The organism is Gottfriedia luciferensis (genome assembly GCF_001712755.1).
Classification (GTDB): domain Bacteria; phylum Bacillota; class Bacilli; order Bacillales; family Bacillaceae_G; genus Gottfriedia; species Gottfriedia luciferensis_B.
Genome location: NZ_MDKC01000007.1, coordinates 1 through 115343 on the forward strand (window position 1 = coordinate 1; position 115343 = coordinate 115343).

Annotated in this window: 104 protein-coding genes, 10 tRNA genes, 1 pseudogene and 1 riboswitch (1 of these 116 running past the window's edge); of the genes and pseudogenes, 84 read left to right on the top strand and 31 right to left on the bottom strand. The window is 32.6% G+C overall.

The window, feature by feature from the left end; all coding sequences use genetic code 11:
- Positions 1–59 precede the first annotated feature (59 nt).
- The 10 genes from BED47_RS07535 to BED47_RS07580 all read left to right on the top strand — a co-directional run bounded on the left by BED47_RS07535 (position 60) and on the right by BED47_RS07580 (position 1103).
- Positions 60–135, top strand: a tRNA-Phe gene (locus BED47_RS07535).
- A 45-nt stretch (positions 136–180) separates the two neighbouring features.
- Positions 181–253, top strand: a tRNA-Thr gene (locus BED47_RS07540).
- Between the two features lie 10 nt (positions 254–263).
- Positions 264–348 (top strand) — tRNA-Tyr (locus tag BED47_RS07545).
- A 6-nt stretch (positions 349–354) separates the two neighbouring features.
- Positions 355–428: transfer RNA gene (locus BED47_RS07550), tRNA-Trp, on the top strand.
- Between the two features lie 15 nt (positions 429–443).
- Positions 444–519 (top strand) — tRNA-His (locus tag BED47_RS07555).
- An 80-nt stretch (positions 520–599) separates the two neighbouring features.
- A tRNA-Gln gene (locus BED47_RS07560) sits at positions 600–674 on the top strand.
- 5 nt (positions 675–679) lie between these two features.
- Positions 680–754 (top strand) — tRNA-Gly (locus BED47_RS07565).
- Positions 755–759: 5 nt separating this feature from the next.
- Positions 760–830: transfer RNA gene (locus tag BED47_RS07570), tRNA-Cys, on the top strand.
- 14 nt (positions 831–844) lie between these two features.
- Positions 845–928, top strand: a tRNA-Leu gene (locus BED47_RS07575).
- Between the two features lie 92 nt (positions 929–1020).
- Positions 1021–1103, top strand: a tRNA-Leu gene (locus tag BED47_RS07580).
- Between the two features lie 186 nt (positions 1104–1289).
- Here BED47_RS07580 and BED47_RS07585 read toward each other — a convergent pair.
- Entirely contained in the window at positions 1290–1586 is a 297-nt protein-coding gene (locus BED47_RS07585; RefSeq protein WP_069033137.1) for a hypothetical protein, read from the bottom strand.
- Between the two features lie 513 nt (positions 1587–2099).
- On the opposite strand from BED47_RS07585, the gene queG reads away from it, so the two are divergent.
- The 12 genes from queG to BED47_RS07640 all read left to right on the top strand — a co-directional run bounded on the left by queG (position 2100) and on the right by BED47_RS07640 (position 14114).
- Positions 2100–3224 carry a tRNA epoxyqueuosine(34) reductase QueG gene (gene queG, locus BED47_RS07590; RefSeq protein ID WP_069033138.1) on the top strand — a complete coding sequence of 375 codons (1125 nt, stop codon included), beginning with the start codon at positions 2100–2102 and terminating at the stop codon, positions 3222–3224.
- A gap of 76 nt (positions 3225–3300) precedes the next feature.
- Positions 3301–4215: an amidase domain-containing protein gene (locus BED47_RS07595; protein ID WP_175403469.1), complete on the top strand. Its 915-nt coding sequence runs from the start codon at positions 3301–3303 to the stop codon at positions 4213–4215.
- Between the two features lie 62 nt (positions 4216–4277).
- A complete protein-coding gene (gene trmL, locus BED47_RS07600) occupies positions 4278–4772 on the top strand; it encodes a tRNA (uridine(34)/cytosine(34)/5-carboxymethylaminomethyluridine(34)-2'-O)-methyltransferase TrmL (RefSeq protein ID WP_056467857.1) in 495 nt (164 codons plus the stop codon).
- Between the two features lie 434 nt (positions 4773–5206).
- On the top strand, positions 5207–7102 hold the full coding sequence (locus BED47_RS07605; RefSeq protein WP_069033140.1) for a PrkA family serine protein kinase: 1896 nt from the start codon (positions 5207–5209) through the stop codon (positions 7100–7102).
- Positions 7103–7205: 103 nt separating this feature from the next.
- Complete coding sequence (locus BED47_RS07610; RefSeq protein ID WP_069033141.1) at positions 7206–8108, top strand: aldo/keto reductase; 903 nt, start codon at positions 7206–7208, stop codon at positions 8106–8108.
- 326 nt (positions 8109–8434) lie between these two features.
- Complete coding sequence (yhbH, locus tag BED47_RS07615) at positions 8435–9628, top strand: sporulation protein YhbH (RefSeq protein ID WP_025671718.1); 1194 nt, start codon at positions 8435–8437, stop codon at positions 9626–9628.
- A 234-nt stretch (positions 9629–9862) separates the two neighbouring features.
- On the top strand, positions 9863–10150 hold the full coding sequence (locus BED47_RS07620) for a hypothetical protein (RefSeq protein ID WP_069033142.1): 288 nt from the start codon (positions 9863–9865) through the stop codon (positions 10148–10150).
- The gene (locus BED47_RS24355; protein ID WP_286162545.1) at positions 10137–10262 is read left to right on the top strand and encodes a hypothetical protein; all 126 of its coding nucleotides are present in this window, start codon (positions 10137–10139) and stop codon (positions 10260–10262) included. Before BED47_RS07620 ends, BED47_RS24355 begins: the two co-directional genes overlap by 14 nt.
- A 494-nt stretch (positions 10263–10756) precedes the next feature.
- Positions 10757–11470: a response regulator transcription factor gene (locus BED47_RS07625; protein WP_069033143.1), complete on the top strand. Its 714-nt coding sequence runs from the start codon at positions 10757–10759 to the stop codon at positions 11468–11470.
- A gap of 1 nt (position 11471) precedes the next feature.
- Entirely contained in the window at positions 11472–12407 is a 936-nt protein-coding gene (locus tag BED47_RS07630) for a sensor histidine kinase (protein ID WP_069033144.1), read from the top strand.
- Between the two features lie 98 nt (positions 12408–12505).
- Positions 12506–13429, top strand: a complete 924-nt coding sequence (locus tag BED47_RS07635) for an ABC transporter ATP-binding protein (RefSeq protein ID WP_069033145.1) — start codon at positions 12506–12508, stop codon at positions 13427–13429.
- Positions 13422–14114 carry an ABC transporter permease gene (locus BED47_RS07640; RefSeq protein WP_069033146.1) on the top strand — a complete coding sequence of 231 codons (693 nt, stop codon included), beginning with the start codon at positions 13422–13424 and terminating at the stop codon, positions 14112–14114. Before BED47_RS07635 ends, BED47_RS07640 begins: the two co-directional genes overlap by 8 nt.
- Before the next feature lie 388 nt (positions 14115–14502).
- Here the strand turns inward: BED47_RS07640 and BED47_RS07645 are convergent, their stop codons facing one another.
- Positions 14503–14823 (bottom strand): hypothetical protein, encoded by a 321-nt coding sequence (locus BED47_RS07645; protein WP_069033147.1) that lies wholly within the window; start codon positions 14821–14823, stop codon positions 14503–14505.
- 641 nt (positions 14824–15464) lie between these two features.
- On the opposite strand from BED47_RS07645, the gene BED47_RS23665 reads away from it, so the two are divergent.
- Positions 15465–15638: a hypothetical protein gene (locus BED47_RS23665; RefSeq protein ID WP_158095150.1), complete on the top strand. Its 174-nt coding sequence runs from the start codon at positions 15465–15467 to the stop codon at positions 15636–15638.
- A 141-nt stretch (positions 15639–15779) separates the two neighbouring features.
- Here the strand turns inward: BED47_RS23665 and BED47_RS07655 are convergent, their stop codons facing one another.
- The gene (locus BED47_RS07655; RefSeq protein WP_069033149.1) at positions 15780–16706 is read right to left on the bottom strand and encodes a DMT family transporter; all 927 of its coding nucleotides are present in this window, start codon (positions 16704–16706) and stop codon (positions 15780–15782) included.
- 119 nt (positions 16707–16825) lie between these two features.
- Between BED47_RS07655 and BED47_RS07660 the strand changes: the two genes are divergently transcribed.
- Positions 16826–18223: a PLP-dependent aminotransferase family protein gene (locus BED47_RS07660; RefSeq protein WP_069033150.1), complete on the top strand. Its 1398-nt coding sequence runs from the start codon at positions 16826–16828 to the stop codon at positions 18221–18223.
- A 173-nt stretch (positions 18224–18396) separates the two neighbouring features.
- Here BED47_RS07660 and BED47_RS07665 read toward each other — a convergent pair whose 3' ends face one another.
- From BED47_RS07665 to BED47_RS07680, 4 genes are all read right to left on the bottom strand, one after another.
- Entirely contained in the window at positions 18397–19491 is a 1095-nt protein-coding gene (locus BED47_RS07665) for a Ger(x)C family spore germination protein (RefSeq protein WP_069033151.1), read from the bottom strand.
- The gene (locus BED47_RS07670) at positions 19488–20594 is read right to left on the bottom strand and encodes a GerAB/ArcD/ProY family transporter (protein ID WP_069033152.1); all 1107 of its coding nucleotides are present in this window, start codon (positions 20592–20594) and stop codon (positions 19488–19490) included. Before BED47_RS07670 ends, BED47_RS07665 begins: the two co-directional genes overlap by 4 nt.
- Positions 20591–22051, bottom strand: coding sequence for a spore germination protein (locus tag BED47_RS07675; protein WP_069033153.1), 1461 nt, complete (start codon positions 22049–22051; stop codon positions 20591–20593). The genes BED47_RS07670 and BED47_RS07675 overlap by 4 nt, the downstream gene beginning before the upstream one ends.
- A 143-nt stretch (positions 22052–22194) precedes the next feature.
- Positions 22195–23895 (bottom strand): M4 family metallopeptidase, encoded by a 1701-nt coding sequence (locus BED47_RS07680; RefSeq protein WP_069033154.1) that lies wholly within the window; start codon positions 23893–23895, stop codon positions 22195–22197.
- Between the two features lie 246 nt (positions 23896–24141).
- Here BED47_RS07680 and BED47_RS07685 point away from each other — a divergent pair, with 246 nt between their 5' ends.
- The 4 genes from BED47_RS07685 (at position 24142) to BED47_RS07700 (ending at position 27519) form a co-directional block, all read left to right on the top strand.
- On the top strand, positions 24142–24729 hold the full coding sequence (locus BED47_RS07685; protein ID WP_069033155.1) for a DUF4047 domain-containing protein: 588 nt from the start codon (positions 24142–24144) through the stop codon (positions 24727–24729).
- Positions 24730–24777: 48 nt separating this feature from the next.
- Positions 24778–25320, top strand: coding sequence for a signal peptidase I SipW (sipW, locus tag BED47_RS07690; protein ID WP_069033156.1), 543 nt, complete (start codon positions 24778–24780; stop codon positions 25318–25320).
- An 85-nt stretch (positions 25321–25405) separates the two neighbouring features.
- Positions 25406–26017: a TasA family protein gene (locus BED47_RS07695; RefSeq protein WP_069033157.1), complete on the top strand. Its 612-nt coding sequence runs from the start codon at positions 25406–25408 to the stop codon at positions 26015–26017.
- 254 nt (positions 26018–26271) lie between these two features.
- Positions 26272–27519: a helix-turn-helix domain-containing protein gene (locus BED47_RS07700; protein ID WP_069033158.1), complete on the top strand. Its 1248-nt coding sequence runs from the start codon at positions 26272–26274 to the stop codon at positions 27517–27519.
- Positions 27520–27659: 140 nt separating this feature from the next.
- Here BED47_RS07700 and BED47_RS07705 read toward each other — a convergent pair whose 3' ends face one another.
- Positions 27660–28373 (bottom strand): DUF421 domain-containing protein, encoded by a 714-nt coding sequence (locus tag BED47_RS07705; RefSeq protein ID WP_069033159.1) that lies wholly within the window; start codon positions 28371–28373, stop codon positions 27660–27662.
- A 381-nt stretch (positions 28374–28754) separates the two neighbouring features.
- Between BED47_RS07705 and BED47_RS07710 the strand changes: the two genes are divergently transcribed.
- Entirely contained in the window at positions 28755–29525 is a 771-nt protein-coding gene (locus BED47_RS07710) for a putative protein N(5)-glutamine methyltransferase (protein WP_139116350.1), read from the top strand.
- Between the two features lie 65 nt (positions 29526–29590).
- Here the strand turns inward: BED47_RS07710 and BED47_RS07715 are convergent, their stop codons facing one another.
- From BED47_RS07715 to BED47_RS07725, 3 genes are all read right to left on the bottom strand, one after another.
- Positions 29591–29725, bottom strand: a complete 135-nt coding sequence (locus tag BED47_RS07715) for a hypothetical protein (protein ID WP_056467807.1) — start codon at positions 29723–29725, stop codon at positions 29591–29593.
- Positions 29726–29792: 67 nt separating this feature from the next.
- On the bottom strand, positions 29793–30458 hold the full coding sequence (locus BED47_RS07720) for a YczE/YyaS/YitT family protein (RefSeq protein WP_069033160.1): 666 nt from the start codon (positions 30456–30458) through the stop codon (positions 29793–29795).
- Positions 30455–30892 carry a GNAT family N-acetyltransferase gene (locus BED47_RS07725; protein ID WP_069033161.1) on the bottom strand — a complete coding sequence of 146 codons (438 nt, stop codon included), beginning with the start codon at positions 30890–30892 and terminating at the stop codon, positions 30455–30457. Before BED47_RS07725 ends, BED47_RS07720 begins: the two co-directional genes overlap by 4 nt.
- 122 nt (positions 30893–31014) lie before the next feature.
- Between BED47_RS07725 and BED47_RS07730 the strand changes: the two genes are divergently transcribed.
- Positions 31015–31467 carry a MarR family winged helix-turn-helix transcriptional regulator gene (locus BED47_RS07730; protein ID WP_069033162.1) on the top strand — a complete coding sequence of 151 codons (453 nt, stop codon included), beginning with the start codon at positions 31015–31017 and terminating at the stop codon, positions 31465–31467.
- Positions 31468–31493: 26 nt separating this feature from the next.
- Positions 31494–32012, top strand: a complete 519-nt coding sequence (locus BED47_RS07735; RefSeq protein ID WP_069033163.1) for a GNAT family N-acetyltransferase — start codon at positions 31494–31496, stop codon at positions 32010–32012.
- A 606-nt stretch (positions 32013–32618) separates the two neighbouring features.
- On the opposite strand, the gene BED47_RS07745 is transcribed toward BED47_RS07735, so the two are convergent.
- Positions 32619–34859, bottom strand: a complete 2241-nt coding sequence (locus BED47_RS07745) for an MMPL family transporter (RefSeq protein ID WP_069033165.1) — start codon at positions 34857–34859, stop codon at positions 32619–32621.
- Between the two features lie 118 nt (positions 34860–34977).
- Here BED47_RS07745 and BED47_RS07750 point away from each other — a divergent pair, with 118 nt between their 5' ends.
- Positions 34978–35601 carry a TetR/AcrR family transcriptional regulator gene (locus tag BED47_RS07750; RefSeq protein WP_069033166.1) on the top strand — a complete coding sequence of 208 codons (624 nt, stop codon included), beginning with the start codon at positions 34978–34980 and terminating at the stop codon, positions 35599–35601.
- Between the two features lie 335 nt (positions 35602–35936).
- Entirely contained in the window at positions 35937–36476 is a 540-nt protein-coding gene (locus BED47_RS07755) for a DUF2179 domain-containing protein (protein WP_069033167.1), read from the top strand.
- 120 nt (positions 36477–36596) lie between these two features.
- Here the strand turns inward: BED47_RS07755 and BED47_RS07760 are convergent, their stop codons facing one another.
- Together BED47_RS07760 and BED47_RS07765 are read right to left on the bottom strand one after the other, a co-directional pair.
- Positions 36597–37646 (bottom strand): YeiH family protein, encoded by a 1050-nt coding sequence (locus tag BED47_RS07760; protein ID WP_069033168.1) that lies wholly within the window; start codon positions 37644–37646, stop codon positions 36597–36599.
- Between the two features lie 293 nt (positions 37647–37939).
- Complete coding sequence (locus tag BED47_RS07765; RefSeq protein ID WP_069033169.1) at positions 37940–38707, bottom strand: TSUP family transporter; 768 nt, start codon at positions 38705–38707, stop codon at positions 37940–37942.
- A gap of 232 nt (positions 38708–38939) precedes the next feature.
- On the opposite strand from BED47_RS07765, the gene BED47_RS07770 reads away from it, so the two are divergent.
- Complete coding sequence (locus BED47_RS07770) at positions 38940–39269, top strand: hypothetical protein (protein WP_069033170.1); 330 nt, start codon at positions 38940–38942, stop codon at positions 39267–39269.
- A 330-nt stretch (positions 39270–39599) separates the two neighbouring features.
- On the opposite strand, the gene BED47_RS07775 is transcribed toward BED47_RS07770, so the two are convergent.
- Complete coding sequence (locus BED47_RS07775; RefSeq protein ID WP_069033171.1) at positions 39600–42716, bottom strand: efflux RND transporter permease subunit; 3117 nt, start codon at positions 42714–42716, stop codon at positions 39600–39602.
- A 246-nt stretch (positions 42717–42962) separates the two neighbouring features.
- Here BED47_RS07775 and BED47_RS07780 point away from each other — a divergent pair, with 246 nt between their 5' ends.
- The 3 genes from BED47_RS07780 to BED47_RS07790 are packed head-to-tail and all read left to right on the top strand — an operon-like array spanning position 42963 to position 46366.
- Positions 42963–43661, top strand: coding sequence for a response regulator transcription factor (locus BED47_RS07780; RefSeq protein WP_069033172.1), 699 nt, complete (start codon positions 42963–42965; stop codon positions 43659–43661).
- A gap of 1 nt (position 43662) precedes the next feature.
- A complete protein-coding gene (locus BED47_RS07785) occupies positions 43663–45027 on the top strand; it encodes a sensor histidine kinase (RefSeq protein WP_069033173.1) in 1365 nt (454 codons plus the stop codon).
- A 34-nt stretch (positions 45028–45061) separates the two neighbouring features.
- Positions 45062–46366, top strand: a complete 1305-nt coding sequence (locus BED47_RS07790) for a VTT domain-containing protein (RefSeq protein WP_069033174.1) — start codon at positions 45062–45064, stop codon at positions 46364–46366.
- A gap of 106 nt (positions 46367–46472) precedes the next feature.
- Here BED47_RS07790 and BED47_RS07795 read toward each other — a convergent pair whose 3' ends face one another.
- Positions 46473–47384: a LysR family transcriptional regulator gene (locus tag BED47_RS07795; RefSeq protein WP_069033175.1), complete on the bottom strand. Its 912-nt coding sequence runs from the start codon at positions 47382–47384 to the stop codon at positions 46473–46475.
- A 273-nt stretch (positions 47385–47657) separates the two neighbouring features.
- Between BED47_RS07795 and BED47_RS07800 the strand changes: the two genes are divergently transcribed.
- Entirely contained in the window at positions 47658–48893 is a 1236-nt protein-coding gene (locus BED47_RS07800; RefSeq protein WP_069033176.1) for a helix-turn-helix domain-containing protein, read from the top strand.
- A gap of 91 nt (positions 48894–48984) precedes the next feature.
- Here the strand turns inward: BED47_RS07800 and bioA are convergent, their stop codons facing one another.
- Complete coding sequence (bioA, locus tag BED47_RS07805) at positions 48985–50343, bottom strand: adenosylmethionine--8-amino-7-oxononanoate transaminase (protein WP_069033177.1); 1359 nt, start codon at positions 50341–50343, stop codon at positions 48985–48987.
- Positions 50344–50482: 139 nt separating this feature from the next.
- Here bioA and BED47_RS07810 point away from each other — a divergent pair, with 139 nt between their 5' ends.
- The 3 genes from BED47_RS07810 to bioB are packed head-to-tail and all read left to right on the top strand — an operon-like array spanning position 50483 to position 52755.
- Positions 50483–51055 carry a biotin transporter BioY gene (locus BED47_RS07810; RefSeq protein WP_069033178.1) on the top strand — a complete coding sequence of 191 codons (573 nt, stop codon included), beginning with the start codon at positions 50483–50485 and terminating at the stop codon, positions 51053–51055.
- A 1-nt stretch (position 51056) separates the two neighbouring features.
- Positions 51057–51743 carry a dethiobiotin synthase gene (bioD, locus tag BED47_RS07815; RefSeq protein ID WP_069033179.1) on the top strand — a complete coding sequence of 229 codons (687 nt, stop codon included), beginning with the start codon at positions 51057–51059 and terminating at the stop codon, positions 51741–51743.
- A gap of 16 nt (positions 51744–51759) precedes the next feature.
- Positions 51760–52755 carry a biotin synthase BioB gene (gene bioB / locus BED47_RS07820; protein WP_069033180.1) on the top strand — a complete coding sequence of 332 codons (996 nt, stop codon included), beginning with the start codon at positions 51760–51762 and terminating at the stop codon, positions 52753–52755.
- A 74-nt stretch (positions 52756–52829) separates the two neighbouring features.
- On the opposite strand, the gene pgmB is transcribed toward bioB, so the two are convergent.
- Complete coding sequence (pgmB, locus tag BED47_RS07825) at positions 52830–53501, bottom strand: beta-phosphoglucomutase (protein WP_069033181.1); 672 nt, start codon at positions 53499–53501, stop codon at positions 52830–52832.
- Positions 53502–53523: 22 nt separating this feature from the next.
- Positions 53524–54543: a LacI family DNA-binding transcriptional regulator gene (locus tag BED47_RS07830; RefSeq protein ID WP_069033182.1), complete on the bottom strand. Its 1020-nt coding sequence runs from the start codon at positions 54541–54543 to the stop codon at positions 53524–53526.
- Positions 54544–55042: 499 nt separating this feature from the next.
- Between BED47_RS07830 and BED47_RS07835 the strand changes: the two genes are divergently transcribed.
- From BED47_RS07835 to BED47_RS07875, 9 genes are all read left to right on the top strand, one after another.
- Positions 55043–56725: an alpha-amylase family glycosyl hydrolase gene (locus BED47_RS07835; protein ID WP_069033183.1), complete on the top strand. Its 1683-nt coding sequence runs from the start codon at positions 55043–55045 to the stop codon at positions 56723–56725.
- An 11-nt stretch (positions 56726–56736) separates the two neighbouring features.
- Positions 56737–58023, top strand: coding sequence for an ABC transporter substrate-binding protein (locus BED47_RS07840; RefSeq protein WP_069033184.1), 1287 nt, complete (start codon positions 56737–56739; stop codon positions 58021–58023).
- Positions 58024–58181: 158 nt separating this feature from the next.
- Positions 58182–59066 (top strand): carbohydrate ABC transporter permease, encoded by an 885-nt coding sequence (locus tag BED47_RS07845; protein WP_069033185.1) that lies wholly within the window; start codon positions 58182–58184, stop codon positions 59064–59066.
- A complete protein-coding gene (locus BED47_RS07850) occupies positions 59050–59904 on the top strand; it encodes a carbohydrate ABC transporter permease (protein ID WP_069033186.1) in 855 nt (284 codons plus the stop codon). The genes BED47_RS07845 and BED47_RS07850 overlap by 17 nt, the downstream gene beginning before the upstream one ends.
- A gap of 35 nt (positions 59905–59939) precedes the next feature.
- Positions 59940–60998, top strand: a complete 1059-nt coding sequence (locus BED47_RS07855; RefSeq protein ID WP_069033187.1) for a zinc-dependent alcohol dehydrogenase — start codon at positions 59940–59942, stop codon at positions 60996–60998.
- 53 nt (positions 60999–61051) lie between these two features.
- Positions 61052–61846, top strand: coding sequence for a sugar phosphate isomerase/epimerase family protein (locus BED47_RS07860; RefSeq protein WP_069033188.1), 795 nt, complete (start codon positions 61052–61054; stop codon positions 61844–61846).
- A 16-nt stretch (positions 61847–61862) separates the two neighbouring features.
- Positions 61863–62897 carry a Gfo/Idh/MocA family protein gene (locus BED47_RS07865; protein ID WP_069033246.1) on the top strand — a complete coding sequence of 345 codons (1035 nt, stop codon included), beginning with the start codon at positions 61863–61865 and terminating at the stop codon, positions 62895–62897.
- The gene (locus BED47_RS07870; protein ID WP_069033189.1) at positions 62894–65116 is read left to right on the top strand and encodes a glycoside hydrolase family 65 protein; all 2223 of its coding nucleotides are present in this window, start codon (positions 62894–62896) and stop codon (positions 65114–65116) included. The genes BED47_RS07865 and BED47_RS07870 overlap by 4 nt, the downstream gene beginning before the upstream one ends.
- Before the next feature lie 9 nt (positions 65117–65125).
- Positions 65126–66247, top strand: coding sequence for a glycerate kinase (locus BED47_RS07875; protein WP_069033190.1), 1122 nt, complete (start codon positions 65126–65128; stop codon positions 66245–66247).
- Positions 66248–66375: 128 nt separating this feature from the next.
- Here the strand turns inward: BED47_RS07875 and BED47_RS07880 are convergent, their stop codons facing one another.
- Positions 66376–67569, bottom strand: a complete 1194-nt coding sequence (locus tag BED47_RS07880) for a chromate transporter (protein ID WP_069033191.1) — start codon at positions 67567–67569, stop codon at positions 66376–66378.
- Positions 67570–67730: 161 nt separating this feature from the next.
- Here BED47_RS07880 and BED47_RS07885 point away from each other — a divergent pair, with 161 nt between their 5' ends.
- The 17 genes from BED47_RS07885 (at position 67731) to BED47_RS07965 (ending at position 82577) form a co-directional block, all read left to right on the top strand.
- Entirely contained in the window at positions 67731–69068 is a 1338-nt protein-coding gene (locus BED47_RS07885; RefSeq protein WP_069033192.1) for a D-serine ammonia-lyase, read from the top strand.
- 309 nt (positions 69069–69377) lie between these two features.
- Positions 69378–70853, top strand: a complete 1476-nt coding sequence (locus tag BED47_RS07890; RefSeq protein ID WP_084006825.1) for an aminotransferase class V-fold PLP-dependent enzyme — start codon at positions 69378–69380, stop codon at positions 70851–70853.
- A gap of 672 nt (positions 70854–71525) precedes the next feature.
- On the top strand, positions 71526–71786 hold the full coding sequence (locus BED47_RS07895; RefSeq protein ID WP_069033194.1) for a metal-sensitive transcriptional regulator: 261 nt from the start codon (positions 71526–71528) through the stop codon (positions 71784–71786).
- A gap of 129 nt (positions 71787–71915) precedes the next feature.
- On the top strand, positions 71916–72398 hold the full coding sequence (locus BED47_RS07900) for a DsrE/DsrF/DrsH-like family protein (RefSeq protein ID WP_098947713.1): 483 nt from the start codon (positions 71916–71918) through the stop codon (positions 72396–72398).
- 20 nt (positions 72399–72418) lie between these two features.
- Entirely contained in the window at positions 72419–72715 is a 297-nt protein-coding gene (locus BED47_RS07905; protein WP_069033196.1) for a rhodanese-like domain-containing protein, read from the top strand.
- A gap of 54 nt (positions 72716–72769) precedes the next feature.
- The gene (locus BED47_RS07910; RefSeq protein WP_069033197.1) at positions 72770–73342 is read left to right on the top strand and encodes a sulfurtransferase TusA family protein; all 573 of its coding nucleotides are present in this window, start codon (positions 72770–72772) and stop codon (positions 73340–73342) included.
- A gap of 44 nt (positions 73343–73386) precedes the next feature.
- On the top strand, positions 73387–74514 hold the full coding sequence (locus BED47_RS07915; RefSeq protein ID WP_069033198.1) for an MBL fold metallo-hydrolase: 1128 nt from the start codon (positions 73387–73389) through the stop codon (positions 74512–74514).
- Between the two features lie 21 nt (positions 74515–74535).
- Positions 74536–74763 (top strand): sulfurtransferase TusA family protein, encoded by a 228-nt coding sequence (locus BED47_RS07920; protein ID WP_069033199.1) that lies wholly within the window; start codon positions 74536–74538, stop codon positions 74761–74763.
- Positions 74764–74831: 68 nt separating this feature from the next.
- Entirely contained in the window at positions 74832–75623 is a 792-nt protein-coding gene (locus BED47_RS07925) for a sulfite exporter TauE/SafE family protein (RefSeq protein ID WP_069033200.1), read from the top strand.
- A gap of 198 nt (positions 75624–75821) precedes the next feature.
- The gene (locus BED47_RS07930) at positions 75822–76172 is read left to right on the top strand and encodes an ASCH domain-containing protein (protein WP_069033201.1); all 351 of its coding nucleotides are present in this window, start codon (positions 75822–75824) and stop codon (positions 76170–76172) included.
- Between the two features lie 5 nt (positions 76173–76177).
- Positions 76178–76612 carry a hypothetical protein gene (locus tag BED47_RS24075; RefSeq protein ID WP_084006826.1) on the top strand — a complete coding sequence of 145 codons (435 nt, stop codon included), beginning with the start codon at positions 76178–76180 and terminating at the stop codon, positions 76610–76612.
- Between the two features lie 291 nt (positions 76613–76903).
- Positions 76904–77021: riboswitch (SAM riboswitch) on the top strand.
- Between the two features lie 176 nt (positions 77022–77197).
- Positions 77198–78214, top strand: a complete 1017-nt coding sequence (locus tag BED47_RS07940) for a methionine ABC transporter ATP-binding protein (RefSeq protein ID WP_069033203.1) — start codon at positions 77198–77200, stop codon at positions 78212–78214.
- Positions 78204–78872 (top strand): methionine ABC transporter permease, encoded by a 669-nt coding sequence (locus BED47_RS07945; RefSeq protein WP_069033204.1) that lies wholly within the window; start codon positions 78204–78206, stop codon positions 78870–78872. The genes BED47_RS07940 and BED47_RS07945 overlap by 11 nt, the downstream gene beginning before the upstream one ends.
- Positions 78869–79717 carry a MetQ/NlpA family ABC transporter substrate-binding protein gene (locus tag BED47_RS07950; protein WP_069033205.1) on the top strand — a complete coding sequence of 283 codons (849 nt, stop codon included), beginning with the start codon at positions 78869–78871 and terminating at the stop codon, positions 79715–79717. The genes BED47_RS07945 and BED47_RS07950 overlap by 4 nt, the downstream gene beginning before the upstream one ends.
- 46 nt (positions 79718–79763) lie before the next feature.
- Complete coding sequence (locus BED47_RS07955; RefSeq protein ID WP_069033206.1) at positions 79764–80954, top strand: M20 family metallopeptidase; 1191 nt, start codon at positions 79764–79766, stop codon at positions 80952–80954.
- A 273-nt stretch (positions 80955–81227) separates the two neighbouring features.
- On the top strand, positions 81228–81617 hold the full coding sequence (locus BED47_RS07960; protein WP_069033207.1) for a YidH family protein: 390 nt from the start codon (positions 81228–81230) through the stop codon (positions 81615–81617).
- Positions 81618–81701: 84 nt separating this feature from the next.
- A complete protein-coding gene (locus BED47_RS07965; protein WP_069033208.1) occupies positions 81702–82577 on the top strand; it encodes an alpha/beta fold hydrolase in 876 nt (291 codons plus the stop codon).
- Positions 82578–83079: 502 nt separating this feature from the next.
- Here BED47_RS07965 and BED47_RS07970 read toward each other — a convergent pair.
- From BED47_RS07970 to BED47_RS07990, 4 genes and pseudogenes are all read right to left on the bottom strand, one after another.
- A complete protein-coding gene (locus BED47_RS07970) occupies positions 83080–84201 on the bottom strand; it encodes a Ger(x)C family spore germination protein (protein WP_069033209.1) in 1122 nt (373 codons plus the stop codon).
- A complete protein-coding gene (locus BED47_RS07975; RefSeq protein WP_069033210.1) occupies positions 84198–85268 on the bottom strand; it encodes a GerAB/ArcD/ProY family transporter in 1071 nt (356 codons plus the stop codon). The genes BED47_RS07970 and BED47_RS07975 overlap by 4 nt, the downstream gene beginning before the upstream one ends.
- Positions 85261–86616 (bottom strand): annotated as a pseudogene (locus BED47_RS24080) (spore germination protein). The gene BED47_RS07975 and the pseudogene BED47_RS24080 overlap by 8 nt, the downstream one beginning before the upstream one ends.
- Before the next feature lie 133 nt (positions 86617–86749).
- Positions 86750–88102, bottom strand: a complete 1353-nt coding sequence (locus tag BED47_RS07990; protein ID WP_069033213.1) for an Nramp family divalent metal transporter — start codon at positions 88100–88102, stop codon at positions 86750–86752.
- A 313-nt stretch (positions 88103–88415) separates the two neighbouring features.
- Here BED47_RS07990 and BED47_RS07995 point away from each other — a divergent pair, with 313 nt between their 5' ends.
- Positions 88416–88976, top strand: a complete 561-nt coding sequence (locus tag BED47_RS07995; RefSeq protein ID WP_069033214.1) for an AAA family ATPase — start codon at positions 88416–88418, stop codon at positions 88974–88976.
- Positions 88977–89231: 255 nt separating this feature from the next.
- On the opposite strand, the gene BED47_RS08000 is transcribed toward BED47_RS07995, so the two are convergent.
- Positions 89232–89846, bottom strand: coding sequence for a TasA family protein (locus BED47_RS08000; RefSeq protein ID WP_069033215.1), 615 nt, complete (start codon positions 89844–89846; stop codon positions 89232–89234).
- A gap of 359 nt (positions 89847–90205) precedes the next feature.
- Between BED47_RS08000 and BED47_RS08005 the strand changes: the two genes are divergently transcribed.
- The gene (locus BED47_RS08005; protein WP_069033247.1) at positions 90206–91936 is read left to right on the top strand and encodes a M4 family metallopeptidase; all 1731 of its coding nucleotides are present in this window, start codon (positions 90206–90208) and stop codon (positions 91934–91936) included.
- 117 nt (positions 91937–92053) lie between these two features.
- Positions 92054–92434, top strand: coding sequence for a hypothetical protein (locus tag BED47_RS08010; RefSeq protein ID WP_069033216.1), 381 nt, complete (start codon positions 92054–92056; stop codon positions 92432–92434).
- A 63-nt stretch (positions 92435–92497) separates the two neighbouring features.
- Here BED47_RS08010 and BED47_RS08015 read toward each other — a convergent pair whose 3' ends face one another.
- The 3 genes from BED47_RS08015 to BED47_RS08025 all read right to left on the bottom strand — a co-directional run bounded on the left by BED47_RS08015 (position 92498) and on the right by BED47_RS08025 (position 94577).
- A complete protein-coding gene (locus tag BED47_RS08015; RefSeq protein ID WP_069033217.1) occupies positions 92498–93112 on the bottom strand; it encodes a TasA family protein in 615 nt (204 codons plus the stop codon).
- A gap of 72 nt (positions 93113–93184) precedes the next feature.
- Entirely contained in the window at positions 93185–93730 is a 546-nt protein-coding gene (gene sipW / locus BED47_RS08020; RefSeq protein ID WP_439097773.1) for a signal peptidase I SipW, read from the bottom strand.
- A gap of 52 nt (positions 93731–93782) precedes the next feature.
- The gene (locus tag BED47_RS08025; RefSeq protein ID WP_069033219.1) at positions 93783–94577 is read right to left on the bottom strand and encodes a DUF4047 domain-containing protein; all 795 of its coding nucleotides are present in this window, start codon (positions 94575–94577) and stop codon (positions 93783–93785) included.
- Positions 94578–94840: 263 nt separating this feature from the next.
- Between BED47_RS08025 and BED47_RS08030 the strand changes: the two genes are divergently transcribed.
- The 6 genes from BED47_RS08030 to BED47_RS08055 all read left to right on the top strand — a co-directional run bounded on the left by BED47_RS08030 (position 94841) and on the right by BED47_RS08055 (position 102678).
- Complete coding sequence (locus tag BED47_RS08030; RefSeq protein ID WP_069033248.1) at positions 94841–96544, top strand: M4 family metallopeptidase; 1704 nt, start codon at positions 94841–94843, stop codon at positions 96542–96544.
- Between the two features lie 216 nt (positions 96545–96760).
- Entirely contained in the window at positions 96761–98023 is a 1263-nt protein-coding gene (locus BED47_RS08035) for a helix-turn-helix domain-containing protein (RefSeq protein ID WP_069033220.1), read from the top strand.
- 700 nt (positions 98024–98723) lie between these two features.
- A complete protein-coding gene (locus BED47_RS08040) occupies positions 98724–99401 on the top strand; it encodes a response regulator transcription factor (RefSeq protein ID WP_069033221.1) in 678 nt (225 codons plus the stop codon).
- Entirely contained in the window at positions 99398–100786 is a 1389-nt protein-coding gene (locus BED47_RS08045; protein WP_069033222.1) for a sensor histidine kinase, read from the top strand. Before BED47_RS08040 ends, BED47_RS08045 begins: the two co-directional genes overlap by 4 nt.
- Before the next feature lie 123 nt (positions 100787–100909).
- Positions 100910–101995 (top strand): ABC transporter permease, encoded by a 1086-nt coding sequence (locus BED47_RS08050; protein WP_069033223.1) that lies wholly within the window; start codon positions 100910–100912, stop codon positions 101993–101995.
- Positions 101995–102678: an ABC transporter ATP-binding protein gene (locus tag BED47_RS08055; protein WP_069033224.1), complete on the top strand. Its 684-nt coding sequence runs from the start codon at positions 101995–101997 to the stop codon at positions 102676–102678. The genes BED47_RS08050 and BED47_RS08055 overlap by 1 nt, the downstream gene beginning before the upstream one ends.
- 142 nt (positions 102679–102820) lie before the next feature.
- Here BED47_RS08055 and poxB read toward each other — a convergent pair whose 3' ends face one another.
- Positions 102821–104557, bottom strand: coding sequence for a ubiquinone-dependent pyruvate dehydrogenase (gene poxB / locus BED47_RS08060; RefSeq protein WP_069033225.1), 1737 nt, complete (start codon positions 104555–104557; stop codon positions 102821–102823).
- A gap of 247 nt (positions 104558–104804) precedes the next feature.
- Here poxB and BED47_RS08065 point away from each other — a divergent pair, with 247 nt between their 5' ends.
- Both BED47_RS08065 and BED47_RS08070 read left to right on the top strand, forming a co-directional pair.
- Positions 104805–105182, top strand: a complete 378-nt coding sequence (locus BED47_RS08065) for a MerR family transcriptional regulator (RefSeq protein WP_069033226.1) — start codon at positions 104805–104807, stop codon at positions 105180–105182.
- Between the two features lie 31 nt (positions 105183–105213).
- Positions 105214–106878 (top strand): acyl-CoA dehydrogenase family protein, encoded by a 1665-nt coding sequence (locus BED47_RS08070; protein ID WP_069033227.1) that lies wholly within the window; start codon positions 105214–105216, stop codon positions 106876–106878.
- Between the two features lie 219 nt (positions 106879–107097).
- On the opposite strand, the gene BED47_RS08075 is transcribed toward BED47_RS08070, so the two are convergent.
- Positions 107098–107829, bottom strand: a complete 732-nt coding sequence (locus tag BED47_RS08075; protein WP_254664566.1) for an IclR family transcriptional regulator — start codon at positions 107827–107829, stop codon at positions 107098–107100.
- A gap of 456 nt (positions 107830–108285) precedes the next feature.
- On the opposite strand from BED47_RS08075, the gene BED47_RS08080 reads away from it, so the two are divergent.
- Positions 108286–109500: an MFS transporter gene (locus BED47_RS08080; RefSeq protein WP_091023882.1), complete on the top strand. Its 1215-nt coding sequence runs from the start codon at positions 108286–108288 to the stop codon at positions 109498–109500.
- 169 nt (positions 109501–109669) lie between these two features.
- Entirely contained in the window at positions 109670–110881 is a 1212-nt protein-coding gene (locus BED47_RS08085; RefSeq protein ID WP_069033249.1) for an acyl-CoA dehydrogenase family protein, read from the top strand.
- A gap of 131 nt (positions 110882–111012) precedes the next feature.
- Here the strand turns inward: BED47_RS08085 and BED47_RS08090 are convergent, their stop codons facing one another.
- Positions 111013–111570, bottom strand: coding sequence for a hypothetical protein (locus BED47_RS08090; RefSeq protein WP_069033230.1), 558 nt, complete (start codon positions 111568–111570; stop codon positions 111013–111015).
- 118 nt (positions 111571–111688) lie between these two features.
- On the opposite strand from BED47_RS08090, the gene BED47_RS08095 reads away from it, so the two are divergent.
- The 4 genes from BED47_RS08095 to BED47_RS08110 form a co-directional block, all read left to right on the top strand.
- The gene (locus BED47_RS08095) at positions 111689–111988 is read left to right on the top strand and encodes a metal-sensing transcriptional repressor (RefSeq protein ID WP_025671826.1); all 300 of its coding nucleotides are present in this window, start codon (positions 111689–111691) and stop codon (positions 111986–111988) included.
- A 15-nt stretch (positions 111989–112003) separates the two neighbouring features.
- Entirely contained in the window at positions 112004–114397 is a 2394-nt protein-coding gene (locus BED47_RS08100; RefSeq protein ID WP_069033231.1) for a heavy metal translocating P-type ATPase, read from the top strand.
- 13 nt (positions 114398–114410) lie between these two features.
- Positions 114411–114611 (top strand): cation transporter, encoded by a 201-nt coding sequence (locus BED47_RS08105; RefSeq protein ID WP_069033232.1) that lies wholly within the window; start codon positions 114411–114413, stop codon positions 114609–114611.
- Between the two features lie 80 nt (positions 114612–114691).
- A protein-coding gene (locus BED47_RS08110; RefSeq protein WP_069033233.1) for a hypothetical protein crosses the window boundary here: on the top strand, positions 114692–115343 show its 5' portion. The gene runs 155 nt beyond the window's last position; 652 of the gene's 807 nt are visible here — the first part of the coding sequence; its start codon is at positions 114692–114694; its stop codon lies off the right edge, out of view.

A 115343-nucleotide genomic window follows, 5' to 3' on the forward strand; every position in this document is an offset into this window, starting at 1 on the left:
GCCTGCCTGTCACGCAGGAGATCGCCGGTTCGATCCCGGTCGGGACCGCCATTTAAGATGGCTCGGTAGCTCAGTCGGTAGAGCAGAGGACTGAAAATCCTCGTGTCGGCGGTTCGATTCCGTCCCGAGCCACCATCTTAAATAAATAGTAAAAAAACAAAGTGATTTAGATAATAAAATGCCGACTTAGCTCAATTGGTAGAGCAACTGACTTGTAATCAGTAGGTTGGGGGTTCAAGTCCTCTAGTCGGCACTCTTTAACCGGAGGGGTAGCGAAGTGGCTAAACGCGGCGGACTGTAAATCCGCTCCCTGTGGGTTCGGCGGTTCGAATCCGTCCCCCTCCACCATTTTATAGGGGCATAGTTTAACGGTAGAATAGAGGTCTCCAAAACCTTTGGTGTGGGTTCGATTCCTACTGCCCCTGCCAAATAATACAATAATGGCGGTCGTGGCGAAGTGGTTAACGCATCGGATTGTGGTTCCGACACTCGTGGGTTCGATTCCCATCGGTCGCCCCATTTAAATTGTTGTAACGATTACTCAAGTAAGTAATATAATTTATAGTAAATTGAATATAGTATATAAAGTTCTTAATTAATGGGCTATAGCCAAGCGGTAAGGCAACGGATTTTGATTCCGTCATGCCCTGGTTCGAATCCAGGTAGCCCAGCCATTTATGCGGAAGTAGTTCAGTGGTAGAATACAACCTTGCCAAGGTTGGGGTCGCGGGTTCGAACCCCGTCTTCCGCTCCAAATATGGCGGTATAGCCAAGTGGTAAGGCAGAGGTCTGCAAAACCTTTATCATCGGTTCAAATCCGGTTACCGCCTTTTAATTTACTTCTGCCGGGGTGGTGGAATGGCAGACACACAGGACTTAAAATCCTGCGGGGGTTGACCCCGTGCCGGTTCGAGTCCGGCCCTCGGTATCATTAAACCTCTTACTTTTGTAAGAGGTTTTTAATTACAGATTTGATGGACAATTTGTCTTTCATATATTATAATTATTTTATAACTTTTTGGCGGTGTGGTGGAATGGCAGACACGCCTGACTCAAAATCAGGTATCTTCACGGATGTGCAGGTTCAAGTCCTGTCACCGCTATATTGTAATCAGAGAAGAGGATTTTGCAGAGATGCAGAATCCTTTTTTTGTAGGTTAATTCTTCTTCATTAGGCATTATCTAATTGTCTTCTTATTGTTTTAAGGAACATCATAAAGAAAGGCAGCGACTATAACAATGGTCGCTGCCTTCTTTATGTGACTATGATTCATTTAGAAGTGCGTATTTTACATTTTTACATACTTACGTTTTTGCTTAGACGCAAGCCAATCAAATTGTTTAGGTTTTCTTTTATTTGCTAAAGTAACTACTAAACCAGTTGTTGCTATTAGTAGGCTTGCAGCAGCTACTTTAATCGTAAATTGTTTTGCATCTTTTAATTTCTCATTATTGTATCGATCAAGTTCCTTAATTGTATCCTGTGTGAAATCAATCCTGTCGTTTGTTTCTTCAATCAAACTACATACACCTTCGAAACTTTCGACCAAAGGATTTTTATCTTCATTTACTAAAGGATCTGACATAGTTACTCTCCTCCTATATTTAAACACCTATAAAGAAGAATTCTATGGGAAAATACATTATACCTTCATTCAAATTTCTACAAATCTTTCATATTCTCTGCTAATAGATAATGAATAAAAGTACTGTTGAATATTGATCTTTTACTTACTCACGTGATCCGCTATTTTTTACCTCTATAAACATTTTCTACTCTAGACGGTTTTATAAATCAAGCTTGAACTCTTTCGACAAAAAATGATTTTATTCTTGAATTTGTGACATATATATGATAAATTTAATAACAAGTTCATTAAAACCTACTAAATACATATTACATTTGTATTAGTAGTTTAGCACTTATAACTTGATAACAACGCAGTGTATTGATTCATTCGAAGAACGATACATTGCGTTTTTTTATATTAAAAAGTCTATTATTAAAGACTTTTGTGACATAATTAGATAAAGAAATAATTTTCTGACTAGAATAGTAATTATAATTTGTAAATTAACAGGCAGTTAGGTGATTCCTTGTGAATATAAAAGAATTTCAAAAAAAATTGATTTCATATAGTAAAGAAATTGGAATAGATAAGATAGGATTTACGACGGTTGATCCATTTTTAACATTAAAAAATCGGTTATATAGGCAGCAGGAATTAAATTATCAATCGGGTTTTGAAACAAAGGATATTGAACGAAGAGTAGATGCAAGAAAAATTATGACAGAAGCTAATTCAATTATTGCAATTGCTTTAGCGTATCCATCTAAATTAAAAAATCCTCCTAAAAGTAAAAAAGGATCTACAAGAGGAATTTTTTGTAGGGCTTCGTGGGGGGAAGATTACCATGTAGTTGTAAAAAAGAAATTACTTCAGCTTGAGTCATTTATATTATTACATTATCCAAATGCAAATGTTCAGTCGATGGTTGATACTGGTGAGCTAGTAGATCGAGCTGTGGCTGAGCGAGCTGGTATAGGTTGGAGTGCTAAAAATTGTTCAATTATTACACCAGAATTCGGTTCATATGTGTATTTAGGGGAAATGATTACATCACTGCCTTTTGAACCAGATTCGCCTATTGAGGAACAGTGTGGAGAGTGTACAAAATGCATTGATGTTTGTCCAACAAGTGCGATTGTTTCTCCAGGTCAATTAAATGCTAAAAATTGTATTGCTTTTTTAACACAATCAAAAGAGATGATTCCTGTTGAATTTCGAAAAGAGCTGGGAAATCGTATATATGGATGCGATACATGTCAGACAGTTTGTCCTAAAAATAAAGGTATTAATTTTACTCATCATACTGAGATGGAACCTGATCCGGAAACTGTAAAACCATTATTACGCTCTGTATTAAAGGTAAGTAACCGAGAGTTTAAAAGTCAGTTTGGCCAAATGTCTGGGTCTTGGAGAGGAAAGAATCCTATTCAGCGAAATGCCATCATTGCTTTAGCACATTTTAAAGATGAATCGGCATTAGATGATTTAAAGGAATTAGCGAAAAAAGATGCAAGACCAGTAATTAGAGGTACAGCTATTTGGGCTATTTTTGAGATTGAGGGAAAGAATAGTACACCATTTATTGAAAGTTGTTTGCAAAAAGAGCAAGACGAGATTGTATTAAAGGAAATTAATGCTGTTCTGTCAAGGTAATCAATATTGAGTGGTATAATCTCTTATTTTTCAACATCGTATAGAATAAGAATATATGTTGAAAAGGGGGATTATCTTGTTTAATCGTGAACTTTTAGAGTGTTATTTAAAAGAACGATTACAACTTTATTTTGGTGAAGGACATCGAAGTCATCCTATTCAAGAAAAAGAATATCAGGCAATCCGGCGTAAAGTTGAATTATATAATAAGCGTAATATTTCTTTAGTGAAAGTATATGGAAATCTTGATGTAAACAATATTTGGACTGATCAGGACGTAACGTATATAAATTATACATTCCATACGCGATATTTTTTAAAGCAAACTGATTTATATTTTGAAGAGGATCAACATGAAAGACAGATCGCGATTGAAAATAATGAAATCTTATATGACATACCATTCCCAATTGATAATCAAGTTGAAAATTTTGAACTCGAAGAAGACGATTTAAGTGAAAATGAATCATTAGATCGAAATAACAGATATAACCGATTTAATGCTGTTAAATATGCTGAAACCTGGTGGGATGGCCATAATAAAGAATATCCATTGTATGCAAATGATTGTACTAATTTTATATCCCAATGTTTAAGGGCTGGAGGCATTCGAATGGTTGGAATGCCAAAACCAGGGACAGGGTGGTGGTATAAAAATCATTCTAATAGTAGTTATAGCTGGAGAGTTGCTCACGCATTAAGAAGATTTTTACCTTCACCTAAAACTGGAATTAAAGCAGAAGAGGTGCCTTCTCCAAAAGATCTTACATTGGGGGATATTATCGTATATGATTTCGAAGGTGATGGTGTATGGAATCATTGTACAATCGTTGTTGCTAAGGATGAAAATGGTGAACCGTTAGTGAATGCACATACAGTAAATAGCCGTAAAAGATATTGGTCATACTATGATTCTTCTGCTTTTACGGAGAATATTAAGTATAAGTTTTTTCACTTCGTTGATGATTTTTCTAACCCTCCAATGGAATAATACCTTATTAATTACGAATTTGGTATAATATAAAACATTGAAACAATATAGAGGTGAAAAAGATGGGAATACACGTTGTATTATATCAACCACAAATTCCAGCAAATACAGGAAATATTGCACGTACTTGTGCAGGAACAGATACAAGTTTGCATTTAATCCGTCCGTTAGGTTTTTCAACTGATGATAAAATGTTAAAAAGAGCTGGTCTTGATTATTGGGAGCATGTAGATATCCATTATCATGATTCTTTGGACGATTTATTTGATAAATATAAAGACGGAAAATTTTACTTTATAACTAAATTTGGGGAAAAAACATATTCAAACTTTGATTATACAAATTTAGATGAAGAGATTTTCTTTGTATTTGGTAGAGAAACAACAGGACTTCCGAAAGAGTTAATTGAAAAAAACATGGAAACTTGTTTACGCATACCAATGACAGATCATATTAGATCTCTAAATTTATCAAATACAGCTGCAATTTTAATTTACGAAGCTTTGCGTCAGCAAGATTTCCGTGAATTGTTAAAGGTAAAGGATTATTCTAAGTAATAAAAGTCACCATTTAGGTGATTTTTTTTATTAAATTAAGATCCGATCAAAGAGTACACAAATAAAAAAGATGCTTCCGTTAAAACGGTCTAAATAAAATTAAGATCCGCGTTTAGAAGCATCCTTTAAAAAATATTATCTGTTTTTCAGTCCAGGTTTGTCATTATAGCCGCCTGTGAAAATTGCTGCTAAGAATGATGCTGTTACTAATAAAATTAATACTAGTCTCATCAGTATGTATCCTCCCAATTGAAAAATTCCCAACACCCTAAACCTTATTATACAGAAAAAACATAGAAATATGAAAGTAAATTTATGAGAATTGGATTTCGATAAAATATATTTTCCTACTCAAAGATATAGCATGAGTACGGACATCCTTGCATATCCTTTAATAATCTCTCTTACAGATGAGAAGAAGGAGGTACTTGTCCATGGATATTTTAAAGAAACTTGAGCAGCACCGGGACATGGAACAAAGATTGAAATGGGAAGGCACTTTTGCTGAGTATCTTGAAATGCTAAAAGAGGAGCCCTTGGTTGCACAAACTGCACATTCTAGAATTTATAATATGATTAAAGACGCAGGTATTGAAGAAGTGAATGGTAAAAAAACCTACAGTTTCTTCAATAACAACCTATATGGATTAGAAGAAGCGTTAGAGAGACTCGTGGAAGAATATTTCCATCCTGCTGCCAAGAGATTAGATGTAAAAAAACGTATTTTATTGTTAATGGGTCCTGTAAGTGGTGGTAAATCTACTTTAGTTACGATGTTAAAGAGAGGCTTAGAAAATTATTCAAGGTCTGACCAAGGAGCAATCTATGCTATTAAGGGTTGCCCAATGCATGAAGATCCATTGCATTTAATTCCTAACCATTTAAGAGATGATTTTTTCCAAGAATATGGAGTTCGAATTGAAGGAAATCTTTCACCTTTAAATTTAATGAGGCTTGAACAAGAGTTTGGTGGAAGAATAGAAGATGTTATGGTAGAAAGAGTATTTTTATCAGAGGATCGTCGAGTTGGTATTGGTACCTTTAGCCCGTCTGATCCCAAATCTCAAGATATTGCAGATTTAACAGGAAGTATTGATTTTTCAACAATTGCTCAATTTGGATCAGAGTCAGATCCTCGTGCCTACCGGTTTGATGGTGAGTTGAATAAAGCAAACCGTGGAATGATGGAATTCCAAGAGATGTTAAAATGTGATGAAAAGTTTTTATGGCACTTATTATCCCTGACGCAGGAAGGAAACTTTAAGGCAGGGCGTTTTGCATTGATTTCTGCGGATGAGTTAATCATTGCTCATACGAATGAAACAGAGTACAGATCCTTTATTAATAATAAGAAGAATGAAGCACTTCATTCTCGAATAATCGTAATGCCAATTCCTTATAACTTAAGAGTTAGCGAAGAAGAGAGAATTTATCAAAAAATGATCTCTGAAAGTGATGTTTCAAATGTCCATATTGCTCCACATACTTTACGTGTCGCAGCAATGTTTACAATTCTTACTCGTTTAAAAGAACCAAAACGAGGAGATATTGATTTAGTTAAGAAGATGCGTCTATATGATGGTGAAATGGTAGAAGGCTATAACACTGTTGATTTAGAAGAGCTGAAGAAAGAATATTTAGATGAAGGTATGCATGGTATCGATCCACGATATGTCATTAACCGTATTTCATCTACAATTATTCGAAAAGAGATTCCTTCAATTAATGCTCTGGATGTATTACGCTCATTAAAAGATGGTTTAGATCAACATCCATCTATTTCTAATGAAGATCGTGAGCGTTATATGAATTTTATCTCAATCGCAAGAAAAGAATACGATGATATTGCAAAACAAGAAGTTCAAAAAGCTTTTGTATATTCATATGAAGAGTCTGCAAAAACACTTATGGATAATTATCTTGATAATGTAGAAGCATATTGCAATAAGAATAAGCTTCGTGATCCTTTAACAGGTGAAGAGATGAATCCAGATGAGAAGTTGATGCGTTCAATTGAAGAACAAATTGGTATCTCTGAGAATGCAAAGAAAGCATTCCGTGAAGAAATACTAATTAGAATCTCTGCATATGCAAGAAAAGGTAAACGTTTTGATTACAATTCACACGAAAGATTAAAAGAAGCAATCCAAAAGAAACTTTTTTCGGATCTGAAGGATGTTGTGAAGATTACGACGTCCACAAAAACTCCTGACGAGCGTCAATTAAAGAAAATTAATGACGTTGTCAGCAGATTAGTTGATGAATATGGTTATAACTCAACATCAGCAAACGAATTATTACGCTACGTAGGTTCATTACTTAACCGTTAAATTGTTTAAGCGGCTATCGATTAGATAGCCGTTTTCTTTTGTAATTAATAACGTTTATCCTATAATGAGGATAATGATTAAAAAGAAGGGTGAGATAGTGTAAATGAAAAGAATTCAAATAGCTGAAAATCTTGAGTTTTCTCAAATTATTCACGGTTTATGGCGCTTATCTGAATGGAAAATGACATCAGAACAATTAGTCACTTTTATAGAAGAATGTATTGATTTAGGAATTACAACATTTGATCATGCCGATATTTACGGTGGGTATACTTGTGAAGAAATTTTTGGAAAGGCTCTAGCATTAAAACCGGAGCTTCGTGAAAAAATTCAAATCGTTACAAAATGTGGTATAAAGTTAAAGTCATCAAAGTTCCCTGAACTTAAAATGAATCATTATGATACTAGTAAAGAGCATATCCTTATGAGTGTTAATAATTCTCTGGAAAATCTACAAACAGATTATATCGATTTACTTTTAGTACATAGACCAAATCCGTTTATGAATCCAAAGGAAATTGCAGAGGCGTTTAATCAACTTCATTCGGAAGGAAAAGTACGCTACTTTGGAGTATCAAACTTTTTACCATCTCAATTTAATGCATTACAAGCATATCTAAACATGCCTTTAGTAACAAATCAAATCGAAGTTTCGCCAATGCAATTAGAGCATTTTGAAAAGGGAACGATTGATTTATTACTTGAAAAAGATATTGCTCCAATGATCTGGTCCCCATTAGCAGGTGGACAAATTTTTACTAGTCAGTCTGAATCAGCTGTACGAGTTCGAGCAATGCTTGAAGAGATTTCTAGTGAAATTGGCGCAAATTCAATCGACGAAGTAATGTATGCATGGTTATTAGCTCATCCTGCTAAAATGATGCCAATCGTAGGGTCTGGTAAAATTGAACGTGTTAAAACAGCAGTTGAGTCTACAAAGTTAAGAATGTCAGCGGAACAATGGTTACGAATTTACGTAGCTGGAATGGGTCATAATTTACCTTAAATAAAAATAAGTGGAGAACTTTTACTAGTTTTCCACTTATTTTTTTGTTCTTTTTTAAGTAATTTTACATATAGTTAAAGGCAAAAGTTTATTGGAATTTTTATATAAATATATCTATTTTTAAGGACTCGTCCAATTTTCTGAAAAAATGGGTGTAAAATTTAGAAGAAACATTGTCAATTATTGTGTCCTTCTGCATATGATAGAGTAATCCATAAAAAAGGGTAGAAAATCACCTACCGATTTAGTTTATGCAATTTAGCATTACTGTGTGACGATTTTTTTATTTTTAAAATAAATCATAACAAGTAAGGGAGGGAAAGAAAATGAGTAATGAAAATAATGAACATGAACAAAAGCATAATTTTACCATTTCACAGGAAGACTGGACCCTCCATCGTAAAGGACACGACGACCAACAGCGCCACCAAGAGAAGGTACAAGAGGCGATTAAAAAAAATTTAGCAGATTTGATCACAGAAGAAAGCATCATCATGTCAAACGGGCGCGATGTAGTAAAAATTCCAATTCGGTCACTAGATGAGTATAAGATTAGATACAACTACGATAAAAATAAACACGTTGGTCAGGGTACTGGAGACAGTAAAGTTGGCGATGTAGTGGCAAGAGATGGTTCACAAGGTGGCCAGCCGCAAAAAGGTGCTGGCAAAGGGCAAGGAGCAGGTAAGGAATCAGGCGAAGATTATTATGAGGCAGAGGTTTCACTAATGGAATTAGAGGAAGCTCTTTTTAGTCAGTTAGAATTACCGGATCTAAAACGCAAAGAACAAGACTTAAATACAGTAGAAAATATTGAATTTAATGACATTAGAAAAACTGGATTAATGGGTAACATTGATAAAAAACGTACAATGATGTCTGCGTTTAAACGTAACGCAATGAGTGGCACGCCATCATTCTATCCTATATCTCCAGAAGACTTAAAGTTCCGTACATGGAATGAAATTAGAAAACCAGAATCTAAAGCCGTCGTACTCGCAATGATGGATACGAGCGGAAGTATGGGCTTATGGGAAAAGTATATGGCACGAAGCTTCTTCTTTTGGATGACAAGATTTTTACGAACAAAATATGAATCAGTTGATATCGAATTTATTGCACACCATACAGAAGCAAAAGTAGTTACAGAAGAAGAGTTCTTCACAAAAGGAGAAAGCGGAGGAACAATCTGTTCATCTGCTTATCGAAAAGCTTTAGAAGTGATTGAATACAAATATTCTCCTGAAAGATATAATATCTATCCATTCCACTTCTCTGATGGAGATAATTTAACATCTGATAATGCTCGCTGCGTAAAATTAGTTCAAGAATTAATGAAAGTGAGCAATATGTTCGGATACGGAGAAGTAAACCAATACAATCGACACAGTACGCTAATGTCCGCGTATAAAAACATAAATGACGAGAAATTTCGCTATTATATTTTAAAGCAAAAGTCAGATGTGTTCCATTCTATGAAGAGCTTTTTCAAGCAGGAGTATGAGAAGGCAGCGAAATAATCGCTGGATAATTGATCTAAGATGAAGTTGGTTTACATTAGCAAGTGAAACCAGAAGAGCCCCGGTAGAGGGTTTTTCTGGTTTTTTTGTTGTGAAGCGAATTTGGATTCTTATTCAACATAATGGCAGTTTAATTGAACAATATTAGACAAGTTATTTATGTTAATTGTGTTATTCTATTTATAAAAACAAATTGTAATTATTTTCCAGTAAAATATATTAGGAGGTTTATTTATGAAAAGAAAATTAGTATTATCCATTGGTTTAGCAGGTGCTTTAGCATTATCAATCGGATTTACAAAAGACTTCCAACATACAAAGGTATATGCACAGACTAATGGAGACCAATACAAACATGTGACAAGAGAGGAACAAGATTATAGAGAAGGTAATGCAGCTGAAGGAAAAGATATTACCACAACTATAACAGTAGAAGAACAAAATATGGTGGAAAAAAGTTCATCCAAACAAGGGTTTGTATCGCAAGAAAATGGGACAGGTTTCTTTTTTGAAAAGAAATAAAGATAAAAACGCTATTCAGCTAACGCATGCGGTAGTTGAAGATGACGAGGGGCTATTAAGTAGCCCTTTTAGTATGCAGAATAGTTCGGAAACAATTGGTTATTTATGGTAAAATATTTAAAATGGAACATTAGATAAAATGAGTAATGGGAGCTGAGGAATGAAAATTAATAAAAAAGTATCAGAAATTATAGATTCTGTAGAAAACATTGAAAATGAATTCAAAGATCTTTTTGGAATTATCGATTAGATGTAAGTTTTCCAACTGTACTCACGATAAAAATTATAAACGAAAATATTTGATAGAAATTGTGTAAACAACGAAATTTTATATAAAATTGAACCTGAAAATTAATAAGCCAACAGTCGAGTCTTTTTATACTATTTGTTCAATAAGAGGGTTGCCACTATTTTTAATAGTCACATACAAAATGTGTAATGTAGAAAATATCAAAAAAAATAAAAATTACTGGATTTCAAAAAGTGGAGAAATTTACATGTAAAATATTGTATTCTAGTACTCCTTAGATACTTTTATCTTGGGAGTATTTTAGTGTATTAATATAGTTTTTATGAAAAACCAGAATAAAAGTTGAGGATGGGATTATGATCAATCGAATCTTAATTGTAGAAGATGATCACTACATTAGTGAGATGATAAAGGATACTTTGGTGAAACATGGATATGCAGTTTCCACCGTCTTTGATGGTGAAGAGGCATTACAGATAGTAGAAGTACAAAATTTTGACTTAATTTTACTTGATATTATGATTCCCAAAATTGATGGGATGGAATGCTTAAAGATTATTAGAACCAAAAGTATGATCCCAATTTTAATTATGTCTGCAAAAGGAGAAGACGTTGATAAAGCGTTAGGTCTAGGGTTCGGTGCAGATGATTACATTGCAAAGCCTTTTTCAATGATTGAACTTGTCGCTAGAGTAAAAGCCATTCTTAGAAGAGAAAAACATTATATGGACTTAACCAATCAAGTGGTTAAGCCGACTTACCAAGAAGAAACTATTCAACTAGGTGATTTGATCATTGATATGAAAAATTATTCTGTAAAAAAATGTGGTCATGACGTAAAGCTCACGTTAAAAGAGTTTAATATCTTAAAACTCTTTATTACAAGACCAAATCAAGTATTTACAAAAGCACAAGTTTACAGCCTTGTTTGGCAAGAAGAATACTATGGTGATGAAAATGTTATTAATGTGCATATTCGACGTCTCAGAGAAAAAATAGAAGATAATCCTTCAAACCCTAAATATTTAAAGACTTTATGGGGGATTGGCTATAAATTGGGGGAATTTTAACATGATTTATCTTCTTGTATTATTTCTAGCAGCTTCCTTAATTTTTAATATTTATTTAGTTCAACATCAAAGAGTTTCGAATCAAGAAATTTCCTATGTCAAAAAGAAGCTTCAATCCATCATTGAACAAAAAACTGATGAAAATGTTCTACTTTACACTAGCAACTCTCAAATGAAATCATTATTAATTCAAATCAATCGCCTCTTAGAACACAACCAGAAAACAGTGGCCAATTTTCATTCTGTTGAACGCTCAATGAGAAAAATGCTCTCGAATATCTCGCATGATTTAAAAACGCCACTTACTGTCATTCTAGGTTATATTGAAATCATTTTACACGATGAAATTATTAATCAAGAAAAAGAAAAATCCTTATTACAAACTGTTCATTTAAAAGCAGAAGAAGTTTTAGATTTAATCAATCGCTTTTTTGATCTTGTTAAACTTGAATCCAATGATGTTCATCTTGAAATGTCCAAAATCGAATTAGGAGAGATTTGCAAAAAAACAATTCTGGATTATTATGAGATACTAACAAAAAAAGAATTTGACGTATCTATTAATATTCCGAATGAACAGAAATTTATTTGGGGAAATAAAGGAGCGGTTGAGCGGATTTTAAATAATTTAATTTCTAATGCTCTTCAATATGGTTCAGATGGAAAGGTAATTGGGTTACACCTAAGAAGTACAGAGGATAAGGTTTATATAGACGTCTTCGATCGGGGAAAGGGCATTCTGGAAGATGGTAAAGATCGAGTCTTTGAACGATTATACACAATGGAAGATTCAAGAAATAAACTTTATCAAGGTAGCGGATTAGGTTTAACTATAACGAAAAGATTAGTCGAACAACTGGGCGGAAAGATTTCATTAGAAAGCATCCCAAATCACAAGACCACTTTCACTATTGAATTGAAGCGTATGACGTATTAATCGAAATTGTAATAACTTAAGAATTTTGTAAGAAATGGTTAAGAGAAAAGAAAACATTCATCGATAGAATGAGATTAATAGATGAAGGAGGGAAAAACATGACCTATATAATTCAAACAAATCATCTTACTAAAAATTATAAAGGTACCACGGTCGTTTCCAATGTGAATATGCATGTCAAAAAAGGCGAAATATATGGCTTCTTAGGTCCGAACGGTGCAGGAAAAACAACCGTTATGAAAATGATTATGAACTTAATCAAACCAACGAGTGGAGAAATTATTATTTCTGGCGAAACAGTAACCCCAAAATCTTATGAAATATTGAAGCGCATGGGGAGCATAATTGAATATCCCGTTTTTTATGACAAGTTAACAGCACGGGAAAACTTAGAGCTACACTCCGATTATATGGGTTACTACAACAAAAGTGCGATCGACACGGCTCTTGACATGGTACAACTAAAAAATTTTGAAGGAAAGGCTGTCAAAGATTTCTCTTTAGGGATGAAGCAGAGGCTTGGCTTAGCTAGAGCAATTATTACAAAGCCTGAAATCCTTATTTTAGATGAGCCAACAAATGGTTTAGACCCTGTAGGAATTAAGGAATTTCGAAATCTATTTCAAATGTTAAGTAAGGATTATGGAATGACACTATTAATCTCTAGTCATATTCTTGGAGAAATCGAACAAATTGCCGATACCATCGGAGTAATCAAGGACGGAAAGTTAGTAGAGGAAGTATTAATGGAGACAATTCGTCTTCAAAATACAGAGTATATAGAGTTAAAAACGGATGATGTGAAAAAAGCGTCATACATCATAAAAGAATCAATGTACATAACGAATTTTAAAATACTCGATGATGTTACCATTCGTATCTATGACATGAACACGGCTCAAGGGAAGATATCTAAAGCCCTTGTGTTAAATGGTGTATTAGTGGAGTCAATCAATAAAAAAGATAATACATTAGAAGATTATTTCTTAAAGAAGATCAATGGGGGCGTGATCCATGCTTAAACTTATTAATCTTGAAATAAAAAAATTTAAATTATGGCACTACTGGAAAGCTGTTTCTATATGCAATATCGCATTTATTGCACTTCTTAGTATGATGTTTTTTACAGAGATAGATGGTAAGAAAATACCTATTGAAAGTTTTGATATGGCGGCCAGCATAATAGGTGCAATGGTACGGACAACGTTTACAATTTTTGCATCAGTATTTATTGTGAAATTAATAATAGACGAATTTAGAAATAAATCAATAGATGTATTATTCACTTATCCCATTAAACGTAAAAAAATTATTTCCGCAAAGTTAACAATCGTTTTTATTTTTACTTTTGTCAACGTTTTGTTTTCGACATTATTTCTAGAAGGCCTCGTTAATTTAGCGGAAGTGAATTTTAATATTCTTCCAGGATCGATCGAATTAGAAGATATATCAAGACATTTATTGACTGCTTTTATGAATGCTATTGCGACAGCAGGTATCAGTCTTATTCCTCTGTTCTTTGGCATGCATCGTAAATCGTCGCCTGCAACCATTGTATCTTCAATTCTTATCGCTACAATTTTGAATTCAACAAGTGAGGATTTTACCTTATTTTCAATTATAGGAGTTCCTTTATCACTAGGATTGTTCGGTTTGTATATCGGGTACTATTCAATTCGAAACATAGAAAAGAAAGATTTAGTCTAATTCATTGATGAAACATTTCAAATAATAGCATGGGAGTTACAACTAGTTGGAAACAATTCTTTATTACAATAGTAATTGTTGTGATAATAATATATATTATTTTTCAGACCATGTTACTAACATATGGGATTTTGTTATTCAACTAACGCAATGCGTTAGTTGAATAAGAATTTCTTCTCAACCTCGCTAAAGTCTTCCAACAAAAGATCAAAATGCGTTATCGTTTAAATATGGTTTGTCTAGAGTAGAAACATGAGGAAGATGTGCAGAAGTGTGAACAAAAGAATATTTTTGGTTTTATTTACTGCGATTTTACTATATGTATTTGTTTATCCGGAAATTAGGGACTATGAAAAAATCCCTAGTTTTACTAAGGATTAAAATAATTTTAATTATGATAAACGCTTGATTTAGAATATACAAGTTCATAGTATGCAGACATTTCTGCTTCTGTTATATCGTATTTTCTTTGAATTTCATTGTGTTCTTCCAATAAATTTTTTGACCATTCCATTGATTGTCTATCTGTTATCTTACCAATCTTTAGTAACATTTTATTTTTTGCAAATTCTGACCTGAATTTAAGTTCGAATTCTGCAATTTCTACGATTTCTTCAGGAGAATGTTTGTCTTCGTTATTGCTAGAAGTGCTATTCATTTTAAGTATTATACCAATTATTACTATTACAATTACAATAAACCATACCACAATATCACCACCTTTCATTTTCATAATATCATGTATAAATAACTAATAGTTAAACTATTACAAAATTTATAAGGCTAAAATTTTTGTGTTTTCCCCAATCTGTGGATTGTGGAAAAATCACTGAACAGACTTCGTCAAAAAAAGTGCAGACCCCTACCAGCACGGCTTCTAAGATTGTTCAAACCAAGAAGAGTTCATCTTATGGTGACACAGAAAAACCGGCGAGCAATGAACCAAACAAAAGTGTTTCTGCATCTAGCACTTCAAAGGTAACAGGTCCTGTAAACAAAACAGAAAATTGTAATAAAGATGTTAGGAAAGTGGATACCAATCATAAGGGAAGCGTTACGATAGCTGGAGAATTGAATAAAATGGAGTACGAATAGATAGGAAGTGAAAAACAGAAAAGCCCCTTAAGGGTTTTTCTGTTTTTTTGTTGTAAATAAAAGGTTTCTTCAAAATAATAAAAACCTCTGCTGATCATGTAATATTAACTGGTAGAGCATCTTTAATATTGTGGGGTGTTTTAAAATTTTCAGATTTTTTGTTTTTGTAAAATAATTTATTTTTTGTGATATAATTTTAGAGTGAGATTGTAATATATGCATCTTAGAATTTCTAAAAGGAGCAAAATTTTTAAAATGAAATGGTTAATTGTATTTGGACCTGTAATAGAATTAGCATTATATGCAATAGTTTCTAAGTTTTGGGTAAGTGATTTTAAAGAAATAAAACCAATAATTATTTTACAAATAGTACTTTACACTTTTCTTATTACACCATTATTACTTTGGGGATATATGTTAAAGCACTAATAAATATAATTTTATAATGAAGTAAGCATACCAACGAAAATTCGGGAAGTATGCTTTTTTTTGCTTATTTTTCTTGGCCTTCATCTTTTTTACAATTTACAAAAAACAGATGTTTTCCATTCAATGAAGTTACATTTGGCATTATATTTGTTCAGTTGTGAATGTTGATTTTGTTACTTTTTCTGGCATAGTTAAAAAAATAACTGCTATGACGATACATATACCACCTAGTAATTGGTATACTCCGAAAGATTCCTTTAGCCAAGTAATAGAAACAATAGTTGCTACAAGCGGTTCGATACTAGATAAAATACTAGTCTCTGTTGCTGATAAATATTTTAGGCTACCGATGTAGAGAAGAAAAGAAAGAGTACCTATTATAATAATTAAAATTAGCAAAGAGAATGTTGACAATGTAAAGGTTTGTGAAAATTGCTTCCATTCAAAAGAATGATTGTAAATAAATAATGCAATACCTCCAATTAGCATACCCCAGCCAATAATAAGAGTCGTCCCCCATTGTTGAATAAGGGAAGTAGGGTGTAGTGTATAGAAGGTAAAACCAATAGCTGTTAACAGTCCGAATAAAATAGTTTCCTTTGACATGACAATATTATGGGCTGATCCATTTGTAATAATAAAGTATGTGCCGATCAGTGCGGAGAAAATTGCTAATACCTGCAAGGTAGAAGGCAGTTTTTTATTCTGTATTGCAACATAAATAGTAATCAGCACTGGCCCTAAAAATTGGAAAAGAGTAGCAGTCACAGCGTTACTAATATGCACAGTTTCGATAAAAGCATATTGTGCGCCAAGCATCCCGAGAATAGAGAAAATGATAAGATGTAATAGATGAACTGGTTGTTGCCAAATACGAAATATATTTTGTTTTTTTGTAAGTAAGAAACATAAAATAAAGACCCCAGCAAGTAAGAGGCGAATGACTAAATAGTCGATAGATGATATTGTCGTACGTTGAAAAAACCACTGAATTAATGGACCTGATAATCCCCATAGAGTAGCTCCTGTAAGAATCATAAATAGTCCAAGACGTCTGCTGTTTTGCATGATCATGATGCTCCTTTCAAAAATTGCTTTTATTCAATTTACATGATAAAAAGTATTATATATAACCTCTGGTACTATACAAAGTATCAATAATACATTTTATGAAGGGGTCAGATTACATGTTAGAGTTAACACCAAATTTAAATATTGAGTCAAAAATGCCGTTGTATGTACAGTTATATGGGTATATAAAAGAAGAAATAAGACGTGGAAAAATACCTCCTATGACGAAGCTACCAGCAAAAAGAAAGTTAGCAATGTATTTAGAAGTAAGTAAAAATACAGTTGAATCGGCATATGAACAACTTCTGGCAGAAGGATATATTGAATCCGTTTCACGTAAGGGCTATTTTGTATGTGAAATTGAGCAAATAATGCTTACTGATAAAAATAGAGAATTTGTTAAAGAAGTATCATACGGAGAACAGATTTATAAATACGATTTTATACAAACGGGTGTAGATCCTAAGTCATTTCCATTCGCTGTCTATCGGAAAATCTCAAATGAGGTATGGCAGCAAGAAAATAAGGATCTTCTATTTCTTGGTCATCCTCAAGGTGAATCGAACTTGCGTGAAGAGATTGCGAAATATTTATATGAATCAAGAGGTGTTAGATGTTCATCGAGTCAAATTGTAATAGGAGCTGGAACCCAATTTTTAATAAGAATATTGTTTCAATTACTAAAGGGAAAGCATTTTGCAGTTGAAAATCCAGGGTATCATCGAAAATTGGTTGTTTTTGAGAAGGGAGAAGAAAATGTTCAAATGATTCCACTTGATGAGGATGGGATCTCTATTGCAGCTTTAGAAGCTAGCAATGCGGAAGTTATTTTCGTTACACCGTCTCACCAATTTCCTTGTGGAATGATTATGCCAATTAAAAGAAGAGGACAACTATTACAATGGGCACAAGAGGAGTATGGACGTTATATTATTGAAGATGATTATGACAGTGAATTTCGTTATTCTGGAAAGCCGATTCCAGCATTACAGGGGCTTGACATAGAGGGAAACGTAATTTACATGGGAACATTTTCAAAAGCTTTACTCCCATCATTACGAATGAGTTATATGGTGTTGCCAAAACAGCTAATTAAATTGTATCAATCACAATATTTATTTTATACACAAAGTGTTTCGAGAATTGATCAAGAAATCATTAGAAGATTTTTAAACGAAGGACATTGGGAAAAACATATTCATAAAATGCGAGTTGTATACAGAAAAAAGAGAGATGTTCTTGTTTCGGCGATAGAAAGGTACTTTTCTAATAAAGTGGAAGTGATAGGAGAAGATTCTGGCTTACATATTTTATTAAAGGTTCATAATGGAATGTTAGAAGAAGAGTTAATTACAAGGGCGGCTGAAAATAGTATTAAAGTATATCCAGTTTCAATGTATTATAGCGAAGGGAATCATCCAAAAAATACAGTTTTACTTGGATTTGCTATTTTATCAGAGGCAGAGATTGAAAAGGCTATTCGATTGCTATATAATTCATGGTTCAAAATATAACATGATCGAAAAAAATAGTTCTCAAGAGCATGAGAGTCAGTGAAATAATCGCTGAACATGAGAATAAAATGAAGTACCAATAGAACAAGCAAAACAAAAAAAGCCCGTTAATGGGCTTTCCTGATTATGCCATATAAATAAAATGATTGCTAAACTTTACTTGTTTTAACCGATCATAAAATAATCCCACTTGTATACATAATTACCTTTGTACTGATCTCAAAGGGAACTTTTGAATAATCTTTTTCCCAATTTAATTTATTCCATGTATTTGTATGGTAGGCCATTAAATATCTGCCAATCCCTAATGCATCACAATTAGCGTCTTGAAGAATGCTAACTACTTCTTTTAACTCCTTTTCGATATTTTCAGCAATTTTGTTTTCTATTTCCTTTTTTTTAATATTACTAGCTAAATCTTCGCCAGTAAATTCGGTTAAATCAATCTTTATTTTTAAGTCGATCTTTACTTTAGGTTGCTTTTCATTTTTGATTTGTAGGTTTCTTTTTATACTTTTTACTTTAAAAGAGATAACTTCATTGTTACTACCCAATTGTTCAGACAAACTCATTGTATGATTTTTTTTGTCTTCCATTAGTAACAATAATTTTGATTGTTTATTATTTAATATTTTTCCAGTAAATTGATTGTTTTCTAAAAGTGCTACACCTTTAATTTTTATTGTTTCATCATCAGTTTTTTCTAAAAAAGGGAGGACTATATCAGTGCCTGGATCATCCATTTTTTTATAAATGGTCTCTTGTGTCTCTTTTGGAATAACAGATATATTTTCACCAGCTTCTAGCATTTCTGAAAGGGACTCACTAATAAAAATATCTTTGTAAGTTTTCATTTCAATAATACTAGAAGCTTGTCCTTTTACGATTGCTACTCGTGAAGTTAGAGGACTTCTAATAAATCGGAAAAAGTTATCAAAATAAGGATACAAATTATTTTTTGCAATATTTTCCCCTAAAAGCATCACTAGTAATTTGTTGGCAGAAAAACTACCAGGAATTTGGTAATCAATATTGTTTCGTACATCTCTTACAGAAGCACCTTGATCATTAATAATATAATTAGTGGCTTCGGTTTGGTCACCCTTTGAAATATTTGTTCTTACGCTTGCAGTTGCCTTAATACTGTCGTTAGTAAGTTGGTCAAATGCAATACTTAGTACAAGTGCAGAGTCTTTCAAGGAGTGCTGATCCCAGCAACCCGTTAAAAAGAAGATTAATAAAAAAGTAATGTAATGATTTTTTTTCATGACACGTTAACTTCCTTACTTTTAAGCTTAAAGAGAAGGGAAATACATAAAATCAACAATGGAATCAAAACGATAAAAATAAAGCTAGAAATAGATAAAATTTTTAATAATATATCTATAAATCCTTTTGAAGTTGGTACGAAATTACCTACTAAAAAGATAAGAAAGCAAATTGTAAGAGTAGAATAGATTCTATTTTTTCTAATTAAATTCGAGATTCCGATATTAGCCAAACTTAAATAAGATACATAGGAAGAGGCAATTATGACAAACCAAACTGAAAGAAATAGTAAATCTAGTCGCTCTAGTTCTTTAAAAAATGTTAAGGTTTTAAATAAATAAATTGTCGGTTCTGGAATTAAACGCATTTCCTTTTTACTAAAGAATATGAAGCATAAAACGACAGTAAATAGATTGATCATTGTAATAAATAATGTAGAAAAAACAGTACTTTTTATTGTTTTCCTATGAGCGCTATTTACAAATGGGTAGAGAACTAAAAGGCCCTCAAAACCATGTAAGAAAACATAAGACTTATAGCTTCCTTTTACTATTTGAGAAAAATTAGCTTGAGTAACCGGGAGTAAAAATTTCCATTCTACTTGTTGAAATGCTTCAACACTAAAAATAAAAATGATTAAAATTGTCCAAAAAGATAACTGGAAAAATCGAGTCGTAGTTCGAATATTTTCTTTCCCTAGATAGATTCCAATTATAAATAAAAGAAGTAAAATACTCCAAGATGGTGAGTTTGGAAAAACCCATTTACTAAATATAAATAGATAAAATTGGTTAATTAAATAAGCTATAAAAATAAAATATAAAATATAACTAATTTTCAATATTCCACCAAGCCATTTTCCAAAAAAATACGAACAAATTTCAAAAATTGTTAAATTCGGAAACCGCTTAAGTAAAAATGAATATAGAAATACAGTACAGATCGAATATAGGCAAGAAAGTAATAACGAAATCCATCCATCATAAGCACTTACTCGATATAAATGCATTGGTAACGTTAGAATTGCAACGTTTAATTGGGAGATTACCAAATAAAAAAATAATTGAAAGGATGAAATAGTCTCATTTTGCTTAATTATCATTTTTTCCACCCTTTCGTATCTTTTGATTGAATAGTATCAATAGGCTGTGCATTTGTCGGTCGAGTTTTCATTTTCCAATTAGGTACCCTTATTAAAGCATCCTTTAAATCTTTTAATCGAATCGGTGCAAGAGGTGAAAAATATGGAGTGCCAAAGGACTCGAGTTTAATTATATGTATAAAAATAAGAGTTAAACCGAATATAATACCTACAAATCCATAAATTGATGCCAAAATAATCATTGGAAAACTTAATAACCGAAGTGAAAAACTCATTTCATGAACAGGAACAATAAATGACGCAACTGCTGTAATGGCGAGGACGACTATCATTGTATTCGATACTAAATTTGCCTCTACGATAGCTGTTCCAATCACAAGTCCTCCGACAATTCCGATTGTTTGAGCAATTGGACTTGGAAGTCGAATAGATGCTTCTCTTAATAATTCCAATATTAATTGCATAATGATGGCTTCGACAAACGGAGAAAATGGTACAAATTCGATACTGTTTTGAATAGTAGTAACTAATTCATATGGGAGAATTTCATAGCTAAATGAAACAATAGATATGTATACTGCAGGTAACGTTATACATAGAAAAAAACTAAATAGCCTAATAATCCTTAAAAAAGTCCCTATTAAAACTCTTCCATTATAGTCATCAGGAGTTTGGAAAAAAGTAAAAAAAGAAGCTGGCATAATTGAAACCGTTGGACTTCCTTCAACTATTACGCAAATTTTCCCGTCAAATAAATTAGAAATAACTCGGTCAGGACGCTCCGTTTCTAGAATTTGTGGAAATGGTGAAAGTGAACTATCCTCAATAAATTCTTCTAACTTACCAGTTGTTAAGTTATTTTCAAGTTGAATCGAGTTAATACGGAATTTAACAATTTCTAGAATATCTTTATTTACGATATTATCTAAATATAAAATTCCAACATTTGTACTAGGACTACCAATTGGTAAAACTTCTATTTTAAAATCTGAGCTTCTAATTCTACTTCTTAGAAAATTTATATTTTTGTTAAGGCTCTCAACAAAACCGTCATGAGAACCTGAAACAACTTTTTCATTTGTGGGCTCACTTGTCGATCTTACTTCGAATAAAACAGTATCTATGATAAAAGCTTCATTTGAACTATCCACTAACAATACTGTATTTCCATTCGTAAGAGCCTCTTGTATTTCGTTCAAACAATTAGTTGTCGAAATAGTTGAAACAGGTAGATCGGTCATGATATTGCCTTGCTTAATATTTAAAAGTACTTTAATAATTTTTTCGTTAATAATATCTTTGTTCGAGATTGTATCAATAAAAGCAATACATAGTGGTTTATTATTGAATGTGATTTTTCTAGTTTTGAAATCAAAAACATTTGAAAACTCATCTTTTAATTTTTCTAAATTACTAGTAATGTCCTTAGAAATTGTAATTGTTGGTTGGGTTTTCAATAATATTCCACCTCCTGTTGGATATTATTTGTAAAATTGATAAACATATTCACTGATCAATTTATGTAACTATGTACAATTAATAAATGAACGATAATAACAAAAAGAAAACCATGAACAACAGTTCATGGTTTTTCCGACTATTAGTTTACACCTACAGAAGTATATGCATCCATAACCGCTTGGGTTTCTGCTGAAGGCAAGCCATTTTTATCTGGATATAAGTCGCGAGCAGACTGAATTGCAGCTTCCCTCATTTCTTTAAATCCAGAAGAAGGAGTTAGGTAAAGAGTTATTGCACGGTAGTAAATTTTTTCTGCTTTCGTTCTACCCATCCCTTTAATTGTAATACCATTATTTGTGCCACCTTGAGTTAATAAGTAAGCTGCTTTATTATTGATACCACTGTTTATGTGTACTCCTCCATTATCCTCAGTACCTAAATAGCGATCCTGGTATGTATCAGGATAGTGACCTGAAGCCATATATCTTGTAGCTTTTGAAGCTGGATCGCTCATTGAACGAAGCCCACCGTCACCAGGAATGTTCGGTGTTGTGATATCTTCTCCAAGTTCCCATTCAGTAACTCCTGTAGTATACATTTGAGCAAAGTTACCCATGACATCTGCTAGGGATTCATTAATAGCTCCAGATTCGTTCTTATAAATTAAGTCGGCTGAGTGTTCAATTACGCCGTGAGTCATTTCATGGCCAGCTACATCTAAACCACCAGCCAGTGAACTAAATTTTATACCATCTCCATCACCATATACCATTTGTCTCCCATTCCATGCAGCGTTATTCCATTTTACTCCAACATGGACTGTGTTAATTAATGTCATTCCGTTATTATCTAAACTATTACGTTTATGAATATATTGATAGTATTTGTTCACTTTATCTGAATTGTATACAGCAGATACTGCAGCAGGATTAGTGAATGTATTAGTTGGACTATTCGTCGATATTTCATAACCTGTAAATCCAAAAATGCCACCAAGTTGGAAAACGACTTCATCCATACGACGAGCGTCGAAAGTAGTAATTGGTACAATTTTAGAATTGTAAACTGAAGCACCATATAAATAGCTTGTTCCGGTTGAAGGATCTTTAACGGCAGTAAAAGATTGCATGTTTCCATGTAGGTCTAACCCTCTGCCAGTTACTGGAGTAAGAGTTGTTGCATCAATTTCATCTAGTGCATCGTACTGATCAATTACTTCTCCACTAATCGCATCTATAAAGTAGTGGAAGTAACCTGGTGCAGGTACTGAAGTAGATGCTTTTACTAAATAAGTTAAATAATATTTCCCTTTATAAGGGTAAATCATTAATTGAGAGTCAATTCCATCATAATTTTTAACTTCACCAATTTGTGATTGAATGTCTTCTTTAGCGGTTGAAATTGCATCCTCTTCAGAAATAGATGCCTCAGTAGGAATAAGAGTTCGAGATAGATTCTGAGTTACTTTACCGATCGAGGCGTACACATTATTATCTGCATCTAAAGCAACTGTTTGACCAGAACCATAAATGGGAATTCCTTTGTATTGCTCGACCGTACGTACATGATAAGTGCCAGTTGAAGGATCAGTTTGTTCACTTACAATTTTAAATTGCTCTCCAATATTAGCTAACTTTGTGAGCTGATTTTCTACTTTTGAATTAAGGTAGTTTTTTACAATTTCATCCTTATTCACTACTTCAGAAACAGTTGCTGCGCTAGCGGCGCTACCCCCAAATGTTGTTACAGTTGGTAATACTCCTCCTAACACAACTGACAATGATAACACCGCAGGAATAGCAATCTTTTTATTCCTAAACTTCAAATCTTTCTTTTTCAATTAACCCACCTCTTTGATAGAATTTTGTAACAATTACAATTATTGTGAAAAATCGAGGCGAAATCAATGCATTTTTCACAATTTCATTTCTGGATAATTTTTATGTGGTTTATTAATGTTTCTTCCGAAATCGACAAATTCTAACAAAATTCTTGGCGGTTTTTCGTCGAAATTATCCTAATTTTAATTTTCTGATAATTATGTATAATGAAAATCAATTACTGAAATTCACAAAGGGGAAAGTGCATGAGGAGTACAAGTCAAAAAAGCATTTTATTTTCGAGTCTAATTTGTATTTCTTTTTATACGGGAATTCAATTTGTAGGTGAAACTGATGCATCATTTTCTAGCCAAGCTTCATCAGCTCCAGTCAATCTATCAACAGCAATTGTTTTTCCCTCAAATGTAAAGAAATTAGAAGATGAGGCACAGAATATTGCAGATACGATAAATAAAGAATATAAAACAATTTTCCTTTCGCCTTCAAATGTTACATTACTGGAGTTACGTGAAAGACTTGGCAAAATTAAAGAAATTGAACGGGAGATAAATGTTCAATTAGGTGATTTAGAAAGTATAAAAAAGGAACTATCTACTACTAAATTAAAAATAAAAAATCAAAAAGGAGTAGACAAACAGACTTTTGCTTTTGTGGGGGAAGGGGATCAAAAGGTATCTAGTATTCTGAAAGAAGTGCATTCTATGATTGATTTTCAACAAATTGAAGCTGTTCGATCTTCAATTTCTAATCAGATAAACAACATAGAAGAAAAAGCTAAGCTAAATTATGTAGAAAATCATTCTAAGACAAACTCTGATGATAATAATGACTAGATATTTAGCATCTATGAATAATGAAATTTTAGTGAAGGGGAAAAAAATATGAAAAAATTAGTAATTATTTCGATTAATTTAATTAAACTAATTGGTTTAGTTATTTTATGTATTATGGCGTTTATCGTTCTTTCATCTAAAATAACCGGACAAGAGCCTACAATTAAGGGATATCAATTAAAAACAGTATTATCGGGTTCAATGGAACCTATTTTTCAAACAGGTTCGATCATACAAATAAAACTAGAGCCTAACAATTATGCCTATCAAAAGGGTGATATTATTACGTTTCATACAAAAGATAGATTAGTAACCCATAGAATTCTTGAAGTTAAAAACAAGAATGGGGAAATTACATATAAAACGAAGGGTGATAATAATAACGGCCCGGATTTATGGATAATTTCACAACGAGATGTCATTGGAAAATACACTGGTATTACGATTCCATACTTAGGCTATGTTATGAACTATGCCAATTCAAAAATCGGATCAGCGCTGTTATTAATAATTCCAGGTATATTACTTATTATTTCGGCTTTATACTCCATTATTGGTGCAAAAAAAGAGTTAGAAATTTTACAAGGTTAATCGTATTGGTTAGATCTCCTATGTATTAAATAGGACATACATAGGAGTTTAATATATTTTATTTTTATCCAAGGGGGAATTAAGAATGAGTTTTACGAAGAAGGTAAGTCAAGGAGTAATGAGTGCTGCGTTAGGTTTATCATTAGTTGGAGGAGGAACATTTGCTTATTTTAGTGATTCGGTAGAAACACAGAATACATTTGCTGCAGGTACATTAGATTTGGGGATGAATCCTAGTACGGTTGTTAATATTAGTAACATTAAACCAGGTGATGAGGTTTATCGCGAATTTACACTCGAGAACAATGGTACATTAGACATTAGTAAGGTACTACTAGAAACAAAATATACAGTGGAAGATGTTAATTCAAATAATCATGGTGATGATCTAGCAAAACACATTAAAGTCACAATAATGTACAATACAAGTAGTGCAACTAATCCAATTGTTGAAACAACCTTATATGATTTACAAACTCAACAACCTGATGTTACTCAAATTGATACACTATCAGGTCCTAAACCAGATGGTATTATTGCGGGGGACAAAGAAAAAATCTTTGTATTATTTGAATTTGTAGATAATGGACAAGATCAAAATCATTTTCAGGGGGATAGCCTAAAAGTAAGTTGGACTTTTAATGCACAACAAGGTAATTCAACGTATTATGATGATACAGATGAAAATAATAATTAATCTATATCTGATTATAAGTGACAATTAAATAGATATTAAAACACCTCTAAATAATTGCTGAAAAAGTGTAGTGAATTATTAGATGTGTTTTTTTATTTTATCTGAAAAAGTCTAATAGATTAGTTAAATATTTTCTATTGATATCCAATTTTTCTATTTGCAAATTAAAAAAGTTAATTTAAAATAATTGTTATTAATTATTGAAAATTCAATTAAATTAAAAAATGAATAGGAAAATTAAAGGGAGAAATAAAATGATAGAGGGTCAAATCATAAGATATTATCGACAAAAACTTGGGTTAACACTTGAACAACTAGGCAAGGGAATTTGTACTCTCGCATATCTCAGTAAAATTGAACTCGGTCAAACAATCTATTCCTCGGAAATCGTTGAATTACTGTCAAATCGTTTAAATATTGATATTAAAAATGAAGTGAATCTCTTTAAGAATACAAAAGATTCACTGAATCGATGGCAAAAGGCCATTTTTATGCAAAATATGAAAGAGGTTGAAGAGTTAAAAGAGGAATTGGAAAAAAATCCGTATTTACACTCCACCGAGTTTGCACCATTTTATCAGTTATTAAGGGCAAAGTATTACATTTTAAAGAAAGAATATGAAAAGTCTTATACAATTTTGAGAAGTGTTGAAAAGGAATATCCAGTTCTTCCTCAATATGAAAAGAATTTACAATTGCACGTATGGGGGATATACTATACCTCGATTTATGATACGTCAAATTCAAACAATAAAAATTTAGCTTTAAATATTTTGAAGAAAATTAATATGGATGAGTATAAAACTCCAGAATATTATTATAATTTGGCTGAAGCATATCATTTAGTTCAAAATAAAATGATGGCATATGTATATGCTGAAAAAGCTTTAGTACATTTCAAAGAAATGAATAATCTTGTCATGATGCTTGAAGCAGAGGCTCTAATGCTTGCACAAATTCAGAATGATCAACATGCCGATTTTGAAAAGATTGTAGAATCTTATAAAAGTCTTATTCACTTATGCGATTTACTACATGAACCAGATAAAAAGGTTAGTCTTCTAGGCAACTTATCAAATTTGTTCTATAGTAGAAAAGATTATATTCGCGCTCAGGAAATAGTGCAAGATGCATTGGAAATCGTTGATAAGAAGTCTATACGATACGTTAGGCAACTTCGTAATTATTTAGTAATCTGTTTGGAAGGTAATCTAATGAAGAAAACAGAAATGTTAAAAATAGCCCAACATGGGTTATTAACAGCAAAAAAGTTGGACAATCTTCTACTTCAAAAAGCATTTAAAATGCTTATCTATCGAATTGAAGAAAATATTGAACAATACTACAAATACATAGAACTGGATGCTCTACCATACTTTCAGTCGATGAAGTATTCAATGTGGATTAACAAGTATGCTAAAGAATTATATAGTCATTACATAGATACTGAACAATATGAGAAAGTGGCTAAAATGTCAAATATTTTAGTAGAAGTTAATTAGATAGATCGTTGTAGTAATTTAAATACTGAGTAATATTGATTAATATGTCTTAAATAAGGAATAGCATAAATTTCGTAAAATTACGGGTTTATGCTTTTTGTTAATCATGATTAAAATTTTCCAGATTGATAAAATGATATTTATGACTCAATATCAACAGGAGAATTAATCTGATCTTTGTACAAATCAAAATACAATTGACCATTTGTTCCACGAACACAATATGAAACATCGGATAAATTCAAACCTCGCTGTTCAATTTCAGTAACGATACCTTCTTTTGTTAGGTGATTTTGAGTGAGGTTTTTATAAATAAATTGGCCATCCATAATGATTTCAATAGGGAAATCAGATTGGGAAGGACTTGAAATCCCCAAATCTTCTCTAGTTACAAAACGATATATGGGTTTCTTTAATATTGATAAGTGTCCATCAGGTTCAAAAATAGCGAATTCCACTTCATCAATATCAAATATATCTCTCCTTCTTAGTGCTTGATTGAAAGAATCCATTGTAACTTTTAATTTTTCGATGTTTTTTTCAAGTATTTTTCCATCTTGTATGACAACAGTAGGTTCTCCGTTGAATATTGCTCTGGCTTTTTTATTTTTTAATGAAACTAAAGTAGCAAGAAATAAAAACAGACTGAAGATTATCAGGGCAGTAATATAGTTTCTGAAGTGTATAGAAGTATTAAACGTCAAGTTGCCTGCAATAGAACCTAATGTAATTGAAGTAATATAATCATGATATGTCATTTTTGATATAGTTTGTTTTCCAAGTAAATGGGTAATACAAATAAGTAAAACAAATGCTGTAAGAGTTCGAATTATGACTTCAACGGTTCCAATCATTACTTTCACCTTTAAGTTTTTAACTATATTTTTACATAAAAGCTATAGATAATACGTAAAAGATTTTTCAATAAAATATTAAACAAGTTTTATTAATGATTATATAGGTCCTGAATTCATGAGATTTTGAGCTTTTTAATTAAATAGATATTCTATTTCTTCAACATAATCAACATAATCTATATAATGCCCAACTGGGGGTTTTTCAACATCTCCTTTAAGGGGTGCAGTCTAGTTAGTCTGATTTTTGTTTAGTTCTCCGTATTAGCAGTTAAATTGAAGAAGGTATTTTTTTACTTTTAACGAACTCCCAATTATAAACAGTATAAAGATTGGGTGATATATATATTAAAGCAAAATGATACTTATTGTAGTGATCAAATTAAGAATAGTATAATCAAGCAACTCCGGAAAGCTGGTTGCGTTTTTGCTGAAGAAGAGGCTCAGCTTCTCATTTCTGGAGCTGGTACTTTGGAAGAGCTTTTAACAATGGTAAATCATCGAGTAACTGGCTCACCGTTAGAATACATCCTTGGTTGGGCGGAGTTTTATGGCAATAGGATTGCAGTAGTCCCAGGTGTGTTCGTTCCTCGCCGTCGGACAGAATTTCTTGCTCAAAAGGCGATTGACTTATCTGTGCCCGGTATCAAAGTGGTTGATCTTTGTTGTGGTTCTGGTGCAGTAAGTGTAGCGATTTCCAAGGCAGTGGATTTGATTTCGTTATATGCGGTCGATATTGATCCTATTGCAGTCCAGTGTGCCAAATGCAATGTTTCTAAACTTGGTGGTCTTGTATATGAAGGCGATCTTTATAATCCATTGCCACCTCAATTAATCGGCAATGTTGATATTATTGTGGCGAATGCACCATATGTTCCAACTGAGGCAATAAAGTCTCTCCCTCAGGAGGCACGGCTTTATGAGCCAAAAGTGGCACTTGATGGTGGTAAGGATGGAAATGATATTCATCGAAAAGTGGCAGAAAATGCGTCTTTCTGGTTAGCTTCAGGCGGGCATTTATTAATAGAGACGAGTAAAATTCAGGCTCCTCAAACAGTTGAAATTTTTACTCAAAGTGGACTAATAGCCGGGTTAGAATACAATAATGAATTGGACTCCACAGTCGTAGTTGGTACGAAACCTTCATTATAGATAAAATAAAAACAACCAGTGTAGCCCCCTTTATGGGTTACTCTGGTTGTTTTTAGTAGTAAAACTTATTTTTTATTAGACTTTTTTGCTAAATTCTGTAGTTCACTTTGAGGCTCAGTTGAAAATTCAACGTCTTTTCCATATCCTTGTGGATTAACACTTGGTGCTTTTTGTCCTCTTCCAGATGATTTTTTACTCATGTGCTTCACCTCCATGGATAGTGTTTCCGAAGAAAGTAGATTTATGAGTAAAAGTAATCAGTACATTTTATATAGAAAGATTTTTCTCTTTTTCAAAGCTGGAAGATGTACTAGAGTCAGATAAGACGTGGTTTAAAAATTTTTCTGTAATTGGCATAAAATAATTAAGTATTAACCCACCAAAACAAACAGTTAGTATTGTTCCAATGCCGATTGGTCCATTTGAAATTAATGCTGCTATTAAGAAAATAAGATAAATGACTGTTTTCGAAAAAAAGATATTTGTTCTAGTTAATTCCTGTAGGATTAATGTTAATCGATCCACTGGAATTGGTGCAAAGTTTGTGTGTAAATAGGTTGCTGTTCCGAGTCCTGAAATAACTAATCCGAGACTATAACAAGCTATTTTACTGTACCAAAATTCAGGTGTTATGAAATTGTGTAATAAAAAAAGCCACAGATCAATACCAATACCAGTTATAAAGGCAGTTACTAATCCTAAAAATTCTGGTCTTTGTCTTTTTAATAAAGAATTTAAACATAGTAATAATAAAGCAATGATTATTTCCCAACTTCCGACAGTTAGTCCCATATTTTTGGATAACCCCACTAGAAGCGCATCAAAAGGTGAAGTTCCAAGGTTAGATTGTATATTGATTGATATTCCCAAGGTTAATATTAAAATTCCTAATACGTAAAAGACATATTTCCCTTTAATTAATCGCTTTATCATTTAGTTATTTCTTTTAGCATTAGTATATGAGGGATACCGTCTTCTATAAAGACTTCAGAGGAAGTTCGATAACCAAGTTTTTTGTAAAAACCTTCTGCATGTGTTTGGCCATGTAATTTTACTTGCGAAGCCCCTTGTTCTTCCGCAATTTCTTCTAAAGCTTTAATTATGTTTTTGCCAAGTCCATATTTTCGGAAAGACTCCAGAATACAGATTCTTTCCAATTTCCCTACTCCATCAACAAACCTAATTCTTCCTGTCCCGACTGGTTGTTCGTTGTAATGAACTAATATGTGTTGGCAATCTCCATTTATTTTGTCGTATTGGTCAAATTCAACTTCTAGAGGTACACCTTGTTCCTTCACAAATATATCTTTCCTAATTGCAAATGCTACTTTTAGCTCTTCTTCATTCTTTATTTTTTTTGTATTCATCCTGTTTATCAGTCACCTTTATTTAATTTTTTGTTTTATTGCAAATGCAACAAAAATAAGTTAAATTCAATATATATCATTTTTATTGCATTTACAACAAAATTAATACTAAGGAGTTAATTATGAAGGAAATTCTTCGTGAAATTGGAATGATCGCAAGGGCTCTAGATTCGATTAGTAATATTGAATTTAAAGAGCATGATCTTACAAAAGGGCAGTATTTATATCTAGTACGAATAGCTGAAAATCCAGGAATCATACAAGAAAAATTGGCTGAGATGATAAAAGTAGATCGAACTACAGCAGCGCGTGCTATAAAAAAACTTGAAATGAATGGATTTATTGAAAAGAAAGAGGATAAAGAGAACAAAAAAATAAAAAAACTTTTTGCAACAGAAAAAGGGGAAAGTGTTTATCCATTTATAAAACGAGAAAACGATTATTCTAATATCGTTGCACTAGAAGGATTGTCTGAAATAGAAGTTGAAACCATTTTTAATCTTCTTCAAAAGGTAAGAAAAAATGTAGAAAAAGACTGGGAATTTGTAAAAAAAGGAAACAAGAGAAATTATTGATTAGATAAGAGGAGAGGCGTATTAATATGACGATCAATATAACAAGGTGTAGTTTAAAGGATTCACATATTCTTCAACAAATTGGTTATGAAACGTTTAATGAGACATTTAAGCATCAAAATTCACTTGAAAATATGAATGTATATTTAGAAAGTGCGTTTAATTTAAATCAAATAGAAGAAGAATTGTTAAATCAGTCTTCGCACTTCTTTTTCATTCATTTTAATCAAACCGTCGCTGGCTATTTAAAGGTCAATATAGATGATGCCCAATCAGAAGAAATGGGTGATGAATCACTTGAAATCGAGAGGATTTATATTAAGAAGGAATTTCAAAAACACGGACTTGGTAAAATTCTGTTTAAGAAAGCCATAGAAATTGCGGGGGAACTTAATAAAAAGAAAATCTGGCTAGGCGTATGGGAAAGAAACGAAAATGCGATCGCATTTTATAAAAAAATGGGATTTGTTCACAATGGGTCACACTCATTTTATATGGGTGATGAAGAACAAATAGACTTTATCATGACTAAAACACTTGGGTAATAGGTTTATTTGATATTGTCCACATTAAAATAATCTCTCAACTAGATTAATGGTAAAGACAAGAAGGAGATACGGTTATCCAAAAAAGCTTGATTAGTCACCAAGCTTTTTTGGTATTTATTTGGTGATTTTTATAGTGAGAATGAAAAGAGCGGTCAATTTGGATAGTTAATATAAATTTGTAAAGAATAAAATTAACATAAATCATTAATAAAATGGAGTAAAGTAAACCACTTGAAAACTATAATATTTTGTTCAATTATTTTTTTTCCTATTATTATGTATGGATTGGCTAGATTTAATCGAATATTTAGCACTATTTTTAATTTGATCGCAATCATTTCTTATGTAGTTTTTGGAGGAATATCAGCAATAGCAATTTATGAAATTATAAAACATGATGTTGTTTTCATGACCAATATTCATGCTGTATTTCTTAATATTTATTTTTTAATTTCTGGCGCTTACTTAGGAATATATGGCCTATATCAATTGATTAATCTGATGATGAAACAGCTTAATCAAACTAATAAGTAATGTACAAAGATTGTTCTAATAAAAAACATCACAACGCATCAATTCATGCATTGTGATGTTTTTTTATCGTTATTTTTCTATTTGCATTTCTAGTTTTGAATCATACTCTTTTTTCGAAAGTTCACCTGGCCAATATGCAAATCTACCTAATACCGTAGTAATTGCTGGAACTAAAAGTGGACGAACGATGAATGTATCAATTAAGACCCCAATACAAGTAACAATACCAAATTGAACTAATACTTGAATAGGTAGAGTTGCTAACACTAGGAATGTACCGGCCAAGATTAATCCAGCAGATGAAATAACAGCCCCGGTTTTTGCGACTCCATTTGAAACTGCTTCGCGATGAGTTTGTTTCTTTTTATTTTTCCAAATTTCAGAAACCATGAATATATTGTAATCTTCACCTAATGCTACTAAAAATACAAAGGAATATAATGGAATCGAACCTTGTATCGCGCTAGCCCCAAAACCGTAGTGAAGAATAAGCCAACCAGCACCTAATGCTGAAAGATAAGATAATATGACGGTTAGAATTAAGTAAATCATCGCTGTAAAGGAACGTAAATAAGTTAACAGTAATAATGCAATTAATCCAATCATTACCGGAATAATCACGGACTCATCACGCTCAGTTATATTTTTTGTATCCAAATTAGTTACTGTTTCTCCACCAATCCAGTAATGCTGATTTACTTTTTGAATATCATATTCGTTTAATAGCTTCTTAATTTTCTTTTCTAGTTGAGGTATTCGCTCTAATCCTTTAATAGAATATGGATTATCGACTAAAGAAATTTCATATAATTGTAATTTTTTATTATCTTTACCTGTAATAGGTTCAGACACATCTTTTACGAATGAAAGTGATTCTAATTCTTTTTTCACAGGGATATTTTTATTTTCCGTATCGATTATTACTTTAACAGGTGCTAATAAACCTGATGAATAATGGTCAGATATTAAATCGAACCCTTCTCTGGAAGGCATATCTTTAGGAAATGATTGAAGTAAATCATATGTGTATTGTACACGAGGAACAAATAGAGCTAGCCCTCCTAAGAGAATGATAGAGACTAGAATAATTGTCCAAGGTTTATGAGTAACTAATTTTCCTATTTTTTGATTAAATGTTACTTTGATTTTTGATTTTTTAATTGATTTTCCTTTTTTCTCAGTTCTTAATGCTTCCATTTCCTCTGTTCTTGGGATGAAAGGAAAAAATGAAACTCTACCAAAAATAGAAAGTAGGGCAGGTAGGATTGTAATTGCAGCAATCCCCATAATAAGAACTGCTAAACTAAATGGTATTGCGAAACGATGGAAAGCACCATACTGAGCAAATAAGAGTGTACCTAATCCAATAACGACCGTTAAAGCACTCATTGAGATGGCTCCACTAGATTCTCTGATTGCGAGCTGAATTGCTTTATATTTGTTTTCTTCCAAAAGTAAATATTCACGATATCTAGAAATTAAAAATAAACAATAATCAGTACCTGCACCAAATAATAATACTGTCATAATTGAAACGGCTTGAGAATCCACCGTTATAATGCCTTTATCACCTAAAACACCTAATAATGGATTTACGATTCCATATGCGAAACCAACGACTATTAACGGAACAATTGCCATAATTGGTGAACGATATAGAAGGATTAAGAAAACTAATACAAGTGATACAGTTGATAATAAAAGTTTAACATCGGCTTGTGAAAATAAACTGACAGCGTCTGTTTGAATACCTACTGGGCCAGAAAAGCGTACTTTTAGACCAGATTCTGTTAATTTTCGTTTTATTGGGTCTTCACCAGTATTATTTTTAATTTGTTTTTCTAATAAGTTGATATTTTTTTGTAGTACTTCATCATCTGCTTTTTTGTCAAAAAGAACGGCTGTAATGATTGTTGTACCATCCTCTGAAGAACTTCGTTTAATTGCCTGGATCGGCATTAAATCATATGACGGTGATGTTAATTGATTTTTTAATGGGTTATTTCGAAGTTCTTTATATACAGTTTGAATGACTTTGTAATCTTCCTCATTTAGTCCATCTTTACGGTTCCAAACGATTAATAAAGGATTTCCAGAATCAGTTGGAAATTCTTTTTTTATTAGCTGATCCGCTTTTTGGGACATGGTTTGCTTAGGTAAGTTATCTGCAGTATTGTTTTCTACTTCGTTTACAGATGGAAAAGTAAATGATAATACAACCGTTAATAATACCCACACCAATAATGTTATCCATCTTGTACGTTTACTACTTACAAATTTGCCCCAAGAATGAAAGGGGTGCTGTTTCATATGGAATTCACCTCACGTAAAATTTATTAACTTAATTATATATACTAGTTAGTTAATTATTCAAGAACTTTTATTATGCTATAATGAAAAGGAATTAAAAGGTTAGGAGAGAAGCAAATTGGAACAAATTAAACGGCCTCTTGGAAGACCACCGCAGGATTCGAAAAAAAAGCCTACAAAAACAACAATCATTGAAAATGCAATCCAATTGTTCCTTCAAAACGGATATCAATTAGTTTCAATGGATGACGTAGCTAAGAAGTGTGGTGTGACCAAAGCAACGGTTTATTATTATTATCCAACAAAAGCAGATCTCTTTACGGATGCAATGGTTCAAATGATGCTTCGAATAAGTGATCGAATTGCTGATATTTTATCTACAGATAAATCGTTAAAAGAAAATCTCAACGATATGGTTAAAGTCCATTTAAGAGCAACTTTTGAAATTGATTTAAAAGCTTTTACGAAAGAAGCGAAAGTCTCCTTATCAGATGAGCAATTACAACAGATGAATAGCGTAGAAGAAATGATGTATAATGTGATCGAGAAAGCTATGACAACGGCAATAGAGATTGGAGAAATACCTAACGGGAATCCAAAATTCTATACCCAATTGTTCTTAGCAATTTTATCGGTTGGAAATTATAGGGATACAGATCAAAATTCAATTTTCGCTACAATAGATGAAATGGCTGAACATATTATAGACTTCTTTTGGAATGGAATAATGGGCAATAAATAAAAGAAGATTTACTTTTTGAGTAGATCTTCTTTTTTGCGTTAAAACATATTCAAAATTGAGATTTTAGATAGTAGGTTAGGTTTATTTTTACAGTAATCTTTTAATGTCTTCAAAGAGAAGCAGGAATTTAACTGAACAAGTTGAATTAAGTACTACAACTGGTAAATAATACAAAAAAATCACAGTATTTATCCATTCAACTTTATTATTAAAAATAATTTTCTACTAGGCTTTCACTTTGATTCCTTAAAAAAAGTTTAAAAGCAAGGCTTAGGATGAAACAAATTAAATACCTAAATCTTCTGTCCAAAAATTTAAACTTTGAGGTGTCTAGATTGAAAGATATTTTACTAATTTTATTATTGCAATTGATTTATGTACCTGTCTTAACATTGAGAACTATTTTCCTAGTAAAAGGGTTGAGTGTATCTGCTGCGCTTTTTGGTTTTTTGGAAGCAATTATTTATGTATTTGGATTGTCTCTTGTTTTTTCTGGAGACCAAAGTACATTATCAATGATTGTTTATGCAGTCGGCTTTGGGATTGGCATTCTAATTGGAAGTTATGTAGAAAATCGCTTAGCGATCGGATATACGACTTTAGTAGTTAATTTAACGAATAAAAATAAATTGCTAATTAACCGACTTCGTGAGGAAGGATTCGGAGTGACAGTGTTCCAAGGAGAGGGAAGGGACAGCGAGCGTTATCATTTGGATATATTGACAAAACGTAATAGAGAACCTGAACTTATGGATCTTATAGAGCATTATGAACCAAGTGCCTTTATTATTTCATATGAAGCGAGAAGGTTTAAGGGTGGATTTTTATTAAATTCAATGAAGAAAGCAAAACATAAAAAATCGAATATATTATAGACCCTTATATAGTAAATAAAAAATCAGAGAAACTGAAATAAAGTTTCTCTGATTTTTTATTAATTTTACTTTACCTTCCTTGGCATTGACCTAACTCCAAACACATTAAAAAGTTTCGAGTTATAGACTAAAAAATGTTACGAAAGATAAGAGTATTGATGTGATGACGATTGCAATAAGCGGACGAATGGATTTAGTACGTAATTCTTTTAAGTTAATATTTAATCCTAAGCCAGTCATAGACATTGTTAAAATAAATGATGTAAAAACAGAAACGTCTGACATCGTTTTATTTGATATCGGAATTTTTTGACCAAGGATGTAGCTACCAACAAAACTCATAATAACAAAGCCAATTAAGAACCATGGGAACTCCAGTTTTGCTTCTCCGTTTAATTTTCCTTTACGTTTCATCCAAAATAAAAAGATAAAACAAACGGGAATCAATAGAAATACACGGACAAGTTTGGCTAACAATGCGTGAGTAAGTGCATCCTGACCTGCAGGTGCAGCTGCTAAAGCTACATGTGCAATCTCATGAAGGCTTATTCCGACCCATGCTCCATATTCAGTTGGGCTAATTGGTAATAAAGGATAGATTAAAGTATAAATGATGGAAAATATTGTGCCAACTAGTGCGATGATCCCAACAGCCATAGCTGTGTCATCATCTTTTGCTTTAATAATGGGTGATATGGCTGCAATTGCAGCAGCACCACAAATGCCAGTGCCGATACTTAATAATAGAGACAGATTAAGATCTGCTTTAAGCCATTTTGCAATAACCATAAGAACGACTATCGAAAATATGATAGTTCCCATACCTCTCAGTAATAAAGGCAAACCATCGCTAAAAATGACAACCATGTTTAGTTTTAATCCGTACAGTATGATGGCAAACCTTAAAAGTATTTTTGAAGAAAATTGAATTCCTGCGCGCAATTTTTCGGGATAACCAAAAAATTGTCTATACACTAAAGCAAGTAAAATGGCACATGCAAGTGGTCCAACATGATCGAACCATGGTAACTTTGCCATCAGAAAACCTAAAACAGCTATGATGAATGTAAAAGCCACTCCATAGATTAATGAAACTTTTAACTGTTTAGTAGGCTTTTTTTGTTGCTCTGGATTTATATTAACTATTGCCTTTTGTTCCAATGTGTTCATCTCCTCGGGGCGTACTATATTATTTATCGTATCGAATTCTTTACTATAAGGAAAATAAATTATTATTATAGTTATGATAAGCAAATACGATAGTTAGAAGAAAAGGATATAAATTGAACAGAGCTTAATTAGTAAGGGCTTTGTTTTTTTATTGAATGGATGTGTTAAGTAGCGAACAGAGATTTTCAGTCCGTAGAAGCTGTTTAATATAGTTTAAAATAAAAATAGTAAGCAAATTCAACGAAGAATTGCTTACCATTTTAGTTTATAAGTTAGATACGTTTTTGAATAGCTTAATGAAGATAATCAAAAGTATTTTTTGCTAACAAGATAAAGGTTACTGTAATAAAAAGGATTCGAACGTAGCCACTTCCTTTTTTAATAGCGAATTTAGAACCACAAATTGCTCCTGCTATTTGTGCAATTCCCATAGCTAGCCCATAGGCATAATGAATTTGTCCTAAATACATAAACATTAATAATGCAGCTATATTACTACCAAAATTTAAAAACTTTGCATTGCCTGCAGCTTTTAAGAAATCAAACCCAATCATTAAAAAAGCAAATATTAGGAATGAACCAGTTCCAGGTCCAATGAATCCATCATAGAAACCAATACCAAAAATTAAAAGCATAAACAGAGTAATACGAGTAACTGACAGTTTTTTATTGGTAGTAGTATCACCCCAATCTTTTTTAAAAATAGTATATATTGCAACTGCTGCAAGCATAACGAGCATAAGCGGTTTAAGGACTGTAGGGTCAATTAAATGAACTGTCCAAGCTCCCAAAATGGAACCAATAAATGTGAGTGGGAATAACTTATAGACGGATTTTAAATCAAGCTTTCCAGAACGATAGAACATGATTGTGCTCGTTAAAGAGCCAATTGACCCAGCTAATTTGTTCGTTGCCACGGCAGCAGCTGGAGATAGACCAGTAAATAATAATACTGGCAAAGTAATTAGCCCACCGCCTCCAACTACAGAATCAATAAATGCAGCTAAAAATCCAAATACAATTAAAGTTAATAATAACGACGGATCAATATGGAATATCATCAAATCTACCTTTCTTTTATTTACTAATTTGATAGTAGTTAAAATAGGAAACAAAGTAAATCATTAATTTAGTAATATAAGAATTATTTTTATTTTTACACAATAAAAAGCAATAACATTGTTTCCGTATAAATTAACTAAAGTAATTATTGAAATTAAATTCAACAAGTACCACTTTCTAAAATTTCGCATATATTGATATGTGATAATTTAATGAAGAGGTGTGTACGGATTGAATTTCAAACAATCAAATTCTATTACAGAAATAGGACAAGCTAAAGTAAAATACTTTGAAAAAAACATCAGCGGTTTGATAAAAGAGGTCGTGACAAAAATCGAAATGAAGATGGCGCTCGAAGAACTAAAGGTAAACCGTATTGTTCGACTAGGTGGTCTTGAAAATGATGATGTTATTAAACAAGTACAAAATGATTTGACGAAAATATTAGAGGATTCAATAAAAGAAATACAACTAAAAATGAGTGAAATGGAGATTTATCTTAATTCATTAGAAGAAATAAAAGGTAATTCAATAAAAAAGGAAAACGATTTTAATAAATAAAAATAGAGTGAGAAACACTAGGTTTCTTCACTCTATTTTTTGCCTTTGTTTGTGTTAGATTCATCTAAGAAATTGCTTATTTATTGTTAATGTTGATATTAATAGTAATTTTTTTATCGCAATGAGATGATGATTGACCATTTTGTACAACTAAAAGTTATTATTTAGGTCTTCTAACTATCAATATGTTTTATTTGGGCAGCTCGTCAGTGTATTTGACTATATTTACCTTTTTTATTTAGATGAAAATATGTACTAGATTTTAGTCCAAAAAATTTAAAATCTAAAATAGAAAAGGTAACTCTCAAATACAAGAGTTACCTTAATAAATTATAGTGAATTAACTTCCTCTGTTGAAATTACATTCTTATTTGATTGTTTTTTATGCAACCATTGATAAATAATTGGTATTACTAAAAAGCTATTTAAAGTAGAGGTGATCATTCCACCTATAACTACAATTCCTAATGTCTGTGAAATGACAGTATCACCTTGATGTGAAAACGCTAGTGGTAATAGTGTTAAAATTGTAGTAGCTGCTGTAATTAAGATTGGTCTAATCCTTGAAAGACTACCAGAAATAACGGCTTCTTCAGTATTCATACCGTTTTTACGATTACGCTCAATCTTATCAACTAGTACAATACCATTTGTTACTACAATCCCAGTTAACATTAAGACCCCAATTAATGCTGCTAAATTCCACTCTCCACCAACTATTACTAAAGAGATAACAACACCACTTAATGCTAGTGGGATACTTAATAATACTGAAACTGGAGCTCTCCATCCCTTAAATAATGATGAAGTAATGACCATAACTAAAAGAATAGAGAAGGCCACGGCAATTGACATATCAAAAATCATTTCTTTAACTTGTTGAGTAATACCTCCCATTGAGTAACTTACTCCTTTAGGAAGAGCTTGTTTACTAATTACGTCATCAACTTGTTTTGAAACTTTACTAATGTCATTTGAAGTAATTTGACCTGTAACGATTGAGTAAGGCTCTCCATTGCGTTCATTGATCGTTGAAGGAGCATTGTCTTTCGTAATAGATGCAATTTGTTCAAGTTTGACGGTTTTATTACTACTTGTTAAGAAAGTTTCATTTTTAAGCGAATTGATAACATCTTCTGGCGATGCATTTAATTGAACTTGACTTTTTCCACTACTAATTTGATCAAGATACATATCAACTGGCAGACTAATATGGTCAACTACAAATGTAGCATCTTTAGATTGTGACATATAACGGTTAATTACTTTCGTTATATCTGCTAATTGAATTCCATTTTGTTCAATTGCTTGTTGGTTAAATGTAATTTTATATTTTGGAAGACCAGATGTTAAATCTACTTTTCCATCAACGCTTAGTCCATCAATTTTAACAAGTTTTGATCTCATTTGATCTGCAATCTTGTCTAGAGTAGTTTGATCAGAGCCAGTAAATATGACTTTCAATAAAGAGTCATCACCGGCAATACTTTGACTTGAAACAGTATAAGCTACATTTTTAGATAATTGTGGCAGTTGTTTTCCAAGCTCTTTAATGACTTGGTCTGAGTCTTTTTCGTTCTTTAAAGCAACAGAAATGTTAGCTACGTTAGGTTTTTGTAGGAAACCTCCGCCTTGGTCAAATACATCATCACTTTGTGGCGTATTAGTTGATCCAAAATTAGATAGATAAGATTTTATTTTTGGATTTTCTTTTAATTGATTTTCTACCTTTTGAACCTCAGAATCAACCTGCATTAATGTACTTCCTTGAGGTAGTTCAAGTTTAATTGCCACTTGACCAGTTTTAGCACTTGGTAAGAATGAGACTGGTAAAAACGAACCAAATGCTACTGCAAAAATAAATAATAAAGCTGAAATGAAAATTGTAAGTTTTTTCTTTTTTAATGATGATACTAAGATCGGTTTCATCATTGGTTCTAAAGAAACAGCATTTGTTTTCTTTGTATTTTTTTTCCAACCCATTAGCGCAAGTGCTGGAATAACAAGAATTGCTACAAAGAACGATATAATTAAAGAGATAACAACAGACCATGCAAATCCGCTATATGAAGCACTAATAGCTCCACCTACAAAGGCAATTGGAATATAAACAGCAATTGTTGTAAGTGTTGATGCTAAAATTGCAGGTGTCATTTCATAAACTGCTGAACTTAATGAGTATAGTAATGATTTATCAGGATTTTGTTCTCTTTTACGGTACATATTATCAAGGATAACGATTGAATCATCAACAATACGACCCATTGCAACAATTAAACCTGAAACGGTTAAAATATTAAGTGTAATACCCATTGATTTTAGGATTGCTGTTGTTGCTAATAAAGAAATTGGTAATGAAATTGCAATAACTAATGTTGATTTTACATTGCGGAAGAAGAAAAATACGCAAATCATTGAGAAAAGACATCCAAGTAAACCTTCACGAATTAAACCGTTTAATGAATCATTTAATTCTTTTTCACGATCTAATTGAGGTGTTAATTTAACAGAGCCGTCTTTTACTTGTTGTAAGCTTTGAATTCTTTCCTTCACATTTTTTGCTACGTCGGTAATGTTTGCACTTTGAGTTTTAATAACATTTAATTGAACACTTGTTTTTCCATCTGTTCTTGCAATCGTTTTTACATCATTTAGGGCGTGAGTAACAGTTGCAAATGCTGAAAGTGGAATTTGATCACCATCTGAATTTTTGATTTTTACATCATTTAATTGCTTCTCATTTAAATTCCATCCATCAAATTTAACTGGAATAGACAATTGATTTTGTAAGATTGTTCCTTCGGGTAAAGATGGAACTGATACAGCTAATGCTTTATTTAAGTCATCTAAAGTAAGTTTATTTTTTGCTAGGTCTTTCGTTCTTACAGTTAATACGTATCCGTCTTTTGCACCACCGAACACTGAAACATCGGATACGCCTGGTACTGTTTTAAGGTGTTGCACAATATCCATTTGAGTTACTGATTTTAAAGTATTATCATCTAATTTATCACTAGTCAAACTGTAAGTTAGGATTGGGAATGAACTAGTTGTAAGTCTTGTAACTAAAGGTTTAGATGTAATTGTCGGAGGTATGTCCGCATTTTCTAAAGCTTTATTTACATCAATTTCGGCTTGCTTCATATCTGTATTCATTGGAAAATACAGACTCATAAAAACTCCACCATCATAGGAGCTAGTTTCAATATCTTGTAAACCCTCTGTTGTTCTTACAGCACTTTCAAGACTATTAGTAATATTTTGTTTTACTTGATCGGCCTGATACATAGGTAGACGCATGCTTACAGTAAGAGTTGAATTGTTTATACCTGGTAAGTAATCACGTTGCATTTGGTAAGCTGAAATAGCACCCCAAGATACAATCATAACGACACAAACAATCATTAAAATTGCTCTTTGCATGGTCCCTTCTATAAATTTTTTCATCTTATACCTCCTAAGATTTTTATTTAAAATTGAAAATTATTTCATAAATCAACTCCATGTAATTGTAAAATTCCTAACTGAAACTTTAATGAATAATCAATTAAAATTAGATTAAAATGAAAAAAATATGAATTAAAAGTTTTATAATGGCATTTATACAACGAACTTCTAAGACTAGAATCAGTCTTAAAAATAGAATAGCGTTATTCGAAACATTAAAACTATTAATAGAAATAGGTGAATAAAATGAAGAAAATTTTAATTATCGAGGATGAAGTGAATATTGCTCGAGTTTTAAAGTTAGAAATAGAATATGAAGGTTATGAAGTGTTAGTCGAACATAATGGAAAAGCTGGATTAGAGTCGGCTTTAAGCAATAATGTCGATCTAATTTTATTGGATGTTATGTTACCTGAATTGAGTGGAATCGAAGTATTAAGAAGAATAAGGAAAACAAATCAGTTTGTGCCCGTTATTTTATTAACTGCTAGAGATGCTACACATGATAAGATTATCGGACTCGATTATGGTGCAAATGATTATATTACGAAACCTTTTGAAATCGAAGAAGTATTAGCAAGAATTCGTTCAAGTCTTCGATCGAGCAATTTAGTTCAAGAATTTAAGAAAAATGAAGACTCAAATCCGATTTTAGCAATTGAGGATTTAGTTGTTAATTTGGAAGCTCGTGAAGTGAAGAGAAATGATAAAGTTATTCCATTAACACCAAAAGAGTATGATCTACTAGTTTACCTATTGGAAAATCAAAATAAAATCGTGACAAGAGAAGGCATCATAACAACCGTTTGGGGTTATGAGTATGAAGGTGAAACAAATGTTGTTGATGTTTACATTAGACATTTAAGAAAAAAAATTGAAGAGGACTTTGACGTTCCTTTAATTCGAACTATAAGAGGTGTGGGGTACACAATGAGGAAGGGTTAAGATGAAAATAACGACTAAAATAAATTTGCTAATTACTTCATGGATCTTAATCATTCTTATTTTAATTAACGGATTAGTTTTTTATTTGTTTATGAAAACGACTGTAAATATGGAAGAGCATGTTGTGAGTCAAAAGGCACATGAAATTTTAAAAAAACATGAAATCCATAACTCATTGATGATAAATCAAGAAGCATTATATCCATTTATGGCTAATCATTCTTATATACGAATCATTGATCTAAACTCAAAAATAGTAACAGAAGTTAGTAATGATAAACTATTGAATCGTATTAAACCTAAGTTCACTAAAAAAGAAGAAACGAAGCTAATTCCTTTTAGTGAGCATCAAAATATAGTCGTACGCGTACCAATTTTACAGGACCAAAAAGTGATTGGAACGCTCGAAATTGGTGAGTTGTTAGTAGGACTTGAAGGTCGAAAAGATCTGTTGTTAACAATAATGGCAATCGTTACTGGTATCTCTGCAATTTTATCAATGATGGCTGGAAGATGGTTAACACGCATCATAATGAACCCAATTACTTCTATGATTACAACGATGGAAGATATTGAAAAAAGTGGGGTTCCAAAAAAGATTTTAATAAAAAATGAAACGAAAGATGAATTACACAAAATGGCAAGCACATTTAATCGAATGATTAGCAGACTACAAGAAAACATCGAAAAACAGAAACAGTTTGTTTCAGATGCATCTCATGAGTTAAAAACTCCTATTACGGTCATTAGTAGTTTTGCTAACTTATTAAGAAGGCGTGGTTTGAAAAATGAGGAAATGGCGACGGAAGCCATTGAGACAATTTACTCTGAAGCCAATCGTATGCAAGATTTAACTAAAACCTTATTAACTTTGGCCGAATCGGAGAATTTAAAGAATATCGAAATGGATCCAGTCGATCTAGTTGCTTTATGTAATTCGACTTTAGTACAACTGCAAAGTGTGTATAAACGAGAAATTACTTTACATGCACAAAAACAGAAAATATTTATTAAAGGAAATGAGCTTAAAATTAAACAAGTTATTATTATCTTTTTAGATAATGCTATAAAATACAGTACTGAAAAAATAGAAGTAAATATTAGTTGTACTAGTGAAGCTGCTATTCTTCAAATAAAAGACTATGGAATTGGGATTCGAGAGGAAGAATTAGAAAATATTTTCGAACGATTTTATCGAGTTGATAAAGCGCGTAGCCGTGAAACTAGTGGTGGCACTGGACTTGGACTTTCAATTGCTAAAAATATAATTAGCTTGCATAATGGGAAGATTAATATAAAAAGTGTTGAAAATGTAGGAACGGAAGTAGAGGTAGTATTTCCACTAGATGAGATTAAGAGAAAATAATCAGTACATGAGTATTGAAAATTGAGGTTTTAATATGAACGAAATCATCCATTTATTAAATGAATATGGTTATATAATCCTATTTTTATCATTAATGTTGGAATTGATTATAGTTCCTATTCCGAATGAAGCATTGATGAGTTATGTAGGTGTTTTATGTTTTCATGGGAAAATGAATATTGTATTATCTATTATTTCTGCCGGTCTTGGAGGGGTAGTTGGGGTAACAATTTCTTATTGGTTAGGATATAAGCTTGGTACACCATTTTTTCGTAAGTTTGGACACTATATCCATATGGGCCCAGAAAAGATTGAAAAGATGTCAAAATGGTATGAAAAATATGGGAAGGTATTATTGCTAGTATCTTTCTTTATTCCGGGGATTAGACATTTCGCAAGCATTATTTCTGGAATCATTAAATTACCATATCGAGCCTTTGCTATTTTTTCCTATATAGGTGTATTTCTTTGGATAGGAACCTTTATTTGGCTAGGACAGGCAATGGGACCTAAATGGGATATCTATCAAGTAGAAATTAAAAAGTGGTTAGTACTAGGTAGTATATTATTAGGTTTTATTGTGCTCGCTTTTTTTGTTGTTAAAACAAATAAGGAAATAATTAAAGAGTCATTACTATTAATTTTTGAATCAAGTTTCAAGAGATTTAAAAGCTTCATGAAAATAAAATTGATCATCTTAATCTGTTTAATTTTTTTCGTTTCGTTTTTTATCTTAATGGTCGGGTTTATTCAAGATACAATTAGCAATGAATTTGATAAATTCAATTCTATATTCAAGACTATTGTTTTTAATTTATTTAATCAAAATTGGCATGGAAGTATGAATTTTATTTATTCATTATCGACTTGGAAGGTTTTAGTGACGATTTCACTTGCTACAATCTTAGTGATACTGATAAATAACAAAAATAAGTGGCTAGAAATGCTCTTTTTTATCGCTAGTTTAGCTGGGATTCTTATCCTATCCATAGGGATTCCATGGATATTCAACTTTATGTTGGGTGGTAATGTAAGTAAAAACTTTCCAAATGAAAAGTCTATGTTAATTTTAACAGTATTAGGTTATTTCATTATTATGTTAATTCGGCACAACAAAGCTTATATGCTTAATTTGATAATGTTCTTTTGTTTTATTTTTGTAGTAGTATTATTTTCGATTAGCAGTGTTTATTTGCACCACTTATTGCCTAGTGACATTGCTGCTGGGTTTGTATTCAGTTCGGTTTGGTTAAGTGGAATCATATTTTCATTGGAGTTGTTTCGATTTGTATCGCTGTTAAAAGAGAATATGCGTGAGGAAAAATTGTTAAAAACGTAAACCAAATAATCGAGCATAATTTAATTCTAATAGAAGAGAATCCCCGTGGCTAATATACGGGGATTTTTTATTTTTAAACTATATTAATTATGTTATTCAGAAATATTTATAGCATATTATTCTCAAGCCTTTCTAACTCAAGCTTTAAAAGATTTAAAAATTTATCATATAAAACTGGTGAGGCTAAAGTTTTTGAACGAACCCATCCAATAGGAATTGTAGAAGGTTCTACATTTACTAAAGGGATTGAAACAGTTTGTCCATTCAAAATGGAAGCCTCATTTTTCAGGGAGATCCTTGTATCAAATGTGATTGCCAAGTCTTCAATAACTGCACCTCTAATAACCTCTAAATTATCAGTTACAAATAATACATTCATTGTAAGATCCTTTAAATACTCTGATAAAGACTTAAAATAGTCATCATTATAAAGTACAAAGTTTTCATCTTTTAATTCATTAATTGTTACCGAATTTTTTAAAGCTAATCGTGAGGACTTACTAGCACAAATATGTATAGGGCTAGTCATAATAACTCCTGACGGGATTTTTTTTATATCATCCATTAAATAATTTCGAAATTGAATGAAACCAAAATCGTATTTTTGTTTTATTACACCTTCTACGATATCTTTAGACCCTTTCTCTACTACACTTAAAGACATATTTGGATGTTCCTTTTTAAAATTAGAAAATGTTTTTAGGATAGTAGCCATATGTCCAGGGATTGTAGCTATTTTTAATATCCCACTAGGTTCATTTTGAAGACTTACAGATTGTTCTATTAATTTTTGATAATTTTGTAGCAGTTCTTTTATTGTTTCGATTAATTGTTTTCCTTCAAAAGTTAGATTTGTTCCTTGTCGGTCTCGATTGAAAATTTTTATGCCTAATTCTTCTTCAACACTTGAGATTGCCTGACTAACTGCCGATTGTGTGACATGTAAATTTTGAGAAGCTATGGATATAGAATTTGTAACGGAAACTTCATAAATGTATTTAAGCCTTTCAATATGCATTGTGCCACATCTTTCTAAGTTAAGAATTTTTAATAACGGATCATAAAAAACACTAAATATATTTTATAATAATCTACAATTATAATTAACTCAATAATCTGTAAAAAGTATAAAAGGAGGCTTATCTTGTGATTCAGTATTATTTTGAGATAAGGACTAATAATTATTTACAAAGGAATATTGATTATGATATCGATCTAAACAAATAGAAATAAAGAAGTTTAAACCATACTAAATTGATCCCGGTTTCGTAAGTAAAATTAGGAGGAAATAATGTTAGTCGGAAAAATAATTAAGTTTTACCGTGAGAAAAGAGGATTTAGTCAAGAAATGCTATGTGAAGGAATTTGCTCTAAATCATATTTGAGTAGATTTGAATGTGGGAAAGCTACATTTTCTCCTGAAATGATCGCATTGTTTTCTGATCGATTAGGTATTGATTTAAATGAAAAGTTAGAATCATATTATCAAATTGAAAAATATTTGCATGGCTTAAACCTAGCAATTATAAAACAAAAAAACAAATGTATTGATGACTACATGAACAAACTTAAGAATATAGCTTTTATTATGTCAACAAAATATGCTGTGCAGTATTTATTATTGTTGGTTAGATTTTATCTTTATAAAAAAATATTAAAAAAAGCTAAAAAAACAATTGAAAAAATTGAAAAAGTATATGTTCATATTAGTGAATATGAAAAAAATTTCCTTCTGCATGTTAAGGGAATTTATTACATTAGCATTTATAGAACTACTGTAAGTGAAGATATGAGAGCTGCCGTAAATGTATTAAAGCAAATAAATACAGATACGTATAAAAATAAAGAATATTTATACCATCTAGCACTTGCTTATTATTTTGCGGGATCTAAGCTATTAGCATACGTATATGCAAGGAAAGCTCTAAATTATTTTAATAAAAACTATAACTATGTTCAGGCATTTAACGCTCAATCATTCTTATTATTTCAATACGATCAAGATATTGGATTTGAAGAGATAATTGAAAAATATCATAATTTAATTCGCACTTGTGAAAGAGTAGGTGCAGATCTACAAAAGGGAATTCTATTAAATAATTTAGGTGTTAAGTATTTTAAAAAAGGTAATTTTGAAATCGCTTCAAATTACTTTGAACAATCCTTGCTTTCAACAGAAAATTATACAATCTATTATTTGAGGCGTTATTATAATTATTTAGAGGCATGTTTAGAAGGTAACTTACTCCCAAAGACTGAACTTTTAGAGTTAATTCATTTCGGAACTAAACTAGCTGAAAAACGTCAAAGTTTAATACATTGTACCTTATTCATGCTCTTAAAGCTGAACTGTGAAAATAATCAAAAGAGATATATTACATTCTTGAGCGAAGTGGCAATTCCTCAGTTTAAACAAACAAATAATATTACTTATTACGAGCAGTACGGAAAAAAATTATATTCTTATTATATTAAGAGCAATCAGTATAAAAAAGCAATTGAATTAGAATTTCAATTCAAGTCATAAAATTAAACCATGAACTAGTAAATCTATTCATGGTTTAATTTTGTAGCAAAGCCCCAAAAATCAGAATTTCAGATAAGTTCAAGTGTCTAGTTTACATATCAGTAACTTCAGAAATAGCGCGATAAAGAATATCAATCATTTCATCAAGCTCCGATTCCTTTGAAGCTAATGGAGGCATAAATACAATAACATTTCCAAGGGGACGGGTGAGTAGTCCAAGCTCTTTTGCTCTTTTGGTTACCTTCACACCTATTCGTTCGTTCCAATGGAAAGCTTCTTTAGTATCTTTTGATTTTACTAGTTCAATTCCAATCATCAAGCCACTCTGACGTATATCTCCAACATGTTTTAACTCATTAAATTGCATTAGTTTCTCTTGGACATAAGATGAGATTATTTCGACATGTTGTAATAATTTCCTTTTATTAAATAAATCTAGATTCGCTAATGCAACAGCACATCCAAGGGGATTACCTGTATAGCTATGTCCATGAAAGAAAGTTTTTTGTTCTTCATATGTACCTAAAAATGCTTCATAAATTCTGTTTGTCGTTAAAGTTGCTGCTACTGGTAAATAGCCACCTGTTAACCCTTTTCCGCAAGTTAAAATATCTGGCGTAACTCCTTCTAGTTCGCAAGCAAACATTTTTCCGGTTCGACCAAATCCTGTTGCTACTTCATCTGCAATTAACAATACATCATACTTTATGCATAATTCTTGTATTGCTTTTAAATACCCTTTTGGCATGACAATAATACCACTAGCTCCTTGAACAATTGGTTCAATAATTAATGCCGCAATTGAATTAGCTTTTTCGATGAATAAATTTTCAACCTCTTTTAAATAGGAATTGATTATTTCTTCTTCAGTTCCCACATATTTTGAACGATAAAGATGTGGATAAGAAACCTTTATGCTTTGAAACAGTAATTCATTATATGCTTGATGATATAAATCGATTGCTCCGACAGATACTGCTCCGATTGTATCTCCATGATAAGCTTCCTTCATCGTAACAAAAGTATTTTTATTAGATTTACCTATGTTTCTCCAATATTGATAGGCCATTTTAATCGCGATTTCGACAGATGTAGCACCTGAGTCTGAATAAAAGACTTTTTCTAAGCCGTTAGGAGTGATTTCAACTAGCTTCTCTGCTAAAAGAATTGCGGGTATATTAGCCATTCCTAGAAGTGTTGAATGAGCAACCTTCTCTAATTGTTCATGAATGGCTTCATTTAATTCTTGAATATTATGACCGTGAACATTTAACCAAATAGAGGATACACCATCGTAATATTCATTGCCTAGTACATCATATAGTTTTCGATCTTTACCATGTGAAATAATTAGCGGATCTTCGTTTAGATAATCCTTCATTTGAGTAAAAGGGTGCCAAAGATACTGTTTATTTTTTTTAGATAAATCTTGATAGAATTCATGGTTCATATAAGTTACCCCCTGTTTTATATGTTAACCAAATTTTATAGTTAGGTTGACATATATTTCAATTGCATGTTAATTTAATTTTGTTAGTTTGTCAAATTTTGCTAATTTGCCAAACTCATAAACTAATAGGGGGGATACAATGCAAAATAGAACTTTATCATTAACAGTAATTTCATTATTTGCCTCACTAACATCGATTGGAGCCTTTATAAAGATTCCTTTACCAGTGATTCCTTTTACGCTTCAAATACTTTTTGTATTTTTAGCCGGCAATCTATTAGGAAGTAAAAAAGGGATGATGAGTCAACTACTTTATGTTGGAATTGGATTAATCGGAATACCAGTATTTGCTTCTGGTGGTGGACCTGAATATGTTTTAAAGCCAACATTTGGCTATTTAATCGGTTTCATTATTGCTGCATTTGTAATTGGATCAATCGTTGAAAAAACAAAGAAACCAAAACTTAAGCATTTTATTTTTGCTAATGTAATAGGGTTAGTGATTGTTTATATTTTAGGCATAACATATGTATATATTTCTTTAAATACTTGGTTAGATAGTCCCGTATCCATAGAAAAGGTGCTAATGATGGGACTCGTATATAGTATTGGGCAAGATTTGTTACTAGCTGTTTTTGGGGGAATATTGGCGGTGCGCCTACATTCCCATTTTGTAAAAGCTAGAGAAAATGAAAAAAAGGTGGCTGCTTAAGATGGGAAAAGGATATTTTGTAACTGGTATCGATACGAATATTGGAAAAACCTATGTTACTGCCCAAATGGTGAATTGCTTGCAGAACAAAGGAATCGATGCAATACCTTATAAACCAATACAAAGTGGAGTTGTTAATATTAACAATAGACTAATAGGGGAAGATACAGCCTATTATAAAGAGAATTTAGAACTAACAGAAGAGCATGAATACTACGGTACATATACATTGAAAACACCGGTCTCACCACATTTAGCTAGTAAACTAGAAGATGTTTATATTGATGAACATGTTATTTTAGAAAAATATAAGCAACTAGAAAATAAGCATGATGTTGTTTTTGTTGAAGGAGCGGGTGGAGTTGCGGTTCCGTTAAAAGATAATTTTGGAACGATAGATTTAATAAAACGATTAAACTTACCAGTACTCCTTGTTACATCATTAAAGCTAGGAACAATTAATCATACTGTATTAACAACTGAATATTTAAAATCACACCAAATTAATCTAATGGGATTATTAATTAATAAAGTACCATCCGTTATGGGTGAAATGGAAAAAGATAATTTAGTTATGCTAGAAAAATTAACAGGTCATAACATTCTTGGAGTTATACCGGAGCAGATGGATTCATTTACAGAAACATCTATTATAGAATTCCAGCAATTATTAACGAAAAATCAATGAAATGGTGAGTGATCATATGAATTGGACTAAATTAGCGCAAGAGGTTATTTTAGGTAAAAAAATTTCAGATGAGGAAGCTTTAAGCATATTGTCATGTGAAGATGACGATTTACTTTCACTTTTAAACGGTGCATTTATCATAAGGAAATATTATTATGGAAAAAAAGTTAAACTTAATATGATTATTAACGCTAAAAGTGGTTATTGTCCTGAGGATTGTGGATATTGTTCTCAGTCTTCAATTTCTAGTGCACCGATTGAGAAATATCCTTTTCTATCTAAAGAAGAAATTCTTGATGGGGCAAAGCGTGCCTTTGAATTAAAAGCAGGTACATATTGCATTGTTGCAAGTGGGCGCGGACCAACGAATCGAGATGTAAATGTAGTAACTGATGCAGTTAAGGAAATTAAAGAATTATATGGTTTAAAAGTATGTGCTTGCTTGGGGCTTATTAAAGATAACCAAGCAAATGAGCTTAAAGAAGCAGGTGTTGATCGATATAATCATAATTTAAATACATCAGCTGAGCACCATAGTTATATTACGACAACCCACACATATCAGGATCGAATCGATACGGTTGAGAAAGTTAAACAGTCAGGTATATCTCCGTGTTCGGGAGCCATTATTGGGATGAAGGAAACAAAACATGATGTTATTTCGATTGCGAGGTCATTACATAAATTGGATGCAGATTCCATTCCGATAAACTTTTTACATGCTATTAATGGAACGAAACTAGAAGGAGTAAACGAATTAAATCCACGTTACTGTTTAAAAGTATTAGCGCTATTCCGCTTTATAAATCCAACGAAAGAAATTCGAATTTCTGGAGGACGCGAAGTAAATCTGCGTAGTTTACAACCACTAGGACTGTATGCTGCAAATAGTATTTTTATAGGTGATTATTTGACTACGGAAGGTCAAGAGACAAATAGTGACCATGCAATGCTAGAAGATTTAGGATTTGAGATTGAGTTGGTTGGAAAACAAGAAGAGATATTTTCATAATAAAAAAAACGAAAATCTTAAAAATGAGATTTTCGTTTTTTTGTTAGATAGACGAAAAGTTATTCTTATATAATTTATGATGCGAAATACTTATCAATAATTCTATTAAGCTCTAATTCTTCTGTTGATGATAAAACAACATTTGCATGGCTTAAAATAGTAGAATCTCCAATTGCAACAGAGAACATATTTGCAGCATTAATTGCATCAACTCCTGCAGCCGCATCCTCCACACCTATACAGTTTTCAGGGTTAGCCGAAACTGCATTAGCTGCTTTTAGAAATACCTCTGGATCTGGTTTTGAATTAACGACCGTTGCAGCGTCAACGATATGATCAAAATATGAGGTAATTCCTAAAGCATTAGCAACCATTAATGCATTCTTTGAAGCCGAAGCCATCGCAATTTTAATGTCTGCTCTCTTGATTTGAATTAAGAAAGATTCAATTCCTGGTAATAGATCCTTTTCAGAAATATTACGGATTAGTTCAACATAATGAGCATTCTTTTTTGTTGCTAGCTCATCTTTTTCAGCTTCGGAGAAATCATTTTGTCTGTCTCCTAATTCTAGGATTCTTTCTAATGAATCTGTTCGGCTTACTCCTTTTAGCGTTTCATTAAACTCTCGGTCAAAAGGAATTCCTAAATCTTCACCTAGTTTTTTCCATGCTAAATAATGAAATTCAGCCGTATCAGTAATTACGCCATCTAAGTCAAAAATAATCGCTTCAATTTGTTTATTCAAAATGGTACCCCCATTACTTCAATCAATTTATTTTAGCAACTGATTTTCGTTCGACTAGTTTGGTTGGAACAATAATATGCTCTGATTTTTCAGGTTCATTTTTTATTCGCTTAAACAGTAAGTCCGTAGCTATTTCACCAAGCTTCATAATCGGAATTTCAATCCCAGTTAAAGGTGGTGAGAATAAAGGTGAAAAAATGCCATTATTATATCCAATAATTGATATATCTTTTGGAATAGATATTCCTAACTTTGCAGTTGTATTATAAAGTCCAATAACCTTAAGATCATCTATTGCAAAAATTGCAGTAGGCAAATCTTTTGATTTCAAAAGTGATTCTGAAACTTCATATGCTCTTTCCATTGTATAACCACTATCAATAATTCGATCAGGGCGAAGTGGAATTCCGTTATCAACTAGACATTTTTTATATCCTTCCAATCTGTCAATCGATACATGGTAATCGAGAGAAGAATGAAGACATGCAATGTCAGTATGTCCTTGATCGATTAAGTGTTGGACTAATTGATAACTATCGTTAAAATTATCAGTATCCACTGAATAAATATGTTGATAATTTCCTTCAACTCTTCCAATAACAACTACTGGAATTTCATATTTATCTAATTCTTTAAAAAAGTCTTCATTTGCAGGTGAACTCAGCATTAGAATTCCCTTAATCATTTTCCCTCGAATTTTCTCGATACATTTATTTAACTCATCTTTGCTATTTTTAGATGTTTGGATAATGACATCGAAATTTTCTACTTCTGATCTCGTTGAAATAGAGTGAATAATTTCAGAGAAAAACGTATTTCCGGCAGTTGTTTTCGTAGAACGAGACATCACCAAGATTGCATCAAAGCCTGATGATGTAAGTGCTCGAGCTAATTTATTTGGCTGATAATTTAATTCTTCAATTGCCTTCATTACTCGATTACGACTTTCTTCTGAAATATTATCTTTATTATTTAACACTCGAGATACAGTGGACTTTGAAACGTTAGCTACACGAGCAATATCATAAATTGTAGGGCCCATTTGTATACTCCATTCTTGTTTAAAGTAATTTTAGTAAAAACGTTTACATTTTTTCGTTATTATTTATTTTTTAAAAAAATTATGATTCCGTAACAATCAAAAAGTTATATCGAAATACTTTTTTGTTACTTATAGCTAGGAGCGGCTTCCAAAAAAATATTGTACATAATATACATTGATAGTAACGATTTATTTTAAAATTTGTCAAGACTGTGAACAGCGAATCGTAAAATTAAACTTATTTCATGGTGTATTTATTACAAGGGCAATTATAGGGAGAATAGTAAAAAGTAGCAATACTAAATATTTAGTCTTAAAAATAAAACGCTATAAATTATTCTATTAAAGTAAAAAGATTGCAAAAAAAAAAAAGAATTTTTATAAATATTTTAAATTGACAGTAAGCGCTTTCTATAATATATTGAATTTGGGAGCGGTACCAAGACGTGTACCATTTTTTTTACATCTCTGTGGGAGCGATACCACAAGGAGGAATCATATGAGTAAAATAAAAGAAAGATTAGCTTTTATTTATGAAAATGAAGATATAGATCAGATTAATAGCTTAATAGAGAAACGAATAGAAGAAGCTAAATTGAAAATTACTAAAAAAAGAAAACAAAATTGGGATGAGTCAGATGTTGTTTTAATTACTTATGGGGACCAGTTTCAAGAAGAGGGAAAACCAACATTAGAATCATTTAAAAAAATGTTTGATGAACATTTAGCAAATAAATTTGAACTTGTTCATATTTTACCTTTTTATCCTTATACATCTGATGATGGTTTTTCAGTAGTTGACTATAAAAAAGTAAATCCAGATTTAGGAGATTGGTCACATATTGAGAGTTTATCTAAATCAGCGAGAATCATGTTTGATTATGTATGTAATCACATTTCTAGTAAGAGTGAATGGTTCCAAGGCTATTTGAATGGTGATTCAAAATATAAAGATTACTTCGTCGAAATGGATCCATCAATTGATTTAAGTTCAGTAACTAGACCTAGAGCACTTCCATTGCTATCAAAGTTTAAATTAGCGAATGGTGAGGAAAAATACATTTGGACAACGTTTAGTGACGATCAAATTGATTTAAATTTTAGTAATCCACAAGTTTTATTAGATATGGTTGATGTTTTACTGTTTTACCTGGAACAAGGAGCAGAATATGTAAGACTTGATGCTGTAGGATATATGTGGAAAGAAGTTGGAACTTCTTGTATCCATCTAGAAAAAACACATGAAATCGTAAAATTATTCCGAGATTTATTAGATGAAGCTGCAAAAGGTACAGTAATGATTACTGAAACAAATGTGCCTCATTTAGATAATATTTCTTATTTTGGTAACGGTCATGATGAAGCACATATGGTTTATCAATTTCCACTACCTCCATTAGTTTTATATTCACTTCATAATGGAAATGGAAGTGTATTAACAAACTGGGCAAAAAATCTTGAAGGCTCTAAAGAAGATACAACTTTCTTTAATTTCTTGGCCTCTCATGATGGAATTGGTTTAAATCCTATTCGTGGAATTATCTCTGAAGAAGAAATTCTTTCATTAGTAGAAGATTTAAAAGTAGAAGGTGCATTAGTAAATTATAAGAAAAATTCAGATGGTACTGAAAGTCCATACGAAATTAATGTAACTTATTTAGATGCTTTAAATAAACAATCTTCAAGTGATGAAATAAGAGTAAAGAAATTCCTATTGGCACATTCGATTTTATTAACGTTCCAAGGAGTACCAGCAATTTATATTCAAAGTATGCTTGGTTCAAGAAATGATTATGCAGGTGTAGAAAGAACAGGAATGAATCGTTCGATTAATCGCCAAAAATATTCACTTGTTGAAATTGAAAAAGAATTAAAAGAAGAAGGATCATTAAGAAATAAAGTTTTTACTGAACTAACAAAAATAATTCAAGTGCGTAAGGGTGAAAAATTATTTAATCCAGATGTAAAAATGGACGTACTTGAAGTTAATAAGAAAGTATTTGCTATTAAACGAATGAATGAAGATGAGAGCATTATCATTCTTCACAATCTATCAAATGAAGAAGTTAATTGTGATGTAAAAGGAAAGTATATGAATATTTTAACTGGAGAAGTTGAAGAATTTAATGAATACATTTCTTTAGATCCATATGAATTCCTTTGGTTAAAACCAGTAAATTAGGAGGAAGAACAATGAAGAAATTTTTAAGTATGTTCTTGGTTTTAATGTTAGCTGTTGGATTAACAGCTTGTGGTGGTAAAAAAGAGAATGGTAAAGTAACGATCGAATTTATGCATTCTTCTGTTGAACAAGAAAGATTAGCAGTTATTACAGACTTAATTTCAAAATTTGAAAAAGCAAATCCAAATATTAAAGTAAAGCAAGTTCCAGTTGAGGAAGATGCTTATAATACAAAAGTTGTTACATTAGCAAGCTCTGGTAAACTTCCAGCAGTAATTGAAGTTGGACAAGACTATGCAAAAGTTATGGACAAAGATGAATTAATTGATAAAGATGCAGTGAAATCTGTCATCTCTAAAGTTGGGGAAGATAAGTATTATGAAGGTGCTTTAAAGCTTTTAAAAACTGAGGATGGCAAAAATTATACAGGTGTTCCAATTAGTGGTTGGGTACAAGGAATTTGGTATAACAAGCAAATGCTTGCGGACAAAGGATTCGCAGAACCTAAAAACTGGGATGATGTTTTAAAGATTGCAAAGGCGTTTACGAATAGCGGAAGCAAAAAATACGGAATCGCAATTCCAACTGTTGAAGGTGGTTTTTCTGAACAAGCCTTCTCACAATTTGCTTTATCAAATAATGCAAATATGTTCGATAGCAAAGGGAATTTAACATTAGATACACCTGAAATGAAAGAAGCTGTAAGTTACTACAAAGAATTATCAAAATACACAATGCCAGGTTCTAATGATGTTACTGAAGTAAAAGATGCTTTTATGAATGGCTCTGCTCCAATGGCGGTTTACTCAACTTATATCCTACCTTCTGTATATGAAGAAGGTAAAACAAACAATATTGGATTTGTCATTCCAACTGAAAAAACAAAAGCAGTTTATGGAACAGTATCTGCGTATACGATTTCTTCTGGTTTAGATGATGACCAAAAAGCTGCAGCAGAAAAATTAGTAGAGTTTATGGCGAAACCTGAAAATAATACTAAGTTAGTATTAATGTCTCCAGGTGGATCTCAACCAGTAAATAAAGATGTAACAAAAAGCAAAGAATATAAAGAAAATAAAGTTGTAAATTCATTTGGTGAACTTTCAACTGAAATCGCAAGCGCGTTTGATAACATTCAAGTTTTTGGTCTTGTAGATAACAAGAACTTCTTAAAAATGGGTGATGTGACAAGTTCAGGAGCAGTTGCTAAGTTAATTAATGAAGTGACTGTTGGTGGAAAAAGCGTAGATTCTGCTATTAAAGAAGCAGGAGAAAAATTAAAAGGTGTAATTAAATAAACTCTTAATTTACCTTGTATTAATTATTAGATTTCTAATTACTGAAAGTTGTTTAAGAAGAACGAACGCTTGAAAAGCAAGCTAAGTTGCTTTTTAAACAACTTTTCTTTATCACCAATCTATCAAATGAAAGAATAGATTGTTTTTTAGGAGGTAGTATGAAACCGATTGTCCGAAAAAAATCTGATATAAAGCTAGCCATGGTACTACTTTTACCAAGTATTTTCCTTCTATTATTACTAGTTGCTTATCCGATGTTATCTAATATTAAAATAAGTTTTTTTGATCAGCCAATTAACCCTAGATTACCAGCTAAGTTTGTTGGTTTATCTCATTACACAGATGTTATTAAAGATATAGAGTTTTATAAATCTTTAGGTATTACCATTCTATATACAATATTAACTGTAGTTGGTAGTACTGTAGTTGGTCTAGGAGTTGCGTTATTCTTTAATCGACCATTTAAGTTTCGTAAAACTGCTCGATCTTTAATTATCTTATCTTATGTAACGCCATCTATATCATTAGTTTTTGCTTGGAAATATATGTTTAATAACTCATATGGGATTATTAATTATTTAGGTACGGACGTTTTCCATCTATTTAAAACTGCACCATTATGGTTTGATAATCCAGTTAGTAGTTTTATAGTTGTAGTAGTTTTTGCAATTTGGAAGTATTTCCCTTATGCCTTTATTTCGTTTTTAGCAATCTTGCAAACGATTGATAAATCGTTATACGAAGCTGCTGATATTGATGGTGCTTCGCTTTGGCAAAAGTTTAAAGTTGTAACTTTACCTGCGATTATGCCGGTATTACTAACTGTTGTAACATTACGATTTATCTGGATGTTTTACATGTTTACAGATGTTTATTTATTAACAAACAAAGTAAATATTTTAGGTATTTATTTATACGAAACAGCGTTTGCTTTCAATAATTTAGGAAAAGCATCGTCAATTTCAGTAATCTTATTCATCATATTATTCATTGTTATTATCGTATCAAGAAAGAGGGTGAACTTAAATGGCAGCAGTAAGTAGCAAAAGAAACAAAATGATTAAGAAAACTGGTTTCTACGTTGTGCTGATTCTAGTACTAGGAATCATGTTATTTCCATTCTTTATTATGCTAATGACGTCATTAAAAAGTTCAAAAGAAGCAATTGCAACAAATCCGACAATATTGCCACATGAATGGACTTTCCAGCATTATATTGACATTTTTAATCCAACAATTTTCCCATATTTAAACTACTTCAAAAATAGTTTAATTGTTTCAATAATAGCAGCTTCATTATCAGTTGCACTTGGAATATTAGGAGCGTACGCATTATCGAAACTGAAATTTAAAGGAAGAGTCACAATTAATGCTAGTTTTTACACAGTATATATGTTTTCAGGGATTTTACTTGTAGTTCCTTTATTCAAAATAATTTCTGGCTTTGGCTTATATGATACAAAAATGGCATTAATCATTACGATGATTGTGCAAACTCTTCCAACTGCGATTTTTATGTTAAGGAGTTATTTCGATACAATTCCTGAAGATTTAGAAGAAGCGGCAATGATTGATGGTCTTAGTCGATTAAAAATAATCTTCTATATTATTATTCCTTTATCAATATCAGGAATCGTTTCTGTTTTCGTATATGCATTTATGATTGCATGGAATGATTACTTATTTGCATCGATTTTCTTATCAAGTTCAGAAAACTTTACGTTACCAATCGGTTTAAATACTTTATTTAGTACACCAGATTATGTGTGGGGTCGTATGATGGCAGCATCTTTAGTTACTGCATTGCCAGTCGTTATTATGTATGCATTATCCGAGCACTTTATTAAAGGGAACTTAACTGAAGGTGGAGTAAAAGGTTAATTCGAAACAATTTTTTACTGAAAGGAAGAAATAAAATGAAAAAATTAGTAGCAGTTGAACCGAGAGTTGCAGCATTAGTCGAGTACGAAGATCGTCCAGTACAACCAAATGAAGTAAAAATTAAAGTAGAATTCGCATCACCGAAGCATGGTACGGAAGTAGTTGATTTTAGAGGACTTAGCCCATTTATTGATGAGGAGTTCAATGAAGAGTGGAAAATGTTTATGCCACGTGAAGAAGGTTCTGCTCGTGGAATCGTATTTGGTGAATTTCAATTAGGAAATATGGTTGTAGGTAGCATTTGTGAAATTGGCGATGAGGTGACTGAGTATAAATTTGGTGATCAAGTTTGTACTTATGGTCCAATAATGGAAACTGTAATCGTTAATGCTGTAGATAACTATAAATTACGTAAAATGCCAGAAGGTTCTTCATGGAAGAATGCCGTTTATTATGACCCAGCACAATTTGCGATGAGCGGTGTCAGAGACGCAAATGTTAGAGCGGGTGATTATGTAGTAGTTGTCGGTTTAGGTGCGATTGGACAAATTGCAATTCAATTAGCAAAGAAAGCTGGCGCTAGTATTGTAATTGGTATAGATCCAATTAGCCACAGATGTGATATCGCTTTAAAAAATGGAGCTGACTATTGCTTCGATCCAACAGCTTGTGATTTAGGATACGAAATTAAAAAAATAACAAATAAATTAGGTGCAGATTCAATTATTGAAACTAGTGGTGTTTCAAGTGCACTTCAAGCAGCGTTAAGAGGAATTGCATACGGTGGAACAATTTCTTATATTGCATTTGCTAAACCTTTCCCAGAAGGATTTAACCTTGGACGTGAAGCTCACTTTAACAATGCAAAGATTGTATTTTCACGAGGCAGTAGTGAACCGAACCCAGATTATCCTCGTTGGTCACGTAAACGTATCGAAAATACTTGTTGGGAATTATTAATGAACGGGTATTTAAATTGTGAAGATTTAATTGAACCAGTTGTTTCATTTAATGAAGTAGCTGAATCATATATGGAATTTGTTGATCAAAAACCTGAACTAAGTATTAAGATGGGTGTTCAATTTAATAAGTAAAAGAAGAATATTGGGAGTGTTTAGCACTCCCCTCTATTTAGGAGTGAATAAAGATGAAAATTGGAACTCAAAATCAAGCATTTTTCCCAGAAAACATTAAGGATAAATTTAACTATTTAAAAGAAATTGGTTTTGAAGGTTTTGAAATCGATGGTAAATTTTTAGTTGATCATTTAGATGAGGTTAAAGAAGCAATCGCAGAGACTGGTTTACCTGTAACTACAGCTTGCGGTGGTTATTATGGATGGATTGGTGACTTTATTGAAGAGCGTCGATTAAAAGGGTTGGCTGATATTGAAGAAATCTTAAGTGCATTAAAAGAGGTTGGAGGAAAAGGGATTGTCGTTCCAGCAGCATGGGGGATGTTTACATTCCGATTACCACCTATGACATCACCAAGAAGTATAGAGGGAGACCGAAAAGCTGTTACTGAATCACTAAAATTTTTAGATAGAGTAGCAGGTGAAACAGGAACTACAATTTACTTGGAACCATTAAACAGATATCAAGATCATATGATTAATACTTTAAATGATGCACGTAAATATATTGAAGATAATCAGTTTAAAAATGTGAAAATAATTGCTGACTTCTATCACATGAATATTGAAGAAGATGGTATATCAGAAGCACTTCACAATAATCGTGATTTAGTTGAACATATCCACATTGCAGATAATCACCGTTTCCAACCAGGTAGTGGATCATTAGATTTTAAAAAGCACTTTGAGCAATTAAAAAATGATGGCTATGATGGTTATTTAACATTTGAATGTCGTGTTCGTGGAACAAACTTAGAAGATGAATATATTAAGGCATTTCATCATATAAAAGAAGCTTTAAATTGAGAGGAGTAGCATTGTGATTAAGAAGAGAGTAGCTATTATTGGCGGGGGACAAATAGCTGAAAAAGTTCACGTTGCTTACTATAAAACTAGAGAAGATTTAGAAGTTGTTGCAGTAGTTGGTGTAAATGAGGAATCGCTAAGGAGCTTTGCAGAGCGTAATAATATTCCTAACTATTACACTGATGCTACTGAAATGTATGCAAAAGAAAGTCCTGAAATTGTTAGTGTCTGTACTCCAAATAAATATCATTTTGAGAGTGTTATGCAGGCATTAGAAAATAATTGTGATGTTTTTTGTGAAAAACCACCTGCTATCTTAGCTGAAGATGCTAGAAAGATGTATGAAACAGCTTTAGCCAAGGGACGTATACTTGCCTATGATTTTCATCATCGTTTTGCTGACGATGTATCGATTGTAAAAGAAAATATAGAGCAAGGATTATTAGGTGATATTTATTTTGTTAAAGTAAAGGCTTTAAGACGAAATGGCATTCCTGGTTGGGGTAACTTCACTAATAAAGTAATCCAAGGTGGAGGACCACTAATCGACTTAGGAATCCATATGCTTGATACTGCACTTTACGTTTTGGACTATCCAAAAGTTAAAAAAGTAACAGCAAAAATGTTTAAGAAAATTGGTCATAAGAAAGATGAAGGTGCATTTGGTAAATGGGATCCTTCAAAATTTGAAGTAGAAGATTCTTTATTTTCTTATATTGAATTAGAGAATGGATGCTTAATCCAATTAGAAACATCCTTTGCATTGAATATAAAAGAAAAATCAGAAATGAATGTAGAACTTTGTGGAGATCAAGCTGGTGCTTCGATGTTTCCAGCGGAAATCTATACAGATGAAAAAGGAGAGCTTGTAACTCTTTTAAAGAGAGAAGAGGCTGATCCTGACCGTCATTCGAAAAGCATAGCTGCTTTTGTTGATCGTTGCCTAGGGAAGAATGTCATGTTAGCAGATGGAAAACAAGGTTATGCTATCCAACAACTTGTTGAAGCGATCTATCAATCAGCTGAAAAAGGTGAGAGTATATCTTTATGAATGAAGTAAATGTCATTAACGAAAATAAATTTGATTTACAATCTATCAATAAATACGCAACGATTATGGCTTTAGGAAATGGCTATTTAGGTTTACGAGCAAGTCATGAAGAATACTATTCAGAACAAACTCGGGGAATGTACGTAGCAGGAGTTTATAATAAATTCACATCAAATGATGTTACAGAAATCGTAAATTTACCAGATCTAATTGGTATGAAAATTGAAATAAATGGTGAGATTTTTTCTGTCCTTACAGGTGAAATCCTTTCATATGAGCGTATTTTAAATATGCAAAAAGGTGAACTAACAAGAGAAGTCGTATGGAAAAACAAAGATGGTAACCGTTTTTGTCTAAAATTTCAACGATTTGCTTCAAAAGATAATTTACATTTACTTGCATCAAAAATTACTGTGATTAGTTTGGATTGCGATGCATCAGTTAAAATAACAACTGGTATTGATGCACAAACATCTAATTTTGGAAAGCAGCATCTATTAGAGGAAAACATTCGTGTCATCGATAAAAAAGTCATGCATGCTGTCTATAGAACGACTGAAAGTAATCATACAATCGCTTTAGCAACATCATGTAATGTACCTAGTACAAGTGATGTTTCTTTTGTGGCCAAGAACCGTCAACTTATGGCAATCATTAAACAAGATTTAACTGTTGATCAGCCGTTCGAATTAGAAAAAATCAGCGCAATCTATACTTCAATTGATAAGGTAGAAGAGGAGCCTGCACAAGCTAGTATTCAGGCTGTTCAAGATAATAAATCAACTGGTTACGATCGTCTACTAGAAAGTTCAGCTATTAAGTGGAATCATTTTTGGGAACAAAAGCGTGTTTGCATTTCTTCAAAGGAAGAGATTGATCAAATCGCAATCGACTTTTCACTTTACCATATTGAAATAATGACACCATCACATGATGATCGTTTCAGTGTTGGAGCAAAGGGTTTAACTGGTGAAGGCTATAAAGGACATGTATTTTGGGATACAGAAATTTTTATTGCACCTTTTCATTTATTTACTGAACCAGAAGTAGCAAGAAAATTATTAACCTATCGATATCTTCATATAAAAGAAGCAAAAGATAAAGCTACTAAAAATGGTTATGCCGGAGCTCTTTTCCCTTGGGAAAGTGCATACTCTGGAATGGAGGAAACTCCTGAATATGCAGCTATTAATATATTAACTGGTACTCGTCAAAAGGTTGCTTCAGCTATAGCCGAGCATCATATTGTTGCTGATATTGCTTTTGCAGTATGCCAATACTATGAAAATACACTTGATGATGTATTTATGGCAAATGAAGGTTTAGAATTATTAAAAGAAACTGCACGTTTTTGGATTAGTCGTACGACTGATGAAAATGAAGTACTTTCCATTAATGATGTAATTGGACCTGATGAATATACAGAACATATAAACAACAATGCTTACACGAACTATATGGCTTATTATAATGTTCAACAAGCATTATGTTATATGGAAAAATATAATAAAATTGAAGAAGACCTAATAAAGAGCGGAAATGACTTTTTAAATCGACTTTACTTACCACAACCAAACGAAGACAAGATTATTCCACAGGATGATACATTTTTATTAAAACCTGAGATTGATTTATCGATTTATAAACAGACACAAGGTAGCCAGGCAATACTCTTTGATTATTCACGACAAGAAGTAAATGAGATGCAGATTTTAAAACAGGCTGATGTAGTTATGCTACTTTATCTATTCCCAAATTTATTTGATGAAGATGTAGTCAAAAAGAATTTGCATTATTATGAGGAGCATACAATTCATGATTCATCACTTAGTAAAGCGATTCATGCTATTGTTGCTGCAAGATGTGGAGAAAAAGAAAATGCTTATCGACTTTTCCAAGAAGCTTGCTTAATTGATCTAGGGCCTAATCCGAAGTCTTCAGATGAAGGAATTCATGCAGCATCACTAGGTGCAAATTGGTTAGCAACAATCTTTGGTTTTGCAAACATAACGGTGGATGCAAATAAGTTAAAGATTAATCCAAACTTACCTAAAAATTGGGACAAACTTTTTTTCCCGTTCCATTGGCAAGGTACAAATCTTAAGATTTCAATTACGCACGAATCTATAACGGTGACTAAACAAACTGATGCAGAAGTTGCGATTGAAATTAATGGAGAATTATTTAACTTAACAGATCAAATTATCGCTTCACTTTAAGGAGGAAAAATGAAAATTGTAATATTACCTGATTCCTTTAAAGAAAGCTTGGATGCAACGAATGTAGCTAATGCCATTCATAAAGGCTTTCATTCCGTATTCCCAAATGCAGAGTATCATTTATTACCATTAGCCGACGGAGGGGAGGGCACTGTTCAAGCTTTAATCGCATCAAATGGTGGAGATGTAGAAACCATTAATGTAACAGGCCCTCTTAGTGAAACTGTTCAAGCTAAAATTGCATTTTCAAAGGATAATAAAACGGCATTTATAGAAATGGCTGAAGCTTGTGGTTTGCATCTTGTACCGCTTGAAAAACGTGATCCCTTGCAAACTACTTCCTTTGGTGTTGGCGAATTAATTCTTCATGCTATTGAGCGTGGAGCTTCAGAGCTTATTGTTGGTGTTGGAGGTAGCTCAACAAATGATGGTGGGATTGGGATGGCTCAAGCGCTAGGTTACCAATTCTTTGATCAAAACGGTAGGGAAATTGAATGCAATGGTGAGGCATTGCTAAAAGTAGCTTCAATGTCTGATAAAAACAAGTCACCACGATTAGATCAAGTAAAAATCACTATAGCGGCAGATGTTGTTAATCCATTGATTGGTAGAAATGGAGCAACATATATATTTGGACCACAGAAAGGGCTTTCTGCGGATCAATTAGCTACAATGGATGAAGCAATGGGAAATTTCTATCAGATTACTGATCTTTATCTAAATAAGTCCGTCTCAGAGATCCCTGGTAGTGGAGCTGGTGGAGGCATGGGTGCAGGCTTAATGCTATTCGCAAATGCTTCAATAAAAAAAGGGATTGAACTGGTTCTTGATCAATTAAATGTTAAAGAAGTTTGTAAGGATGCTGACATTGTAATTGTAGGAGAAGGCAGAATTGATGGACAAACAATTTATGGTAAAGCACCTATTGGGGCGGCTGCTTGTGCCCCAGCTAATGCGAAAGTAATTGCAATTTGTGGAAGTATTGGCGATGGAATCGAGGAATTGTATAAACACGGAATCGATGCTATTTTTCCTACAATTCCTGCAATCTTACCGATTGAAGATATTATGAAAAACGCATTTGAAAACATTGAAAGAACTGCAAGAAATATTGCTGTATTGTTAAAATAATTGAAAATAAAAAAGCAGAAAAACCTTGTCTGAGTTTTTCTGCTTTTTTTATTCGATTGTTCTTCTATTAATAAATGCGAGGAGCGGTTCTTCTAGAGTTTGAACAGATCTATTCATCCAAATTAAATTTAGATTCTAGATATGATTTCCCCACTAATTGCTCCTACAAGTACAATAACCCATGGTGGTAATTTCATAATTACTAACATACTAAATAACATCGCTACGATTAGAAAGTCAGCAATCGAAAAAACAGAACTTATCCATATTGGATTAAAAAAAGCTGAAATTAAGATCCCAACTACTGCTGCGTTTACGCCTAATAAAGCTCTCCTTAATTTTGAACTACGACGCATACTAGACCAAAATGGGAGAGTACCTATAATAAGTAGGAAAGCAGGTAAAAAGATGGCAATCGTTGCAATTAAACCTCCTCGCCAGCCCAACATTGCAGTTCCTAAATAGGATGCAAACGTAAATAATGGTCCTGGTACTGCCTGCGTTACACCATATCCAGCCAAAAATGTTTCTTTGTTTATCCATCCTGTAGGAACAAACTCACGTTCAAGTAAAGGAAGAACAACATGGCCACCCCCAAATACCATTGATCCTGCTCTGTAAAAACTGTCAAATATAGATATCCATTTTGACGCTGTAAATGAACTAATTAAGGGTAATAAAACTAATAATATAAAAAATATAGCCAAACAAATGATTGAAACTTTTTTTGATATATTCGTAACTAATGTAGTTTTATCACTATTTTCATTATCTTGATATAGAAAAAATCCGCAAATTGAAGAAATTGAAATGACAGCAATTTGAGTGAATGTCGTTTGCCATATTAGTGTGGCGATCATTGCAAACAAAGCAAGAGCTTTCCTTTTTAAATCAGGCGTCAAGTTCTTTACCATACCTAAAATAGCCTGTGCAACAATAGGTACTGCAACCAGTTTTAGTCCATGGATCCAACCGGAATTTTTTATATCCAAGTCTTGTAGTAATAATGCAAATAACACAAGTACAATGACTGATGGTAATGTAAATCCAATAAATGAGACAATGCCTCCTAAGACACCTGCACGTATTACCCCAATACCAATGCCAACCTGACTGCTTGCCGGTCCAGGTAAAAATTGTGACAAAGCGACTAGGTCAGCATAGTTTTGATCGTCAATCCACTTTTTCCTTTTTACATATTCTGCACGAAAATAACCTAAATGAGCGATTGGTCCACCAAAAGAAGTTAAACCCAGTTTAGTAGAAACAATAAGTATTTCTAACAAAAGAGATAACTTATTATTTTTATGATTAGAATTCATATTTTCCTCCAACAACTGATACATAAAAACAGTATAGTTTGAATCAAAATCTAAACCAATCTCTTTTCATGTGAATTTACAAAAGATTAACAATCAAAGCTATTCAAGTGATAATATCTGATAAACTACATATAAACAGATTAAGTCTAGGAGGTATATAGATGGAAAGAATTGATATACAGACATATATAGAAAATTATCCAACCCTAAAAAAACTGATGAACTTAGAGGAATATCTTTGGTTGAACCCAAATTTTGAGACGTTTCAAAAAGCAATGAAACTGTCACCACTTACTCAAGATGATGTAAACGATGCGGATGAGCGATTAAAAAGGTTTGCACCATATATTTCAAAGGTTTTTCCAGAAACAAAAGATACAAACGGCATTATTGAATCTCCTTTAGTACAAATTCCTTCTATGAAACAATCGTTAGAGAAAAATTTCCAACAAACTATATTAGGAGAATTATTTTTAAAATGTGATAGCCATTTGCCAATATCAGGATCAATTAAAGCAAGAGGTGGCATTTATGAAATATTAAAGCATGCTGAAAGCCTAGCTATAAAGCATCATCTATTAAAGATTGAAGATGATTACTCAAAAATAGATAGTGATATTTTTAGAGAATTTTTCTCCAACTACTCAATTGCTGTAGGGTCCACTGGTAATTTAGGTATGAGCATTGGCATTATTAGTGCTAAGTTAGGTTTTAGAGTAACCGTACATATGTCAGCGGATGCAAAGCAATGGAAAAAAGATTTACTTAGAAGTAAAAATGTAAATGTTATTGAATACGAGGCGGATTATAGTAAGGCAGTAGAAGAAGGACGAATTCAAGCAGAAGCAGATCCTAATTGTTATTTTGTAGATGATGAAAATTCAAATGATTTATTTTTAGGATATGCAGTAGCAGCTTCACGTTTCAAAAAGCAATTTGAAGAATTAGACATTACAATAGATGAAAATAATCCATTATTTGTTTATTTACCTTGCGGAGTTGGAGGAGGACCAGGTGGTGTCGCATTTGGTCTGAAACTATTATTTAAAGATAATGTTCATTTCTTTTTTGCTGAGCCAACTCATTCTCCTTGTATGTTGATTGGATTAATGACAGGTCTTCACGATCAAGTTTCTGTACAAGATTTTGGCATTGATAATAAAACGGATGCAGATGGCCTAGCTGTAGGGAGACCATCTGGTTTTGTAGGAAAAATCATCGAGCCTTTTTTAAGCGGTAGCTACACAATAAGTGATGAAAAACTATACACCATGTTAAAAGAGTTAGTTGATACTGAGGATCTTTATTTAGAACCGTCGGCACTAGCTGGTATGATTGGTCCAATTAAATTATTTAAAGAAGGCAAAGATTATTTACTAAAAAATAATTTATCGAAAAAAATGGAAAAAAGTACCCATGTCATTTGGGCTACAGGTGGTAGTATGGTCCCAGAAAAAATGATGAAAGAGTACTATCAAAAAGGGTCTCTTTTTAAATAAAATAGATAGTGTAAAATTTTACTAATATTTTAAAAGTGAAAAAATTCTTTTAATACAGAATAATATGACATATATTTGTATATGTAAATAAGTTTTCTATTTAGATTTTGACGCAAGATATTTTCTAATTGGTTCTGTTTTAAAACTGATAAATTACTTTAAAAAAGCCATTCCGTCATGAGCGGACTGGCTTCAGTGCATTTTGTATAATACCCTATTGGGTATTGGAATACTCGGTTTTATCTTAATTATCTAAACAGAGCTTCCGATTAAAAAGCACACAACATTTTCTCATTAGGAGCGATAAAATTGAATTTAGAAAAGTATTTTTCACAATTTAGAAAAGAGATTATTGGAAATGAAAAAACATTCTTATCGCCATTTGGTGAAAAGAACATTATTTATTTGGATTGGGCTGCAAGTGGTAGGTTATATGGACCAGTTGAAGAAAAATTACTTTCAACTTTTGGGCCGTATGTTGCAAATACGCATACTGAATCAAATATTACTGGAAGCACGATGACGAATTGTTATCATGAAGCATTACAGATTATAAAAGAGCATGTTAATGCAAGCGCTTCCGACACAATCATTACGGATGGATCAGGTATGACTGGAGTTATGAATAAATTTCAACGCATTTTAGGCCTAAAAATACATGAAAATTTCCACTTCCGTTTAAGTATACCTGAGGAAGAAAGACCAGTTGTTTTTATAACAAGTATGGAGCATCATAGCAATCATACTTCGTGGTTGGAAACGATTTGTGATGTAGAAGTTGTACCTAATTGTACTAATAATGTAATCGATTTAAACTATTTAAGAAATCGACTTGAGTTTTATAAAAATAAACGAAAATTAATTGGATCTTTCAGTGCTTGTTCTAATGTATCTGGATTAATTACACCTTATCATAAGCTAGCTAGACTAATGCATGAATATAATGGCGTTTGTTTTGTGGATTTCTCAGCTTCTGCGCCGTATGTTGACATTGATATGCATCCTAGTGATCCGATGGAAAAACTAGATGCCATTCTGTTTTCTCCACACAAATTTTTAGGAGGACCTGGTAGTAGTGGAGTTTTGATATTTGACTCTACAATGTATCAAAATAAAATCCCTGATCATCCAGGCGGAGGAACTGTTGAATGGACAAATCCATGGGGGGAGAAAAAATACATTAACAATATTCGTGAAAGAGAAGATGGCGGTACTCCAGGATTTCTGCAAACAATTAGAACAGCTCTTGCAATTAAAGTAAAAAATGCAATGGGTACAGCGAATATATTAAATCGTGAAGAAGAATTGGCACACATCGTATTAGATGAGCTTCGTACAATTGAAAATGTAGTCTTACTTGAAGATTCAAGTAATCCACGATTAGGTTTTTATTCTTTTTATTTAAAAGATATTCATCATAATTTAGTAGTTAGATTGTTAAATGACCGTTACGGTATTCAAGTACGAGGTGGTTGTTCATGTGCGGGTACTTATGGACATATGCTACTGAATATTACAAGAGAAATGTCTAAAGCAATTACAGATGAAATCGATAATGGCAATATTAGCGTAAAGCCTGGTTGGATTCGCATGAGTGTCCATCCAACGACTACGAATGAAGAAGTAGTCATATTCACTAATGCTTTAAAAGATATAATTCAAAACATTGGCGAATGGTCTAATGATTATCTTTATTTAAAAGAGAAAAATGACTTTATTCATAAAGACGAAGCAGTTATGGAAGTAGGTACTTATTTTGAGATGGGGATGACTGTAAAATCTTAAAATTTCAAGGTAACGCTTGAAAAACAATCTTGTCAATTAATTATCAAGTTTTCGTAAAAGGAGTAGAATGATGTTGATTTCCATTACAGGATGCTAGCTTTCCATGGGGCGAGATTCTTTAGCCTCCTCGGCAAGCCTGCGGGGTCTTTAGCCTTCCCGAATATCCCATAGGAGTCGAGCATCCCTCCATTCCAATCAACTAATTCATCAAAAAAAGTTTATGATAAGAACATAATTTAATATCCTTTACTTAGTGCAATATAACAGATAGTTAATCAGTTTGAGGTCAATCGAGCACGAGCACCAACTTATATATAGTATCATTTGAAATTATTTTATCTAAAATTTGTTCTAATATTTTTAACTTCTGAAAAAAACAATTACTATAGTTTAACATTAAATAATAAATCACTAAATTTAACATTAATAATGTTCCACTTAATATTGATTTTCCGTTTAAACTGTTTTATATTGCAAAACTTTGAAAAAAAAGATTACATTATTGTGATCTTTTTTTACATATCTACTTTTAACTTACTAAAAGAAGACTAATTTATATAAAATTAAATGGTTGACAATATACCCTGTGGGGTATATATTCTAAGTAAGAATATCGCACATATATTCTTAAAAAAATGGTTAAGCTTAGTTTTATAAGTTAGGGGTGATTTAATGAATTATGATGATCCAGTAAAAAATAGAGTAAAGCGAATTGAGGGACAGATTCGTGGAATTTTAAAAATGATGGAAGAAGATAAAGACTGTAAAGATGTCATTACACAGTTATCAGCAGTTAAATCAGCTTTGGATCGTACGATTGGCGTAATAGTAAGCTCAAATTTAGTTGATTGTGTCCGAAATGCGAATGAAAACGGGCAAGATGCCGAAGATTTAGTGAAGGAAGCAGTAAACTTACTTGTAAAAAGTAGATAAGAAGAAATGGTTTGACACCATTTTTTATTTTTAATATCATATACCCATAGGGGTAATAGTATATATAAGATATAATATATTTTTTTGTTTTTTAATATACCCCAATGGGTATAAAGAACGAGAAGGAGAATGAATATGACAACTAAGAAAACAAATATCATTTTATTTAGTGGAGATTATGATAAAGCAATGGCCGCCTATATTATTGCGAACGGTGCAGCAGCTTTTGATCATGAAGTAACTATTTTTCATACATTTTGGGGACTAAATGCTTTACGAAAAAGTGAACATGTAGCAACAAAAAAAGGTTTTATTGAAAAGATGTTTGGAAAGATGATGCCTAGAGGCGCTGATAAAATGGGACTTTCTAAAATGAACTTTGCTGGTTTCGGTCCAAAAATGATTAAGGATATTATTAAAAAGCATAATGCAGTTCCTTTGCCACAATTAATTGAAATGGCCCAAGAACAAGATATAAATTTAGTAGCATGTACAATGACAATGGATCTGTTAGGTCTACAAACCGAAGAGTTATTAGAGAATATTCAATATGCTGGTGTTGCAGCCTACTTAGGTGAAGCAGAAGAAGGTCAAGTTAACTTATTTATTTAATTAGAAAGGATTTGAATGACATGAATGAAATTACTGCGATTGAGCTTGAAAATGAATTGAAAACTGGAAAAGAAGTAAATATTATCGATGTTCGTGAGGTAGATGAAGTTGCAGCTGGAAAAATCCATGAAGCAATTCATATTCCACTTGGGTTAATCGAATTTCGATTACATGAATTAGATAAATCAAAAGAATATATTATGGTTTGTCGTTCAGGTGCTCGAAGTGGGCGTGCAACGGAATTCCTTCAATCTCAAGGGTTTAACGTTAAAAACATGGTAGGCGGAATGCTTTCTTGGGAAGGAAACGTAGAATAATTTTTTTGATTAAATTAATACCCTAGGTGGTATCATAAGTGCGGAGGTCATAATATGGAGTTCATTAAAACTAACATGAAATTAGATGCAAAAGGATTAGCTTGTCCAATGCCGATTGTAAAGACTAGAAAAGCAATGAAGGATCTAGATAATGGACAAGTGATTGAGGTTCAAGCGACTGATAAAGGTTCAAAAGCAGACATTAAAGCTTGGGCGGAAAGCACTGGAAATCAATATTTAGGTACAATTGAAAATGGAGAAGTATTACTTCATTATTTAAGAAAATCTTCAGATGAAAATACAATTGAAAAAAGATTTGAAAACGTCATTTCGAACGATCAATTAAATCAAAAGCTACAAAACGAAAATATAATCGTTTTAGATGTAAGAGAAGAAGCAGAATATGTATTTAATCATATACCAAATGCGGTATCAATCCCTTTAGGTGAATTGGAGAACCGTATGACAGAATTAAATAAAGATAATGAAATATATATTGTTTGCAGAACTGGAAACCGTAGTGATCTTGCTGCTCAATTACTGTTTTCTAGCGGTTTTACTAATGTATTTAATGTCATTCCTGGAATGACTGAATGGTCTGGGAAAACAACGAGCATAAAAGGTTAATCTAATTTTTTTTGAATGAAAATATACTATAGGGGGTATAAGGTATGGCAGTCACAGCAATGTCTGCAAAAGAGATTACAAAAAAAATATTTGATAAAGAAGAACTATTTATTCTAGATGTACGAAATACTGATGATTATAACGATTGGAAAATAGAAGGTTCAAATTTTGAACATTTAAATATACCTTATTTTGATTTACTTGATGGGGTTGAAGATATTTTAGATAAGATACCTACAAGTAAAGATGTTTTAGTTGTGTGTGCTAAAGAAGGGTCTTCCATCATGATCGCAGAGATGCTTTCAGACGAGGGACTAGACGTAGCTTACCTTAAAGGCGGAATGAAAGAGTGGAGTGAACATCTAGAACCAGTAAAAATTGCAGATTTGAAAAATGGTGGAGAGCTGTATCAATTTGTCAGAATCGGCAAGGGATGTTTATCCTATATGGTGATCTCAAATAATGAGGCAGCTATATTTGATTCTACTCGAATGACGGATATCTACATTGATTTTGCAAATACAAAGAACGTAAAAATCACAAATGTATTTGATACTCACCTTCATGCAGATCATATTTCTGGTGGTAGAAAAATTGCTGAGATTACGGGAGCAACATACTGGTTACCGCCAAAGGATGCTAAAGAAGTTACTTTTGAATATAGTCCATTAGAAGATGGTAAGAAGGTATTGATTGGTGAAACGTCAATCAATATCGAGGCTCTTTATTCACCAGGTCATACAATCGGATCAACGTCATTTGTTATTGATGAAAAGTTCTTACTTTCTGGTGATATTTTATTTATCGATTCAATTGGTAGACCTGATCTTGCTGGTATGGCAGAGGATTGGGTAGGGGACTTACGCGAAACCCTTTATAAAAAATACCGAAATTTATCGCTTGAATTAATTGTGCTTCCATCACATTTTATGGTGATTAGTGAATTGAACGAAGATGGTAGTGTTTATAAGAAACTAGGATATTTATTTGATCAGAATCATGGATTGAACATTGAGAGTGAAAGTGAGTTTAGAAAATTAGTAACTGAGAACTTACCACCACAACCAAACTCATATCAAGAAATCCGTGAAGTTAATATGGGCAAAATTAATTTAAATGAAGAAAAACAGAGAGAAATGGAAATTGGTCCAAATCGCTGTGCAGTACGATAATGAGACTTGGAGGAGAATAGAATGAAAACTACAAAATTATTAGATGCAAAAGGTTTAGCATGTCCAATTCCAATTGTAAAAACAAGAAAAGCAATTGCAGAGATTGAAGCAGGCGAAGTACTTGAAATTCATGTAACTGATAAAGGTGCTAAAAACGACCTTGCAGCTTGGGCTAAATCAGGTGGACACGAATTATTAAATTATACAGAAGAAGACAATGTTTTAAAATTTTGGATTAAAAAGGGATAAGTTAAAAGATTAATATGAAAAGGAGAGTTAAGAGTCATATCTCCTTTTCTATTATAGGGGGACTTAAAATGGAATGGACCTTAATTTTAGTACTTTTCTTAGTTGGTTTTTTTGGGTCCTTTATTTCAGGGATGGTAGGAATTGGTGGAGCGATTATAAATTATCCAATGCTCTTATTTATCCCTCCATTATTAGGATTTGCTGCTTTTACACCACATCAAGTCTCAGGTATAAGTGCTGTCCAAGTAGTATTTGCAACTTTAGGTGGAGTATTAAGCTATCGTAAAAGCGGTTATTTAAATAAAAAAGTTATATTAAGTATGGGAATAAGTGTACTAATAGGAAGTTTTCTTGGTGGATTTGGTTCAAATCTACTTTCAGAACATGGTATAAACCTTGTTTATGGTATTTTAGCAATGATTGCGGTCGTTTTAATGTTTATTCCTAGAAAAAACGTCGAGATGTCAGCAGATGGTCAAATTTCAATTAATGTTTGGCTTGCTTCAGGTTTGGCATTTATCGTTGGAATTAGTGCGGGTATTGTTGGTGCAGGAGGAGCATTTCTGTTAGTACCAATCATGTTAACAATCTTAAAAATACCAACTCGTGTGACAATTGCTTCGTCATTAGCCATTACATTTATCTCTTCAATAGGCGTAACGATTGGGAAAATCTCTACTGGTCAGGTTGAAATTTTGCCTACAATTATTGTTGTTATTGCAAGTTTAATTGCCTCACCATTAGGAGCAAAAATAGGCAAAAAAACAAAAACGCAGGTCTTACGAGGAATTCTGGCAGTATTAATTGGTTTTACCGCTTTGAAGATTTGGATTACGATTATTAAATCATGGATTAGCTGAATGAGTATTAACTGTAAAAAACAGAAAAACTATCTTGGGAGTTTTTCTGTTTTTTTATTGGTCCCTATTATGGTGGTACTTATTGCAATATTCTTAAATAAAATTTGCTAATCATGTACTAATTTAATTAAAATGGAACTAGTCGTTTTTTTTAATAGACTTAACTATAAAATTAAAATGAAATGGAGAATGGATTAAATGTCAAATCAAAATGAAACGAACGCTTTACCACCAAAAACATGTACGATTGAACGCCTTGTTACGCTTCAAGAGGATGTCGAAAAGGTATTAGCAGGACAAAAAACTGCTACTCGCCGAAACGGAAGATATGCAGATGTTGGGGAAGTGATGACCCTTCAAAATCACCAGTATGTTGTTGAAAAAGTTTATTCTCAATCCCTTGGTGAATTAACAGATGAGGATGCTAAGCAGGAAGGCTATGCGACTGTAGAAGAGTATAAGCAATCGATCTTATCAATCCATCCTGGAATGCCTTGGCTGCCAAAAATGAGGGTATGGGTTCATGAGTTTCGTCTCATCCAAGATTAATTTTTATGCTGTATAGACTGCTTCTTTACATACATATTGCTAGTGTAATTTTATCGATTGGTCCTTTTTTTGTATTGATTCCGATACTTAAAAAGCTGCATACCACACAGTCCGCGATACAACAGAGCTATTTGGATGTATTCCGGTTTGCTGTCAGATTGGCAAAGCATGCTGGGCATGTACTGGTTGGATCAGGGATCTTGTTGGTACTAGCGGGCCATTGGTCGTGGAAAACATCTTGGATTGTGATGACTATTCTTCTTTTGGTGAGTTCATTATTATTCCTAGCTAGAGCCTTTTCACCGACCATTCGGAAATTCAGTGAACCAACCCATGACGGGAGAATGTTGATTCAGAAGCTTCGTCGATCTATCTGGATTTACATCGTTCTTTTGATGATCATGCTATGGTTCATGGTGGTAAAGCCTACATTATGGTAGGCACAATTCAAAAAAGTAGACAAGTTCTATCCTTGTCTGCTTTTTTTTCCTTCTTTTAAAATTACTAATAAAAACTAAAAAAATGTGTATCAAGACCTATTCCAATCGGTTTATGAAATAAGTTTCTTGACTTGAATATGAAGGACCTAAGACTTATGCCAAACAGTGTGTTTAATAAAATTACTATTATCAAAACTCAACTTTTACTAAAAAATTTAAAAATAATTCTTGACGGATTATAAAAAGAGAGATAACATGAACACAATAATTTAAAAACTTAATAAATTCTATTACTTATCCAGAGAGGTGGAGGGACTGGCCCTGCGATACCTCGGCAACGGGTTTGTTGTTTTGTAACAAATACCGTGCTAATTCCTGCAAATCGTTCATGCGATTTGAAAGATAAGAAGTAAAGTGGCTTATATATTATAACCCCTCTTCTTATCTGTTTTCTTGGATAAGAAGAGGGGTTTTTTGATGAGGTGCCATAGGAGAAAAAGGGGGAAATATAGTTATAAAACCTAGTTTTCAAATCTGTTTACTTAGTTATGGTGAATTGAAATAACTTGCATTGGGGGAAGTAATTTGATTGAAATTAAAAATGTCTCCAAGGTTTATCCTGGAAGGCCACCAATTAAAGCTTTAAATAATATTAATATGAAAATTGAGAAAGGAGAGATCTTTGGGATCATTGGTTTTTCCGGAGCAGGAAAAAGTACATTGATTCGTTGTTTAAATAGACTTGAAGAGCCAACAGAAGGATCAGTTTTCATTGATGGATTGGACCTAATGAAATTAAAAGATGAAGAGTTACGTAAGACACGTAGAAAAATTGGTGTCGTCTTCCAACACTTTAATCTACTTTCTGCCAAAACGGTATTTGATAATATAGCAATGCCGCTATACCTAGAAGGAAAAAAGAAACGAGATGTCCAGGAAAAGGTAATGGAGTTAATTGAATTTGTAGGACTTACAGGGAAGCAAGATGTATTTCCGGGCCACTTATCGGGAGGACAAAAGCAAAGAGTGGGGATTGCAAGGGCACTCGTAACAGATCCAGATCTTTTGCTATGTGATGAAGCTACATCTGCATTAGACCCTGAAACAACAAAGAATGTATTAGAGCTTTTAAGGAAGGTAAATAAATCCTATAATCTTACAATTTTCCTTATTACCCATGAAATGAGTGTAATTCGTGATCTATGCGATAAAGTGGCTGTCATTGATAATGGTGAAATTGTAGAAGAAGGTAATGTTTACGACGTATTTACGAATCCACAAAAAAGTATTACAAAGAATTTTGTTAACACAGTATTACAAAATGAGGTGCCATCTAAGTTATCGAAATCATTATCAAAGGGAAAATATTATCAATTAGTCTTCCTAGGTGACAAGGCAGGTAACCCATTATTATCAGAGGTTCTTAAAAAATTCGATATCCATTTAAATATTCTTTATGGATCCATTACAGAGCTACAAGAAAGACCTTATGGGAATTTGCTTGTGGCACTAGAAGGAACAAAAGAGGAAAGCACAAAAGCTATAAAATTTATTTCGGAAAAGGGGATAGACGTAAGGGAGGTTGAGTTAAATGGAGCTTAATTGGGAATTCTTTTGGCCGCAGTTTTTGCAGGCAACTCAAGATACATTTCTAACTGTGCTAGGGTCATTTATTTTTGGCACAATCATAGGATTGCCGTTGGGTATAATCCTAGTTGTAACAAGGCCAGGTCATATAATGGAAAACAAACCTTTATTTACGTTGTTAAATACCATTATAAATATTGTTCGATCTGTACCATTTATTATTTTACTAGTTGCCATTATACCGTTTACTAGATTATTGACGGGAACGTCCATTGGTGTAATTGCAGCAATTGTTCCGCTTTCAATCTTTGTAGGACCTTATTTGGCAAGATTGATTGAGAATTCCATGCTAGAAGTGGATAAAGGGGTGCTAGAAACAGCCTATTCAATGGGAGCAACAAAGTTTCAAATCATCGTGAAGTTTATTTTACCTGAAGCGATTCCATCGTTGATTCTATCATTTACAACTGCAACGATTGGATTGATTGGATCGACTGCGGCAGCTGGTGCCGTTGGTGCTGGGGGATTAGGTGACTTAGCTATTACATATGGTTATCAGCGCTTTGAAACATTGGTTATTGTCATTACAGTTGTATTACTAGTAGTTATTGTTCAACTCATACAAAGTTTAGGAAATACGTGGTCAAGATATGTAAGGAGGAAAAGAGGATGAAAAAGTTTTTTACTATTTTTGCAGCATTATTATTAACGGTTTCGGTATTATCAGCATGTGGTTCTAAAGCATCATCAGGTAACGGAAAGGAGAGAACGGTTAAGATTGGTATTAACGGTGATGACTATGAACTTTGGAATATTGTACAAAAACAAGTAAAAAGTGAAGGCATTAAATTGAAAATTATTTCATTTTCAGATTATGTTCAACCTAACACAGCACTTAATGACGGTAGTCTTGATTTAAATGCTTTTCAAACGATTACGTATATGAACCAATTTAAAGGTGATCATAATTTAGATATTTCTGCGATTGGCTCGACGGTGATTGCGCCAATGGGAATTTACTCACATAAGTTTAAAAAGTTAAGTGATATTCCAGATGGAGCAACTATTACGATACCAAATGATGTTACGAATGCAGGCCGTGCACTTAAACTATTACAATCTTCAAAGTTAATTAGTTTAGTAGATAATTTTGACCCTAAAGGAAGTATTGAACAAATTAAAGAAAATCCTAAGCATCTAAAAATCAAACCGATTGCTGCAGGGCAAACAGCTAGATCATTGGATGATGTGGCAGCAGCTATCATCAATAATGGATTTGCCGTTCAAGCAGGCTTAGACCCTGCAAACGATCCACTTTATAAAGAAGATCCAAATGATAAAGCAGCTATGCCGTATATCAATGTTATTGCATCTCGTACGAAGAATAAAAATGACAAGGATTTTTCAAAGATTGTAAAGGCTTATCAATCAAAAGAAGTTCATGATTACATTATTAAACGTGACAAAGGCGCTACGGTTCCAGTAGTCATTTCGGTTGATAAAATTAAAAATCTATAAAGCTAGTTCATGCTTATTTAAAAGAATGGAAGGGAGATCAGTTTAAATGACAGTTAAAATTGAAACACAAAGAGAACAAATTGTGAATAGTATTGAGGAATCGAAGGAAGTTTATCTTGAAATTAGCCACAAGATTCATGAGAAACCTGAAATTGGCAATCAAGAATTTTTTGCATCAGAAACACATACTAAAATTCTAGTAGAAGCTGGTTTCGATGTAACACGTAATATAGCGGGGCATGAAACAGGCTTTGTAGCAAGGAAAAAGTCATCTAAGCAAGGACCGACCATCGCTTTTTTAGCAGAATACGATGCACTACCTGGTCTTGGTCATGCATGCGGACATAATATTATTGGAACAACAAGTGTGGCAGCAGGAATCGCTCTTGCTGAAGTTATTTCTGAGACCGGAGGAGAGGTTGTCATATTTGGAACACCTGCAGAAGAGGGGGGACCAAATGGAAGCGCTAAGGGGAGTTTCGTAAAACACGGATTACTAGAAGGTGTTGATGCAGCACTTATGCTCCACCCAAGTGGTAAATCAGGTTTATCGAGTCCAACTTTGGCAGTAGATCCATTAGACTTCCATTTTTATGGAAGAGCTGCCCATGCTGCTGGATCACCAGAACATGGAATTAATGCTTTAGATGCAGTAATCCAATTATTCAATGGAATTAATGCCCTTCGTCAGCAACTTTCTAGTGATGTACGCATACACGGAATTATTACTCATGGAGGCGATGCACCAAATATTATTCCAGAGTATGCTTCAGCAAGATTTTTCATCCGTGCCAGTACTTGGAAGCGTACAGAGGAAGTATCAACTAAAATTCGAAATATTGCCGAAGGAGCAGCACTTGCAACTGGTAGTACAGTGAAAATTGAAAGATTCCAAAATGAAGTCCATGATTTTATTATCAATCAATCTCTTGATGAGATTGTAGGTGAAGAACTAAGCCTATTGGGTGAAGAAGTAAATGGCAAAAGCGGTGGTCTTGGATCCACTGATGCAGGAAACGTAAGCCATGTTGTTCCTACTTCTCACGCATATATTAAAATTGGACCTGATGATTTAATAGCTCATACGAATGAATTCCGTGAAGCTGCAAGGTCGCCACTTGGTGATCATGCTCTAGTAACGGGGGCAAAAGCATTGGCTCTTACGGGCTATCGTTTAATTACCGAAAAAAACCTTTTGGAAAAGGTTCAAAACGAATTTCAACAAACAGAAAAATAGTTAGATTGAACGGTCAGAAAGATGGACTGAATTACCATCTTTTTGATCGTTTTATTTTTGATAGCTAATACTAATGCTGTTATTTGTTCTATTTATATAGAAGTCTTCTGTTAACTCCTTCGTAAATAATATAGATTTACTTTACCCCATTTCAATTTTATCAAAACGTAATCTAAGTTTTACTAAATCTTAAATTTTAAAGATTAAACTAAAACTAAGATATGTTTTCGTTAAGTTTATCACTCTATAAATCTTTGATTGGGGTAATTTAATATGGTCTCTTTAAGTAAAGTAAATGATTTATCAGATGAAAGTGTTAAATATGCACAACAGCATCTAGCTAATGAAAGGACATATTTAGCATGGTTGCGAACTGCAATCTCAATTACTGGTGTAGGGTTTTTAACAACTTCACTACACTTTACAATTAAAATTAGTGATAACCAATTCATTAATACATTAGCAATTTTTCTTGGCATATATGCATGTGTTGTTGGTTTTATTACGGGTGTATTAGCTACTATTCAGTACAGTAAAAAGCGGAAAGAAATTCAAAATGGAAAATTTTTACCTACTCATAATTCAATTATTCTTGTATCAATTCTATTTTCTTTTTTAATATTCATGATTGTGTTGTATTTGTCATTATTATTATTTAAATAGACCCGAATCTTTTCAGTATTTTCTCTCTAGTTTTTATAGGGATATTTTTATAAAAATCGAATATTACATAAAGTGGACACTAAAATGAATGGAGTGATTAATATTTTCTATCCTGAGTCTCGGTTTGAATCGATTAATGGAATGGAGCTTCATTTTGCAGAATGGGGAGAAAGAAAAAATCCAACAGTTGTTTGCTGGCATGGTTTAACTAGAAATGGTAGGGATTTTGATATTTTAGCTCGTCATTTAGCTAAGGATTATCATGTAATTTGCCCAGATACGATAGGACGAGGATTAAGTCAGTGGAGCACCAATCCTGAGCAAGATTACTGTTTTGAAAACTATGTAAATATAGCGATTGGTTTATTAGACCGTTTAGAAATTGAACAAGTTCGTTGGGTAGGGACTTCGATGGGTGGAGCAATTGGAATGCGACTTGCTGGTACGCCGAAACATCTAAATCGTATTTCTCATTTAGTATTAAATGATATTGGGGCAGGAGCTTCAGAAAACCAACCACAAGATATTGAAGGAATTAAGAGAATTATTAGCTATGTTGGAACACCACCTCAATTTAAAACATTTACTGAATTGAAGAATTACTATAAATTAATTTATCATTCATTCGGTGTTTCGAGCGAAGAAGAATGGAATGATTTTACGCAAAACTCTTGCCGTAGAAGAGATGAGGGTGGAATTGGCCCTGATTATGATCCAAAGATTGCTTTACAATTTCAGCATACAGAAGATTTAACTTTGTGGAATTACTGGGAGGCTATTCAATCAAAAATTTTACTTATTCGAGGAGAAGTTTCGGATGTCTTGCCACTTGATGTAGCATTAAAAATGAAGGAAACCCAGAAGTTTCAAATGGAAACAATACCTAAAGTTGGTCATGCACCTGCATTAAATACGAATGAGCAAATTTCAATCATTGATGAATTTTTAAAAAAAGCTTAGGCAATATACGATATTTAGTCTGAAAATGGGGCTGTCCTAGAAAGTCGGTTTAACTGACACAGGGGCGTCCCCTTTATTTGTAAAAAGAACGCATCAATTTTAATGTACTTACGTTTCGTGTTCCTGGTAGTAGTGGGAGGTATCTCAGATGCGTTTTCATTTGTAGTTGAGATTTAAAGAAAATGTAGGTGGTTTTTATCAATTTTTTTATTCGATTTTGTATGAATTAAAGGGTTTTCCAATCGAAAGTATCAACAATCTTACAATTTTAAGGTCATATTACCTTTACTGGTATGGGTAATTTCTATTCTTATTTGCGATTTTCAGATTTTATTTGCAACTTTTCATCCTTTATTTGCGCAAATGCATCCCTTATTTGCAGTTCAAACTTTAAACACCATAGAATTAGACTTTGTTAGACAAGCTAGTATGTTTTATCATCAAAAATTAAATTTTAATAAACATAAAAAAACAGAAAAATCATAAAGATTTTTCTGTTTTTTTATGTTTCAAGAACCCCTGTACTTGATATATAAATATTAAATTTTGGATGGATTTGAATTGTAGGATATTTTTTGTCCCAGTCCAATGATTTCCATAGGTTAGGATTATGCTCCTTAATGTATCGTCCAACACCTATAACATCGCTATTTGCTTGTTGAGTTTGCTTAATTACGTCTTTTGCTCTTTTATTTAAATCTTTTTCAATCATTGACTTTATTTCTTTTTTAGATAAATGTTGTCTATTTGTAGATTCAGCAATTCTTAATTTTACTTTTATTGGAATATCAACATCAATTTTAGTATTTGACGCATGGACAATCAATTTTCTCGAAGGCCTGCGTATTTCGTAGGATAGAATATTGTACGGTGATACATTTGAATTTTCTTTATCTATCATAGTAGAGAGTAAACTAGTAGTGTTAAACTGATCCATCATCATCAACATTAACGGAGCATCAGATTTTTCAATATATTTACCAGTGTAAGATCCTTTATGAAATAGTCCAGCTCCTAACACACCAACATGTTTATCCTTTGTTTCATCAATTACAGGTAATACTAAGTCAATCCCAACATCTGTAATCAGTGTAAATACTTTCTGAAGATCCATATTTGGAATAATTGATAATCTTTTTGCTCGATCCACTGTTTCATTAATAATAAATGAAATTGGTTTATTCACGTTTTCTAATGTTAGAATATCTTTTGCTTGTTGTTTGTTCGTTACAACAACATTCACATTTACATTTGTAAATGGAGTACGGTTAAACTGGTCTAAGATAAATTGGAATTTTTCTTTCGAGAAATCTTCTCCTAATAAGAAAAGTCTTGTTTTAGCAGTTTCAATTCCACCAGGTAAAACCGTTTGAACTTTCACTGCGGCATCAGTTATTGAATCTGCTTCTGTAGTAATTAATTCATTTTCTAAATCAAATGCCCCAGTTCCTTTACCAATAATATTTAAAATTGAAGCATTTAATTCAATTTTATGATCTTGTTTAATGTCAAAACCTAGTCCATTAATTAACATTCGATCTTTTATTGGTCTCTGATCCCAGCAACCAGTACATATTACAGTAACGAAAAGTAGGGAGAGCAAACTGGTTAATTTTTTTATCAAGTTATCAACCTTCTTACTTTATTTACGATAAATAATAGGCACGGAATGACGATGATGAAAATAGTGTCAAAGTATATACTGATTCGTAGAAATTGTATTTTGTCTATAATTGGTATTGAAAATATAGGATATGTACAAATCAAAATTAATGAGATGACGATAACAATTAAAGTGCGATTTTGAAACTTAGATTTGAACTGTTTTAGAATGCCATCGCTAAGAATATAGAAATAAATAATTATTGATAAAGCGATTATGATTGTCCAAAAACTTAGTAAAATAATATGAAGATTTTCGACCATTTGTAATTGATATCCCTTGATAATATAGAGTATTGGGTACGTTATCTTTGTACTTTGGTAGTGACTTAGTGATATATAGCATGTCAATACAACAAATGTAAATAAGATTGTTGAAACTAGGTTGGCCATTGAAATAGTAAATAGCTTCTTTTTTGTCTTTTCAAAATGAGTGGATAGGAAGAGAAACACTTCAAATCCTAACATGTTTACAAATGATGAGCTCATTCCGGAGCTGATCTTTCTAATCCCACTACCGCCAACTGGAAGTAATCTACCAAAATGAGCATCTTTATAAGCAAACATTAAAAAGAGAATGACAAAAATAAAGATAAACGAAAAGGATAAAAAAGTTCGTCCAATCGTTTGAATATCTTCTTTGGCAATAAAAATTGCTGTAAGTATGAATAGACAGAAAATAATCCAAGGAGGAGTATTTGGAAACATCCAATTATTAATAACGTCAACAAACTCGATTGATAATTTGATACAAATATAAAAAAAGTATAAAAAATAACAAGCATTAATGAAGTTGCCAATATAAGTAGTCATTAACGTTTTTGTATACTCAGTAAAGGCTTTATCTGGAAATGACTTATACAAGCTGTAATAGATGAACAAAAGAACTTGGATGAAGACACCTGTCAGCAAAACTGAAATCCATCCATCAGGTCCGGCTTTTTTATAAACAGTATAAGGTAGTTGAGAAATCGTAACACCAAATTGTGTAGTCAGAATGATAAAGAATAAGTGTTTATTTTTAATCATGTTTTTTTACCTTTTTACTATTAAGAAGTGTAAATTCTTTAAAGCCTGGATTTTCAACATAACGCTCGCCGAACAACTTAATTTTAGAAAGATGGCAGACAATCATTAACATTCCAAAGGAGATACCTAAAAATCCAAATACTGAAGCTAGTATTGTAAGTGGAAGGCCAATTAATCTTGCAGCCGTTGACATTTCTTTCACTGGAATTGTAAAAGATGCAACAGCGGTTAAGGCTATTACTACAATCATTGAATTTGATATTAAATTTGTTTGGACAATAGATGTTCCAATCACAATCGCACCAACCGTACCAATTGTTGAACCTACTGCTTGTGGTAAACGTAAGGATGCTTCCCTTAAAAGCTCTAAGAAAATTTGCATCGTAAGGGCTTCTAAAAGCGGAGGTAAAGGTACATTTTCTACCGATAATTTAAGAGTATAAAATATTCCAATTGGTAAAATATTTGAATGAAATGCAGTAACTGCTATATAGAATGCTGGTAATAAGACGGACATCCAAAAAGCAATAATCCTAATTGCATAAAAAAATACGCCAAGCAACCACCGTAAATTAAAATCCTCGGGACTTTGAAAAAAACTATATAAATTAGAAGGAAATAATAATGCATTTGGATCGTTATCTAGTATTATTGCTGGCTTACCTTTTAATAAATGCTGAAATGTACGATCAGGTCTCTCTGTACGCATTACTTGAGGGAATGGTGAAAAAGGAGATTACTCTAGTAAAGTATGTACTTGGATAGATTCTACATAAGGTTTAGATTCAAGGGTTTTTAACTTTTTCTCTAACTTTTCAATCATGTTCTTTGGAATTAGCGTATTAATATATAACAATGAAAGAGTAGTAGGAAACTGTGACCCTAATGTCATATTTTTAATGACAAGTTCTTTAGAGCGAATTCTTTTTCGAATTAATGTAGTATTTGTTTTTAAACTTTCAACGAAGCTATCGTGCGTTCCAGCAATAACACGTTCTGAACTAGATTCTTCAATCGAACGATCAATTTTTTGAGGTGTCGAAAAGGCAATTCCTTTTTCCCCGTAAATAATAGCTACATTGCCATCAATTATTGCTTGAATGCAATCTTCTTTCGAATGTAATTCCATCGTTTGTAAAACAGTAGATTCCACTTTATCTTCTTTTGGATTATAGATGATTTTTTGTAGTAAATGGGTTTGAACATCATCAGAGTCTACCATCGTATCTAAATAGCAAAGATGAAGAACTTTACCATCACATATAAATTTTCGGTATTGAAAATCAGCACTTGAATGAAATTCATCTTTTAAGTCCTGAATAAAAGGGATTGTTTCATTTTCCTTCAAAGTGCATCAACTCCTTCACTATATTAATAGTATGAGTCAGCAAATAAATGGTTATGTATGGAAAGTAACGTAACTGTGGATAAATAAAAAAAGATTGAACCAATGTAATGTAACATCTGTTCAATCTTTTTTATTATTTAAAGAATGTTGCCCAAAGTAAATATACATTTAATACTGCAATAACTGAAGCAATCGTCCAAGCTACTGACTTGAGCCAAGTTTTATTAACAAATTTACCCATTTTCTTAGCATCACTAGTGAACATAACTAGTGGTATAACCGCGAAAGATAACTGTAAAGATAAGATTACCTGACTTAATATTAATAAATCAGCAGTTCCTTTTGACCCGTAAAAATAAGTGACGATAAGAGCTGGTGTAACAGCAATTAAACGAGTAATTAATCTTCTTATCCAAGGTTTAAGCTTAATATTTAAAAAGCCTTCCATTACAATTTGCCCAGCAAGAGTACCAGTTAAAGTAGAATTTTGACCTGAAGCCAATAATGCCAATCCGAAAAATGTACTTGCTAAAGTCGTTCCGAGTAATGGAGTAAGTAACTGGAATGCATCTTCAATTGATGCAACGCTTGTATGACCCGATTTGTAGAAAGTTGAAGCAGCTAATATTAAGATCGCTGCGTTTACAAACAATGCAATCATCAATGCAACTGTTGAGTCAATTGTTGCAAATTTAATCGCTTCTTTCTTACCAGCATCTGATACATCAAACTTTCTAGTTTGAACGATTGAAGAGTGAAGATATAAATTATGAGGCATAACAGTTGCCCCTAAAATTCCTAAAGAAATATAAAGCATTTTTGGATCTGTAATAACTTGAGAACTTGGAATGAATCCACCAAATACAGCTTTTACATCAGGTTGAGACATAATCAATTCAAAAACAAAACTACCAGTAATTAATATGATTAATGAAATAACAAAAGCCTCGATATACCTAAATCCTTTATTTTGTAAAAGTAAAACAATGAATATATCTAAAGTTGTCAAACAAATTCCATAAAACAACGGAATACCAAATAATAGATTTAAAGCGATGGCTGACCCTATTAATTCAGCTAAGTCACATGCAGCAATTGCAGCTTCACAAAGCACCCAAAGCATAAATGATACAGGTTTACTGAAGTGGTCTCGACATGCCTGAGCTAAATCTCTACCGGTAACGATACCTAATTTAGCAGCTAATGATTGTAGAATGATGGCCATAAGATTAGAAATTAAAATAACAGATAATAAATTGTAATTAAATGCAGATCCACCTGCTATTGAAGTTGCCCAGTTTCCAGGGTCCATATATCCAACTGCAACTAAATATCCTGGGCCAGCAAATGCTAGAAACTTACGAAAATTACTAGCTTTCTTTGGAACAGATAATGAACGATGAACCTCTTGCAAACTAGGTTGTGTATGTTCCTGTCTCCATCCAGCTTCTTTATATATGACTTTTTCTTGTGATTCTTGTGACATGTTTCCCACCACCTGTTTTATTGTGCACATCAAATAGTTTTTCCCTAGGGAAAGTTTTTTAAATTATATGCTGATTTTAACACAATAGTTCCCAAATGTAATAAAAAATTTTTGATAACTTCGTAAATTTTTAGTAAACAGATAATATACGTAGAATATTTTCGTTTTCTTTTGTTTCTGCTTTTTTAATATTTCTTATGCAATTTTTCAGATAGTTCTTTTTTAAAAATATACTGACGTTTATTATCGAGTTAATTATTTTCAAGTGTGATATACTAGTCGAAAAATTCAGTTATATTTGGGAGAGAGTTCTATGAAGTTTGTATTAGTATTTGGGCCTCAAGCAGTCGGAAAAATGACTGTAGGGCATGCACTAGAAAAAATAACAGATTTAAAATTGTTTCATAATCACATGACAATCGATTTAGTTAGTAAGTTTTTTGATTATGGAACAAAGGAAGGGAGTAGATTAGTTAATTTATTTCGAAATGAAATATTTGAAGAGGTGTCCAAAAGTAACTTATACGGCATGATTTTTACTTATGTTTGGGCTCTCGATCTAAAATCTGATTGGGAATATGTCGAGAAAGTTTGTACCATATTTGAGTCAAAAGGGGCGACAACCTATTTTGTTGAACTTGAAGCAGAACTCGATGAGAGACTTGCACGAAATAAAACTCCGCACAGATTAGAACATAAGCCAACAAAAAGAGACATTGAATGGTCTGAAGATAATTTATTGAAGACAATGGAAAAATTTAGATTAAATTCGATAGAAGGGGGAATTCAGAAGGAAAATTATCTTAAAATAAATAACACAAATATGAGTGCAGAAGATGTTGCTAAATTAATTAAAGAAAGATTTGATTTGTAAGTAGTAATTAATAGATTCACTTCTAACTTTCATTTTAATAATGTTTTCCCATTATTGTAGAAAATTGCTTTTGTGAATAAAAAAGTTTTTTCTAACGATAACGAATAGATTTATCCGTTTAATTTTACTTCATCACAACTTTGCAACTGTTAACTTACACCTACTTAATTGACAAGCTTCGCAAGCAAAGTGGTCAGCTTCTTAAGGGAAAGTTAAACCACCTAATTAGTATATTAGGTGGTTATTTGTTATGTATTAGTTGTTGTTAGGATCAGTGTCGTCGTAGTATGTACCGCCACCAGTTTGAGCATTAAATGTCCAATCAACTTTTAATTTATCGCCTTGGAATTGATTTTGGTCTTGTCCATTATCAACAAACTCGAATAATACGAAAATCTTTTCCTTTTGACCAGCAGGAATGCCATCTGGATCCTTTGTGCTACCTACGAATTGATTGATTTCTGTTAAATCAGGAGTTTGATTTTGTAAGTCATATAATGATGTTTCAACGATCTCATTTGTAGCACTGCTAGTGTTGTACATAATTGTAACTTTAATATTCTTAGCTAAATCTTCAGTGTTATCATTTTTTACGTCTTGGATTTGATATTTAGTGTTTAATAGAACTTTATTAATATCTAAAGTACCATTGTTTTCTAAAGTAAACTCACGATATACTTCATCACCTGGTTTTAAATTACTAATGTTTACAACAGCATTAGGGTTCATACTTAAGTCTAGTGTACCAGATGCAAATGTGTTATCAGTTTTAATTGTATCGCTAAAATACGCAAATGTACCTCCACTAATTAACGATAATCCAACTGCTCCACTCATTACTACTTGACCAATTCTCTTAGTAAAACTCATTCCATGTTCCCCCTTAAGGTTAAGTTATTAAACTCTTAAGCTTTTATAGTGCTTAAGAGATCTAACAGATTTTTTAACTCAGAGTAAGAACTGTTCTGTGATGTTTTCATTATCGAGAACTCCTTCGCAAAAAGCCCTGTTGGAATCCATTATTACTTAATTTTCAGAAAATTAAAACCGGGTTATTTTGATTAGAAATTCATGAAATTTTTATCGAATTTAAACGTAAAAAGACAAAATGCAAGGTAAATACTTGCAAAAAAGAACCCGCCCTTGACATATTGATTTAAAACATAATTTTCTGAATAATTAGAAATGTGGTTGCAACACAATTCAAATAAGGGGTGAATGTTTTGAAAATGAAAAATGAAAAAAGAATGAGAAAGAAGACTATTCCAGCTGTTATGGCTTTAACTGTTGCTTTTTCAGGTGGATTAACAACTTTACCTTCATTTGTAAATGTAAAAGCAAGTGCAGCAACAGTTAATGAAGCATTGAGTAAAGAAGAAGTAGTAAAAGCATACCTTAATTCAAAACTTGATAGTGGATTTACTAAATCTGTAACACCTTATGATCAATTCAAAATTATAAGCGAACAAACGGATAGTACGACCAATACATACCATGTAAGAACTGTCGAACAGTATAAAGGAATACCAATCTATGCCTCTGGACAGACTGTAGCGTTAGATGAGAATAATAACGTAATTGCCTCATTTGGTAATGTAACGAAAAATTTAAGTCGTTCTATAATTCCAAGTGAAGCAGCAATTTCTGAGGAAGAAGCGGTTAGTATTGCAAAATCAAAGGTAGAAGATCAAATTGGTGAAGTTAAACGATACGATGGAATTGATACAGAATTAACGCTTTATCCGTTTAAAGGTAAGTACTATTTAACTTATTTAGTAAAGGCATCAACTTCAGTTCCAGCACCTGGATATTTTCACTATTTTGTAGATGCGACAAATGGACAAATCGTTGATAGCTTTAATGCAATTGATTATGCTTTACCAGAGGTGACTCCAGTAGCGGGTAGAGGACTGGATGTAAATGGAAAAATGCAATCATTTGCTGCTGTGAAAGATCTTAAGACAGGTACAAGTTATTTACATGGTGCCTCTGTATATGGATCATCTCCTAGCACACTTAATACTGTTCTTTTGAATACATATGATGCTCATCGTATGCCAGAAACAGCATTTATCCTTCTTTCAGGTTTATTAGGGTTTACTGGATTTGAAGTACAAACAAATAGTTCATCTAACTTTTTCTATGACCCAGCTGCGGTATCTGCTCATATGAATGCTGATAAAATTAATAAGTACTATCAACTATCGGTGAAGCGTAATAGTTTAGATGGGAAAGGTATGTCATTAACAAGTACAGTACATGTTGGTTCGAAGTGGAATAATGCTGCTTGGAATGGAAAGCAAATGTTATATGGTGATGGCGATGGTATTGTCCTTGGTTCGTTAGCTGGAGGATTAGATGTAACAGGACATGAAATGACTCACGGTGTTATTTCAAATTCAGCGAATTTAACATATAAAGGGGAGTCAGGGGCTCTTAATGAATCAATTGCCGATATTTTTGGACAATTAGCGCAGGATTATTTAGAGTATCAAACAATCGCTACAACAGACCCTAAATGGGAAATGGGAGAAACGATCTATACTCCAACCAAGCCTGGTGATGGGGGACTTCGTTCTCTAAGTGATCCAGGTTCTAAACGTGTTAGTACAACCTATATGCCTTCTGGTTACTATCCGGATACGTATGATGAGCGATACTTAGGTGATTTAGATAATGGTGGAGTTCATATTAATAGTGGAATTAACAACAAGGCTGCTTATTTAATTGCAAAGGGCGGTACGAATAATGGATATACTATTAAAGGATTGGGTAATGCAACCTTACAACAAATATTGTATCGTGCTTTAACCCTTCATTTAACTCCTGCCTCTAACTTTAAAGATATGCGTGAGGCTCTAATTCAGTCTTCTAGAGAGATGTATCCTGACAAAAATGGAGTGCCTTCTGCACAAACAAAGGCAGTAATGGATGCATATTCTTCTGTAGGTATAAATTAATAAGAATCAACTTCTTAGACCAAACCGCGCAAGCGATTTGGTCTTTTAAATAAGTACTTTTTTCAAAACTTATAGAAATAGAATAGGAAGAATGAACTTCTTTAAGAGGAGTATAAAATGAAGAAACTATTTATTTTCTTTTCAATATTTTGGTTAACTGCATGTGAAAACAACTCTTTATCAATTGTTGTAAAAGAGTATGATGTGGGTAAGTTGAATATAAAATTTAGTGAGAACAAAGCATATAATATAGGAGCTAATTACAAAGGTATGCCAGTCTTTAAGGATACTAAAAAGGCATTAAAACAAGCTAAATTAGACTATAAAGAAGCCTTTAAGGCAATAGCTCTTGAATACAAATTAAAGCCGATCAGTCATCATAATTATAAAGAGTACGAAGTGTACAGCTGGCAAACTACGGTTATGAATGAAAGAATTCAAAAGCAATGCGTGGACATTTCAAAATTTTTGGATATATACGAGAATAGCTTTCCATAGCAAAGGAGATTAAAAGGTTAAAAAAATAAAACCACCTAACTAATCTATTAGGTGGTTTTATTTTTAGTTGTTGTTAGGATCAGTGTCGTCGTAGTATGTACTTCCGCCAGTTTGAGCGTTAAATGTCCAATCAACTTTTAACTTATCGCCTTGGAATTGATTTTGGTCTTGTCCATTATCAATAAACTCGAATAATACGAAAATCTTTTCCTTTTGACCTGCTGGAATTCCATCTGGAACCTTCGTACTACCAACAAATCCTTGAATTTCTGTTAGATCTGGTGTTTGATTTTGTAAGTCATATAAAGTCGTGTCAACTATCTCATTTGTAGCACTGCTAGTGTTGTACATGATTGTTACTTTAATATTCTTTGCTAAATCTTCATTGTTATCATTTTTTACATCTTCAACTTGATATTTAGTGTTTAATAAAACTTTATTAATATCTAAAGTACCATTATTTTCAAGCGTAAATTCACGGTAGATTTCATCACCAGGTTTTAAATTACTAATGTTAACTACAGCATTAGGATTCATACCTAAGTCTAATGTACCTGCTGCAAACGTATTATCAGTTTTAATTGTATCGCTGAAATACGCAAATGTACCTCCACTAATTAACGATAATCCAACTGCTCCACTCATTACTACTTGACCTATTCTCTTAGTAAAACTCATTTCATTTCCCCCTTAAGGTTTATTTATTAAACTCTTAAGCTTTTATTTTGTACTTAAGAGATCTAACCAACTTTATCCTGCAGTTTTTTGCTCAAACTCTTTCTTTAATTGAAACAAATTGCGTATTGCTGAAAGAGTTAGAAGAAGCCCTGGAACAATTAACAATAGTGCAGATCCAGCTTTTGAGCTTACAAAATTTAATGCATAACCAACATATGGAATCGTGAAATTCGAATATTTTCCTACGATATTCTGAGGGGACACGGTCCATAAGTCTTGGGCGTTATTGTTATCACCTTTTGTTTTATAGGAAATTTCACCATTTTTTTTATGGACAGCTGCTATTCTGTGAGTGATCAGCTTATTGTCCATGTGAAAGGTAACAATATCACCTTTCTGATAAGTTGAAGGATTTGCTCCTAGCTTAATGGCAATTATTGAGCCCGTATGAAAGGTAGGTTCCATTGATCCGGATAAAACAGCTTTTAATTGATAGCCTAAAATGGTGGAATCACCACCTGTAAACCTAGAAGAAATCACAATAAAAGCTAAGAAGCACAAGATGACAATAGAAATACTTTTAAAAATATTACCTACAATTGATAAAACTTTCTTCAACATGAGATATCACCTATTCGTTTTGAGTTGTATTTGCAGAATTATTAGAATTTTAATTTTGGTTTGAAACTGTATCGGAATTATTTGAATCGTGCTTTAGAGTTGGATCTGTATCGGAATTATTTGAATCGTGCTTTAGAGTTGGATCTTTATCAGAATCGAGCTTTAGAGTTGAAACTGTATCAGAATCATTTGAATCGTGCTTTAGAGTTGAATCTGTATCAGAATTATTTGAATCATGCTTTAGAGTTGAATCTTTTTCAGAATTATGACTTTTATTTGATTCTGTATCATTTTTAGGTTCAATAATATCGTTATTAATCTTCTCCTTACTTTCATTTAGCTCGGTTTGAATTGTGGATTTAATACTTTCTATTTTTTGTAGATTAATTGTTTCATTTACTTGAAGAATTAGTTTGTTAAGAGCTTGGTAGCCTTTTCTCTCAAATTCATAACTACTTTGTTCAGTTTCTGGAAGTTCATGGATTTGATTATGATAGGTGTCCATTTGGTCTTGAATGGTATGTAAACTTTGTAATTCACCATATAATTCATGTTCCTCATTAAGAACATTTGTAAGTAACTTGGACAATTCAGGTTCGCTACCAGATAGTGTTGCTTCCATAATCGATTCATATAATTGATTAGCTCTTGTTGAATGATCTTTTGCAGCTGTTGCTAGTTGTTGAATTGTTTTAGGAAACACAATTGCGGCAGAAACGACTTGTTCTGATGAAGCCTGACTAGAAAATGTTGCCTCGGTTTGACCAACTGTTTGCATTGCTAAGTAAAATTGAATCGAACATAAACTTACTATTATGTAGACTTTTTTCATTGGTTGTTTCAAATTTTCACTCCTTTGCAAAAGCCCTGTTGAAATTCATTATTGCTCAGTTATCAGAAAATTGAAACCGGGTTATTTTCGGACTAATTATAGGTAGTATTTTGTCGTAAATAGTCGTTAGAAGGATAAAAAGCTTAAAAGACAGCTCAAAAAGAACCCGGGTTTGACATATTGATTTAATTTAGAATTTTCTTAATAATGAAAATTGCAATCGCAACACAAATTAATAAGGGGTGAAAGTTTTGAGAATGAAAAAAGAGAAAAGAATGAGCAGAAAAGCAATTCCAGCAGTAATGGCATTAACTGTAGCATTTGGGGGCGGACTAACTTTACCTTCATTTGTAAATGTAAAAGCAAGTGCAGCAACTGTTAATCAAGCTTTAAGTAAGGAAGATGTTGTAAAAGCCTTTCTTAATTCAAAAGTAGATGGTCTAGCAAGATCAGGTTCTGCATGGGAACAATTTAAAATTGTTAGTGAACAAGCTGACAGCACAACTAATACATACCATGTGAGAACAGTTGAACAATACAAAGGAATTCCAATCTTCGGATCAGGACAAACTGTAGCACTAGATGCAAATAACAATGTATATGCATCATTCGGTAATGTAACACAAAGATTATCACGTGCAATCATTCCAACTGAAGCATCGATTTCTGAGGACGAAGCAGTTAATATTACAAAATCAAAAGTTGAAGAACAACTTGGTGAAGTTAAACGATATGATGGAATTAATACTGAATTAACCATTTATCCTCATGATGGTAAGTACTATTTAGCATACTTAGTTAAGGCTTCAACATCTGTTCCAGCACCGGGATACTTCCATTATTTTGTAGATGCTACTAGCGGAGAAATAATTGATAGCTTTGATGCAATTGATAACTTAGTAGATCCTGCAAATCTTACAGTTGCGATTGGAAGAGGTTTGGACGTGTTTGGTAAAATGCAATCTTTCCCAGTAGGAAAAGATGCGGCAACTGGTACTAGTTATATGTATGGTGGATCAATTGCGGGTGGTACAACAACGGCACCAAATATTGTTCCATTAGCAACTTTTGATGCTCATCGTATGCCTGAAACTGCATTTATTTTATTATCAGGACTTTTAGGTTTTACAGGATTTGAAATTTCTACTACTAGTTCAACTAATTTCTTCTATGATCCTGCAGGAGTATCAGCGCATATGAACTCTGATAAAGTAAACAAATATTATCAAACTGTTCAGAAGCGTAACAGCCTGGATGATAAAGGCATGACTTTAATTAGTACGGTGCACATTGGATCAAAATGGAATAATGCTGCATGGAACGGTAAACAAATGTTATACGGAGATGGCGACGGAATCGTACTAGGTTCACTTGCTGGAGGATTAGACGTTACTGGACATGAAATGACTCACGGTGTTATTGAAAAGTCCGGTGTTAATTTAACATATAAAAACGAATCTGGGGCTATTAATGAGTCACTAGCAGACATTTTTGGAACATTCGTTGAAATTTATTCGACTAAGGAAAACGAGTGGGAGATGGGTGAAGATGTATACACTCCAACTAAACCAGGTGACGGAGGTCTTCGTTCATTAAAAGATCCAGGTTCAGTACGTGTCAGCACAAAATATATGCCATCTGGCTACTACCCAGATACTTATGCTGAAAGATATTTAGGTACTGAAGATAATGGTGGAGTTCACATTAATAGTGGAATTAACAACAAAGCTGCATATTTAATTTCACAAGGTGGTACGAATGAAGGATACACGATTAAAGGTGTAGGTGTAACAACTGCAGAAAAAATTTACTATCGAGCTTTAACGAAATACTTAACTGCTTCTTCTGGATTTAAAGAAATGCGTGAAGCAGCTGTACAAGCAGCTCGTGATCTATACCCAGATAATAAAACTACTGGTGCGCCTTCTGCTCAAACGAAAGCAGTAATGGATGCATATTCTTCTGTAGGTGTAAATTAATAATAAACCTCAAACCATGAGCTAGCTTGCCTGTTCATGGTTTTCTTATTTTATATTAAATTTTTCCTAATTATTCCAATGTGATAGTAATAAAATACTATATTTTATTATTAATTCTTCATTAGATTATCCTAATAAATTGTGTGAATAGCATGATGGAAACTTAGTTGAACTATTGTATATTTAGTATAAGTTTTAGGATAGGAGGAGCAATCAATGATCGAAGGAGAAGTTATAAAATTTTATCGTACTAAAGCCGGTCTAACACAAGAAGAACTAGGAAAAGGAATCTGCTCTTCCAAGCACGTAGGAAAAATTGAAAGAGGGAATACATCCTACTCTTCTGAAATTATTACCTTGTTTTCTGAACGATTACAAATTGATATTCGAAAAGAAATTGCGAACTTTGAAAATCTTGAAAATAAACTACATAACTGGCATACAGCAATTATTAAACTAAGAATGAAGGAAGTTGAATCATTAAAGAAAGAGTTGGAAGAAAGTCCTTTTATTAATTCACCAAAATACGATGTAATGTATCAATTATTACTAGCAAGATATTATCTTTTAAAGAATGATTATAAGAACACTGATACGATTATTCAATTTATCCAAAGAAACTATAAGGATCTACCTCCTTTTGAAAGAAACCTCTTTTTGCACGTGATAGGGGTTTATTATTTAAATAATTATAATAATTCAAGTACAGAGAATCATCATAAAGCAATACAAACATTAAAGAAAATTGATATAAATGAGTACGGCAATCCAGAATACTATTATCATTTAGCAGTTGCTTACGGTTGGGCAGATTCTAAGGTGATGGCATATGTATACGCAGAAAAGGCACTTAAATATTTCAAAGATACAAGTAATTATTTACGTGCAATAAATGCTGAATCAATTATGCTTTATCAATCAAGTCATGATTCTCACTTGGATTTCAAAAAATTGAAACAATCATATAAAAATTTGATCCATGATAGTGAAACACTTAATGCACCAGATAAAACAGGGATGTTATTAAATAATTTTGCTTTGGAATATTTTAAAAGAAAAGATTATGAAAAAGCGCAAAAATATTATAAAGCTGCGTTGCAATTAGAGAAAAAGCCATCAGTAATCTATCTTCAGCGACTTAATAATTATCTTAAGAGCTGTTTCGAAGGTAAATTAATGCGCAAATCTGCCTTATTAAGTAGCGCTCAAAAAGGGCTAACAATCGCAGAAGATCTAAACAATGAACATTATCAAGTACTCTTTACTTTGCTAATCTATTCGATTGAAAATAAAACGAAAGAATATATTAAATACATAGAAAAGAAAGCGTTCCCTTATTTTAAGTCACGGAATCATACAGTTCTAATAAAACGATATGGTAAGCAGTTGTATGATCATTATGTAAAAGAAAAAGAGTTTGAGAAGGCAGTAGAAATGTCTAATTTCTTAATTGATCCTGTTGTTAAAACGTATAACTAAAGGATTGTTTTAGAACAGTTCTTTTATTGAATCTCTTTTATCTGACCAAAATTTTATCATTAATGCATGATAAAAAGTGGTCCTATAAAAGACAATGATTAAAAAAGATAAGATTCAAAAAAAGTTCCCTTAAGGAACTTTTTTTTTGATCAGTTATTATGTTGAAACAGTAATATCGGAAGTAGGTGCAGTACTTACTATTTCTAACACAATTGGAGTGTCAGCTATATTCCGTCTCCTCCAGCAGGTACAGTGATCGCTAATTAACTAACACCCGTAGCTCCAGGAGTATAAGCTGAAATACCACTCATTTTGTAGGTAGACTCTTTTCGAAATAATTGTTGTAAACAAGCTTTTTAAAGCTGATTGTTAAAACAAGGTGTGGGGTTTCTGTAGGAGTATCAGAAAAAGTGAAATAGTTTAGATGCTAACGGACTACTCTATGTTCAGACTAAAATCAACTAGTCATCTTCTTAATGAGCAACAAGAATTACGAAAACAGCTTTAATGTACTACAATAATAATTTTATGTTTAAAATACAAAAATGTATGGGGGACAAACTATATTACAGAAATTTTTTTTATAAAGTTATATTTCATCAGCATTTCTGCCCATGAAAAATAGAAAAAGGATATTAAAATTAAAATATGATATGATTTTTTAAATAATTGCACTAAATTCTAAGAATGGGGATAAAGTATGATTCGAATTTTAATTGTGGATGATGATTCTCATATAAGAGAGTTACTGAAAATGTATTTACAAACTGAAGGCTATACGACATTTGAAGCAGCTAACGGAGACGAAGCTTCTAGGTTGCTTGAGCAACAACAAATTAATTTAGCGATTGTAGATATAATGATGCCAGGTAAAGATGGGTACCAGCTTTGTGAAGAAATAAGAGAGTATTATGATTTTCCAGTCATATTGTTAACTGCAAAAAGTGAGCTTTCTGATAAAGAAAAAGGATTTGCAGTAGGCACAGATGACTATTTGACTAAACCATTTGAACCAAAAGAAATACTATTCCGGATTAAGGCACTGTTAAGAAGATACAATATGATTAGTGCTCAAAAAATAAAACTGAACGAAACCGTTATCGATCGAAAAAGCTATGAAGTTTACTGTAATGGAAAACTACTTATGCTTCCAATGAAGGAATTTGAATTATTGTCCCAATTGGCAAGTTATCCGGATCGAATTTTTACACGTGATGAGCTGATCCAATTAATTTGGGGTGCTGATTTTGAAGGTGATGATCGAACAATAAATGTTCATATTAAACGTTTACGTGAAAGGTTTTCTAGTTTAACGAATGACTTTAGTATAAAAACCGTTCGCGGTGTTGGTTATAAATTGGAGGTCACTAAAAAGTGAAAACTTTATACATAAGAATTGTTCTTACAATCCTCGGTGTAATGATTTGTAGCAGTTTATTGGCTTTCTTTCTTTCAAATGTGTATTACCACTATAATTTAAAGCCTTATAATGATAAAAAATTAACTAAAATGGCTTTAGACGTTGGTACTTTTTATGAAGAAAATAATGATATTGAATTAAGCAATTACTTAAAAAGTATTAGTAAATTAGGATATCAAATTTTATTAGTAGATCAACAAGGAAATCAATCTTTTTATGGTGGTTCTTTTAGAGAAAAAAAACTAGATCGTAAAGTGATTGATTCAGTTTTAAACGGAAAGGTCTATCATGGTATTGCCGAATTTCCAACATCATTATTTGTGACTGGATTTTTTGATAATACATTGAGTAATACAGTTGGTGTTCCTATAAAGTCGACTACTAATCATTTGGCGCTATTTATGCGTCCGAATGTACAACTTCAATTTGGTGAATTGCGTATACTCTTTTCTATTCTCCTATTACTGACAATTGTATTAAGTATTGTATTCGTTCTAGTTAGTACAAGATATATAGTAAAACCGATTATTAAATTAACTGAAGCAACTAAAAAAATTGCAGAAGGAAAATATAATGTTCAATTGCAAATTAAACGCCAAGACGAAATAGGAAAACTTGCTAATCACTTTTCGCATATGTCACAAAGATTAGGACAAATTGAAGCGATGCGTCAGGAGTTTGTTTCGAATGTATCTCATGAAATTCAATCACCACTTGCATCGATACAAGGTTTTTCGCAATCTCTACAAACTGAAACATTAACCGAAGAGCAAAAGAAACATTACTTATCGATTATAGAGGAAGAAAGTAAAAGAATGTCTTTGTTAAGTAAACAATTATTAACGTTAGCTGCATTGGATAAAGAAGAAAGTATTCTTCAAAAAACAACTTTTGATGTTGCCGAACAAATTAAACAAGTAGTTTTTACAACTGAATGGAGTTGGAGAAACAAAGAGTTGGCCATTGATTTGGAATTACCACAAACTTATGTGTTTGGTGACAAGAATCTACTGCATCAAGTTTGGACAAATTTAATGACGAATTCCATTAAATTTAACCATGAAGGTGGGTCAATCTCAATCAAACTTAGTAGTAATGAAGAGTATGTTCATATTGAATTTCAAGATACTGGGATTGGCATTTCCGAAAAGGATCTGGAACAAATATTTAATCGGTTTTTTATTGTTGATAAAGCAAGGAATCGAAAGGAATCCAGTAGTGGCTTAGGTTTAGCAATTGTTAAACAAATCATTGAATTACATAATGGCCATATAGAAGTTAGCAGTAAAGTAGGAGAAGGAACAAAATTTCATCTAACCATACCTAATATTAAAGAGTTCTGATTTAAAATTGTAATCGACTGTTCACCTGTTGTTCATCTAACATTCCTATACTCTGAATTACAAAGAGTGCTTCTACTTTTTACACTCTTTAAAATTTAGTAATTTAAAGGAGATGAATGACAGGTGTTTCTTGCATTAAGGGAATTTAAACACGCAAAATTACGTTTTTTATTAATTAGTCTAATCATGATCCTTATATCATTCCTAGTATTATTCGTTTCAGGATTAGCGAAAGGATTATCTTTTGATAATGCTTCTTCTATTGATAGCATGGCTTCAAACTATTTTGTATTACAAAAGGAATCAGGTAAACAAATTAATCATTCAATGTTAACGGAAAGTCAAATAAATGAAGTTCAGAAATTTGTTGATGAAAAGAATTCTGCAACTTTAGGAGTTCAAATGACTACTTTTCTAAAGGAAGGAACATCTAAAAAAATTGATGCTACCTTATTTGGAATTGATGTGAATGGTTTAGCGGCTCCAAAGGTAATTGAAGGCGAAATGATTAATAATTCAACAAAGAATGAAGTTGTCGGTGATATTTCTTTGAAAGAAAAAGGGATCAAGCTTGGTGACAGCATTTCTGATCAAATCTCGGGTAAAGAATTTAAAATTGTTGGATTTACTGAAAATCAATCATATAGCCACGCTCCAGTAATTCATATGAATTACAATGAGTGGTCGATGGTGAATAGCAAGAATTCATTTAATGCAATTGCGTTAAAAACAAACGAAAGTACGGCAAAAAAGGTAAGTGAAAAAGTCACAGGAGTAGAAGTAATTAATAAAAATCAAGCATTAAAAGGTATACCTGGTTATAAAGAAGAACAAGGTTCTTTATTAATGATGATTGTCTTTTTATTCTTTATCGGTGCTTTTGTGTTAGCAGTCTTTTTCTATATCATTACGATTCAAAAAATTAATCAATTTGGCGTGCTAAAAGCAATTGGTTCAAAAACTAGTTATTTAGCTAAAAATATTATTTTTCAAGTTTTAACACTTACACTGTTAAGTCTAATGATTAGTATTTCAATTACATTTGGATTATCTAAAGTATTACCAGCAAGCTTACCTTTTGTATTTGATACTCAGTTAATCATCGGAAGTTCATTATTATTCCTATTTGTAGCAATAGTCGGCTCGTTAATATCTTTATTAAAAGTAATAAAAATTGATGCGATTGAAGCAATAGGGAGGGCTTTTTAATGAGTAATAAACTAGTGTTAGATAATATTAGCAAAACATACAATGACGGAGATTCTTTAGCAACAACAGTATTAGACCAAGTTTCTATTCAAGTAAAAGCTGGCGAACTAGTAGCAGTTGTTGGTCCATCAGGCTCAGGTAAAAGTACCTTCCTTTCAATAGCAGGTGCATTATTATCGCCTACTAGTGGGAGAATTTTAATAGATGATATTGAAATAAGTAATCTCCCAGCAAATAAATTGAATGAATTTAGATTATCTAAAATCGGATTCATTTTTCAAATGTCTAATTTAATTCCGTATTTAACAGTTAAGGATCAGCTTCTATTAATTGCCGAATTAGCTGGAATAAAAAACAAAATTGCCGAGAAGAAAGCTAACGAATTACTTGAACAATTAGGATTATCAAAGAGAATGAAAAACTATCCAGAAAATTTATCAGGAGGAGAGAGACAACGAGTAGCCATTGCAAGAGCACTAATGAATGATCCAGAAGTGATCTTTGCGGATGAACCTACAGCTAGTCTCGATTCTGAAAGAGGAAGATCAGTAGTTGAAATGCTATCTAGAGAAGTAAAGCAAAGACAAAAAGCTGCGATAATGGTTACTCATGATAAAAGGATGCTAGACTTGTGTGACCGTGTTGTTTATATTGAAAATGGAAAACTTACTGAACAAATTTAAAGAAAAGCCCGTTTTTAATGAACGGGTTCTTTTTATTTTGTTTGAACATCGTTTAGACACTCTTGAAGCTGCTATGAATATGGGATATTCCCCAATTTTCTAAATAAGCAAAAGAACCCGTTCAATTCGAACGGGTTCTTTTTTATAGATGGAATCGATCTAAAAGATTCGTTTTAGCAAGATCAATTACATCACTTGCATGGCCATTTAATACAGCTTTTAATGTCCAAAGTGTAAATCCATGTGCTTGCTCAATACTTACTTTAGGAGGCATTGCAAGTTCTTGACGGTTTACTAAAACATCGATTAATGCCGGTCCATTGTGTTCAAACGCACGTTGTACAGCGGATTCTAAATCAGCAGGATCTTCTACACGAATTCCTTCAATCCCCATCGCTTGAGCTAATGATGCAAAATTAGGGTTTTCTAAAGTAGTACCAGTTTCTAGGTAACCAGCAGCTTTCATTTCTAATTCTACGAAACTTAGCGCGCTATTGTTAAATACAACTATTTTTACAGGTAATTTATGTTGATGGATTGTTAATAAGTCACCCAATAACATTGATAATCCACCATCTCCGCATAATGCGACTACTTGACGTCCAGGTTGGGAAACTTGAGCACCAATTGCTTGAGGCATGGCATTAGCCATAGTTCCATGATTAAATGACCCAAGTAATCTTCTTTTTCCATTCATTTGTAAATAGCGTGCAGACCATAATGTTGGCGTACCGACATCACATGTAAATATAGCATCTTCACTTGCAAGATCACTTACAATCTTTGTTAAATACTGAGGGTGGATCGGCGTGCGCCCTGGTTTTCCTACAGCAAATTTATCTAAATCTTCACGTACATTTTTGTATGCTGAAACATACTTTTCTAGATGGCTTGAATCTTTTACATCAGTTAAGAGAGGTAGTAACTGACTAATTGTCTCTTTTACATCACCACATAGTCCATAAGTAAGTGCAGCTCGTCGACCTAGATGCTCAGCTCGAACATCTACTTGCAAAATAACTGCATCGTCCGGATAAAATTGTCGATAAGGAAAATCTGTTCCTAGCATCAATAAGACATCGCAATCCATGATGGCGTGATAACCTGATGAGTAGCCAATTAATCCGGTTAACCCTGCATTGTATGGGTTATCGTATTCTAAGAATTCTTTTCCCCTAAGTGCAATAACCATTGGAGATTTTAACTTTTCACAAAGAAGCATTAAATGAGAATGAGCACCTTCACAGCCTGCTCCGCAAAGTAATGTAACTTTCTTACCATCGTTAAGAAAGCCAGCTAGTTTTTCTAATTCAGGTTTCGATGGACTAATCAGTGGATTAGTTATGTGAATAACTTGTTCTGGAACAGTTTGTTGATCTTCTAAAGCAGCAATGTCACCAGGTAAAACAAGTACAGATACACCTTTTCTTGCGATTGCATGCTGCATAGCAATTGTTGCTAGACGAGGCATTTGTTCTGCTCTATACACCGTTTCACAGAAGTGACTGCATTCTTTAAATAATTGCTCGGGACGAGTTTGTTGAAAATACTCACTTCCAATTTCGATGCTTGGAATTTGAGCCGCAATCGCAAGTACAGGAATACGGCTTCGATGACAATCGTATAATCCATTAATTAGGTGAAGGTTACCTGGACCACTGCTTCCCGCACAAACTGCGATACTTCCACTCATTAGAGCATCTGAACCTGCAGCAAAAGCTGCAACTTCCTCATGTCGAACGCCGATCCATTCAATTCTTTTTGAGCTTTTAATTGAATCCAAAACAGCATTTAAAGAATCACCAACAATACCATAAATTCTAGTAACCCCTGCTTGAATCAATGAATCGATCAGTAAATCTGCAATTGTTTTCCTCATTGTAATCTCCTTCTAGTTCACCATGATGGAACTAATTCAATTTATTAAACCTTAGGCTACAGATAAAGTTATGTTTTGCAGAACTTTAAAACGTTATACCAAAAAAAGGCAGGAAAAGTAGGAGGTATTGAGAATAAATACTTTAAAAAGTCTCTTATCCTCGAATTTTTTGTCGAAGGAATCTATCTTGAAACTTACGTTTACGTAAGATTTATAATGAATCTATAGCTAGAAGGAGGAGGGCATTTTGAAGTTTTATTCGATTCGAGAGATGACGAAGGAATTTAATACGACTCATAGAACCCTTAGATATTATGAAGAAATCGGATTATTAATGCCTACCTATACTGAAAGTGGTAGAAGAAAGTACTCCCAAAAAGATTGTACACGTCTTTATTTAATTCAAAGAGGTAAAAATTTAGGCTTTCATTTACAGGAAATAAAAGAAATGATTGATTTATTTATGATTGATCGAACAGGTGAAAAACAATTACAAAAAACAATTGAATATGGGAACCAGAAGATTAGAGAGTTAGATAAAAAAATAAACGATTTAATCCAATTAAAAGAAGAAATTATGAGGATTAAGAGCAATCTTGAGCGAAATTTATTAGAAATCGAATGAAATACTTCCGAAAAAGGATGTGGAAGGCTAAATGAATTTTTATAAAGAAGATCTTAATCTACAGATGATTTTAAGAAAATATTTTAATGAAGATTTTTTTACATGGGCTAATAGAGAACTAGAAGAATACGGAGAGCTTTGTGCGAATGAAATTGATCAACATGCAATCCACACTGACAGAGAAGGCCAACCCCGTTTAATCAAATATGATGCATATGGTAATGATATTTCACATGTTTGGGTAAATGAAGGTTACAAACAAACTGTAAAAGATACTTATAATAGAGGGATTGTTAGCTATATCCATAAGCCAATACCAGAGCTTGGTACTAAGGGGAATTATATTTATTCCTATGCCCAAGGTTATTTACTATCGCAGACTGAAGCTGGTTTTTATTGTCCGGTAACATTATCAATGGCTGCTACGTTTTTAGTTGAGAGATATGCAGATGAAGCATTAAAAGCAAAATATCTTCCTCATTTATTATCGACTGGGGAAACAGAATTATATGAAGGAGCGACTTTTTTAACCGAAAGACAGGGTGGTTCAGATGTTGGAGCCAATGTAGTGAAAGCAGTTAAGGAAGGAGACTACTATCGTATTTACGGAGAAAAATATTTTGCTAGCAATGCAGGTCAGTGTGGTATTACAACGATTTTAGCAAGAATTGAGGGAGCTCCTGCTGGGAGTAAGGGGTTAAGTTTATTTTTAGTTCCTTGGAAGAATGATGATGGTACAAATAACGGATTCACGATTAGGCGATTAAAAGATAAGCTAGGTGTAAGAGCTGTTCCATCAGGAGAAGTTGAGTTTAATGGAGCGAAAGCATTTCTAATCGGAGATCCTTCTAGAGGAATTAATTATATGATGGAAGCATTGAATCTATCTAGAATATGTAATGCTGTAGCATCAGTTGGAATAATGAGAAGAGCTTATGTAGAAGCGAAGAAATATGCAGAAAATAGGCCAGCATTTGGACAATTACTAACAAATTTTCCGATGATTCAAGAGACATTAGCAAAACTTGCATCGATTCAAGAAGTACAAACTAATGCAGTATTTAATTTAGTTGCTTTATATGATCGAGTAATCGGGAAAGAAAATGGAACAACTGAAGAACAAACATTAGTACGAATTTTAATTGCTATTTTAAAAATGCGTACAGCAGAAGAAGCAATTCATTTTTCTCATGAGGCGATTGAAATGCATGGAGGAAATGGTTATATTGAAGATTTTGTTACACCTCGACTTTTAAGAGATGCTCAAGTACTTACAGTCTGGGAAGGAACTGCCAATATTTTAGGTTTAGAGATTTTGAGACTGTTTAACAAAATGAATGGTTACAAAGCCTTTAAATTATTCATTGAAGAAAAATTATTAGATATACCTCAATCACTAGTAAATGAAGGTGAAATAATAAAGAAAAAGCTGGATGAATTACATGAAAATGTTCAGTATCTATTTACTTTAGATACTAATAAACAAACATATTATGCAAAGAAAATAGCAAATAAAATGGCAGATTTAGTAGAAGCGGTTACTGCTCTTGAAGATACAAAAGAGCATGTTCGAAAAGAGTATATTGCAAAAGTATTGATCCATGAACGATATTTTAAGGATGAAATTAATAAGGAACAAATTCATTTAAAGTATTTTGATGAAATTGTTAATTATAAAGTTTCGGTTAATAAATAATCTTAATATAAAAAAAAGGAACCCCTTACTCTGCGAATAAGGGGTTCCTTTTAATTCAATTTTAGTAAGTATAAATTGGCAGCGATGATGAGTACTCGCCGTAGTTGCCAATTTTAGTAATAAAGTATAAATGCCACGCTTTTGACTTCGCCTAAAAGGCCGTCAGTCGACAAGGTTTCTTTTTAATACACTATTTTGGTAGTTAGGTGAAAACTTATTTTAATATAACGATTTAGAAATAATTTCACTAGTTTTCAACAATAACGGTATATGTTGTTCCATTGATTTTTTATTCCAGCGAAAAAGAGGGCCTGAAATGGCTATGGCACCAATAACTTTACCTTTTGCACCGAATACAGGAGCAGATAATGCAGCTACATTCTCTGTAAGTTCTTCTTCATTAGTTGAGTAACCAGTTTTTACGATTGTTTCTAATTTCGCTTGAAGTATGTTTCTTTCTTCCTCGGATAGGAAACTTAATATTTGAGCTTTTATATCTTCACTTAGAAACGCTAAAATTACTCGTCCACTTGAACCTAGTTGAAGTGGTATTTTATTCCCAACTCCCGCTCTTCTGCTTATTTCCTGTTTACTTTCGTGTTCTACAACACATATCCGATCCATTCCCGTTAACATATATAAGCCTACAGTTTCCTCAGTTTCGTCCCGTAACTTCATTAAATGTGGATCAATTAAAGAAATAATAGGCACATCAGAAATTACTTTATTTGCATAATCAATAAATACCGTACCGAGTGAATATTTTTTAGAATTGAGATCCTGATAAACCATTCCCTCCAACTTTAAAGTCGTAAGTAGTCTATGAGTGATTGGAGGTGAAATATTAAGGTTTTCGCTGATATCTTTTATTCCTTGTGGCCCGTATGTTTCATTTAAATAGTTAATAATTTTTATTGCGCGTTGAACTGTTGACGAAATCTTTGAATTCATAAATATGTTCCCCCAAGCCAATTCCATTCCGATTTAGTTAATAAATACATTATATCATACTAATATAATTGGCCATACAGAGGTAAGGCGATAGTAGAATTGATCGATTTTAATTACCAAAAATATGAAGCAATTTCCAGTAAAAATTAATTGACCCTTAAGAAAATTATCTTTATATTCATAATAAAGGAATCTAAATTCCGATATTATGAATTAGTTAGTAAAGTTAGTATTGTAGGAAATGAAATAACAGATATTGCTTAATATTGGAATAGGTTTCCTAGATACGGGAAAACTTCCTTTACAATATGGAAATCAACGTCCGAATTTAATACATTATCAGAATTTTAAAACGAGTTATCGAGTTATTTTCTTTAGTGAAAAATTAATTCCATTCCCATGTAAAAGAAATCGAAAATAGAAGGTGTAAGAATAGGCAAAGAAGTGGTGTTAATGATGGAGAAGAATACATCTAATCGAACATGGACTGTAGTCTTTGTTACATGTTTTTTAAGTCTCTTGGTTGATGGTATGGACTTACAAATGCTTTCAATAACGATGCCAAGTTTGATGAAAGAGTTCAATATTGGAGCAGTGGATGCGGGACTAATTGCTACATGGTCTTTAGTAGGTATGGCAATTGGTGGAATTACTGGGGGATGGCTATCTGATCGTTTAGGCCGAGTAAGAATGGTTGCTTGGATGATGGTTCTATTCTCTGTCGGAACAGCGTTACTAGGGTTTGCTCAAACCTACGAACAATTTATTATTATTCGGCTTATTTCTGCCATCGGAATAGGAGCGGAATATACAATATGTACGATGTTGATGGCAGAATACGTACCTACAAAAAAGAGAACGACAATTCTAGGATCCTTACAAGCGGCTTATTCAGTTGGATATTTAGTGTCAGCATTATTAGCAGGCTCAATTTTACCTCAATACGGATGGAGACCACTTTACTTTATTGCGATTATACCTGTCGTATTGGCCGTTTACATTGGATTTAGGATTCCAGAGCCTAAAGGATGGACAGATAAAATACAAAAATTTCAAGAATCAAAGAAAAATGAATGGCTGGCAATCTTTAAAGATTCAAAAACAAGATCAATTTTTATATTATGGGTTATTACTGCAACCTTCTTGCAATTTGCCTATTACGGAGTAGGTACTTGGCTTCCTACATATATAGTAACTGATTTAGGTTTTGATTTTAAAAAGATGACAGGATACATTGTTGGAACTTATTTAGCAGCAATTTTAGGAAAAATCATTACAGGTTGGCTGGCAGACCGTTTTGGACGCCGCACAATGTTTATCATTGGAGGAGTGTCTACAGCAATTGTTTTACCAGTCGTTTATCTTTATCATTCACCGACTAATATTATTGTTTTACTTACAATATTAGGGTTTTTCTATGGAATGCCTTATGCAGTTAATGCAACATATATGAGCGAAAGTTTCCCTACTTCTATTCGCGGTACAGCGGTTGGAGGTTCCTATAATATTGGTAGAGTTGGGTCAGCAATCGCACCTTATGTTATTGGCATCATTGCAGAATCTCAGTCAATCGGATTCGGCTTAGCTACATTAGGAATTGCTTATATCATATCTGCACTTATTCCAGCATTGTTCATCCGAGAAAAAATGTATGATCCATTTGAAAATTAAAAAAACATAAATCAAAAAGAGAGCGCAAACAGTGTGCGTATTATATAAAATTCAAAAGCTGAAAAGCATTTATTGAAATTGAAAACCTCATTCTATTGATCAATAAGAGTACCTTGTAAGACGGTATATAAAAAGTAAAAAACAATTTGTAAAGAAGGAATTTGAAATGATGAATTTTTCACTAACGGAAGAGCAAGAATCAGTAAGAAAAATGGTACGTAAATTTGTTGATCGCGAAATTATTCCTTCTATTCAAGAATGGGATGAAAAAGGGCATTTTGAAAGAGGAATCTTGAAACGATTATCTAATTTAGAGTTAATGGGAGTTGGTATTCCGGAGAAATATGGCGGTGTCGGAATGGATTACAATACACTAGCGATTGTTTGTGACGAGTTAGAACGAGGTGATACTGCATTCAGGACAGCCTTATCAGTTCATACTGGCTTGAACAGTATGACTATATTACAGTGGGGCAATGAATCTCAAAAAGAAAAGTATCTAGTACCACAAGCGCGTGGTCAAAAGATCGGTGCATTTGGTTTAACAGAACCAAATACTGGATCGGATGTTGCTGCATTACAAACAACAGCGAGACGAGAAGGAAATAAATATGTTTTAAATGGCTATAAGACATGGATTTCGCTTTGTGATGTAGCCGATCATTTCTTAATTTTTGCAAAAACGGATAATGATAAGAACCATCATGGCATTAGCTGTTTCATAGTTGAACGAACGTTCCCGGGATTAACGACAAAAGCAATCAAAGGAAATTTAGGTATTCGAGCAGGGAATACTGGAGAAGTGTTTCTAGAAGAAGTTCATGTACCGGCTGAAAATTTATTAGGCGAAGAGGGTGAAGGCTTAAAAATTGCAATGTCTGCTTTAGATCATGGCAGTTTTACTGTAGCAGCTGGTGCTTGTGGATTAATTAATGCTTGCTTAGAAGAAAGTATTAAATATTGTCATGAACTTAAAACATTTGGGAAAGAAATAGGAAAACCTCAATTAGTACAGCAAATGATTGCCAAGATGTCTGCAAATCTAGAAATCTCTCGTCAAATAGTCTATCGAGCAGGTTCGTTAAAAAATGAAGGGGAACAAAATACCCATGAAACATCGATTGCAAAATGGTTTGCATGTGATGCTGCGATTGAAGCAGCGAATGATGCGATTCAAATACACAGAGCATACGAATATTCGAATGAGTATTCGGTAGAAAGATTTCTAAGAAATGCAAAAGCACCTGATATATACGAGGCCACAAGAGAAATTCACACAATTACGGAAGCTGAATATACTTTAGGTTATCGTGAAGATAAACCAATTAGTAAAAAGCTTCCATCATGGCCATTTGTCGAGAGTTTAGAAACTAGTAAATAAATAATATTTTTTGTATCTTAAGATGTGAAAAAAGAACAGACTTGAAAAAGAAATCTTCATGTCTGTTCTTTTTTTTGCTTTCCTCTATGTTAATTATTTTCTACTTAATAATAGCACTAAAGTTGAATAAATCAGCTTTTTAAAAATTTATGTGGATTTTGATCATAGTTTGAAAAAACAGTAGTTTCAAAATGAGTGAAAGAATAAAAAACAGTTACGATGAGCAGCAGGCTAGAAATAATAATTACTGGAAAGAATGATGATAGTAGTTTTGGGAATCGCTGACTTAAAAACATAGTAGAACAAAATATGGCCGAACAAGTTAATAATAATAAACAAATTAATAATAAAGCATGTGCTTCTGATATTGAAATCATAACGACGATCATGCTCCCCATCATACCGGCCATCATGCCAGTAAAGATCCCCTCAAGTAATGCAAGGAAATGTAATCGAAAGCCGATACATAATCCGATGAATGCAGATAAGCCCATCGAAATGAGTAAAGAATTGAAAAATTGTTGGTGATTTGAAAGTGTAATGAGCACACCTATTGTTAAACCAGTAGTCATACTGATCATCATCATATACATCATTTGATGCATCTGGTCATTTTTTGTTGGTTTGAGGTGGATCGAAATGATTGTGATAAAGAGCATAATGCTAATACATACCCAACTGGTGAACATATATGATACCCCCTAACTTTTCGCTTTATATCATCATATGGACAACTAAAAATAAATAGAATAAAAAATTGACACCTATACCCCCTATGAGTATATAATAATGGAGAGGTGATAAAAAATGGAAAATTGCCATGATGACCAAATGGTTCCAAGAAGTGAAGACGAAATTAATGATTTAATGAAGCGTCTTCGTAGAATAGAGGGCCAAGTAAGAGGAATTCAAAAAATGGTCGAAGAGGACCGATATTGTATAGATATTTTGACCCAAATTATGGCAGTTGAAGCTGCTATGAAAAAGGTAAGTTTTTCATTAATTGAAAGACATGCGAATCATTGCATGGTTAAGGCAGTTAAAGAAAATAATGGCGAAGAATCCGTAAACGAATTAATGGAGGTTATTAAGCGTTACGTAAAGTAAAGGGGGTTGATTAGAATGAATAATGCAAAGCAGTTAACCCTTGGTATAGAGGGTATGACCTGCGCCGCATGTGCAACCCGAATCGAAAAAAGCTTAAATCGAATGGATGGCTTGAATGCGAATGTGAATCTGGCATTAGAAAAAGCTACTATTGTCTATGATAACGGACAATATCAAACTTCTGATTTAATAGAAAAAATCCATTCGATTGGCTACGAGGTTGCAGTTGAAAAAATTACGTTAAATATTGAAGGAATGACATGTGCTGCTTGTTCAGCTCGAATTGAAAAAGTAATAGGGAAAATGGATGGAGTTGTTCAAATCAATGTTAATCTAGCTATGAATATAGCAACGATTTCATATTTACCTGAAGTACGTTCACTTCAATCGATAATCGATAAAATTAGTCATATCGGTTATGCAGCAGCTATAAAAGAAGAAAATGCAGTGAAAGAAAAAGATACAACAAAAAACAAACAGATTCAATTGATGATTTCAATCTTACTTTCACTTCCACTATTGTATTCGATGGTATCTCATCTTCCATTTAGTTCAAATATTTGGATGCCTCATTTATTAATGAATCCATGGTTTCAATTATTGTTTGCAACTCCTGTTCAGTTTATTATAGGTTGGCATTTTTATGTAGGAGCTTTTAAAGCAATACGAAATTATAGTGCAAATATGGATGTGCTCGTCGTACTCGGAACTTCGGCAGCTTATTTTTATAGCTTAGCTGAGTCGATTAAGACAATAAATAATAGCTCGTATATGCCACATCTTTATTTTGAGACAAGTGCAGTATTAATAACATTAGTCTTACTTGGAAAATATTTTGAGCATATCGCGAAAGGGAAAACGACTGAAGCAATTTCAAAACTAATGGAATTACAAGCTAAGGAAGCAATTGTTTTAGAAAATGGAAATGAAGTTTATGTACCATTGGAAGCTGTAAAAGTTGGAGATCTACTACTTGTTAAACCAGGTGAGAAAATTCCAGTGGATGGTGTTATTGTTTCGGGAGTATCTACAGTTGATGAATCAATGATTACAGGTGAGTCTTTACCAGTTGATAAAAAGACTGATGATAAAGTTGTTGGAGCAACAGTTAATGGAAATGGTATTTTAACAATACGAGCTGAAAAGGTTGGTAAGGATACCGCATTAGCAAATATTGTGAAAATAGTTGAAGAGGCACAAGGTTCAAAAGCTCCAATTCAAAGATTAGCTGATCGAATTTCGAATATATTTGTTCCAATTGTAATTGGCATAGCCATATTGACCTTTATCATTTGGTTTTTTGTAGTCGATCCACAAAATTTACCTAAGTCAATTGAAGTAGCAATAGCTGTTTTAGTCATAGCATGTCCTTGTGCTTTAGGGCTTGCTACACCAACTTCGATTATGGTTGGAAGTGGAAAAGGTGCGGAAAATGGGATTTTATATAAAGGCGGAGAATTTTTAGAAACTACACAAAAAATTAATACAATCATTCTTGATAAAACAGGAACTGTTACAAAAGGAAAGCCTGAAGTAACAGATATCATTAATTTAAATCATCGGGATGATTTATTGAAGCTTGTTGCAAGTGTAGAGAAAATGTCAGAGCATCCTTTAGCACAAGCAATTGTTCAATACGCTCTTCAACAGGAATTGCAACTAACGGATCTTACAGAGTTTATTGCTATACCTGGACATGGTGTAGAAGCCTTGATTGAAAATAAAAAGGTATATATCGGTACTCGAAGGTTAATGAATGAAAAGAATATCGATTTTTCTCCAATTGAAGAACAATTAATCGTATTTGAATCTGCAGGGAAAACAGGAATGTTAGTAGCAATTGACGACAAGCTAGAAGGAATTATTGCTGTAGCCGATACAATTAAAGAATCTTCAAGAAATGCGATTAAAGCATTAAAGGATCTAAAAATACAAGTTTTTATGGTAACCGGTGATAATAAACACACAGCAAAAGCGATTGCAGATCAAGTTGGGATTGAAAATGTATTTGCTGAAGTTCTACCAGAGAAAAAAGCAGATATAGTAGCTGAACTACAAAAACAAGGGAAAATTGTTGCGATGGTTGGAGATGGGATTAATGATGCACCAGCTCTTGCGAAAGCTGATATTGGGATGGCAATTGGTACTGGTGCAGATGTAGCGATTGAAACAGCGGATGTTACGCTAGTAGGTGGCGACTTATCACATATTCCGAAAGCTATTAGCTTAAGTAAGAAAACAATGAATAATATTCGCCAAAATTTATTTTGGGCGCTATTTTATAACAGTTTAGGTATACCGATTGCAGCTTTAGGGCTGTTGCAGCCTTGGATTGCAGGTGCTGCCATGGCATTTAGCTCTGTATCGGTTGTCATAAATGCATTACGATTAAAACGCATAAAAATTTAGGAGGATTTAGAAAATGGAAACAATTTTAAAAGTAGAAGGTATGACATGTGGACACTGCAAAGCTGCAGTTATGAAAGCTGTAGAAGGAGTGTCTGGTACAAATAATATAATCGTAAGTTTGGAAAATAAAGAAGTAACTTTCAATACTTCAAACGCTGAAACAGTTGAGAAAGTGAAAGAGGCTATTGAAGATCAAGGTTACGATATCGTTTAAAAGTGATATCGAACAAATAAAAGGCGAACTATAGGTTCGCTTTTTATTTGGGAAAAATACTATATCGGGGAGAGAATTAGATGAAATACTTATTGTTGATACTTAGTTTTTTTACTGTTATAGGTTTAAGTGGTTGTGAAAGTAAGACACACGTAGGATCAACCCATCAAAATATGAATCATGAAACAAAAGAAAAAAAAGATACTACTCAAGTGAGCTTTTCATTTAATGGTACTCCAGAGAGTAATAATAAAGTAGATTTAAACATACAGGTTAATAGTTTAAAAGGTAAACCAGTTGATCAGTTTGAACTTGAACATGAAAAATTAATGCACCTGATCATTGTAAGTAAGGATTTATCTTTTTTTGACCATTTGCATCCACAATATAAAGGTAAAGGATTATTTACAGTAATACCGAACTTTCCAAATGGGGGTGAGTATAAGTTATTTACTGATTTTATCCCTAAGGGCTCAGATAAAAATGTAAAATCCAAATTAGTAAAGGTAACGGGGCAACCAGCAGGACCAGTATCACTAATACCAGATAAAGTATTAACAAAAGTAATCGATGGAAAAGAAATTACATTAAAATTTGATAAATTAGCGACAGATCAAGAAGTTAAAATGACATATACGATCAAAGATGCTAAAACAAAAAAAGAGATTAATGATTTACAGCCTTATTTAGGTGCAGTTGGTCATGTAGTTGCGATTAGTGGCGACACTAATA

Coding starts and splice junctions, on each gene's coding strand:
- BED47_RS07700 (WP_069033158.1), top strand. CDS start 26,272: ATGATAGAGGGTCAAATCATAAGATATTATCGACAAAAACTTGGGTTA.
- BED47_RS07930 (WP_069033201.1), top strand. CDS start 75,822: ATGTCAAATCAAAATGAAACGAACGCTTTACCACCAAAAACATGTACG.
- BED47_RS07885 (WP_069033192.1), top strand. CDS start 67,731: ATGGAAAGAATTGATATACAGACATATATAGAAAATTATCCAACCCTA.
- BED47_RS07790 (WP_069033174.1), top strand. CDS start 45,062: ATGAACGAAATCATCCATTTATTAAATGAATATGGTTATATAATCCTA.
- BED47_RS07735 (WP_069033163.1), top strand. CDS start 31,494: ATGACGATCAATATAACAAGGTGTAGTTTAAAGGATTCACATATTCTT.
- BED47_RS07965 (WP_069033208.1), top strand. CDS start 81,702: ATGAATGGAGTGATTAATATTTTCTATCCTGAGTCTCGGTTTGAATCG.
- BED47_RS08035 (WP_069033220.1), top strand. CDS start 96,761: ATGATCGAAGGAGAAGTTATAAAATTTTATCGTACTAAAGCCGGTCTA.
- BED47_RS07945 (WP_069033204.1), top strand. CDS start 78,204: ATGGAGCTTAATTGGGAATTCTTTTGGCCGCAGTTTTTGCAGGCAACT.
- yhbH (WP_025671718.1), top strand. CDS start 8,435: ATGAGTAATGAAAATAATGAACATGAACAAAAGCATAATTTTACCATT.
- BED47_RS08070 (WP_069033227.1), top strand. CDS start 105,214: ATGAATTTTTATAAAGAAGATCTTAATCTACAGATGATTTTAAGAAAA.
- BED47_RS07605 (WP_069033140.1), top strand. CDS start 5,207: ATGGATATTTTAAAGAAACTTGAGCAGCACCGGGACATGGAACAAAGA.
- BED47_RS08000 (WP_069033215.1), bottom strand. CDS start 89,846: ATGAGTTTTACTAAGAGAATTGGTCAAGTAGTAATGAGTGGAGCAGTT.
- BED47_RS07975 (WP_069033210.1), bottom strand. CDS start 85,268: ATGATTAAAAATAAACACTTATTCTTTATCATTCTGACTACACAATTT.
- BED47_RS07635 (WP_069033145.1), top strand. CDS start 12,506: ATGACCTATATAATTCAAACAAATCATCTTACTAAAAATTATAAAGGT.
- BED47_RS07685 (WP_069033155.1), top strand. CDS start 24,142: ATGAGGAGTACAAGTCAAAAAAGCATTTTATTTTCGAGTCTAATTTGT.
- BED47_RS07660 (WP_069033150.1), top strand. CDS start 16,826: ATGTTAGAGTTAACACCAAATTTAAATATTGAGTCAAAAATGCCGTTG.
- BED47_RS08040 (WP_069033221.1), top strand. CDS start 98,724: ATGATTCGAATTTTAATTGTGGATGATGATTCTCATATAAGAGAGTTA.
- BED47_RS07835 (WP_069033183.1), top strand. CDS start 55,043: ATGAGTAAAATAAAAGAAAGATTAGCTTTTATTTATGAAAATGAAGAT.
- BED47_RS07870 (WP_069033189.1), top strand. CDS start 62,894: ATGAATGAAGTAAATGTCATTAACGAAAATAAATTTGATTTACAATCT.
- BED47_RS08080 (WP_091023882.1), top strand. CDS start 108,286: ATGGAGAAGAATACATCTAATCGAACATGGACTGTAGTCTTTGTTACA.
- BED47_RS07860 (WP_069033188.1), top strand. CDS start 61,052: ATGAAAATTGGAACTCAAAATCAAGCATTTTTCCCAGAAAACATTAAG.
- BED47_RS08075 (WP_254664566.1), bottom strand. CDS start 107,829: ATGAATTCAAAGATTTCGTCAACAGTTCAACGCGCAATAAAAATTATT.
- BED47_RS07655 (WP_069033149.1), bottom strand. CDS start 16,706: ATGCAAAACAGCAGACGTCTTGGACTATTTATGATTCTTACAGGAGCT.
- BED47_RS07895 (WP_069033194.1), top strand. CDS start 71,526: ATGAATTATGATGATCCAGTAAAAAATAGAGTAAAGCGAATTGAGGGA.
- BED47_RS08090 (WP_069033230.1), bottom strand. CDS start 111,570: ATGTTCACCAGTTGGGTATGTATTAGCATTATGCTCTTTATCACAATC.
- bioA (WP_069033177.1), bottom strand. CDS start 50,343: ATGAACCATGAATTCTATCAAGATTTATCTAAAAAAAATAAACAGTAT.
- BED47_RS07800 (WP_069033176.1), top strand. CDS start 47,658: ATGTTAGTCGGAAAAATAATTAAGTTTTACCGTGAGAAAAGAGGATTT.
- BED47_RS07925 (WP_069033200.1), top strand. CDS start 74,832: ATGGAATGGACCTTAATTTTAGTACTTTTCTTAGTTGGTTTTTTTGGG.
- BED47_RS07850 (WP_069033186.1), top strand. CDS start 59,050: ATGGCAGCAGTAAGTAGCAAAAGAAACAAAATGATTAAGAAAACTGGT.
- BED47_RS08010 (WP_069033216.1), top strand. CDS start 92,054: ATGAAGAAACTATTTATTTTCTTTTCAATATTTTGGTTAACTGCATGT.
- BED47_RS07730 (WP_069033162.1), top strand. CDS start 31,015: ATGAAGGAAATTCTTCGTGAAATTGGAATGATCGCAAGGGCTCTAGAT.
- BED47_RS07665 (WP_069033151.1), bottom strand. CDS start 19,491: ATGAAAAAAAATCATTACATTACTTTTTTATTAATCTTCTTTTTAACG.
- BED47_RS07875 (WP_069033190.1), top strand. CDS start 65,126: ATGAAAATTGTAATATTACCTGATTCCTTTAAAGAAAGCTTGGATGCA.
- BED47_RS07775 (WP_069033171.1), bottom strand. CDS start 42,716: ATGAAAAAATTTATAGAAGGGACCATGCAAAGAGCAATTTTAATGATT.
- BED47_RS07705 (WP_069033159.1), bottom strand. CDS start 28,373: ATGATTGGAACCGTTGAAGTCATAATTCGAACTCTTACAGCATTTGTT.
- BED47_RS07910 (WP_069033197.1), top strand. CDS start 72,770: ATGGAGTTCATTAAAACTAACATGAAATTAGATGCAAAAGGATTAGCT.
- BED47_RS07785 (WP_069033173.1), top strand. CDS start 43,663: ATGAAAATAACGACTAAAATAAATTTGCTAATTACTTCATGGATCTTA.
- BED47_RS07810 (WP_069033178.1), top strand. CDS start 50,483: ATGCAAAATAGAACTTTATCATTAACAGTAATTTCATTATTTGCCTCA.
- BED47_RS07880 (WP_069033191.1), bottom strand. CDS start 67,569: ATGAATTCTAATCATAAAAATAATAAGTTATCTCTTTTGTTAGAAATA.
- BED47_RS07745 (WP_069033165.1), bottom strand. CDS start 34,859: ATGAAACAGCACCCCTTTCATTCTTGGGGCAAATTTGTAAGTAGTAAA.
- BED47_RS07990 (WP_069033213.1), bottom strand. CDS start 88,102: ATGTCACAAGAATCACAAGAAAAAGTCATATATAAAGAAGCTGGATGG.
- BED47_RS07630 (WP_069033144.1), top strand. CDS start 11,472: ATGATTTATCTTCTTGTATTATTTCTAGCAGCTTCCTTAATTTTTAAT.
- BED47_RS07610 (WP_069033141.1), top strand. CDS start 7,206: ATGAAAAGAATTCAAATAGCTGAAAATCTTGAGTTTTCTCAAATTATT.
- BED47_RS08015 (WP_069033217.1), bottom strand. CDS start 93,112: ATGAGTTTTACTAAGAGAATAGGTCAAGTAGTAATGAGTGGAGCAGTT.
- trmL (WP_056467857.1), top strand. CDS start 4,278: ATGGGAATACACGTTGTATTATATCAACCACAAATTCCAGCAAATACA.
- BED47_RS07640 (WP_069033146.1), top strand. CDS start 13,422: ATGCTTAAACTTATTAATCTTGAAATAAAAAAATTTAAATTATGGCAC.
- BED47_RS07915 (WP_069033198.1), top strand. CDS start 73,387: ATGGCAGTCACAGCAATGTCTGCAAAAGAGATTACAAAAAAAATATTT.
- BED47_RS07955 (WP_069033206.1), top strand. CDS start 79,764: ATGACAGTTAAAATTGAAACACAAAGAGAACAAATTGTGAATAGTATT.
- BED47_RS07795 (WP_069033175.1), bottom strand. CDS start 47,384: ATGCATATTGAAAGGCTTAAATACATTTATGAAGTTTCCGTTACAAAT.
- BED47_RS24075 (WP_084006826.1), top strand. CDS start 76,178: ATGCTGTATAGACTGCTTCTTTACATACATATTGCTAGTGTAATTTTA.
- BED47_RS07720 (WP_069033160.1), bottom strand. CDS start 30,458: ATGATAAAGCGATTAATTAAAGGGAAATATGTCTTTTACGTATTAGGA.
- BED47_RS08030 (WP_069033248.1), top strand. CDS start 94,841: ATGAGCAGAAAAGCAATTCCAGCAGTAATGGCATTAACTGTAGCATTT.
- BED47_RS07670 (WP_069033152.1), bottom strand. CDS start 20,594: ATGATAATTAAGCAAAATGAGACTATTTCATCCTTTCAATTATTTTTT.
- bioB (WP_069033180.1), top strand. CDS start 51,760: ATGAATTGGACTAAATTAGCGCAAGAGGTTATTTTAGGTAAAAAAATT.
- sipW (WP_069033156.1), top strand. CDS start 24,778: ATGAAAAAATTAGTAATTATTTCGATTAATTTAATTAAACTAATTGGT.
- BED47_RS23665 (WP_158095150.1), top strand. CDS start 15,465: ATGAAATGGTTAATTGTATTTGGACCTGTAATAGAATTAGCATTATAT.
- BED47_RS07620 (WP_069033142.1), top strand. CDS start 9,863: ATGAAAAGAAAATTAGTATTATCCATTGGTTTAGCAGGTGCTTTAGCA.
- BED47_RS07780 (WP_069033172.1), top strand. CDS start 42,963: ATGAAGAAAATTTTAATTATCGAGGATGAAGTGAATATTGCTCGAGTT.
- BED47_RS08095 (WP_025671826.1), top strand. CDS start 111,689: ATGGAAAATTGCCATGATGACCAAATGGTTCCAAGAAGTGAAGACGAA.
- poxB (WP_069033225.1), bottom strand. CDS start 104,557: ATGAGGAAAACAATTGCAGATTTACTGATCGATTCATTGATTCAAGCA.
- BED47_RS07725 (WP_069033161.1), bottom strand. CDS start 30,892: ATGAATACAAAAAAAATAAAGAATGAAGAAGAGCTAAAAGTAGCATTT.
- BED47_RS07900 (WP_098947713.1), top strand. CDS start 71,916: ATGAATATGACAACTAAGAAAACAAATATCATTTTATTTAGTGGAGAT.
- BED47_RS07585 (WP_069033137.1), bottom strand. CDS start 1,586: ATGTCAGATCCTTTAGTAAATGAAGATAAAAATCCTTTGGTCGAAAGT.
- BED47_RS07950 (WP_069033205.1), top strand. CDS start 78,869: ATGAAAAAGTTTTTTACTATTTTTGCAGCATTATTATTAACGGTTTCG.
- BED47_RS07855 (WP_069033187.1), top strand. CDS start 59,940: ATGAAAAAATTAGTAGCAGTTGAACCGAGAGTTGCAGCATTAGTCGAG.
- BED47_RS07845 (WP_069033185.1), top strand. CDS start 58,182: ATGAAACCGATTGTCCGAAAAAAATCTGATATAAAGCTAGCCATGGTA.
- BED47_RS07765 (WP_069033169.1), bottom strand. CDS start 38,707: ATGATATTCCATATTGATCCGTCGTTATTATTAACTTTAATTGTATTT.
- BED47_RS07715 (WP_056467807.1), bottom strand. CDS start 29,725: ATGAGTAAAAAATCATCTGGAAGAGGACAAAAAGCACCAAGTGTTAAT.
- BED47_RS08085 (WP_069033249.1), top strand. CDS start 109,670: ATGAATTTTTCACTAACGGAAGAGCAAGAATCAGTAAGAAAAATGGTA.
- BED47_RS08100 (WP_069033231.1), top strand. CDS start 112,004: ATGAATAATGCAAAGCAGTTAACCCTTGGTATAGAGGGTATGACCTGC.
- BED47_RS07840 (WP_069033184.1), top strand. CDS start 56,737: ATGAAGAAATTTTTAAGTATGTTCTTGGTTTTAATGTTAGCTGTTGGA.
- BED47_RS07625 (WP_069033143.1), top strand. CDS start 10,757: ATGATCAATCGAATCTTAATTGTAGAAGATGATCACTACATTAGTGAG.
- BED47_RS07995 (WP_069033214.1), top strand. CDS start 88,416: ATGAAGTTTGTATTAGTATTTGGGCCTCAAGCAGTCGGAAAAATGACT.
- bioD (WP_069033179.1), top strand. CDS start 51,057: ATGGGAAAAGGATATTTTGTAACTGGTATCGATACGAATATTGGAAAA.
- BED47_RS08005 (WP_069033247.1), top strand. CDS start 90,206: ATGAAAAATGAAAAAAGAATGAGAAAGAAGACTATTCCAGCTGTTATG.
- BED47_RS07760 (WP_069033168.1), bottom strand. CDS start 37,646: ATGAACACATTGGAACAAAAGGCAATAGTTAATATAAATCCAGAGCAA.
- BED47_RS07920 (WP_069033199.1), top strand. CDS start 74,536: ATGAAAACTACAAAATTATTAGATGCAAAAGGTTTAGCATGTCCAATT.
- BED47_RS08105 (WP_069033232.1), top strand. CDS start 114,411: ATGGAAACAATTTTAAAAGTAGAAGGTATGACATGTGGACACTGCAAA.
- BED47_RS07905 (WP_069033196.1), top strand. CDS start 72,419: ATGAATGAAATTACTGCGATTGAGCTTGAAAATGAATTGAAAACTGGA.
- BED47_RS08055 (WP_069033224.1), top strand. CDS start 101,995: ATGAGTAATAAACTAGTGTTAGATAATATTAGCAAAACATACAATGAC.
- BED47_RS07695 (WP_069033157.1), top strand. CDS start 25,406: ATGAGTTTTACGAAGAAGGTAAGTCAAGGAGTAATGAGTGCTGCGTTA.
- BED47_RS07960 (WP_069033207.1), top strand. CDS start 81,228: ATGGTCTCTTTAAGTAAAGTAAATGATTTATCAGATGAAAGTGTTAAA.
- BED47_RS07830 (WP_069033182.1), bottom strand. CDS start 54,543: ATGGGCCCTACAATTTATGATATTGCTCGTGTAGCTAACGTTTCAAAG.